The sequence below is a fragment of the Flavobacterium davisii genome (genome assembly GCF_019565505.1).
Classification (GTDB): domain Bacteria; phylum Bacteroidota; class Bacteroidia; order Flavobacteriales; family Flavobacteriaceae; genus Flavobacterium; species Flavobacterium davisii.
This window is the reverse complement of the sequence record NZ_CP067378.1, coordinates 57,672-173,014: the sequence shown is the minus strand read 5'-3', so window position 1 is coordinate 173,014 and position 115,343 is coordinate 57,672. Positions and strand designations below refer to the sequence as shown.

Here is a 115,343-nt window from a genome sequence, read left to right as displayed (position 1 = left end):
CTGTTGTAGCTAAAGAAACAAAATTTGGAATAGCAAAACAATATGGTATTACAGTTGAGGAATTAGAAACTAAAAATCCCGATATTGCGCAAAAAGAATTAATTATTGGTCAAATTTTATTGGTCAAAGGAAATAAATCAAAAGAAGTAATAAAATCCAAAATAGAAGAGCCTAATCAAACAAAAAAAATAGAAACTTCTAAAGGAGCCACTATAGCTTATACAGTAAAAGCACAAGAAACATTATATAGTTTAACGAATCAATTTGGATGCTCTCAAGAAGAACTAATACTGATGAATCCTGATTTAAAAGAAGGTTTAAAAGAAGGCATGATATTAAAAATTCCAGCTATTTCTAAGAAGAGAGAAGTAAAAAGAGAAATTTTTGATTTAACAAAAAATATTTCAGCAGTAACGGCTAAAAAAATGGCTCTTTTGTTACCTTTTAATATTGCAAAATTAGATCAAGATACTATTAACTCTACTAAATCAAGACTTAAAAAAGATAAATTTCTAAACATGACATTAGATTTTTATTCAGGAGCTCTAATAGCGATAGATTCTATTAATAAATTAGGCGCAAAAGTAGATGTAACCATTTTAGATTCAGATGAAACACGATCTTCTTCCAATATTCCTACTTTGGTAAATGAATATGATTTAAAAACATACGATGCTGTTGTAGGGCCTTTTTATCAAAATAATGTTGAAAAATTAGCCGCTATATTAGAAACAGTTCCTGTTATTTCGCCATTATCTAAAGATTATGATAAAAAATTCCCTAATCTTTATCAAGCCACTCCTTTGTCAGAAGATATTAAAAGAGCCATGTTTGATTTTATGCGATCAAAAAATGGAAATATTATAGCAATAGTAGATCCTAAAAAACAATCAGCAAAGCAATATATACAAGAAAATTATAAAGAAACTAAATTTGTAAATGTTTCAGATACAGGTGTTTTGGAAGTTTCTCATTTGAAGTCATTATTAGTTGCGGGCAAAACAAATTATGTAGTAATGGAGACAGAAAAAACAAATTTAATTTTATCTATTACAACTAATCTTTTAGCTTTACAAAAACAATTTGATATAAAATTGGTTATTTTAGGAGAAAATGAAGCCCTTGATTTTGAAGAAATTCAAATGAATAGATTAACGAAATTAAAAATGCACTATCCTTCTCAATATAGAGTAAATACCTCTAAAGAATATCAAAATTTCGAAAATCAATATAAAAGAAAAAATAAAATCAATCCCAATACATTTGCTATTAGAGGATTTGATGTAACATTTGATACACTTTTACGACTTATACAAGAAAAACCTTTTGCAGATACGGCTAATGATAATAGTACAGAACAAGCAGAAAGTAGATTTGATTACCAATCCAATCCAGAAGGAGGGTTTTATAATAAAGGAATTTATATTTTATATTACGATACCGATTTAACAATTAAGCAAGCAAATTAATGGCAACTTCTAAAGTAACTTATTTAGGGGAATTACGTACCTCTTCAATTCATTTAAATTCAGGTACTGAAATACTTTCAGATGCTCCAATAGATAATCATGGTAAGGGAGAAGCATTTTCTCCAACGGATATAGTAGCTAACGCTTTAGCTTCTTGTATACTTACTATTATGGCAATTAAAGCAAAAGAAATGACATTGGATCTATTAGATTCTACAGCAGAAGTAACGAAAATAATGGGAACAGAACCTAGACGTATTGCTGAAATACATATAGTTTTTTCAATGTCTATAAATCCAGATGAAAAAACAAAAACTATTTTGGAACGTACTGCCATGAATTGTCCTGTTTTTCATAGTTTACATCCCGATATTAAAAAGAAATAGTTTTTAATTGGAAATAATTCAGTAAAAAAAGATATGCAATAAAAGGGTTAAGAGTAACCCCCAGATTTTTAAAAATTGGGGGTTATTGTTAACAAAAGATAAAAACAAGAATAGTTATAAATCAACCTTGTTTTTTATTTCGATTAGAAGATTAACAATAACATAACAATAAGATTTTTAATATTCTTTAGTTGTAAATGATAGGTTTTGATTAAAGAATTTGAAATTTAATGAACCAAGAACATCTTATAAAATTAGCCCATACTAAAATGCCTTTTGGAAAATATGAAGGGCGTTATCTGATTGATTTACCAGAACATTACATAGTATGGTATAAGCAAAAAGGTTTCCCTAATGGATTGTTAGGGCAACAGCTTGATTTAATATATGAACTGAAACTGAATGGGCTCGAAGAGTTGGTTCGTAATATTCAGCGAAATTTCCCTAAAAAATAAGTACCTGATTTTAGGAGTCTAAACGAATTTGCTTTTGAACACAATTGAAATTTATTTTTTTTGTGATTGCTAAATTGGAATTTCATACTAAATAATTGTATTTTTGCGCGGTTTTAAACAACAATACAACAACACAACACAATGAATCAAACAAAGTATATTTTTGTTACAGGAGGGGTAACTTCTTCTTTAGGTAAAGGAATTATTGCAGCTTCATTAGCAAAATTATTGCAAGCAAGAGGGTATAGAACCACTATTCAAAAATTTGATCCTTATATTAATGTGGATCCAGGGACATTAAATCCGTATGAACACGGTGAATGTTATGTAACTGATGATGGAGCTGAAACAGATTTAGATTTAGGTCATTATGAGCGTTTCTTAAATGTACCCACATCTCAAGCTAATAATGTGACCACAGGAAGAGTTTATCTGTCAGTAATTGAAAAAGAAAGAAGAGGTGAATTTTTAGGGAAAACAGTACAGGTCGTACCTCATATTACAAACGAAATTAAAGAACGTATGCAGTTGCTTGGTAAAAGTGGCGAATACGATATTGTTATTACCGAAATAGGAGGCACAGTGGGCGATATTGAATCTTTACCTTATATTGAGTCAGTTCGCCAGTTATTATGGGAATTAGGAGATGATAACGGAATTGTAGTGCACTTGACTTTAGTACCATTTTTATCTGCTGCGGGTGAGCTAAAAACAAAACCGACTCAGCATTCTGTAAAAACATTAATGGAGAGTGGAATAAAAGCAGACATTTTGGTTTGTAGAACAGAACATGAGTTAACTTCTGATATGAGACAAAAATTGGCTTTATTCTGTAATGTGAAAAAAGAAGCTGTAATACAGTCAATAGATGCCTCTACTATTTATGATGTACCGAATCTTATGTTAGAAGAAGGTTTAGATCGTGTAGCACTAAAAAAATTAAGTTTACCAGAAAAAAATACTCCCGATTTAAAACAATGGAATGAATTTTTGCATCGTTTAAAAAATCCAAAATATGAAGTAAACATTGGTTTAGTAGGGAAATATGTAGAATTACAAGATTCATACAAATCAATTTTGGAGGCTTTTATTCATGCAGGAGCAAAAAATGAAACGAAAATAAATGTTATTTCTATTCATTCAGAATATTTAGATGCTAAATCGGTAGGTACTCAACTAAAAGGTTTAGATGGCATACTAGTAGCACCGGGATTTGGTGAACGAGGTATAGAAGGAAAAATAGAAACAGTTCGATATGCACGTGAAAATAAAATTCCTTTTTTCGGAATTTGTTTAGGAATGCAAATGGCTGTTATAGAATACGGTCGTAATGTATTAGGATTAAAAGATGCCAATTCTACAGAAATGAATAAGGGGACTTCGGCACCTGTTATAAACTTAATGGAAGAACAAAAGAGTATAACAGATAAAGGAGGAACGATGCGCTTAGGAGCATGGAAATGCCAGTTAAAAGAAGGGTCTTTAGCAAAATCTATTTATGGAGTAACAGATATTCTAGAGCGCCATCGTCATAGATATGAATTTAATGGAGATTATCTGGAAGTAATGGAAAATGCAGGTTTGAAAGCTTCTGGAGTAAATCCAGATACGGGGTTAGTAGAAGTAGTTGAATTAGAAAATCATCCCTTCTTTATAGGAGTACAATATCACCCAGAATATAAAAGTACAGTAGCTAATCCACATCCTATTTTTGTTAAGTTTGTGGAAGCTGCCGTAAAAAATAAAATTAATTAGTTTAAAGTAAAATGTTGAATGTATTTAAAATATTCAACTTTCCGAATTTTAAACGCTGAACTAAAAAGGAAATGGAAGAAAAAAAGTTAGACCTTAATTCGATTATCGGATTTACGTTAATTTTCGGTATTATGATGTGGATAATGTACAAAAATCAACCCACACAAGCGGAAATTGATGCTGAAAAAGCTAAAAAAGAAAAAAATAGTAAAAACAAAACAAAAATTAGCTAAAACAACAGATTTAATTGCTGTAGGAGTTGACTCTACTAAAGTTACAGCAGCTTTAAAAGCGACATTAGGAAGCTTTGCTTATTCAGCAACCTTGCCTTCAGCAAAAGAAGCCTATACAACCTTAGAAAATGAATTAGTAAGTTTAAAAATTGCTAACAAAGGAGGATATATTGTAGATGCTACTTTAAAAAATTTCAAATCGATAGATGAAAAGGGGCCATTAGTGCAGTTAATAAAAAATAATAACGCACAACTTAACTTAACTTTTCAAACAAAAGAAGGTAAGAATTTGAATACAAAAGACTTGTTTTTTGAGCCTATTTTAACGAAAGTAGGGGCTAATCAAGTACTGTCAATGCGTTTGAAAACATCTCAAGATGCTTATTTAGAGTATAAGTATGTTTTAAAACCTAACGATTATATGTTAGATTTTGATGTACATTCACAAGGTTTAGCGACTGTATTTAATACCTCAACTCCTGCTAACTTAATTTGGGATTTGAAAACTTATCGTAATGAAAAAAGCGTAAGTTACGAGAATCGTTATACAGAAGTAGTATATGAATACGAATCAGGAAAAGATAATTATTTAAATCAATCGGATGAAGAAGAAAGTATTTCAGATTTAACCTATGTGGCTTTTAAGCAACATTTTTTCTCTTCTATATTATTAACTAGAACACCTATTAAAACAGCTAAATTATCAACCCAAAATTTAGTAAAAGATGCTGCGGTAGACACTACTTTTACTAAAAAGTTTGGAGCGGTGTTACCACTAGCTTATACAAATGGAGAGTTAGATTATAAAATGAACTGGTATTATGGTCCTTCAGATTATAAAATTTTAAATACTTATGATCGTAATTTAGATGAAATTATACCATTAGGTTGGGGGATTTTTGGATGGATTAACAAATTTATATTTGTACCATTGTTTGGGTTAATGAGTACTTTCTTACCTTACGGTATTGCTATTATCCTATTTACAGTTTTGATCAAATTAACAATGTCTCCTTTTACTTATAAATCATTCTTGTCACAAGCCAAAATGAAAGTATTGCGACCAGAAATGAATGAGATAAATGAGAAGTTTTCTAAAGATCCAATGAAAAAGCAGCAGGAAACAATGAAACTGTATAATAAAGCAGGTGTAAACCCTATGGCAGGATGTATACCCGCTTTAATTCAATTGCCTTTCATGTACGCTTCTTTCCAGTTTTTTCCATCTGCTATTCAATTAAGGCAACAAGGGTTTTTATGGGCTAAAGATTTATCATCGTATGATTTAATAGCTAAGTTACCATTTAACGTTCCTTTGTATGGAGATCATATTAGTTTATTTCCAATTTTAGCGGCCATTGCTATTTTCTTTTATATGAAATATACAACAGGAGATCAAGCTATGTCAGCACCACCACAAGAAGGGATGCCTGATATGGCAGGAATCATGAAGATGATGATTTGGATTTCACCTATTATGATGTTGATATTTTTTAATAATTACGGTTCAGGTTTAAGTTTGTATAACTTATTTTCAAACTTAATGACTTTAGGTCTAATGTTTTATATTAAAAAATTCTTAGTAGATGATGCAAAAATTCATGCACAAATACAAGAAAATAAACAAAAAGAACCTAAAAAACCGGTAAGTTCCAACAAAAATTACAAGAAGCGATGGAACAAGCTCAAAAACAACAAGAAGAAAAGAAAAGAAAATAAAAAAAATATTAGCTATAGTAAGCTTTTAAAATAAGCCGTTTCAATACTAAATTTGAGACGGTTTTTTTAGATTCATTTTTTTTCTAAATAGCTTAATGAATAATGACTAATTATTTCTTTCTTTCTTAGGAATCTTTTACTGTAACAAAAAAAGTACGCCTAATAGGGCATACTATAAGAATATAATAAAATTAATATTAAAAATGTATAAAAAAGTAATTGCTTTATTGGCATTAAGTTTTCTTATGTCTAATTGTTATGATTATAAAGAAGACGTAGTAACAGAAGTAGATAAAGAAGGATCTGTTGAAACAGAAATGACTATTGAACATATTGATAGCGAAAGAGATCTCGTTATTACTAAGCACAAAGTTTGGTCAAAAGGAAATTTGAGTAAAGAAATCGTTTATAAAGATACAGTACCAGCATTAGGAGAATATGAGGAAGAGGATGAAGAAGGTAAAATTGTAAAGGGAAAAAAAGAGTATGAAATATATTTTACAGCAAAATAAATGAAAAAGTCGAGTATTATTAATTTAGTATTGGTGGCAACTATTACAGCTGCCTGTGGTAAAAAGAGGAAGAATGGGAAGGAGGAGGAACTGGAAGAAAAGTTTATTTACGTTCAGATACTACAGCAGTTTATACTAAAAGCGAACAGCCTCAACATTCCTATCATGCTTTTAGAGCTTATAGTTTATCAGGAGGCTCAGGTAAATATTCAAGACGAACTGGTTATTATTCAGATGGCATACATTATAGCTCAAATGTAGGACATAATAGTAGTAAAGGTAGTGTAAGTAGAGGAGGTTTTGGACATTCTAGTTTTCACGTATCATCTTAAAATTATATTTATTCAAATTTTAAGTTTACATATAACCACTTAAATTCTGTGTTACGATATTTTATTATAACGAATTAAAGAATTGCAAGAATTAAAAACAGAGCGAATTAAAATGAATAGAATAGCAATTTCTCCAAGAACTGATTGGAAAATAAAGGTAGAAAAATTGGGTTTTAATTTTCATTCTATAGGAGAAAAATATTGGGATGAATCTGTATTTTATGAATTTTCTATAGATGAAATTACCAGAATTGAAAATGCTACAGCTCAATTATGGGAAATGTGTTTACATGTTGTGGAATACGTAATTGAACGTAATTTATTCCATAAATTTCATATTCCTAGTTGGTTTATACCACATATAAAAAGAACTTGGGAAAATGAAGATCCTTCCATTTACGGACGTTTTGATTTTTGTTATAAAAATGGTAAATTAAAAATGTTGGAGTTTAATGCCGATACACCTACATCTTTATTTGAAGCTAGTATTGTACAGTGGTTTTGGTTACAAGAATGTTATCCGTATTGTGATCAATTTAACTCTATTCATGAAAAACTAATTGCTTATTGGGACTATGTAAAACCTTATTTAAAAGGCTCTAAATTGCATTTTACCAGCGTACCTGATTCTTTAGAAGACATAACAACGGTACGTTATTTACAAGATTGTGCGATGCAAGCAGGGCTAGACACGCATTATACATCTATAGATCAGTTGGGATGGGATAGCTATAATCAAATTTTTGTTGATGATAAAGATAGTAGTATTGCTTCTATTTTTAAGTTATATCCTTATGAATGGATGGTTAATGAAGAATTTGGAAAAAATATAATAATAGATAAAAATAAAACATTTTGGATAGAACCCAGCTGGAAAATGCTATTGTCTAATAAAGCATTATTACCTATCTTATGGGAACTATATCCCAATCATGAATATTTGTTAGCTAGTTATTTTGATTCACCTAAAGAATTAACTTCTTGGTGCGAAAAACCTATTTTATCAAGAGAAGGCGCAAATGTAAAATTAATTAAAAACGGGATTTTGTTAACGAGTACACAAGGAGAATATGGAGAAGAAGGCTTTATATATCAAGAATTGGCAGAGCTACCTGATTTTTATGATAATTATCCTTTAATAGGCAGTTGGATTATAGGACAAGAACCAGCAGGTATTGGGATAAGAGAATCGAGATCTTTAATAACCGATAATACCTCTCGTTTTGTACCTCATTTGATAAGATAAAAAAGCTAGAAGTTCTGAATTGAATTTAATCAACTTTAGATAATATTTTTTAAATCAGATTAGGCGAATAGATTGACTTCATCAATTCATTTTGTTCGAGTTTAATGCCTAATTTGAGGTAAAAATTTTAAATGAATTTTTAGCTTTAAAATAAGTAGTTGAAAACAAAGAAAATAATTGCCATTTTTGAAATTTAAAACTATTTCATAATGAACTCTTTTTAACATAGCTGTATTTTCTTTTTTTGTTGTATTTTGTTTAAAAGCTTTAATTAAAATCTTATAGGTGGAATTGTTTAAACGTTTAGAAAAAGTATTGTGTTTTTTGAAAAAATATTGGTACATAGAATTATTTAATTCTCTTTTTTGTACCAGAATTTCATCAATAAATTCAAAGTCAAATTTTTTAGAAGCTCTTATCCATATATCAAAATCTTCATAAGCTAATGACTCATCGTAACCTCCTAATGATTTTAGTATATCTGATTTTATCATAGATGAAACAGAACACATTTTTTCCTCTCCAGCTAAAAGAGAAATATATATAAATCCTGAAGGAGGTTGTTTAATTACTTTTTTATAAGTATTTACAGGATAATAATAGTCCAAATGATTGTCCTTTTCGTCAATAATTTCTAAATTTCCATAAACTAATGCCAAATTCTTATAAGTTGTATTTGAAAAAGTTTCGACTTGTTTTTTTACACAATCTAAGGTTAAAACATCATCAGCTGCTAAATCAATAATGTATTTTCCTTTTGCTTGTTTAAAGAGATTATTAAAGGTTTTTGTATTTCCTAAGTTAGTTTTGTTAGCTATAAAAAATACATGCGGATATTTGGTTATCCATTTTTTAATTACTTCTACTGAATCATCCTGACTGGCATCATCTGCAATTAGTAATTCAATATTTTTATAAGATTGATGAATGACAGAATCTAAGGCTTTACTTACAAAAGAAGCATGATTATAACATAAGCAAATAATAGTGACAAGAGGATTCTTTTCTTCCATTAATTAAAGGGAATTTAATTTTGATAATTCTAAATATTTTGTTTTGCCTTTTAATCCCATAAAAAAAGCTTTTTTAATATGATAAAATTTTAAGATACCTTGTTTTAAATCAAAAAAAAGTTTTAATAAAAGCCAAAAAATATATCTATTTTTAAAAATATGGGCATATACGGCACCATAAGCAAAATATTTTTCACTAAAATGAATTTTATCAGTAGTCGTTAAATTGGGATGCGTTACGATGGTTTCAGGAATAAAATCAATGCGATACCCCTTTTTCTTTAAATTGGATAAAAAAACAGGTTCTTCTCCGAGTCCAAACATAGCATTTAATCCAAACCAATCATTATATTTGAGATATGAAGGATTAATATTTTGTCTGTTAATAGTTATTTCTATATTGGCTACATTGAGTATATCTATAGCCTTAATATTTTCTTTTTTTTGAGAAGGATATTTTTTTAATAAAGTTTTATCATCTTTTTTTGCTTGAAAACAAATGACATGTGTATTAGGAAAATTATTATAATTCTTTAAAAGTATTTTTTCAAAATCTTTCTCAAAAACGATATCATCGTCAGCAATTACAAGAATAGTTCCGTAAGCATTTTGTAATGCTATGTTTCTACTTATAGATAAGCCAATAGTATAAGTGTTAATTACTCGTATATTTGGATGATTGCTGTGTAGAATATTTTTTGTTGTGGTTTGATTTATAATCAAGATATTAAAGCCAATATTGCTAAAATCAGCAAACATTTGATATAGAAAATTTAAAGAATTTCTATTCATTGTAGAAACTAATATTTCAATATCTTTCTCTTCTATCTCCATTTATAAAATTTTAAACAAACTTATAAATTATTATTATTTAAATCCAATAGGGCTAAATTTATATTTTATAAATTAAATGTATTTTTGTTTAGTAAATTAAGATAAATGAAAACAAGAATTATTTCAATACCCAAAGTAGAGGACATGCGTGGAAATCTTGGTATTATTGAAGGTAATACTTTACCTTTTCCTATAAAACGAGTTTATTATTTATTTGATGTACCCAGCAGTGCATCAAGAGGAGGTCATGCTCATAAAGAACAATTAGAGTTTTTAATTTCTATTTCAGGGAGTTTTGATGTCTTAATTGATGATGGAAGTAATAAAGAAAGAATAACTTTAAATAAACCAGATAAAGGATTGCTTATTCCTACTAAGATGTGGCGAGAACTAGATAACTTTTCATCAGGTGCCGTATGTTTAGTAATCTCTTCTGGTGAATTTGATGAAGATGATTACATTAGAAATTACGATAGTTTTATAAAATATACATCTAATTGTAAATACTAAAATCAAAACCTTTATTTCTTAAAAAACGTTTAGAAAATAATAAGCTTAGTAATATAATTCTAGGTAGGTGAAATAATATTCTAAATCTCCAACTAATATTACAGGAAGAGATTTTGTTGTAATAATTTTTAGCCTGATTATAATCTTTTGCCATTTTAAAATGTAAAGAATATTCTTTTCTATAGATATCTAAGAATTGCTTTAAAGAATTATTATCTTTTTCTGCTGTGTTAAATTGGTCTAAGTGACATAATTTTTTTTTGAGTTATAGGCGTTTTAGATAGTTGATTATCAATTATAAAATTGTATTCCGTCGTGTAAGAACTCGTGATAGCTATTGGGTAAGAAATGGCTATTTGTGTAAAAAGTTCAAGATCTTCACCGTTATTTACATTAATGTTAAAAGCAAAACCTAATTGAAATAAATAGTTAGGAATTACTACGGCAGATGGGAGTCCAACTCTGTATACAAGGCTTGTTTTAAAATAATCTTTCAAAACACCTTTGTAATCATCGCTAATTTCATAAGAGTAACTAATAGGAATAATTTTATGCTTTGAAATTTTCATGAAATATCGACTACAATACATACCACAATTAGGATGTAATCTATAAAGTTGATATAATTCTTCTAAATGATTTTTTTCCAAAGATCATCAGCGTCTAAAAAAGCTATTAATGTGCCCTTTGCATTTTTTATACCTAAATTCCGGGCACTAGAAACACCCTTATTTTGTTGATTAAAAATTCGTATTCTAGAATCATTAATATTTTGTATAATTTCCAAGCTTTTATCTGTACTTCCATCATTTACAATGATGATTTCAAAATTCGAATAACTTTGATCAATTACACTTGTTAGAGTGTTATATATATAATTTTCTTTATTATAAAGAGGTATGATTACAGAAAATGTTAGTTTATTTTTTTGCATAAATAACCTAATTTATATAAGTCTAATAAAAAAAGAAAAGGCCTTTTGGAAACTAAATTTTGTTTCATAGTAGGTTCTAAAAAATCAAAAAATAAAGCAAGAAAAAAATTCAGTTTATATTTTTTTATGATATAAAATACTTTTGTTAAATGAATATCTTTTTGTTTACAAATGAGTTTTGAGTTGCATAATAAGCGTTAATACTTGCTTTTTTGCTTTTTTCTAAAAATAGAAGAGAATTTTCTTCATTTAAATGAGTTAGAGGATTATCTATATGATGAATAAAAATATGCTGTTTTTCTAGATTTTTTATAAAAATTAAATCTTCATAGCCATAATTTTTTATTTGTTTATGAAAAGAAATAGTTTTAAAAATTTCTCTCTTTATAATTAAGTTCCAACTAAAAGTAAAATCGTAAGGTTTTTTTAATCTATGTGAAATGGATTTGATTTCTCTTTCATTTCCGTATTTCCAACGCAAAATTTGATCATTGGTTTTAGGGTGTAAAGGATATTTAACACCTCCAAAAAGAACATCAACGGAATCGTCTAGATTTTCTAAAAAGATTTTAATATAGTTATTATTAAAAGGAAAAGAGTCTGCTTCAAGAATTAGAAGATATTTATATCGTGCAGCAAAAGCAAGGGTATTTAAATTTTGACCTCTTCCTAATCTTTTGTTTGAAATAGTAAACGAAGCATTTGTAAGTTTATTTATGGCTTCATTTTTTATATTTAAATTTGAATTAGAAAAATCATCTTGACAAAGTATCTCAAAAATAATATTTTCTTTACTACATTGTTTATGGATTTCTTGTACTAAAGGAAAAATATTATAGTTATATGTAGGAACTAAAATGGATAACATTATTGATGATGATAAGGTTCGTTTCGTAAAATAGTAAAACCTCTATAAATTTGTTCTATGAAAAATAGACGAACCATTTGATGAGAAAATGTCATAGCAGAAAGTGCTAATTTACCATTTGCTTTTTTATAAAGAGTATCACTAAAACCATAGGGGCCACCAATTACAAAAACTAAAGTCTTGATTCCAGAGTTCATCTTTTTTTGAAGTTCTTCTGAAAAACCTATACTAGAAAATGATTTGCCATTTTCATCTAAAAGAATCAAATGGTCACTCGATGTTAATTTTGCTAAAATTAGTTCGCCTTCTTTTTCTTTTTGCTGTGATTCGGATAAATTTTTAACATTTTTTATATCCGGTATAATTTCCAAATCAAATTTTATATAAAAAGACAAACGTTTGATATAATCATCAATTAGTATTTGTAAATTTTTATTATCCGTTTTACCAATGGTTATTAATTTGATGTTCATAATAAAATTAAGAAATTATTAAGAGCAAAAATACAAACCAATTTTAAATTTTGCTGTTGAATTGTTATTTTTGCACAACAACACAACAAATTATATGTATAAACAACTTATTCGTCCGTTACTTTTTAAATTCGATCCTGAGGAAGTACATCATTTTACCTTTGCAACTATTCGTTTACTGAATAAAATACCGGGGTTTCGTTTATTATAAAAAATAATTTTAAAATAGAAGATAAACGTTTAGAAAGAGAAGTTTTTGGATTAAAATTTAAGAACCCCGTAGGACTTGCGGCAGGTTTTGACAAAGATGCTAAATTATTTAATGAATTATCCGATTTTGGTTTTGGTTTTATTGAAATAGGAACTCTTACACCTAAAGCGCAAGAAGGGAATCCTAAGAAAAGATTATTTAGATTGTTAGAAGATTCCGCTATTATCAATAGAATGGGATTTAATAATGGAGGAATAGAAGAGGCGATTCAACGTTTGAAAAAAAATAAAGGCGTACTTATAGGTGGGAATATAGGTAAAAACAAAGTAACGCCTAATGAAAATGCAGTGGATGATTATACAATATGTTTTGAAGCCTTATATGATTATGTTGATTATTTTGTTGTTAATGTAAGTTCTCCTAATACACCCGGTTTACGAGAATTACAAGATAAAGAACCATTAACAAATCTTCTGCGATCACTTCAAGAACTTAATTTTAAAAAATATGTAGGAGTAGAGGAGATGCAAGGTGAAGTAAAACCTATTTTATTAAAAATTGCTCCCGATTTAACAAACAATCAATTGCTAGACATTATTGATATCGTTAAAGATTCAAAAATTGCAGGAGTTATAGCAACCAATACTACAATTTCTAGAGAAGGATTACAATCAGTTAATAAAAATGAAGTAGGCGGTCTCTCAGGTAAACCCTTAAAAGAGCGATCAACAGAAGTAATTCGTTTTTTGTCTGAAAATAGTAACCATGCGTTTCCTATTATTGGAGTAGGAGGTATTCATAGCGCACAGGATGCTATTGATAAATTAAATGCAGGAGCTAGTTTAGTACAGTTATATACGGGATTTATATATGAAGGACCTGCGCTAATTAAAGCAATCAATAAAAAAATTTTAGAACAAACCTAATTTTAGATAAAGACTCTTATGATGAATGCTGAAAAAATTAAGTTAATCGAATGTCCCCGTGATGCTATGCAAGGCATAAAAGATTTTATACCAACCGATAAAAAAGTACAGTATATACAATCCTTATTACGTGTTGGTTTTGACACGATTGATTTTGGAAGTTTTGTTTCAGCAAAAGCAATACCTCAAATGCAGGATACTGCTGAAGTATTAGCTCAGTTAGATTTGTCTAATACCAAAAGTAAATTATTAGCTATAGTTGCTAATACACAAGGAGCAAAAATGCAGTACAGTATAAAGAAATAAACTATTTGGGTTTCCCTTTTTCTATTTCCGAAAATTTTCAGATGCGTAATACGCATAAAACGATAGCAGAGGCATTGGTAACATTACAAGAAATAATGGATATAGCAGAACAATCAGATAAAGAACTTGTTACCTATATATCTATGGGTTTTGGAAATCCCTATGGAGATCCTTGGAATGTAGAAATAGTAGGAGAGTGGACGGAAAGATTAGCCTCTATGGGAGTTAAGATTTTATCTTTATCTGATACTATCGGTTCTTCTACTCCAGATGTTATAAACTATTTATTTTCAAATCTTATTCCAAAATATCCTAATATTGAATTTGGAGCTCATTTGCATACAACTCCTGATAAATGGTTTGAAAAAATAGACAGTGCTTATAAAGCGGGTTGTAGACGTTTTGATGGCGCTATAAAAGGACATGGAGGATGTCCCATGGCAACAGATAAACTTACAGGAAATATGCCTACAGAAAAGATGATATCTTATTTTACTGCTCAAAAAGCAAATCATGATTTAAGTGCAATGAGTTTTGAAAGTGCTTATAATGAGGCACTAAAGATTTTTAATCATTATCATTAATTTTTATGTTATTGTTTTATTTAAAAATAATCTAAATAAACTTTGTTTTGTTTAGAATCAGTCTTTATATTTGTATCGACTTATTTTTAAATGATCTAAATAAAATATTAAAAAATGAATTTCAATAAATTTTTGCTGGCATCTTTACCAGTAGTTTCTTTAGTAGTTTCTTCTTGTTCTAAAGAAGAACAAGTAATAGCTAATGATAAAACATATGTTACACCCCCTACTTATACCTTTGATCGTAATGGTGCTACAACAGTCGATTTTAGTGGTCAAAAATCTAGAATTTTAATGCTTCAGGAAATTGCAGATTATGTTAAAACTCAAGGAGCTGGTGGTCTTGCTGTAAGTGATGTTAAATTATTAGACATGTATGCTAATACTAATTCGCCATTTACAAATGCAGAGTTAAATACTTCCGTAACAAAACAATTAAAAGATAAAACAGCCGCTTCTGTAGATTATTTTTCATCTAATAGCATAGAGCAAGCTGAAGAAAGAACATTTTTTGAAAATCAATTAAGAATATTAGGAAGTGCTGGTACTGGTGCAGCGACTCAAGGGGTTGCAGGTATTTTTGAAAAAAGATATTATGCTGCTAATGGATTAGAGCCAGTTCAGGTAGTTTTAAAAGGCTTAATGGGAGCGTGTTTTATAGATCAAATTTGTAACAATTATTTAAGTACAAAAAAATTAGATGCGGCTACAAATAAAGAAGATAATACAAACAAAAAACTAAAGTCTGGTACGAATTATACAGAAATGGAACATGCTTGGGATGAAGCTTATGGTTATGTTTATGGAGCTGGTCGTGATGCAGATGGAAAAAATGCTAAATTTTGGGATAGTTATATAGATCAAGTAAATGCAGATAAAGATTTTAATACTTTAAAAGCAGATATTAATTTAGCTTTTAGAAAAGGTAGAGCAGCTATTGTAAATAATGACTATGTTACTCGTGATGCTCAAATTGCTATAATTAAAGAAAAATTAGCAAAAGTAGCCGCTGTACGTGCAGTATATTACTTAATGGAAGGAAAGAAAAGTTTAGTTAATGGAGCAGGAAAAACATTTCATGCTTTATCAGAAGGATATGGTTTTATTAAATGTTTGAGATATACAAATAAACCGGTACTAACAATCCTTATCTTTCTAAAAACGAAGTAGATACTATTTTAAAGACTTTAACAGCCGGTAAAAATGGTTTTTGGGATGTTGATTATTCTAAAAATAATTTAGAGACTTTAGCGAAACAAATTGCGGATAAATTTGGTTTTACAGTAGCTCAAGCAGAAACAGTTGATTAGAAAAATAAAACATAAATAATATAAAATAAACCAAGTATTAATCTATGATTAGTACTTGGTTATATTAGCATTTATAAAGAAAATTATGAGAAAAATATTTTTTGTACTTTTTTTGTCTTTATTGACAAGTTGTTCAGATGATAAAAAAATTGATGAACCTCAAGTTACTATAGGAGACAATTATGATAAAAAGGCAATGCTTACCAATTGGGCAGAAAATATCATAATTCCGGCCTATAAAAATTATCAAATAGAAGTAAATAAACTGTATGAAGAAGCAAATTCTTTTAAACAAAATCCAACTACTGATAATTTAAATAAAGTAAGAACCTCTTGGTTTAATTCCTATAAAGCTTATCAACGTGTAGCTATGTTTAAAATAGGAAAATCAGAAGATTTATATTTTGTAAATCATACGAATACATATCCTGTAAACGTTATTGAAATTAATAAAAATATAAATACAGAAGGATATAATCTTACTTCACTAACACAATTTGATAAACAAGGATATCCCGCCCTTGATTATATGCTTTATGGTTTGGCTGATACAGATAATGCTATTTTAATGTTCTATACAGGCGCAGAGGCACAAAAATATGCAACTTACCTAACTGCTTTAGTTACAGATTTAAAAAAATACAGCAGATTCATTACTAAATGATTGGAATACTTATAAAAATACATTTATTTCTAATACAAATAATACGAGCTCTGGTTCTGTAAATTTAATAGTAAATGCGTATATAGAATATTTTGAAAAACATATTCGATTAGGTAAAGTAGGGTATCCAGCAGGAAAATTTTCGAGTGGCGTTCAACCAAATAAAGTAGAAGGTTATTTTAAAAAGATATATCTAAAATTTTATTGAATGAAGCGGTAAAAGCAAGTGCGGATTTTTTTAATGGAAAATATTTTGCTAGTAATCAAACAGGGCCATCATTAAAAAGTTATTTGGATCATCTAAATGTACAAAGAAATAATAAATTATTAAGCACCATTATTAATGATCAATTTTCATTAATACAAATAAAAAATAATGCCCTTGATAATAATTTTGTTAATCAAATAAGTACAGATAACAATAAAATGTTAGAAGCTTATGATGCCATGCAAATTAATGTGTCTTATTTCAAAGTAGATATGTTAACAGCGCTTAATATTGCAGTAGGTTATGTTGACTCAGATGGGGATTAATATTGATAACTATTTAAAAAAAGCATCATTTTCCGAAACGCTAGCTTTTTATAGAATAGCGTTTGGATGTATGATGCTTTTTAGTATTATTCGTTTTTGGAGTTACGGATGGATAGACTCTTTGTATATAGCTCCAAAATATCATTTTACTTATTTTGGTTTTGAATGGGTTAAACCAATAGGTGTTTATACTTATTTACTGTTTTTTATTTGCGGCTTATCAGCTTTATTTATCACACTAGGCTATCGTTATAAAATAGCTATTATATCCTTTTTTATTAGTTTTACTTACATAGAGCTAATGGATAAAACTACTTATTTAAATCATTATTATTTTATTTCTGTAATTAGTTTTATTCTTATTTTTCTTCCCGCAAATTGTAATTATTCCTTAGATGTTTATTTCAATAAATTCAAGTTGCGTTCACACGTTTCACAATGGAATATTGATATCTTAAAATTAATGTTAGGAATAGTCTATTTTTATGCAGGATTAATAAAGTTAAATTCCGATTGGTTATTACAAGCACAGCCTCTTAAAACATGGCTTCCTATGAATTCAGGATTACCAATTATAGGACCATTATTACTTAAAAATGAGGTTCATTATATCATGAGTTGGGCAGGTGCTATTTATGATTTATCCATTCCTTTTTATTGTTAAATAAAAGAACCAGAATAGTTGGGTTTATATTAGTAGTTATATTTCATATATTTACTAAAATATTATTTCCTATAGGCGTTTTTCCTTATGTGATGATTATAAGTACTTTGATATATTTTTCAGCTGATTTCCATAAAAAAGTACTACAAAAACTATTTGAAATTCTTAGTATTTCAAATTCTAGATTTCAAACAACATCTTATTCTAAAGCTATTACCTCTAAATTTTCAATAATTTTTTTGAGTTTTTTTATGTTGTTTCAGTTTGTTTTTCCTTTTCGATATTTATTATATCCCCAAGAATTATTTTGGACAGAAGAAGGTTTTCGCTTTTCTTGGCGTGTAATGCTAATGGAAAAAGCAGGCTATACACAATTTAGAATTGTAGATCAAACAGGTAAGGTAGCATTAGTAGATAATCGTCATTTTTTAACAGCATTTCAGGAAAAACAAATGTCATTTCAACCTGATTTTATATTAGAATACGCACATATTCTTAAAAAATATTATACTGATAATGGCTTTGTAAATCCTAAAATATATGTAGAAAGTTTTGTGGCACTTAACGGACGATTAAGTCAACCTTATATAGATCCTACTATAGATTTAGGATCACAAAAAGAATCATTCAAACATAAAACATGGATTTTACCATTTAAAGATGAAATTAAAGGATTTTAAATTTTTACTACTTTTATTTGTAGTTACAAAAATGTTTTCGCAAAATACCATAATAGGTAAAGTTCTGTTTAATGGAGTAGGCGTTCCACAAGTTGAAATTTTAGATAAAGAACTAGGTGTAAATTACTTTACTGATTCCAACGGGAATTTTACTATAAAAAATAAAAAATCAACAAACCTAGTTTTTTATAAAGAAGGTTATGAAATTATTGAAAGAAAAATTACACCATCCGCTCAATTACAAATAATTACAATTGAACAATTAAGAAAACTTTCCGAAGTAAAAATTGTAAGCCAACGCCAAAAAATAAGTGCGATCAGAACATTAAAAGATGTTGAAGAAACGGCGATATATGCTGGAAAAAAAACAGAAGTAGTTGTTTTAAATAATTTGACAGCTAATAAAGCGGTAAATAATGCACGTCAGATTTTTTCACAAGTTGTAGGTATTACAATGAATGAAAGTATTGATGGAGGATTACAATTGTCAATAGGAGGTCGCGGTTTAGATCCCAATAGGACAGCTAATTTTAATACACGTCAGAATGATTATGATATTAGCGCAGATGTTTTAGGTTATCCAGAAAGTTATTATGCTACTCCAACAGAAGCAATAGAAGAAATCCAGATAGTAAGAGGTGCTGCCTCTCTTCAGTATGGAACACAATTTGGAGGAATGATTAATTTTAAGATAAAAAAACCTAGTACAAAACCTCTAGAAGCTATTACTCGTTTTACAGCAGGTTCATTTAATACAATTGCTAATTTTACTAGTTTAAGTGGAACAAAAGAGAAATGGAGTTATTATACATTTTATAATTACAAGAAAGGTGATGGATTTAGACCTAATTCAAATTTTGAATCAAAAAATTATTTCGTAAACTTAAATTATAAGTTATCTGATAAGACTTCTTTACACTTAGATTATACACATTTCAATTATTTAGCTAAACAACCTTGGAGGTTTGACTAATGGAATGTTTGCAAGCAATCCTTTTCAAAGTAATAGATCACGTAATTGGTTTTCTGTTAATTGGAATTTATTTGCTTTGCGCTTAAAGCATAAGTTTAATAATGATGCTGATTTTTCATTGCAATTATTTGGATTAGATGCTTATAGAAAAGCATTAGGATATCGTTCTAATAGAGTATCCAATCCTGATGTGCCAAATACAGAAAGAGATTTAATTATAGGAGAATTTATAAATTGGGGGGCGGAAGCACGATATTTGAATAAATACACCTTATGGAATAAGCGTAACGCGTTTTTAATAGGAGCGAAGTATTATCAATCTAAAAATACAGGGACACAAGGACCGGAAGTGCTACATCAGAGGCTGATTTTAAGATTGCAGATAAAGAATTTCCATACTATCAAAATCAGTCATCTTATAGTTATCCTAATTTAAACGTTTCCCTATTTGGTGAAAATATTTTCAAAATAACAGATCACTTTTCTATTACTCCCGGTTTTAGATATGAATATATAAAAACGCAAGCTGTTGGTTTTTTTAGAGTAATTAATAGAGATTTAGCAGGAAACATTAATCTTGATAAAACAGAATTTGAAGACAGAGTTTTTGAAAGAAAATTTGCCTTATTAGGACTAGGATTTAGTTATAAACCTCAATCTACTTTAGAAGTATATGCTAATATAACACAAAATTACCGTTCTGTAACCTTTAATGATATCAGAACCGCTAGTCCAAGTATAGTAGTGGCAGATGATATAACAGATGAGAAAGGATATGGTTCGGATATTGGTATTCGAGGAAAAATAGGAAGTATCCTAAACTATGATATTAACGGATTTGGTTTGTTATATGATAATAAGATAGGTGAATATAGCGCTCGTGATCCAAAAGGATTAAAACCAGATGTGCGTTTGAGAGATAATATTGGTACAGGCATTACTTATGGTTTAGAGTCATTAGTAAATATTAATTTCCTAAAAATAATTTTACCAGATAATTTAAATTTTAAATTCGATGGATTTACTAATATATCTATCACAAAATCAAAATATATAAAGTCTGATATTCCTAATATAAAAGATAATCATGTTGAATTTGTGCCTTTGTATAATTTAAAGTCAGGGTTGAGTTTAGGCTATAAAAACATATTACTTAGTACACAATATACTAATGTATCATCTCAATTTACCGATGCTTCTAATAGAGTTTCGGATCAGAATGATTTATCAGGTATATTTGGAGGAATTCCTTCCTACAATGTGTTAGACTTATCTGCCTCATACAAAATAAATCGGTTTAAAATTGAAGCCAGTGTTAATAATTTAACAAATAACAAATATTTTACTAAAAGAGCAACAGGTTACCCAGTCCGGTATTATCCCATCAGAACCTCGTGTATATTATTTAACTTTAGAAATAAAGTTGTAATCCAATCTTGATTGAATCCAAAATATTCGATCGTTATTTTTATTTGTAATAAATTGCTAACGCGTAATTTGAGCCAAACAGATTACGCGTTAGATTTTGTGATGAAGACGATGAATGAAAAACGAATAAAATTTTTCTTATAGATATGAGGGGGTAAAATAGCAGGCTTAACGTATTGTTTGTCACTTTGACCAAAGAATAACTCATATTTATAAACACTAAAAAAGGGAAGAATTTCATTTTATGGATTAAAAATTTTTCTTTTTATAGCGGATCTTTAAGTAATATCTTTTTCTAATAAAAGGATGCTGATTTTTAGATCTTTTCATGGTACATTGCCTTGATAATACCGTCTGAAAGGCCTATTTTTGGAACATAAATTTTATTAGCTTTACTCCACTTCATAGCGTTTAAATAAATTCTAAGAGCATGTATAATTACATCAGCTCGGTCTGTATTTAATCCCAATTCAGCAATTCTTTCCTCATAAGATAATGAAGAGAGGTATTGGTATTGTGTATTTAAATAAATATACGATAAAGGTTTGTCTTGTTGTTTACCAGATAGTTTAAAAATTTTATTAATATTTCCTCCAGACCCAATTAGAGTAATTTCTTCATAAGGTTCTGTTACATTTTTTATCCATTTTTCTATTTCTTCCCAAACCACGTTATTTACCATTTCATTAAGTAATCGAACAGTTCCATTTTTAAATGATTTAGAGGCTATCATTTTTCCTTCGCTGAACAAAGAAAATTCAGTACTTCCTCCGCCTACATCAACATATAAATAGGTTTGTTCTGTTTTAATAAATGAATGTAAATCAGAGGCGGCAATGATTGCGGCTTCTTTTTTACCATCAATAATATCAATTTTAATTTCGGCTTTCTTTTTACTAATTCTACTACTTCTTTGGCATTATATGCTTCCCTCATAGCAGAAGTTGCACAGGCTTTATATTTTTCGACTTTATAAACGCCCATTAATAATTTATAGGCTTTCATAGCATCTATCATCCGATTAATATTTTCCTGCGTAATTTCTCCCACTGTAAAAGCATCTTGTCCTAGACGTATAGGTACTCTGAATAAAGCACTTTTATTAAATTGAGTTTCTTTACCTTCTTGTTCTACTACATTCATGATAAGTAATCTTACAGCATTAGATCCTATATCAATTGCGGCATATTTTTTTATATTAATCATTCGGATTGATTTAAATTATTTCTTCTATAACTTCTATTTTATTTCGATAGTATTGATAGGTTTCTAATTGTGCTCTAAAAATGGGATTATCTGCTCTTAATCGGTATTTATTATCTAATTTTTCAGAGTGAAAGCGTGCCTTAACATTCCCCTTCCAACCTATATCAAAAGTGCTTATTAATTCTTTTTTTATATCGTCATCATAAATAGGACAAGAAACCTCTACACGAGCATCTAAGTTTCTAGTCATAAAGTCGGCTGATGAAATAAATACATCAGGATTATTGTCATTGCAAAAAATATAAACTCTGGAATGTTCTAAATAGGCATCTACTATAGAAATGGCTTCTATATTTTCACTCATTCCTTTAATACACGGTATTAGAGAACAAATTCCTCTAACAATCAATTGAATTTTTACACCAGCTCTACTAGCGTCATATAATTTATCTATCATTTTGTAATCAGATAAACTATTCATTTTAAGTTTTATGTAAGCTGCTTTTCCTAATGACGCGTTAAGTATTTCACGATCAATTAATTTGCAAAATTTAGATCGAGTATAATGAGGCGATAAAATCAAATGTTTATAGCGATGTACTTTATAATTAATTTGAAAGAACTCAAAAACTTTAACCATGTCTTTCAATATTTTTTGATGGGCTGTGAATAATGTTACATCAGTATATACTTTAGCACTAGATTCGTTAAAATTACCTGTTGATATAATGCCATAGCGTTTTAATTTTCTTTTTTCGTCAATTCGTTCTACATAGCATATTTTGCTATGAACTTTTAGACCTTTTACACCAAAAATCAATTCGATACCTTCTGTTTGCATTATTTCTGCGTAAGAAATATTACTTGCTTCATCAAATCGAGCTTGTAACTCTATTTGAACAATAACTTTTTTACCATTTTTAGCAGCATTAATTAATGAACTTACAATTTGTGAGTTTTTAGCTAAACGATATAAGGTAATTTTTATAGTTGTTACGTATGGATCTAAGGCTGCTTCTCTAAGAAATCGAATGATATAGGAAAAAGATTGATAAGGAGCATTTATTAAAAAATCTTTGTATTCAATTTGTTTTAATATACTTCCTTCTAGGCTTAAACCTTTTACTATTAATGGTACGTTTGATTTATATAATAAGTCAAATCTGCCTAAATTAGGAAAATCCATATAATCCCTACGATTATGATATCGACCCCAGGAATTAAACTATCCTTAGAATTTATTCCCATTTTATGTAAAAAAATTTCAAAGTATCTTTGTCTATTGTTTGATCGTATACAAAGCGTACAGGTTCACCTATTCTTCGATCTTTTACACCTAGTGAAATTTTTTCTAAAAAACTTTTGTTTAAATCTGTATCAAGTTCTAATTCTGCATCACGAGTAATTTTTATCATGTGAGCAGTTATGCTATCATAATCAAAAATGGTAAATATTTGATGAATGTTATAACGTATTACATCATCTAGCATGATAACATATTGTTTATCATTATTAGAAGGTAAAACAACAAAACGATTAATGGTTTTAGGAATTTCAATTACAGCATATCGAACTTCTTTTTTTAATTTTATTTTTTCAAAAAGGCTACTTTCTTCATTTGGTTTCATAACCATTTTAATAGCCAAATATCCTGAGGTATCTTTTAATAAAGGAAATTCGTCTAAATCATTAAGTATAATCGTTACCAGTTCAGGACTTACTTTTTGAATAAAAAAATCTCTAATAAAATTTTGTTGTTCTTTATTTATTTCGGTTTCATTAATAATAAAAATACCTTCTTTTCCTAATTCTTTTTCAATAAGACTCAATATTCGAAGGCTTTCAGATTGTTGCTCTATAACAGTATCCGTTATGTCTTTAATTAACTGTTGTAATGATATTCCACCTAAAATTTCTTCCCCTGTTTTTCCTTCCAGAGCTAACCTTCTGATAGCAGCATATCGAACTCTAAAAAATTCATCAAGATTATTTGAAAAAATTCCTAAAAATCGCAAACGATCTAATAAAGGAACTTTTTCATCAGCTGCTTCTTGTAATACTCTAAAATTAAAAGCTAACCAGCTTTTTTCTCGGTCTATATATCTATTTTGATTATTTGGCATATATACAGTCTATTCTTTTGAAAATAGTTATCGCTTAATCCTTAGTTTTATTCGTTTTTAATATATTCAATACAAAAACATAGGAAGGTTATAACTAAAATATCATTATATAATACCATCAAATTTATTGACAAAATTTGTAATGACATCATGATATCTTAAAAGAATTAATTCTTTAACAGTATTTTTACATTAAAGATATAGTAAAAGCCAAAATATAAAATTAAAGATTTTGGAATCAATAAGATATGATGTTTTTGTAACAAATTGTTAATTAAGAGGTTGTTTTAGAAACAGAATAAGGAATGATGATTTTTTGTGTTCAGATTGGTTTTAGTTTTTGTTTGTTGAAATGTAAAAAATGTTATTTGTTAAATTACTTAAAATCACGTTGTCTTTTAGCTTCAAAAATTAAGATAGCAGCGGCAACAGATACATTCATACTATCTATAGCTCCTTGCATAGGAATTATTATATTTTGAGTAGCCTCAGTTCGCCATTTTTCACTTAGTCCTATGGCTTCAGTACCCACAACCAGTGCTGTTGCTTGAGTGTAATCTTGGGTATGATAATTTGTAGAATTTTGTAATGTAGCCGCATAAAAATTAATTTGATTGATTTTTAGGAAATCTATAATTTCATCAGTAGTACCAGTTGCAATTTGATTAGTAAATAAACAACCTACACTAGATCTAACAATATTTGGGTTGTATAAATCACTTTTGGGATTTGCAATAATTACCGCATCCAAATTGGCAGCATCTGCTGTACGAAGTATAGCTCCAATATTACCGGGTTTTTCAGGAGCTTCTGCAACTAATATTAAAGGGGTTTTAGGTAATTTTAAATCGGTTAAATTAAAAGATTTAGTTTTTGCAACAGCCAGAATTCCTTCCGTTGTATCACGATAAGCCAACTTGTGATATACTTCTTTTGATATTTCGATAATTTGATTGGATTCAAATACAGTGACATCAAATGCAGAAAGTATTTCTGTGCAGATTAAAATGCTATCTATATGATAGCCTCCTTTTTTAGCTAATTCTATTTCACGTATTCCTTCAATTAAAAAGGTTCCTGTTTTCTTTCTTTCTTTGGCTTTTTCTTGTAATAAATTTAATGATTTGATATAAGGATTATGAATTGAGCTAATTTGTTTCATTGTATTTAAATAAGAAACCAAAATTATCTAAAAAATCTGAGATCTTAAAATTTGTATAGGCATATTAAAATGTGTATTTTTCGACTTTTAATATTTAAAAATAGAGTTTGTTTAAAATAATACAATATAATTCAACTTACTATACAATTTGGAATGCGTTTGTTGAAGAATCTAAAAGGACGACTTTTTTATTTCATCGTGATTATATGGAATATCATAAAGAACACTTTGAAGATTTTTCATTAATGATTTTTGATGATAAAAGACTAGTAGCTATTCTACCAGCTAATAGGATAGGACAAGTTGTATATTCACATCAAGGATTAACTTATGGCGGTTTTTATTTTTTATCAAAAATGGCTCTGAACAAAATAGAAATAATTTTTGAAAGTATTTTTAAATTTTTAAAAGAAAAAAAATAAAAAAGATTATCTTAAAACAAATGCCTGATTTGTATTTAAATGATAATCAAGGTGTCGATTCTCTCTTGTTTAATCGTTACAAATGCTCGTTGATTAAACGAGAAATGAGTTTAATGATTGATTATAAAAAAACTGTTTCCATTTCTAAAAGTAAAATGAAACACTTTAATAAAATTAATAAATTAGGTTTAGAAATACGAGAAGAATCTAATTTTAAACCCTTTTGGACACAAGTTTTAGAGCCTAGATTGTTAAATCGTTATAATACAAAACCTGTACATTCATTAGCTGAAATACAAAAATTACGGAATTTATTTCCTGATAATATTATACAGTACTCCGTTTATTTTCAAAATGAAATTATGGCAGGAATTACGCTTTTTGTATCAAAAAAGGAATAAAATCCCAATATGGAGCTACCACTACATTAGGCGAAAAATATAGAGCACTTGATTTTTTATTTATTAAATTGATTCAAAAATATGAAAATTCATTTCAGTTTTTTGATATGGGAACCGTTAGTGATGATAGTTCTCTAGGATATAATGTAGGTTTGTTACAACAAAAAATAGAGTTAGGCTGTTCAATTTATAATTTTGATATATATGAAATAGAAATATAAAATCAAATTAATAAAAGAACATAGAAAAAAATAGAATCTAATAAATTTATGACAGATATTATATTAAACCCTGACTTTATGAATGTATCTTTTTTAAACTTAAAAAGATAAATGAACCTTATGAAATTCTTTTTCAAGATAAGTTACAAGAAATATTAAGATCAGGATGGTATATTTTAGGAAAAGAAGTAACGCTATTTGAAAAACAATTTGCAAATTATTGTTTATCTAATTATTGCGTTGGAGTAGGAAATGGATTAGATGCCATAACACTTACCCTTTTAGCTTATTTAGAAAAAGGGAATTTAAAAAAAGGGGATGAAATTATAGTTCCAGCCAATACTTATATAGCGTCTATTTTAGGAATTATACAAGCAGGACTTACTCCTATATTAGTTGAGCCAGATTTAGAAACCTATACTATAAATTCTTCTAAAATAAAAGAAAAGATAACTTTTAAAACAAAAGGAATTCTAGTGGTTCATTTGTATGGTCAATTAGCTGATATGGATGCTATAATAGAAATAGGTGCAAAATACGATTTGTTAATTATAGAAGACTGTGCACAAGCCCATGGTTTAAAGTTTAAAGGAAATCATACCCGTACATTCAGTTTTTATCCGGTAAGAATTTAGGTGCTCTGGGAGATGGAGGCGCTGTAGTAACAAATGATAAAGAAATAGCTGACCTTGTACAGAAATTACGTAATTATGGTTCATTAAGCAAATATTATAATGAATTGAAAGGATTTAATTCAAGATTAGATGAATTACAAGCGGCTTTTTTAAATATTAAACTTCCTAAATTAGATGCGGATAATAAAAAAGAAAGGTAATTGCGGATTGTTATTTAAAAAAAATTAAAAATCCTCAAATCATTCTTCCTCAAATTAAAACGTTAGAGGAACATGTATTTCATGTTTTTGTGGTTAGGTGTAAAAAACGTAATGAACTACAAAAATTTTTAGAAATTAACGGGATTCAAACACTTATTCATTATCCTGTTGCGCCACATAAGCAAAAAGCAATGTATGAATGGAATGATTTAAACTTTCCAGTTACAGAAAAGATCCATAATGAAGTACTTAGTTTGCCTATAAGTCCAGTTATGACTAAAGAAGAAGTAGATTATGTAATAAAAATAATCAATACTTTTTAATGCTTTTATCGATATCTAAAATACCAGATGTTAGCCTAATTAGATGTTGTTAATTTAGATGTAAAGAAACTTGTTTCTGAATTTTTAGTTATTATGCAAGAAGACACCTCCAATATTAAAAGTTATAAAAAAGCCTGAGTAATACTTTAAGCTTTGGATTAGTTCAGTTTGTAAATATTATAATAGCTCTATTTAAGGGGAAGATTATGGCTGTTTTTTTAGGTCCTTCTGGTATTGCTTTAAATAATCTTTTTAATTCTACTCTAAACATTATATCCACTTTTAGTTTATTTGGCTTAGAGTTAAGTGTGGTAAGAGAGTTATCAGATACCTTAGAGGAAGACGATCAGCAAGCAATAGAAAAAAGAACCCATATTTCAATATTATTATTTTTATTTTCAGCTCTTTTAGGAACCTTTTTAACTGTTGTCTTTGCCCAACAATTAAGCCTGTTTACATTTAAAACATCCAATCATTACCAAGATTTTATCCTTTTATCTTTATTTATTTTCTTTACAACTTTAGCAAAAGGAATACAAACTATTTTTAAGTCTTTACAAATGATACACGATATCATTGTTTCAAGTATATACATATCTATTATTAGCTTTGTACTATCCAGTTTATTATTTTATAACTATAAACAAGGAGGTATAGTTCCTTCAATTTTAAGTTCAGCTTTTATTAGTTTTATAATTTCACTCCTTTATTTTATAAAAAGTAACATTAAAGTACGTTTTGAATTAAATAATACAATTATTATATATGCCAAAAAAATTATACAATTAGGTTTAGTTCTGATTATAACAACTCTTTTAGGATTAATTACTAACCAATTCATCAATACTTTTATAGAAGAAAGAGGAGGTTTAAATGATTTAGGATTATATTCAGCAGCTATTTCATTAACAACTCAATATATAGGTTTTTTATTAACAGCATTAGCTACTGATTTTTTTCCAAGATTGTCTATGGTTTCTAAAGATAACAAAAAGATAAAACAATTAGTTAATGAACAAACGGACGTAGTCGTTTTGTTAGTTTCACCATTATTGATTTTATTAATTATTATAGCACCTTTTGTAGTAAAATTATTTTTATCTAAAGAATTTTTAAATTCGGTTTTATTAATTCGATTCATTTCTTTTGCAACTTTTTTTCAATTAGTTTCATACTGTATGGGATATATTTCCTTTGCAAAAAGTGATAAAATATTATATCTTTTTTTTGAAGGAATATACGGAAATCTAATTAAATTAATTCTTTATATATATTTTTATATGTATTATGGAATCAATGGATTAGGTGTTGCTTATTTGATTCATTTCTTTCAATACAATATTTTTATTTATTTGATTACAAAAAGACGTTATTCATTTGTATTTGAAAAACAAATTTTAAAAAATAGTATCATTATGCTATCTTTATTAAGTCTTGTTATTTTGTTATTTATTTATCAAAATACAAGCAGTTTAAGTTATATCATGTCAATACTTATTTTCTTATTTAGTTTAAAATATTCGTATAATCAATTAAATAAAAAGACATCAGGAAATATACCAGTATTAAGTAAAATTCAAAATGAAATAAATAAGTATTTTAAAAGACAATAGATTTAATCTTAATTACACTGTAAAAATTATCAAACATAGTCGCTAAAAAGTACATGTTTTTGTCTTTTAATTTAGTAAAACGATATTTACAGAAAAAAATCTACTATAATCCCAGATTACGCATTAGACCCGAGCGTAGTGAATAGACGAAGTAAATCTATTCCACTTTATTTTTCTTTAAATATCAAGCACGTACTCAAATTTTAATCATCAAAATAGTTCACTATTTCTTCTTCTAAAATTTTCCGTGAGCACTTGAATTTATTAAAAAATTTTGTTTCACAACGAAGTCTAATACGGAATCTGGGATAATTTAACTTCTTTTCAGCACTACTAAAACCGAAAATATTCTTTTTGAACAAACTATTTTGGTTATATTTGGAGGTAGTTGTGCGTTTTTTTATATACCAGCTTAGGCATAAGTTAACTCGACTAACTAACAAAACAAATAATAATATGAAATAAGAATGAAAGATTTGAACTATTTTGTTGACAAATACAAAGAGCAACTAGACAAAGGCGATATTCAAGAAGGCTATGTTGGACTCGTTAAATATCTAACAAGACTTAGTACAAATTTATCAAAGAACCTTATAGAAACATATTCATTCGGAAGTCTTTTTCAAGGTTATATGGACTACACATATTTTTATTATACAAACGACTTTTTAAAAAAAAGAAAGCTAAAAATGGGACTCGTATTGAATCATACAAAAATGCAATTTGAAATTTGGCTTTTAGGGCAAACAATTCCAATTCAAGAAAAATATTGGGAATACTTTAAATTAACTAAATGGAATAAAGACAGAACAACTAGACCTCAATATTCAATTCTTGAAACAGTACTAATTGATAAGCCAAACTTTAACGACTTGGAAGAACTAACAAGACAAATAGAAAATAAATTAGTTTCCATTACGAGTGAAATAATTGAAGAAATAAAAAGGAGTAAATTAACATAAAAATACAAAACCGTTTATATAATACAATAAACTGCCTTCCTAATAAAGGCAGTATGTCTCTCAAATACTTACTTCAGGAAGTCTAATAACAATAACCAGATTCCGAATTAGACTTCGTTGTGAAACAAAATTTCAAATAAATTCAAGTACTTACTCAAATTGGAAGAAAAATAAAGCGGAATAGATGTTTAATGCGGAATTTGGGATTATCCTTTACAAAAAAATATGACTAGAGAACGATTTCTAACGATATTTTTAGGATTTAAAAGGAGTAGACCATTTAGGATCCGTATAGAGAGCGGTACCAGATAATGTTTTTAGAAAAGCAATAACAGCATTTACTTCCGTTGAAGTGAGGTGGAGTTGTTGTCCAAAACCATTAGGTTTTAATTTATTATCTAAATTAGGATTATTTGCAGCAGCATTTGTTAGATTTCCATAATGACCAATAGCAGCCTGTAATGTTGTAATAACTCCTGTGTGCATCATAGGACCATTTAGAGTACCATCTGCTTTAACTAAATCTCTTAAACTTGGCGCTTTTGTAATAGTAAAATCAGGACCACCATTAAGAGATCCTGCTATACCATTATTTCTACTGTTAGGATTTATGTCAAATTCAGGAGCAGCATGACATCCTGCACAGCCTAATCCACCACTTATTCTGTTTCCTGTTGTATCGAATATAGGAGGTGTTAGAAATAAATTTTTACCTGTGTTTTCTTGAGCTGTAAAATTAGAGAAAGATTGGTTATCATTTGTTGCAAGTGCTCTACCTACATCATATTTAGAATCAAAAGATTGAATGCTTTTTACAAATTGAGCTAAAGCAAGTTGAATTTTTGCTTCTGTAATTTCCTCGGAACCATATACAAACTTAAAAAACTCTTTATAATAAGATATTCCACTTAATTTAGTTATTAAACTATTAAAATCTAAATCTCCGTTTGTACCACTAAATCCCATTTCAGTATGATTTCGAATGGGTTGCGTAACTTGAAATTCTAGACTAGAAGCACGTTCATCCCAGAAAAATTTGGTTTCATTGGCAAAACGATTGTTTACTAGTCGCATAGAGTGTCTATCTGTAGTACCGTTTACACCTTTACTAGCCACTTCTGTATCACCAAAAGCATTAGATTGTTGATGACAGTTGGCACATGAAATAGTATTACTAGATGAAAGATTTTTGTCATAAAATAAAACTCTTCCTAAGGTAGCTCCTTTATTAGTTATAAGATTCGTGCCAGTATTAAATTTAGTAACATAATCAGGTACTGTTTGATTTGCATAATTATAAAGATTTTTTAAATCTATTTTATTACCAAAAGTAGCTGTAATATTAGGAAATTCGTCTGAAGTTTGATTAATTGGAATATATGAATCATCACGAGATTGACAGGCGGTATTCAAAATTATTAATAATGATAAGTAGGTTAGTTTTTTCATAAGGCTTGATTTTTAAATAGATGAATAGCTATAAATATACTTTATAGGACTAATGAAAAATAGAAAGGTTTAATTTTAAATTTAAAATGTTATAGAAAATATTAAAGTATTTTTATATTTGTTCGACCAAACAAGTTGTTATACATATTAAAAAAATAAAATGAAATTATTAGAAGGAAAAATTGCTATTATTACAGGAGCTAGTCGTGGTATAGGTAAAGGTATAGCAGAAGTATTTGCGAAAAATGGAGCTAATATAGCTTTTACTTATAGTTCATCAGCAGAAAGTGCTTTAGCGTTAGAAAATGAATTGATAGCTTTAGGAGTTAAAGCAAAAGGATATAAATCAAATGCAGCCGATTTTAATGAAGCGCAAAAGTTAGTAGATGATGTTTTAGCAGAATTTGGAACTATAGATATTCTGATTAATAATGCAGGAGTTACTAAAGATAATTTATTAATGAGAATGTCAGAAGAAGATTTTGATGCGGTACTAAATATCAACTTAAAATCAGTATTTAACATGACCAAAGCGGTACAAAAAACAATGTTAAAAAACCGTGTAGGATCTATTATTAATATGAGTAGTGTAGTAGGGGTAAAAGGAAATGCAGGTCAGGCCAATTATGCCGCATCTAAAGCAGGTATGATTGGATTTACTAAATCGATTGCATTAGAGTTAGGATCACGTAATATTCGTTGCAATGCCATAGCACCCGGTTTTATAGAAACAGAAATGACAGCTAAATTAAATGAAGACGTGGTACAAGGTTGGAGAGATACAATTCCTTTAAAACGTGGTGGTAAACCAGAGGATATTGCGAATGCTTGTGTATTCTTAGCTTCTGATATGAGTGCTTATGTTACAGGACAAGTATTGAATGTAGATGGAGGAATGCTTACCTAATTTATAGATTCCGTCTTATAAAAAAAACTATACTAACGTGTTGATTAGTAGAGGGCTAATTATGTTCAAGTTTTCATGATTAACTCTTTACTAATTGCTTTTTACTAATTATAAAAAAATGGCGATAAAGACAATTTTACTTTTACTTTTAGCAATAATAGTTTCTGCAGGAATTGCTTTTTATCACTATTTATATAAAGTTAATAAGAAATCACGTCTTCAATTATTTTTAGCTTTTTTACGTTTTTCGTCTCTATTTTTTGTTTTATTATTACTAATTAATCCAATTATTACCAAAAGTACTTACGAAATAACGAAAACTCCTTTACCCATAGTTGTTGATAATTCAGAATCAATTGAGTTTTTAAAACAAAGTAAAATAACAAAAGAATTATCTAAAAAAATTTCTGAAAATTCAAAACTTCAGGAAAAATACCAAATACAACTATTTTCCTTTGATCAAGATCTCAATACAGATCAACCACTTAATTTTAAAGGCAAACAATCCAATATCTACAAAGCATTTGAAAAATTAAAACAATTGTATCGTACACAAAACCATCCTGTAGTTTTATTAACTGATGGAAATCAAACACAAGGAAATGATTACGTTTTTAATATTCAACAAAATGCGAATGTTTTTCCCGTAGTTTTAGGTGATACAATAGAATATTTAGATTTAAAAATCAATCAATTAAATGCTAATAAATATGCTTTTTTAAAGAATAAGTTTCCCGTAGAAATATTTTTAAATTATACGGGAAATAAATCAGTTACCGCTAATTTGGCTATACAAACCTCTGATAAAACAATTTACAAACAAAATATTTCTTTTTCTGCAAATAAAAAATCAGAAACATTATCTATTTTATTAAATGCCGATAAAGTAGGAGTGCATACTTATAAAGCGGTTATTACTTCCTCCGAAAATGAAAAAAATAAGTTTAATAATGTCAAAAATTTTGCTGTAGAAGTAATAGATCAACACACAGAAATTGCTTTAATATCCTCGATTGTGCATCCCGATTTAAGTACAATCAAAAGAGCAATAGAATCGAATGAACAACGAAAAGTAACTTTATTAAAACCAAGAGATATTAAGAACTTAGATGATTTTAGTATTTTGTTTTTTTATCAGCCCAATTCTGAATTTAAACCTATTCTAGAAAAAAATAAAAATCGTAAAATTAACACTTTTGTTATTACAGGACTAAATACTGATTTTAATCTATTATCACAGTACTATAATCAATTCGAATTTAAAACATCAGCCCAAAAGGAAGATTATTCAGCTAATTTTAATCATAATTTTAATTCTTTTTCTATTGATAATTTTGGTTTTGAACAATTTCCTCCCTTAGAAAATCCATTCGGAACCATCATTCCAAAATCCAATATCAATGTACTACTTACCGCACGTATACGTATGGTAGATAGCGAAAGTCCTTTATTAGCCTTTAGCGAAAATGGTATTAATAGAAATGCCTTTTTATTTGGAGAAAATATTTGGAAATGGCGATTAGAAAGTTATTTAAAAGAAAAATCTTTTGAAAAATTTGATCTTTTTTTTGATAAAATGATACAATACTTAGCTTCTAATAACAAAAAGAAAAATTTAGTAGTTAATCATGAAAACTTTTATAATTCCGGTGAAACCGTTACAATATCAGCTCAATATTTTAATAAAAATTACGAGTTTGATGAAAATGCACAGCTTACCATTCAGTTAAAAAATAATGATACCAAACAATCCAAAATATACGATTTTTTAAAAGGTAATAATGATTTTTCAGTAGCCTTTGATAATTTAGAAGCAGGTAATTACGACTTTATAGTTAAGGAAAAACAATCAGGAACACAGTATTTAGCTAAATTTCAGATGTTATATTTTGATGCAGAAAAACAATTCGTTAATGCCGATATCATCCGATTGAAACAATTAGCAGAAAATACCGAAGGTAAATTATATCTTCCTAAAGACACAGATCAACTGATGCTTTATTTAGAAAATGTAGAAAAATATAAACCCATACAAAAAGAAGTAGTTAAAAAATCGCCACTTATAGACTGGGTTTATGGATTAATAATACTAGTGTTACTCTTAGCTGTTGAGTGGTTTGTGAGAAAATATAATGGGTTGCTATAACCTAACTATTAGATTAAATTAGATGTTGTTAATCAAGAATTTTTTTGTTTTTTCTTCTCCTATTATTTTATCAATTAAAATGATCCGATTTCTTTTAATCTGATGCTTTGAAAATAAAATTAACTTTGTTTTCTTTTATTTCTTAGCTCAAAATAAGAATCTATTTGATAAAAAACCCCGTTTTAATTCATTTCACTGAATAATTACGAGGTTTTTCTTTATTTAGTAAGGGACTTAAATATATAAAATTTATCTCGTAAAAACTAATTTATTATTAGTAGAAAGCGATTCGTCAAAACAATATCCCTCATAATCAAACCCTTTTATCCCATCAATTGTTTCAATATTATGATCAATAATATAACGAACCATCAATCCGCGAGCTTTTTTAGCAAAAAAGAAATTATTTTTAATTGTCCGTTTTTGTAATCTTTAAATTCGGGTGTAATAACAGGAACATTTAATTTCTTAAGATGAATAGCCGAGGAATATTCATTACTAGCAAGATTAATAAAAAAAGCATCATTTTTTAATTCTTGATTTAGTGATTCTGTTAAGGTTTCTTTCCAATATTCATAAAGATTTTTTTATTACCAATAGCTAACTTTGTTCCCATTTCTAAGCGATAAGGTTGAATTAAATCTAATGGTTTTAATAAGCCATATTGACCTGAAAGTATACGTAGTTTGTTTTGTAAAAGATCTATTTTTTGATCGGACATTGTATAAACATCTAAACCTTGGTATACATCACCATTAAAAGCATAAACAGCGGGACGAGCATTTTCAGGAGTAAAAGGCATTTTAAAGCGTTGATTTCTTTCCCAATTTAATTCTCCCAAAGCAGGGGATATTTTCATTAAACTAGATAAATCATTTGGCGATAATTGTTTAACTACTTCAATTATTTCTTTGGATTTATCTAAAAAAAAAGATTGAGTGAATTTATCAGTAGGTAATTTTTTTTCAAAATCTAGAGATTTAGCAGGGGATATAATAATTTTCATTATAATTTTTATTTAATGCCTTGATCACAAAAATACTTCTAAATATATTCAACAAACAATTTTAAAATTGTTTTTTTTTATCCTATAATAAATAAAAAACCTTTATGTTAATATTGAATATTATAAAGCTACTCCTTGATGATATAAACCAATACCTTTTTTGTTATTATAAAAATATATTATCAGGAAGTAATCCAAAAACGAAATATGTTTTTATATTAGTATTTTTTATATATAAGTTTATCTAATTATAGTTATCTGTATTTTTGTTACTATAATTTTACTAAATAAGATTAAAAAAATAACATTGCTAAAGTAAGATCCTTTAGTTTGTTAAAAAATAATAAATATTCTAATATATGAATGTTATCATTATTGAAGATGAAAAGCCATCAGCGCGATTATTGCAACGTAAAGTAGAAAAATTAGGACTTATTGTAAGCCAGTCATTACATTCTGTTGAAGAAGCAAGATATTGGTTTCAAAATAATATACACCCTGATTTGATTTTTTTAGATATTCAGTTATCTGACGGATTATCATTTGAAATTTTTGAAGAAATAGACATAAAAAGTGCTGTTATTTTTACAACAGCTTATGATGAATATGCTTTACGAGCTTTTAAATTAAATAGTATTGATTACTTATTAAAACCTATCGATGAGGAGGATTTAAAAATGGCTGTTAATAAATTTAAATCTCGAACATCAACGGTGCAAAATCTTTCGCTAGATTTTGATATGATTAAACGAATGCTAGTGAATCCTATTGAAAAAGAATATAAAAAACGTTTTGCAGTAAAGATAGGACAACAATTAAAATTAATTGAAATTAAAGAAATAGAATGTTTTTACAGTCAAGATAAAGGAACCTATTTACATACTTTAGATAACCGTGATTATTTAATAGAAGGAACTTTGGAACAATTGGAAAATGAGCTTAATCCAGAAGATTTCTATCGCATATCCAGAAAATTTATAGTATCCTTAAAATCAATTAAAGAAATTCAAATACATAGTAATTCAAGATTAAAGTTAGTATTGCCTTCTTACAAAGATGATGAAATAATAGTGGCTCGTGAAAGAGTAAATGATTTTAAAAAATGGATAAGTTAACGTATCGATATTGTTTGCCTCAGATTTCGTATTAGCTTCGTTACGAAACAAAAAAATCAATAAAGTTAGGTACCTGCTCACGTAAAATTTTAGAAGAAGAAAGAGGAAACTATTTTGCGATTAAAATGAAAGTGCGTGCTTGAATTGAGAGAAAAATAAAGTAAAAATAAATTTGCTTTTATTTTGTTAGTTTACTTCGTTCAGGTCTTACTTTGATGAAAGGTAAAATGATTGAACGAAGTAAAAAGAACAAGATCGTATTTTTTTAAAAAATTATTTACTTAAATTTTTCATTTCTTTTTCGATCATTTCATAAAATTGATCAATTTTAGGCATGATAATAATTCTAGTACGTCTGTTTTTAGAACGATTTTCAGGAGTATCATTATCCACTAAAGGAATGTGAAAACTTCTACCAGCTGGGATTAATTGCTTAGGATTTACTCCTAAATCTTTTTCTAATACACGAACGATAGAGGTCGCTCTTTTTACAGAAAGATCCCAATTGTCTAATAAAACGCTATTTTTGATAGGTAAATTATCCGTATGACCTTCTACCATACATTCAAAATCAGGTTTGCTATTAACAACTTTTGCAACTTTTGCTAATACACCTTTAGCTTTATCACTTACATCATAGCTACCAGATTTAAATAATAAATTATCTGCTATAGAAATCATGACAACTCCTTTTTCAACATTTATATTAATGTCTGGATCATCTATACCAACTTCACGTTTTAAGCTTGTAACAAGAGCCAATGTTACAGAATCTTTTTTAGTTAAAGCATCTTGTAAACGATTAATTTTTAAATCTTTTTCCTTGATTGCCTCTAACGCTTTTTCTATATTTTGAGCTCCTTTTTGAGTTAAAACAGTCATTTCTTTAGAACTATTAATCAAATCAGAATTATTTCTTCTTAAATTTTGATTTTCATTCTGCAAAGCGGTTAAACTCGCGTTAAGCCCTGATTTTTCTTCTAAACAAGAATTTAATTTAATAGTTGCGGTATTTAACAAGTCTTGCGTTTCTTTGTTTTTAGTTTCTAATTCAGCATATTTCTTTTTAGAAACACAAGAAGTTGTTAAAAGACCTAAAATAGATAATGTTAAAAATGTTTTATTCATTCTAATTTAATTTTTATATTGATAATCAAAAATTTTGCCATTTTTAATAAAATAACGATAAACGATAGAATTTATTTTATAATAATTTCCCTTTTGATTTGTACTTCTCTTTTTGAACTGTTTAGAAAAATTGGTATAAAAATAATAATGAGACCTTAAAATAGCCCAAAAATGTTTGGGTTTTAATTCTACTAAAAATTTAATTCCAGCCATACCATCCAATAACATTCGTACAAATAAAATAGGAATTAATTGAGAGGTAGGAAGATTTTTAGTCATCATCCATAATGAATTTCTGAAATTTAAAAATGTTTTTTCTGGTGATCCTGTCTTTAATGTAGCACCTCCAACATGATAAACAGTAGAAAAACCACAATATTTAATCATGTATCCTTTGTTAAAAGCGCGCCAACATAAGTCAATTTCTTCTTGATGTGCAAAAAAATCAGCATCCAATCCATTTAATTCTCTAAATATTTCTTTTCGTATAAAAAAACAAGCACCAGTTGCCCAAAAAATATCAATAACATCATCGTATTGACCATTATCTTGTTCTAAGGTTTCAAAGATTCTACCTCTACAAAAAGGAAAACCATAACGATCTATAAAACCGCCTGCTGCGCCTGCATATTCAAACATTACTTTGTTTTTATAATCTAATATTTTCGGTTGAGCAATCGCAATCTTTGGGTTTTCATCAAATAATTTCTCAATAGGTTGTAACCAATTTTTAGTTACCTCGATATCGGAGTTTACTAACGCATAAATGTCTTCTTCAACATGTTTTAATGCTTCATTATATCCTTTTGCATAACCAAAGTTGTCTTTGTTTTTTATTATTTTAATATGGGGAAATTGTTCTTTAACAAACGATATTGAATTGTCATTAGAATTATTGTCAGCAACATATATAGTTGCTTCTGGAGAATACTGAATAACAGATGGGAGGAACTGTTCTAATAATTTTTGTCCATTCCAATTAAGTATGACTACAGCAATTTTTTTCATATTTGAGTAGCTTAATTTAATAAGCTTTTAATTTTTATAATAAGTAAAAAGATATTTTATGACCACAAAAATAAGTCTAATTAAAGGGATTGGAGTAAAAAAAATAAAATTTTACTAAAAGTTTTTAATAAAGTAAGGTGATAATAGACTTTGATATAAAAAGTATTAACGGATAAAAAATATAAAAAACATACTATATACTTTTAGGGTATCAAAGAAGATCAATAAGGAGTGTAATCAGGTAATTTATTTAAAAAAACATATTGCTCATTTTTAAAATCCATTGTGCAAAAATAATGGTTGAATCCATTTGTTACCATTAAATGCTGTGCATTTAATACCAAATTATACCGAGCTATTTGATCAAATGTTTTTTGTGTAATTTGTACTTCAGGAGCCTTACATTCTATTAGTAAAAAAATAGATCCATTAGGTTGAAAAACAGCAATATCATATCGTTTACTTAAATTATTAATTTTAATTAATTTTTCTACATTAATACATGATTTGGGATATTTTTTTTCTTCTAATAGAAAGCGAACTACATTTTGTCTAACCCATTCTTCAGGAGTAAGAACAACAAACTTTTTACGGATTTCATCAAAAATAGATACTTTATTTTCGCTACTTTTGAACCGAAATTGATAGGAAGGGAAATTTAACTTTATCATTTTCCAAAAGTAGTTTTTTAATTTCAGGTTTCAAGTTATTTCAAAACGGAAAACTTAAAGTTTAAAACCTTAAAAAAATGGACGAAGCACTAAAAATTATAAAAGATATAAAAGCAGGAATTATCAAACCTATTTATTTTTTAATGGGGGAAGAGCCTTATTATATTGATAAATTGTCAGAGTACATAGAACAAAATATTTTACAAGAACACGAAAGAGATTTTAATCAAACAATACTCTATGGTCGAGATGTTACAATAGAAGATATTGTTGGAAATGCTAAGCGTTATCCTATGATGGCAGATAAACAAGTGGTCATTGTAAAAGAGGCGCAAGAACTATCTCGTACTATTGATAAATTGGAAACTTATGCTGAAAATCCTCAAATTACAACGGTTTTAGTACTTTGTTATAAGTATAAAACTTTGGATAAACGAAAAAAAATCACCAAAGTTTTAGAAAAAAAGGGAGTAGTTTTTGAAAGTAAAAAATTATACGAAAATCAAGTAGGAACTTGGTTAACACGTGTTTTGCAGGGCAAAAACTACAGATTGAACCCAAAGCAATACAGATGTTTGTAGATTTTTTAGGGACTGATTTAAGCAGAATTGCAAATGAAATAGATAAGCTTTCTATAATATTAAAGCAAGGAGATCTTATTACCCCTGCAATTATTGAAGAAAATATTGGTTTTAGTAAAGAATTCAATCCATTTGAATTAAGAAAAGCAATAGGTGAACGAAATCAGCTTCAAGCTTATAAAATAGCAGATCATTTTGCTCAAAACCCGAAAGATAATCCAATAGTTTTAACAATAGGGTTGGTATTTAGCTTTTTTTTACAATTATTGCTATATCACGGATTAAAAGATAAAAATCCTAAAAACGTTGCATCAGTATTAAGAGTAAATCCTTTTTTTGTAAAAGATTATGAATTAGCGGCTCGAAATTATCCCATGAAAAAAGTAAGTGGGATTGTAGCAACCTTAAAAGAGGTCGATTTAAAAAGTAAAGGAGTAGGAGCCATAAATCTTTCACAAGATGATTTATTAAAAGAAATGTTAGTTAAAATTTTTAACTAAATTTACGATATTTGCAACTTTAAAGTAATATAAAATATTGAATTTAAAATGAGTGTAGGAATGAATAAAAATACAGTTCTAGCATGGGCAACATTTATAATGATTGTTATGGGAATAATTTTAATAGGCTTAGGTATTTATCGTTATGCAGATGTAGCAGGATGGGGATTTAGTGCCGTAGGAATCGGTTTTTTTGCTAATGCGTGGGTTTTTAATGCTTTAAAAGGAAGAGTGTAAATAGAGTCCGTTATGGTTCTTAGTCTTCAATCTTTATTCTAAATTCTAAAATTTTAAATCATATTATGTCAGACGATAAGAAAGTAATATTTTCAATGTCGAAGGTAAGTAAAACTTATTCTTCAACTAATAAACAAGTACTAAAAGATATTTATTTAAGCTTTTTTTACGGAGCTAAAATTGGTATTCTAGGTTTAAACGGTTCAGGTAAATCTTCTTTATTAAAGATTATAGCTGGAATTGATAAAAATCATCAAGGCGATGTTGTTTTTGCACCAGGTTATACAGTAGGTTATTTAGAACAAGAACCTCAATTAGATGAAGAAAAGACCGTAATAGAAATTGTTCGTGAAGGCGCAGCAGAAGCAGTTAAATTACTGGAAGAATTCAATACAATCAACGATCAATTTGGTTTGCCAGAAGTTTATGAGAACGCTGATAAAATGCAAAAACTAATGGATCGTCAAGCAGAATTACAAGATAAAATAGATGCTTGTGGTGCTTGGGAATTAGATAATAAACTAGAAGTAGCAATGGATGCACTTCGTTGTCCAGATGCTGATACACCTATAAAAATATTATCAGGAGGAGAGCGCCGTCGTGTCGCTTTATGTCGCTTATTATTACAAGAACCGGATGTTTTGTTATTAGATGAGCCGACTAACCACTTAGATGCGGAATCAGTACATTGGTTAGAACAACATTTACAACAATATAAAGGAACGATTATTGCAGTAACCCACGACCGTTATTTCCTAGATAATGTAGCAGGCTGGATACTTGAATTAGATAGAGGAGAAGGTATTCCGTGGAAAGGAAATTACTCTTCTTGGTTAGATCAAAAAGCAAAACGTTTAGAGCAAGAAGAAAAAACAGAATCAAAACGTCGTAAAATTTTAGAACGTGAGTTAGATTGGGTGCGTCAAGGTGCAAAAGGACGTCAAACAAAACAAAAAGCACGTCTCCAAAATTATGATCGCTTATTAAATGAAGATTCTAAACAATTAGAAGAAAAATTAGAATTATATATTCCTAATGGACCTCGTTTAGGAACTAATGTAATCGAGGCTAAAAATGTAGCCAAAGCATTTGGTGACAAATTATTATATGATAATTTGAATTTTACTTTGCCACAAGCAGGTATTGTAGGAATTATTGGTCCAAATGGTGCTGGTAAATCAACTATTTTCCGTATGATAATGGGAGAGCAACAAGCAGATGCTGGCTCATTTGAAATAGGAGAAACAGTTAAAATAGCATACGTTGATCAAACACATAAAAATATTGATCCAGAAAAATCTATTTGGGAAAACTTTTGTGATGGTCAAGAATTGATCATGATGGGGGGACGACAGGTAAATTCACGTGCCTATTTATCTAAATTTAATTTTTCAGGTAGTGAGCAAAACAAAAAAGTAGCAACACTATCAGGAGGAGAACGTAATCGTTTGCACTTAGCTATGACTTTAAGAGAAGAAGGAAACGTATTATTATTAGATGAACCTACTAATGATCTAGATGTAAATACACTTCGTGCATTAGAGGAAGGATTAGAAAATTTTGCAGGTTGCGCCGTAATTATTTCTCACGATCGTTGGTTTTTAGACCGTGTATGTACTCATATTTTAGCTTTTGAAGGAGATTCACAAGTATATTATTTTGAAGGAGGATTTACAGATTATGAAGAAAATCGTAAAAAGCGTTTAGGTGATTTAGTGCCAACAAGAATCAAATATAAAAAATTAGTGCGATAATAATCAAACACTGATTTTATAAATTAGAGGTTGTCCGAAAAGTAAATTTTAAAATTTATTTTATCATTTTTCAATGGTAATTTTTGGACAATCTCTTTTTTTATTTTTCTAACTTTAAAATTATAGTTTACCCATATTATGCGTTAGAAATTTATTATAAATAGATTAGAACTTTTGAATCTAAAAGAGTATACTTTATGTCCTCAATTAGGTTGTGTTAAAATTTTGGAATCTTCTCATTAATACAAAAGTAGAGATGATATAATATAATATGGACAACTTATTTCTTCGGTCGAAGTGACAAACGCCCTGTTAAATTATGCTTTTGATCTCACAACATTTTTGTTTTTTTTCCTTTTCATCTTTACTACTAAGTTTAATATGTAATCTAGATTTAGAGAAAAAATAGTCGTATTAATGAACTTAATAATGAGCAGAATAAATTATAGACTAAAAATTAAATTACTTCATAGTTTTAAATTTGAGCTCAAAAGAATATGTAAGTTGTTTAAAATTAGTTTATTAATAAGATTAGTAATGCATCTCAAAAATGAGTAAAACTTTTACTTAATCTACTTTTAGTCTATTAAGTAAAAAAAATCCTTTTTAAGCTATTTTATTAATTTGGGGATAAAATTTAAACTATAATTTGACTTGAATGGATCTTTTAAAATATAGATTTGCTTTATTCATAGTTTTGATATAGTTTTTCAGTTCTATTAGTATGAATTATTTTTTTTGTTATGTCTGATATTACTACTATTTGAGTAATAACCATCGTACAGCCATTCGTTTTTTTGCAATCTCCTTTTTGTGTAGTCTTATAGTCAGTTGAAATAACAGTCCAATTGTTTTTCTTTGGGTCAAAAGTTATTTTAGGTGTTAAGGAAGGAATTGTATTTATTTCTTTTTGCTGAGTCCTTTGGGGATTAATAAAAGCCCTTTTTTTTCAACAAGTTTTATTATACCTAGAGTATCTAACTTTTGTTTATTTGTTTGTGATTGCGAAAAGCAATAAAGAGTTGTTATTAGAAAAAATAAGTTTATATGATACCGATATGATCTCATTTATTAAAGAAAAGGTGTTTGTAAAAATAGTCAGTCAATTATTTATAGAATAAATACAATCTCATTTTTTATAGAGTCAAAAAGACTAAAAAAGATAGAGATCATTTAAATTATTTTCCCCCACTTTTAGGCTTTGTTAAAAATGAGGGAAACTAATTTGTTAATTTTATTTCAATATATAATTTTTATTTAAAATATTTTTAAAAATGAAAGATCAAAATTTCATTTTTTAAGAGTTATGTATCTTGTTTACAATTTGTATAAGATTATTTTATTTCGTTACCAGTAATCTTTTTTTACTTACTTCTTTTATTAATGTGTATTTTACATTTGATCCATCAGCTGGAGGATTTTCTACTTTTTCTTCTTTAATAACAAGCTCGTACTCATTACCTTTTTCGTATTTAAATCCTTGAATAGTGTTGTAAAAAAATCCCATTCTTTTTGATTTTTACTCCATTTTATTTGCAAACATTCTGTTTCCATTACCCCCGCGTTGCAAGGTGTGGTGTTTGCTCCAATATAAACAGTTTTTTCGTCTTTATTAGTGTTACAAGATATTAATGTTAAGCCTAAGCTAAAAATTGATAAAATTAATCGTACCATTTTTTTATTTTAATAATTTTAGTGTTATTACTTATTTTATATTGACTATAAAATTAAGAAGAAATTATTAATTAGTGTAATAATCAAAAGCATCAATTATGTCTAAATATACTCCGTCAAAGTTAGCATCTAATATTTTTTTTAAGTAAGAGTTGTTGTTTCCATAAATTATGCTTTGCCAGTTTTCATCCCAATATTTGACTTTAAAATTACCTTTCCAATCAGTGTTTTCCTCATCTAACCAACTGGGTTTGTTTGTATACCAATTTTTGTCCCAATAATAACGATAGCTTTCAGCTTCTCCAATTGACATGTATGAAATAACAAGTCTTTTTCCTCCATTTTCTTTATTTTTTAGTCGATTTACTTCAGAAGCAGTAAAAGGGGTTCCTCTAAAAAACAAATCCATTATTATTAAATCATAATTTGTTTTATTTACGGCTGTAATAAAATCATCTTTAGATTTAAATTGTGTAGGATTTATTATGTATAAGAAGTTTTTAGCATCATTAATACCGTTAATATTTAAATCATTTTCTTGATTGATAGGGTTAGGTAAAGGGGGATAGAGTTTAAGCCTATTTCAGTTGTAGCAAAGGAAGTGTAGTTGTTATTATTATTTTTTGAATACGAGTCCGAAATGTCATTGCCAGTTGTGCAAAAATCAATTACCAATATTTTGTTTCCAGAATTTTTAGAAATATTAAGTAATTTTTTTAGATACTCTGTTCGATCATCAGGGGTAGGCTGATTATCATTTTCAGAACTGTAGAATAAATCTTCTTGACCATTGGCGTCAATAGCATCAAGATAAGAAGAAACAGGAGCTCCTAGACCATCATTTGTTGTTGAGACTAATTCAATTCCATTTTGTGGGATTATTGAAAAATTAGGATTGATGGATTTAGAATATTGGCTAATACCAATTACAAATTCTCGCATTTTTTGCTTGAAATCAATAGATTCTTCTACTTTCAAATTAGTGTCATCATTGTCCTTGTTACAAGAGAAAAAGAACAGTATTGCTATAATAGTTAAATATTTAATTTTCATTTTATTAGTTTAGTTTATAAATACAAATAAGAATTTTTTATTGACTATTTTGTCGGAATATTGAAATTTTTTATTTCCTCTCTTTAGTTTATTTTGTTTGTTAAAATATCTTTTCGTTATAACTTTAACGTTAAATATTTATTTTTATTATTTTATGAGATGAATTGATGGTATTTTGCTAATATGATATTCTGTTTTTTTTTGAAAATATATCATCTTTTTTAGGTTAATATAATTTGTAATTGATTGATAAATAGTTTGATAATAATTTTAATTTTCTCTTTCATTTCTAAATTGGATAGGTTGGTTATTGAGGGCCAAGATAAAAAAAGAAATAAACAAATTATTACGGAAAATCCGTATATATTCCTTTTTTTTTATGGCATGTTTAATTTTGTAGGTTGTTATAGAGAGAGTTTTTATAAAACAGAATTTATCTTTCTTTTTTAGATTTTATTGAAGAAATTGTTTTTATAATTTTTTTAAAAACTAAAGAATGAACGTTCGTTCTTTTTTGTATATTTGTAATCATAAAAAAGAATAGAGATGAGACCTCAATTAAAAGATAAAGAAAAAGCAATATTAGAGGCAACTTTAGAATTAGTGAATAATAATGGGTTTCATGCTTCTTCAATGTCTAAAATAGCACAAAAAGCAAATGTGGCACCTGCTACTATTTATATTTATTTTGAAAATAAGCAAGATCTTATAGATAAACTTTATCTTCATTTAAAGGAAGAAATTAGTGATTGTATTTTTAAAGATTATCATGAAGGAATGTCAGTAGAAGAAGGCTTTAAAGTAATTTGGTATGCTATAGCAAATTATAAGCGAAATCATATTAAAGAAGCTCTTTTTCAATCTTTATGCGATATAACACCTATGATTAATGAGGAAACTCGTAGTAAAGGAATTTCGTATTTAAAAAAGTTTATGGATTTATGTAAAAGAGGACAAGAGGAAGGAATTGTAAAAGATTGTTCGCTTTATTTGATTTATGGATTTGCAGTAAATCCGTTGTCGTTTTTAGTAGCTAAACATCAAACAGGAGAACTCTTTTTTGATGAAAATGTATTAGAAAACGCATATAAATTGGCATGGTATAGTATAAAAAAGTAATAAAATTAAATCTTTAAAATAATAAATTATATAACACGAAGAGAATATGGATTTTTTAGAATTATTGAATAATCGTTATGCTTGTAAAGCAATGACAGGAGAAACGATTCCAGATGAAAAAATAGAAAATATTTTAGAGGCTATTCGATTGACTCCAACTTCTAGTGGATTACAGCCTTTTGAAGTATTTGTAATTACCAATCCAGCTATCAAGGCTGAAATTAGAAAAATAGCATGGAATCAATCACAAGTTACAGATTGTTCTCATTTGCTGGTTTTTGCAGCTTGGGATACTTATACGGCAGAAAGGATAAATCACATGTTTGATTTAACGAATGAAATTAGAGGTATTAAAAATGAAGGTTGGGAAGCATATCGTCAAAAACTTTTATCCTTTTACCCTGAACAAAATTCAGAAGAAAACCACAATCATGCTGCCAAACAAACTTATATAGCACTTATGTCTGCCATGACTCAAGCGGAGTATGAGGGAATTGATAGTACGCCAATGGAAGGTTTTGATCGTGATGAACTAGATAAAATTCTTAATTTAAGAGAAAAGAATTTAAGAAGTACATTAATCCTTCCTTTGGGATATAAAAATGCTCCTAATGACTGGTTGGTAAATCTTAAAAAAGTACGTAAACCTATGAGTGAATTAGTAACATTAATAGATTAAATAAAAATGAAAACATTGTATTCTACAAAGGTAACCGCAACAGGAGGTAGAGAAGGTAGTATAAAATCTGAAGATGGTGTTTTGGATTTTAAAATAGAAATGCCAAAAGAATTAGGAGGTAAAGGAGGTGCTTTTACTAATCCAGAACAATTATTTGCCGCAGGTTATGCAGCTTGTTTTGATAGTGCGCTAAATTTAGTTGCTCGCAATTTAAAAATAAAATTAGAAGGATCTAGTATAACAGCAGAAGTAGGGATTGGACCTAATGGAAATGGTGGGTTTGATTTATCTGTAAGTTTAGTAGCTCAAATAGATGGGGTAGAGAGAGAAGTTGCTGAGGATTTATTAGCTAAAACACATCAAATTTGCCCTTATTCTAATGCAACTAGAGGTAATATTCAGGTAGAGATATCATTAAAATAAGAATAATTATAATCTTTAATCACATTTTACCATCATAATGGTTATTCGTTTGATTGGTATTGTGATAAAAAAATCTCTAGTAGAGATTAAAAATTTATACGATAACCCTAAAAGCAATGGAGGGTGTCTGAAAAGTCAAAATTCAACGTAATCTATCACTTCGATAAAAGGAGAAGTCGCATTATCAGTATATTGTGATTTGCTTCGTCTATTCGAGTAAAGCTCTCGGATCTCCTTATGGTCGAAATGACAAGATTGTGACCTTTTAGGACACTTTCTCATTGCTTTTATTTTATAATTCACTTATGGATAGGTAGCTGTGTATGCAATGTGAATGTCTGAAAGATAGAATGACGCAGTATTTATTTTGTTACTTCAATGCTGTAAAAAAGGAGTCTGTCTTTTTGTTCTTTATATTTTCATTGCAAAGCTTATAACTTAATGATTTAAACTATCTATTTATAGAAAATTTTAAAAGGAAATAAGGAGGCAAAAGCATAATCCCTGATTAAACGTTAGATATTTTAAAAAAACATTTTAGTGATTATCAGTACTTAACAAAATTAAAAAACAGAATCACTAAAAATGTAATTTCTTTTAAGTCAGTAAGTTATGAGATTTGTTTTTTCTAATGCGTAATTAGGGTTTAACCTAGATTATGCGACTCCTTCTTTAGTAGAAGTGACATACAGAACGCTGATTCATTTATTCTAAAAAATGATTCGGATTCTTGTCATACTATGTTTGTCTAGGTAAGTTCTTTGAATATTTATAAATTTATTTCAACAGAAGAAAGAGAAAGATAAAAGCTAAATTTTCATCCCGACGCTAGGAGGGATCACATAAAATGAGTAAGACATAGCTTTTAAAATGTAACCTAAGAAAGTCTACCGTGTAATCTAGAATTAAAAAACTATACTTTAAGAATTAAAAAACTGCCCTTTTTTACACTGCCCCCAAATAGTATCTAACTTTTTGGGGGCAGTGTATTTTGAGCAGTTTTAGTAAAAAATATAATAATTATAATTTATAAGTAACACCAAAAGCAATAATACGTTGTAAAAACCAAAAATGTTGACTTGCTCTATCAGCCGAATCATAAGAGGTGCGAATATCAGGCATATTGATATAGCCTCCTTTAAGCTCTCCTTGAACAAAAAAATGTTTTAAGAAAGTTAAATTTAAACCAGCTTTAGCTGCTAATCCATAACCTGCTAAATGAAATTCGTCATAACGTTCCTTATGAAAAAGCTTAGTATTTGTTTTAGGTAACAGCACACCGCCTCCAATTCCTTCCGTTAAGTTTAATTGTACTTTATCTGTGTTTAGAGTTGGCATGATGTATTTAGTTAAATCATCTACTCGGCTGATTTCAGCATTAATGTAATTAAGCCCATCAGTATGCTCAAAGGTTAAAAAATCTTCAGTTAAATTTATTTGATTTGAATTAATTGGTTGACCTAATTCATTTCTATTTTCACCATATAAGCCTCTGTTTGGGTAATTACCACTATAGTTTACGACCTTATCTTGATACATGACATATTTCATGTGATCTAATCCCAAGGAAATATTATAATGATCGTTGATAAAATATCCTAATCGGAAGTTTGTTTGTGGGATGGTCATTCTAAGAGGATTTATATAATCTATATGCCATCCTTTAGGTTTGTCATGAGCGGGTACATCATAAACAGTGAAGTTATAATCATTTCCTTTAAAAGTAATATCAGAATTACTAAAAGTTTCACGATTTCCACCCCAATAAATATAAAATTTTCCTTTATTGTGTGCTGTATAACGTTCTGAAACCGTTTCTTGAGCTAATGAAAAAAGTGAAAATAAAGAGCTGAAAACGGATAAAAAAATTTTTCTTTTCATTTTTTAAAATATGATTCTTTGTGTTAAAAATTATAAACAAAGATAACTTACATTTTTAACGTTTTTGAGATATTTTTAGATTAAATTCGATATAATAATGAAATTGTAAATAAAAACGTGTTTTAAGATTTATTATTTAATCAATATCTCAAGATTGTTTATGGCTGATCTTGTATATTATCAACTTTTAGAATTAATTGCATTGATGACTAATGGTGTTGTGAGAAGATTAAATTAATGAAAAAGAGTTGTTGTTGAATTAAAAAGGGGGAATATCTATTTAACAGTAATTTAAATACATTATAATAAAAGGAAATGTACTTATTTTATATTTTTGTAGATAAAAATTTAATTATTTCAGTTCTTCCAAAACGTTGTGCATATTCAAGGGTTCTTTTATTTGTTTCTTCATCACATTTTTCGTTGCTTATTATAAATTTAGCAATATCATCTTCACCAGCTACAATAGCTCCCATTAAAGCAGTATTGTTTCTTTTATCTTTTATACATAAATCAGCTCCTTTAGAATGTAAAAATTCAACGGCTTTTTTTTGCCCATTATATGCTGCAATCATAATTGCGGTATAACCATTTTCTCCCTGATAGTTTACATTTATACCTGTTTTAATAAATTCATTCAATATTTCTATGTTAGAGGTTCTAGCTCCATAAAAAAATGATTTTTCAAGTTCTTGTTGTGCGTTAGGGTTTTGCGCGTAGGAAACAAAAAAAACGTTTAATACTAAAATAAATATATAAAATCTTTTTGTGTACATAATTTTAATTTTAAGAAAGAATGCTATAGATACCAGATGATTAAAACTAATATTATAGCATTCTAACGTGTTAATAGAATTTATTTATTATAACTATCTTTAGATAAACCTAGAGCATTACCAACTCTTGTTCCGTATTCTTGATCAGCTTTATATAAAAAGCTAACAATAGTAGCCTGAATCTTTTTATCTTTAACTTTACTTAAATTGTTAGTCCAGTTTTTGATTAAGTTATCTTTTTCTTGTTTAGAATAACCACGGTATAAGATACCTGCTTGATAAAAGTCTTTAGAATCTTTTATTTCTTCGCGTACCATGTAACCATCCAATAGTCTTTTATCATCTGCTTTGAATTCTGTATAAGTAGGATTATTATGACTAGGGAAGTAGTTTGTATCTCCTGTTCTTTCTTCAAAATTCATAGCCCCATCTATATGGTAATTATTTACTTTTACCAAAGGTCTGTTAGCAGGTAATAATTGGTGGTTTTTGCCCAATCTATACATTTGCGCATCAGCATAAGAAAAATTTCGACCCTGAAGCATTTTATCAGGAGAAAAACCAATTCCGTGTACGACTCTAGAAGGAGCAAAGGCTGCGCTTTCAGTGTATTGGAAGAAGTTAGCTGGTATACGATCTAGAACAAGAGTACCTACTTTTGTTTCTTCTACATTAAACCATTGTTTAGTATCATCAAAAATATTAAAGTCATATTTATTAATGTCTTTGTTAGGAATTATTTGTACATACAAATCCCATTTAGGATAATTGCCAGCAGCAATATTATCATACAAATCTCTAGTCATGTGACTAAAATCTTTACCTTGTACCTGAACGACTTCTTCTGCTGTTAAATTTTTGATTCCTTGTAATGATTTGAAATGAAATTTAACCCAAGAAATATCTCCTTTATCATTGATAAATTTGAAAGTATTTACTCCAAAACCATCCATTTCTCTATACGATTTAGGAGTCCCATTATCAGACATTAACCAAGTTAATGTTTGAGTAGCTTCAGGTGTTTTTGAAAAGTAATCAAAAATTCTGTTTTCATCCTGAAGATCAGTAATTGGAGATGGTTTATTAGCATGTGTAAAATCAGGAAATTTAATAGCATCTCTTATAAAGAATGTAGGTATATGATTTCCAACCAAATCCCAGTTACCTTCTTCGGTATAAAATTTTACAGCAAACCCTCTTGGATCTCTTGCTGTTTCTGGAGATCCTTTAGAGTGGATAACACTTGAAAAACGGACTAGAACAGGTGTTTTTTTATCTACTTCAGTAAAAATTTTAGCTTTTGTAAGATCACTTATGTTTTTGGTTAAAATAAAATAACCTTGAGCACCAGTACCTCTTGGGTGCATAACACGTTCTGGGATTCTTTCTCTGCTAAAATGTTGTAGTTTTTCAATTAAATGAACATCTTCTAATAAAACAGGGCCATTTGGACCTAAAGTTAGGGACTGTAAATCTCCATTTACAGGAGCTCCAGCACTGGTTGTAAGTGGAGTTTGGGCAAATGCACTTATAGAGATTATAAGTGATGCACAGGTTAAAAATGATTTTCTCATTACTATTTAAATATTTATATTAAATCTAAATCGGTTAAGCTAATACCTAAAGCCGCTGCAACTCCTTTACCATAATTAGGGTCTGCTTTGTAACAATTAATAATATGACGCTCTTGTATAAATTTTTCTGCTCCGCCTACAGAACGTGCTGTATTTTCAAATAATACTTGTTGTTGTTCAGGAGTCATGATTCGAAACAGATTACTCCGGTTGTGTGTAATAATCATTGTCATCCTCTCTAAAGTCCCAATGATCAACAGCTCCTTCTAGTGCTAAAGCAGGTTCTCTATATTCTTTTTGTTCTTGCCATTTTCCATAACTATTAGGTTCATAGTGTACGGAGTTTCCCCCGTTACCGTCAATACGCATAGCACCATCTTTGTGATGATTATGAAATGGACATCTAGGAGCATTTACAGGGATTTGATAATGATTGACCCCCAATCTATAACGTTGTGTATCACCGTAAGAAAATAATCTGCCTTGTAGCATTCTATCAGGAGAAAAACCGATACCCGGTACAATATTTGCTGGATTAAAAGCTGACTGTTCTACGTCTGCAAAATAATTTTCAGGATTTTTGTTTAATTCTAATACTCCAACGTCTATCAGAGGATAGTCATTATGAGGCCAAACTTTTGTTAAATCAAAAGGATTAAAAGGATAATTTTTAGCATCTTCTTCAGGCATTATTTGTACTTTTAGATGCCATTTAGGGAAATTCCCTTCTTTTATATTATTGTATAAATCTCTTTGATGACTTTCTCTATCCTTACCGATTATTACTTCGGATTCTTGATCAGTTAAACATTCAATTCCCTGAGCTGTTTTAAAATGAAATTTTACCCAAAAACGTTCGTTATTAGCATTTATAAAGCTAAAAGTATGACTACCATAACCATTCATGTGACGGTAACTTTTTGGAATACCACGTTCGCTCATTGTCATGGTAATTTGATGTAAAGATTCAGGTAATAAAGTCCAGTAATCCCAGTTGTTATTAGCACTTCTCAAGTTAGTTCCGGGATCTCTTTTCACTGCTTTGTTTAAGTCAGGGAATTTATAAGGATCGCGAATAAAAAATACAGGGGTATTATTTCCAACTAAATCCCAGTTTCCTTCTTCTGTATAAAATTTTACAGCAAAACCGCGAATGTCTCTTTCTGCATCAGCTGCACCTCGTTCTCCAGCTACTGTTGAAAATCTTAGGAATAAATCCGTTTTTTTACCAATTTCAGAAAATATTTTAGCTTTTGTGTATTTCGTGATATCATGGGTAACGGTAAAAGTTCCAAAAGCAGCAGAACCTTTTGCGTGCATACGTCTCTCAGGGATTACTTCTCTATCAAAGTGCGCTAACTTTTCTAAAAACCAAATATCTTGTAAAAGCATTGGCCCTCTTTTGCCAGCAGTTAAAGAGTTCTGATTATCAGCTATAGGTCTTCCTGATACTGATGTCATTTTGTTTTGTTGATTATGACTCATTTTAATTGTTTTTTATTTATTAAACTTTAGTGTTTTTTTTAAATATTTTAGAAATACTATTTGTACTATAACTTTATATAAAACATTTTATATTATTTATTTTTAATACTATATATAGTGTTTATAATAGTTTTTTGTGTGTTTTTTAATCTTATTTCACTGGCAAATCTAAAGTGGTTTTGTTTATTAATTTTATTTGTTTAATAAATAATATCTATAATACTATTGCTTCATTTTAAAGATTGTAAATATCTTTTTATGCTATAAAGAATATTTATATTTGAATAGAAAATTAATAGTATAGGAGCGTAAGAAGGAAAGATTGTATTTCTAAATTTGCAACCAGAAACAATAAATTTAACACTTATATATTATGGCTTTAGTAGGAAAAAAATTTCCAAATATTACAGTAGATGCAATTTCAGAAATGGGAGATAATTTGAGAATTAATATTCTTGAAGAAGCTACAAAAAATAACAAAAAGGTATTATTATTTTGGTATCCAAAAGATTTTACATTTGTTTGCCCAACGGAATTACATGCTTTTCAGGCTGCTTTGCCAGAATTTGAGAAAAGAAATACAGTTGTAATAGGCGCTTCTTGCGATACAAATGAAGTTCATTTTGCGTGGTTAAATACACCTAAAAATAATGGTGGTATTGAAGGTGTTACGTATCCACTATTAGCTGATACTACTCGTAATTTATCAAAAGCATTAGGTATTTTAGATGCAGAAGAAGTATACGATGAAGAATCTGATGATATTTTATTAGATGGTTCGAATGTAACTTTCCGTGCTACTTATTTGATTGATGAAACGGGTAAAATTTTTCATGAGAGTGTAAATGATATGCCATTAGGAAGAAATGTAACAGAATATTTACGTTTAGTAGATGCTTATACACACGTTCAAACAAAAGGAGAGGTTTGTCCTGCAAACTGGGAAGAAGGTAAAGAAGCAATGAACGCAGATAGATTAAGTACAGCAGCTTACTTAAGTCAAAACTAATCAGTAATTCTCCCAATAATGCAATAATCAATGGCAATGTCTTATAAAATAATTAGATATTGCTATTGTTATTGCAACTTTTTTAAAAATCTTGATAAATCTTAATGATATATTGATATTATTAAGTAAATTTCCTTATCTAAAATAATAACCACGAAACAAAAATTAATGACAATATCTTATTAAAAAGTATTGGCATTACTGTTCCAATTTATATAAATATGTTAATAGAATTAAACGAAGATACATTACAAAATGTAATTAATGAAAATGACAAAGTAGTAGTACAATTTTCTGCCTCATGGTGTGGTAATTGTAGAATCATGAAACCAAAATTTAAAAAGTTATCTACAGAAAATGAAAGTCTTACTTTTGTAATAATAGATGCTGAAAATTCACCTGAGTCTAGAAAATTAGCTAACGTTTCTAATTTACCTACATTTGCAACTTTTGTTAATGGGAAATTAGTTAAAGAGACACAAACCAATAAAGCAGAGGTATTAAGTGACTTAGTTAGTGAAATACTTTAATTAAATTATAGATTATGAAATTACCTGTTATAAAGCACCTAACTCAATTTATAGAAGAAAATGATAGCGATTATTTAGTAGAAACAATTGCTGTATTAGAAAATCTTACAGAATTAGAATCTCTAAAAGATGAGGAGATAGATGTTATTGGAGAACTAATTTCTAATCTTTATGGTGCTTTAGAAGTTCAAAAGCTAATTAAAGAAGGAAAAGAAAAGAAAGTAGCATTAAATGAATTTATGAAACGCGTGCTAGGATCTATTGATAAATAAATAATAAGAGGTATTCTAAAAGTAAAAAAATATTTAAAGTTAGAGAAAATGCGAAATTTGGGTTTAATATTTTACTTTTAGAACACCCTCTTATCTTAATTTATTTTATTTAAAGATATTTTAAACTCATAAAAATTTACGCAATAGACTCTTGTGATAAAATAAAAGAGCTATGCAGAGAAAAAGGGAAAGAAATTTTTTCTCCCAGATCTGATTTGAATCTTCCTCTTTTTTAATGAAGAGAAAAAGACAATTTTTTTATAAATGAATAGAAAATTAATAAAACCTTTTTATTTAATTTTCAACAACTAGAAAAAGAAAGAGATATTCTTCTTTTTTCAAGATTTTTCAATAGATTTATTAGTGTCAGAATTTCTTTTAAAAGAACAAAATATAAAATTTTGAATTGTGTTGAATGGCGTTTTGTGTTCTATTTCTTGATCTTCAATCATTTCGAAATCAGGATAAAAAACCGCCTTTAATGTAGTGCTAGAGTATTGATTTACGGGGAGTCCACTGCATTTTATAGGGCCTTTTTTTGAAAATGTCCCTATAATAAGATTTCCGTTTTCTTTAATACTTCCAGCCGCTATTTTTTTATAAAGATCTATATCCACTGGATTTGTAAAAAAATGAAAAGAAGCTCTATCATGCCATACATCAAACTTTTCTTCTGAAACAAAATCTATGACATCATGGGTTATGAAATTAACCTTTCGAGAATCTTTTCCTAGTCTTTTTTGTATCCGTTCAATAGCATTTTTTGAAATATCGAGTAAATATAAATGGATATAACCTAAATTTAAAAGATGGTCTATTAAATAACTATCTCCCCCGCCTACATCTATTATTTTAGCATCTTTAGGTAAGTTCAGTTTTTCAATAAAATATATAGAGGATTCTGGATTTTTTTGATACCAACTAACTTCATCTTCTTTTTTTGTTGAAAAAACATGCTCCCAATGTGCTTTCTTATCCATAATTTTAATAATAACCTAATAATAAGGAAAAATAAAAATAATAACTTTTATTTAAAAGATTTCTAATAAGATAAATTTTAACAAAAAATAATTAAAATAAGTGCTGTTTTAATCCAGATTCCGCATTAGACTTCGTTGTGAAACAAAATTTTTCAATAAATTCAAGTGCTCACGGAAAATTTTAGAAGAAGAAATAGTGAACTATTTTGATGATTAAAATTTGAGTACGTGCTTGAATTTGAAGAAAAATAAAGTGGAATAGATTTACTTCGTCTATTCGCTACGCTCGGGTCTAATGTGTAATCTGGGTTTAACCAAAATTCCGAATTAGTTTTTATTGTAAAAAATGAATAAATTCAAATGCTTACCGGAATTTTAGAAGAAAAATAGAAAACTATTTTGATGATTAATAAGGAATACTTACTGAAACGCTGATTATACGTTAGCGATTTATCACAAATAAAAAGATTTTGAATCTAAAAAAAAATACTCTTTTTCTCTTTCAATTAGGTTTTCTTAAAAGTTCGTAATCTTGCTATTTGTACAACAAGAGAAATTACATAATATTGATAATTTGACTTCTCATACTTTAGTCGAAGTGGTAAATTACGTGTTAAGTTATAGTTTTTGACTACCAAATTCGCAAGAAAAATTTTCATGTATTTTTTTTGCCTTTCTATCTTCAACATGAAGTATAAGGGAATTTGAGTTTAATTCATGTTTACATAATTAATGGGCTTTATGAAACATTTTGGTAATAGATCAAATAGAATATTTTTAGAGCAGGAAGTACTATTTAATTCATTATATAAATAATTGAAGAGGCTGATTTTGAGGCTTCCATATTTTTGTTTTCTATACAAAATAAGATTTATATATTAATTCTCAATATTTACGTTTTTATTAAGAAAAAATATTTGAAAAATATCCTTATTTTTGGAGCTTTAAAAAATGAAATTATGGCACAAATAACATTTAAAGGAAATACAATAAATACAGTTGGAGAATTGCCTGTAGTAGGATCAAAGGCTAATTCTTTTGAATTAGTAGCAACTGATTTATCTATTAAAAAATTAGAGGATTTTAAAGGACAAAAAATAGTATTAAATATTTTTCCTAGTATAGATACAGGAATTTGTGCTGCTTCTGTTCGAAAATTTAATGAAACGGCATCAAAATTAGAAAACACAAAAGTGTTGTGTATTTCTAGAGATTTACCATTTGCACAAACTCGTTTTTGTGGAGCAGAAGGATTGGAAAATGTTATTAATTTATCGGATTTTAAAACAGGTAGTTTTGGTGCTGATTATGGATTGACTATAGTAGAAGGACCGTTAGCAGGTTTACATTCTCGTTGTGTAATTGTATTAGATGAAAACGGAATTATAAAATATACAGAGCAAGTTGCGGAAATTGCCCAAGAACCTAATTATGAATCTGCTTTAGCTTCTTTATAATGAAATTTGAAAAAGACGAAACGTTATTTACAGGTCGATTAAAAAGTATACGATTTGCTGCTAAAGGAGCATTTAAATTAATTACGACAGAGCATAGCGTAATGGTACAATCTTCATTAGCCGTATTAATGTCATTAGCAGGATATTATTTTGAAATTACTCGAGAAGAGTGGATGTTTCAAATATTTGCTTTTGGATTAGTTTTAAGTGTTGAAGGCTTGAATACAGCGGTTGAAAAATTAGCTGATTTTGTACATCCCGATTTTCATGAAAAAATTGGATTCATAAAAGATATTGCTGCTGGTGCTGTTTTTTTTGCAGCTATGACCGCCTTTGTTATAGGAAGTTTTATCTATTTGCCTAAAATAGTATAAGTCTAATTGTTATAAATCGACCTATTTTTTAAAAATATAATGGCTAAATCAAAAAGAAAGAAAATACATCTGCCGAAGTAGAATCTGAAAATTCACAAAGACGATTTGGAGTAAGCCGTCAACAAAAAATAACATTTGGAATTTTACTTATATTGTTTTCTATTGCATTAGCAATTTCCTTTATTTCCTATTTTGTTAATGGTAAACTGGATCAAAGTGAAATTAATGAATTTGGTAATAGAGAATCACAAGTTCAAAACTGGTTAGGGAAATTAGGCGTATTTTTAGCTCATTTTTTTGTCTACCAAGGATTTGGTGTTGCCGCATTTTTCTTTGTAAGATTGTTGTTTTTAACAGGATCTTACTTAGTACTTGATTTAGCAGTTTCTAAATTAAAGAAAACGTGGTTTTGGGATATTTTTGTCATTATAATTCTTTCTATTCTTTTTGGATTTTTTAGTACTTCTCTTCCTGAATTAGGAGGGGTCATAGGATTTGAAATGAATTCTTTTTACAAGATTATTTAGGAAAAGCAGGTACTTTACTTACCTTACTTTTTGGAATAGTTATTTATCTTATTTTTAAGATAAAAATATCGCCAGAAGCTATTAAAGCAGCTTTTGAGAAAACAAAAACCGAATTAAAAGAAGATTTTAAAAATCCATTATCTAAAGAAAGTACAACAGTTTATAATTTAGAGGAATTTGCCGTTCAAGAAGAAGAAGTTCAACCTCTATTAAAAGAGAAAGAAAAAAATACTAAAGCTCTAACTGAAATATTAGAAGAAGATTACGATGATGAGGAGTTAGAAGGTATTGTATTAAAAACAATTCCTTCCCAGTTTGAAAAGAATAAAGAAATTTTAAAACCTACTATAGAAAATTCTTCTGAATTGACTTTAGATCTTAATCCTACTTCTAAACCATTAAGCGAATTAGAACATAATTCAGATGAATTAGTAATTCAAAAAGTAGAAGAAGAAGATATTATTGAAGAAAATCTAGCAGAGCGTTTAGTGGCTCATTTTGGCGAATTTGACCCCACATTAGATCTTTCCAACTATAAATTTCCAACTATAGATTTATTAAAGGAATATGGTTCGGGAGGTATTACAATTAATCAAGAAGAACTAGAAGAAAATAAAAATCGTATTGTAGAAACACTTCGTAACTACAAGATTGATATTGCTCAAATAAAGGCTACTGTTGGACCTTCTGTAACATTGTATGAAATAGTGCCAGAAGCAGGTGTTCGCATATCTAAAATAAAAAGTTTAGAAGATGATATTGCACTTTCGTTGGCAGCATTAGGAATTCGTATTATAGCTCCGATGCCGGTAAAGGAACCATTGGCATTGAAGTGCCTAATAAAAATCCAACCTTAGTACCTATGAAAGGTGTTATAGCATCAGCAAAATTTCAAGAAGCAGAAATGGAGTTGCCAATTGCTCTAGGGAAAACTATTTCTAATGAAACATTTGTGGTTGATTTAGCTAAAATGCCTCACTTATTAATGGCGGGGGCAACGGGACAAGGTAAATCAGTAGGATTAAATGCTGTACTTACTTCTTTATTATATAAGAAACATCCAGCTGAAGTTAAATTTGTGTTAGTTGATCCTAAAAAAGTAGAATTAACCCTTTTTAATAAAATAGAAAGGCATTATTTAGCAAAATTACCAGATACAGAAGATGCTATTATAACCGATAATTCAAAAGTAATAACCACGCTGAATTCATTGTGTGTAGAAATGGATAATCGTTATTCTTTATTAAAAGATGCGATGGTACGTAATATTAAGGAATACAACGAAAAATTCAAACAAAGAAAATTAAATCCAGAGTTAGGACATCGCTTTTTACCTTATATTGTGCTAGTAGTAGATGAGTTTGCTGATTTAATCATGACAGCAGGTAAAGAGGTTGAAACACCTATTGCCCGTTTGGCACAATTAGCCAGAGCAATTGGAATTCATTTAATAATAGCAACACAACGTCCTTCAGTAAACGTGATTACAGGTATTATTAAGGCTAATTTCCCTGCGCGTATTGCTTTTAGAGTTACATCTAAGATAGATTCTAGAACCATTTTAGATCAACAAGGTGCTGATCAATTAATAGGTAGAGGAGACTTATTATATACCAATGGTAATGATTTAGTGCGTGTACAATGTGCCTTTGTAGATACCCCAGAAGTAGAAAAGATTACAGAATTTATAGGGGCTCAAAAAGCTTATCCTAATGCTTATTTGCTTCCTGAATTTGTAGGTGAAGATGGGGGAGGGACAAGTCTTGATATTGATATTTCAGAACGAGATTCTCTTTTTAGAGATGCAGCAGAGGTAATCGTTACAGCTCAGCAAGGTTCAGCTTCTCTAATTCAACGAAAATTAAAATTAGGATATAATCGTGCAGGTCGACTAATAGATCAGTTAGAAGCGGCCGGTATAGTAGGTCCTTTCGAAGGAAGTAAAGCGCGTACTGTAAATATACCTGATTTGGTTGCTCTTGAACATTTTTTAAATAATGAAAAAAATAATTAAATAAAATGAAAAGAATAATTGTATTATTATTAGCCTTAACTTCTATTAATTTACAAGCCCAAAATGATGCAAAAGCAAAAGCTTTATTAGATAAAGTGGCGGCAAAGGTTAAGTCTTTTAAAACTATTCAAGTAGATTTTAAATATAATTTACAAAACGCTAAAGAAGGAATTAATCAAGATAGTAAAGGAAATGTTACCTTGTCTGACAATAAATATCTTTTGAATTTTATGGGCGTTACTAAAATTTGTGATGGAGCAAAAGTATATACAATATCAAAAGAAGATGAAGAAGTTTCAATTGCAAAAGTGAGAAATGAAGAAGAAGCAGATACTCCAGCAAAAATGTTGACCTTCTTTAATAATGGTTTTAAATATAATTGGGACATAAATCAAAGTATTAAAGGTAAAAAAATTCAATATATAAAGTTGACACCAATAGGATCTAAAGATGATCGTAAACAAATTTTAGTGGGAGTTGATATAGCAACTCAACTAATTTATAATACGATTACTTTAAATAAAAATGGAACAAAAGTAACGTTAACAGTTAATTCTCTAAAAACAAATGGAGCTTTACCTAAAAACTATTTTACCTTTGTGAAAGCAAAATACCCCAATTATTACATCAATAACTTCGGATTAATCTTACGAATGAAAATCCTAGACCGATATTTACTTAAGTCCTTCTTGATTACATTTACTTCCGTATTTGTAATCTTGTTTTTTATATTTATTTTACAAACTGTTTGGTTATTTATATCTGAATTAGCAGGTAAAGACCTTGATTTTTTTATGATTACCAAGTTTTTAATTTTTGCAACCCCTAAGCTGATGCCTATGGTAATACCTTTAACAGTATTGTTGGCTTCTATTATGACATTTGGGGATTTAGCAGAACATTATGAATTTGCTGCTATGAAATCAGCAGGCGTTTCCTTCTTTAGAAGTTTAAAAATTTTATTAGTATTCATTTTTGGTTTAAGTATAATAGCTTTCTTTTTTGCTAATAATGTTATACCTTATTCAGAATATAAGTTTACCAATTTTAGACGAAATTTAGCACAAGTAAAGCCAGCATTAGCTATTGCTGAAGGTCAATTTTGTGATATAGGAGAATTTAATATAAAAGTCGAAAAAAAGGAAGGAGAAAAAGGAGAAAAACTTAAAAACGTTACGATACATAAAAAGTCAAATCAAGGAGAAGGAGCAAAAACAGTAATCAAATCAAAAGAAGGTCTTTTGTTATCATCAGAGTCTAATGATTTGCTACAATTAATCTTAAAAGAAGGCTACTATTATGAGGACGTTAGTCCTGTTGATTATGAGCAACGCCGGAAGCTACCCTTCGTAAAAGTTTTTTTTAAAAAGTATACAATCAATATTGATTTATCTAAACTAAATACTAATGAAGCCTTGAAAGATGAATTAAAAAATTCTGATGCAATGCTTAAAATTAATGATTTAAAATATACGGCAGATTCCTTAAGAGCTAATTATAATAAAGAACTCATTGCACTTGCAGATAATAATTATCAACGTCTTGGAATTACAAATGATTATAATGTAGATACATTAAAAATTAAGAACACAAAGAAAACAGATTTATTACGCATTGTTAAAAACAATTCATCTAAAATTAATGTATTAAATGTAGCTGAAAGTGATTTAATAAGTACTAAAAGTAATTTAGAGATGTATGAATTTGCAATGCTCTCAAAAGAAAAAGAAATAAATGGTTATTTAAATGCCATTTTTGAAAAGTTTACTTTTAGTTATGCCTGTATACTTATGTTTTTTATAGGGGCACCATTAGGAGCCATTATTCGTAAAGGAGGATTAGGATTACCTATTGTATTTGCTATGCTTATTTTTATTTCGTTTCATTTTATGAATACATTTAGTAAAAAAATGGCACAAGAATCCCAAATACCCGTTTTTTTAGGAGCTTCTCTAGCTTCTCTAATATTAACTCCTTTAGCTATTTATTTAACTAAAAAAGCAGTTAATGATAACGGAGACGTTAATTTTGATTTTATTACAGAACCATTTAAGATTATATATACAAAACTAACACAACTCAAAAAAAAATAAAAATGGAAACACAAACCATTAAATTAAATACCATTGAAGAAGCAATAGAAGATATTCGCCAAGGAAAAGTAATTATTGTCGTTGATGATGAAGATAGAGAAAACGAAGGCGATTTTCTTGCCGCAGCCGAAAAGATTACACCTGAAATGGTAAATTTCATGGCTACCTATGGTAGAGGACTTATTTGTGCACCACTAACAGAAACACGTTGCAAAGAATTAGGACTTAATCCCATGGTAACGAATAATACAGATCACATGGAAACGGCTTTTACTGTTTCTGTAGACTTAAAAGGACATGGCGTTACTACAGGTATATCAGCTTCTGATAGAGCTAAAACAGTTCAAGCATTAGTAAATCCTGATACGAAGCCTTTTGATTTAGCCCGTCCAGGTCATATTTTTCCTTTAATAGCAAAAAAAGGAGGTGTCTTACGTCGTACAGGACATACAGAAGCAGCCATAGATTTTGCTCGTTTAGCGGGTTTAAAACCTGCTGGCGTTATTGTAGAAATTATGAATGAAGATGGTACTATGGCTAGATTACCTCAACTAGTAGAAGTAGCTCAAAAATTTAATTTAAAATTAGTTTCTATAGAGGATTTGGTGGCTTACAGAATGCAACATGATAGTTTGATTGTAAAAAGGAAGATTTTGATATACAAACTCGATTTGGCATTTTCCGCTTAAGAGCTTACGAACAAATTACTAATAAGCAAATTCATATTGCCTTAACGAAAGGAACTTGGAATTCAGGAGAAGCTGTTCTAACCAGAATTAATTCATCTCAAGTTAATAATGATCTATTAGGAACATTGACAAATAATGTTGATAAACAATTAGATGATATGTTCCGAGTTATTAATGAACAAGGTAAAGGAGCTGTTATTTTTATTAACCAAGATATACAAACAATAAGTCTTTTAAATCGTATTACAGAATTAAAAGAATTACAGCAACAAGGAGAGATGAAAGCACCTAAAATAGTAATTGATAGTAAAGACTATGGGATAGGAGCTCAAATCCTTCATGATATAGATATAACAAAAATTCGTTTAGTATCTAATACAGAAGTAGGAAAACGAGTAGGAATGATAGGTTATGGATTGGAAATAATAGAATATGTAAAATATTAAAAATTTATATATTTTTTTAAAATAAAAGTTTGTATAAATAAAAAACTATCTTATATTTGCACTCGCGATACAGAAGTATAGCGAGTTTTACTGGAGAAATGGCAGAGTGGTCGAATGCGGCAGTCTTGAAAACTGTTGACTGTAACAGGTCCGGGGGTTCGAATCCCTCTTTCTCCGCAGGTTTAACACCCTAACCCTTCTAAACAAAGGAGTTAGGGTTTTTTGTTTTCCAAATATCCCCACAATTTTAAAATTTTAGATCTAATAGCCACTATTTGACCTGACCGTTGTAAGTTAAACCCAGATTCCGCATTAGGAATTTCCTTAGTCCAGTCAATAGGATAATCCCAATGGAAAAAAATCTTTAAGATTAAAACTTTCAGCACCAAAATCTGATTTTAATTCTTTGATTCTATTTTCAGCATCCCCTCTTTGTCTATAGTTTCTCCATACGTCTGTAGCGGCATATTCTACATTTGTACTATAGGCTGAGTATCTGTAATTTCTATGTATTTCATCTTCTGGGAATAAGCTTAATGTTCTTCCTGTAGTATTTGGAGGCTTTGAGATTTTTTGTCTAACAATTATAATTCTTCTGTTTTTATCCTAATAATTACACTTATCCATAAATCTTGCTTGTTAATAAGGTTTTGAATAGGGTGTGTAAAGCGTACAGCAACAATGTAATTAAGTGCTTTTTGTTCTAAATAATCCAAAATATCTTTTTGAAAAAATCCGCTATCCAATCGAACTAAACCTACTTTTTTAGTTCCAAAATTAGCCATTGTATCTTCTAAAAAACCAACAAAATTATTGGCAGAACTACTATCACCGCTTCTAAGCCAAAAATTAGCAACCATTTTTAGATAATGTACTATGGGGAGTATTAATTTTTTTTAAAAACATTTGACTGTTTTATTCTCTTATTTTTCTCCTTAGCCATTAACATAGCATTATAGGCATTTACCACGCCGCCAGATTTAGATAATTCACTGAAGGGTTTCAAAACGCCTTCTTTTTCACCAGGAACTTGAACCATAAGATCAAGTTTAATAGCAGAGTCCATGATAATCTTTTTCACTACCTCTGCAGTAAGTTTTGGGTAATGCGATCGAATTAATGCAGCAAGACCTGAGGTTATAGCAGCTGAATAAGAAGTACCTTCTCCGATATGTTCTCCAGAGAATACTTCAATGGTTTTTATTTCAGATGCTGGAGCAAAAACATCTACATTTCTTTTACCATAATTACTAGACTCATATACTAAATTTTGATTAGCATGTGGTGTGTTTCCAGCTACTACAATAAGATTTTTTACATATTCTTTCCCTTTTATAAAGTTTTCAAAATCATAATCATTAGGATATTGTGCGAGTAAATCTATATTTTTACGATCATTACCTGCGGATACCACTAAAAGGACATCTTTCTTTGCAGCATATATAATTGCTTGTTTTATCCATTCTGGATATATAGGGTGTAATTTACCAAAACTCATATTTATTACCTTTGCTCCATTATCAACGGCATATTTTATAGCATAATGCAAGTCTTTGTCTGTCATCGATCCTTCATCCGGCATTATTGTTATGGGTATTATTTTAATTTTGGTATCCATTATACCTTTTGCTCCTAAAGTATTATTTCTGTTACCTGCAATAACACCTGTCATATAAGTATTGTGTGCGTAGAGTTCTGGAAGTTTCCAAGTAAAAGGATTACCGTAATTATGATCATTTATATCGTTTTCATTATCACCTATTATTTTACGATCGTTGTAATTAGGATTGAGTAATGTATTTTTTAAATAGTCTGCTTTAATGGCAAATTTTTTAAAATAGCTAACGTCTAGATTATAAGCTTTAATGTTTTTTATAAAATATAAATCATCCTGTATTGCAGTATCTTTAGAATCTTTATATATTACTGATAAGCTGTCTATTTCTTTAAGAGTGTAATTTCCATTAGGAAAAAATTCTTTTATTCTTTTCATTGCAGCTGGATAGGCAGTACTATAGTAATCTTGAGCATTCACTATTTGTTTATGTTCAGCGATTTGATTTTTTTGCGAAGCTAGGGCTTTGGAGTGACGAATGGAATCGTTTTTATTTTTTTTTATAGAGACACTATCTTTATATTTTGCATATAAAAGTTTTAATCTTCTTTGTGAATCAGTATTTAGATAAGCTACACAATCACCTTTTCTATTTCCCATGAAATTCCAACCTTGTATGTCATCAATATACCCGTTATCATCATCATCAATGCCATTGTTAGGAATTTCTTTGGTATTTTTCCAAATTTGATGTATAATATCAGGATTTGAACTATCAATGTAGCTATCAATAACAGCAACTATAATAGGAGTTGCTTTACTTTTTTTTAAGATTTTACTATAAGTTTTATCTAGGCTAATCCCCATAATTCCGTTTGCTTCTAAATCAAGATGCTGCCAGTTGTTAACATCAAATATGGGTGTATTGATAGAATTTTTAGTTTCTTGTCCATTGATAATAGTACTATTTAGACAAATAAAGATAACAGAAAAATATACCTTTAAGGAATTAACAAGCATTGGAATATTTGGTTTAAAAAAATTAGCTCAATTTTAGATTGGTTGAGAGTTACAGACAACCCGACACATAAAGTCGGGTTCGTTTTAACGTGGTCTACTAATAGCAATAATTGGTTTTTCATGTCCTCCTCCATCACTATCGGTATATAAGGTGTTTGTTCCTCCACTAATTACTTATTTCTCAACATTGATTAATGCTTTGAAATTTAAATTCTTTGATTTCTTTTTTTGTTTTTCATTGTAATAAAACTTTTATTTTTTACAAAGTTCTGTTAAGTCTATATTCTTTCAAAGTATTAATATATTCAATTTATAAATTATCAAGCAATTTATCTTCTTTGTAAGCTTTTATGTACATTGAGGGTGTCATCCCTGCTTTGGTATTGAAAATTCTAGTAAAAGTGGAATGGTTTTTATAGCCTATTTCTTGAGCTAAAGCCTGTATGGAATAATTTTGGAATTTTTTGTCTTTTTTTAATAATTGAATAAAGTAATTAATTCGTAAATCGTGAATATAATTCGAAAAGTTTGTCTTCTTATATTTATTTATAACATGAGAAAGATATGTTGTATTAGTTTTTAAATCATTCGCTAATGAATCAAGGGAGCATTCTGGGTTAGTGTAGCAGTGATTTTCTTCAAATAGGCTAAGTCCTTCTAATAGATTTTTAATAAGTAGTTCGTCTAGTAAAGACTTATCTTTCAATTCTAAAATTGTTTCACTTCTTTTATTTTTTTCAACAGTCGCAACTTTTAAATGTTCCAAAGAATCGAGCTTATTTTCAAGCGTTTCCTTTTCGGATAGTAGTTTTTGAAATTTACGATATTGTTCTATAAGTTGCGTTTTTTTCTTTTTTCTATGTTCATTGAAAATATATGCTAATACAGATGTAATGAAAAGTATACATATAATAATAGTTGTAAGACTGATTTTAATTTTAGAAAATTCTTTTTCTTTTTTCTCCTCCATTTCTGGAATATCAAATTTTGTATGAGTTTTATCAACTATGTACTCATAATTTCTTTGTAATATACTATCAGCTTTAATAAGTTGTTTACTAAAATAATAGGATGTATTGAAGTTTCTATTTTTTTCAAAATATTTTATAAGTATTGGGTAAATGTTTTTCAGTTCGGAATAAGCATATTTTTTTTGATTTAATATCGAATCTACTTTTATGTAATAATTTATTGCTAATTTTTTATTATTGCTGAATTCATTTATTTTCCCAATATAAAAGCAGCATTCTGCATAATTAATATAATCGTCATTTTTTGAAAATACAGGAAGGATAGTGTAAAATTGCGTCAACGCTTCTCTATATTGTTTTAAATTATAGTTGTTCTTTGCTTTTGCAAAAACAAAATAATTATGACTATTGTGGTCATTATTACTTTTTGTAAGTGCTAGCCCTTTTGCTATTATTTTTTCGTTTTCATTAGTTAATTGAAGTTTATTATAACATTCGGTGATCGAAAAAAGGCAATCGGTATATAAATTTTCATTCGTAGTCCCTATAGTTTTCTTCAGATATTTTTCGTTTTCAAGATAAATTTTTAATGCTTCATTTGTTCTTCCTTGAATATTTTTTATTCTGGCAATGGCATCCTTAATACCTATATGTAAATCAGTTGTTTTTAATTTTAGTTTTCTAAAATAATCATTCGCCTTTATATATTCATCTAGAGCCTCTCTATAATATCTGTTTTGATAAAAAAAAGCACCTCGATTACTTAATTTTAAAAGTGTACAATTTTCATCATTTTTACATTCTATTGTATTTAAGCTATCTATAAAAATTTTTCCTTTTTTAAAATCAAGACTATTGGCAATAAGAGTATAACCTGTAATAAGGTATTTAGGGGCTTTGCTTTTTTTTGCTAAAGTCAGGTATCTATTAGCAATCATTAATTGTTGTTTTCTATCAGAACTTAAAATATAATATTTATCAAAGAGAATATTCAAATCAATAGTTATATCGGTCTTTTCATTATGTGACGGATCCGTATTTATACTTTTTGATTGTAATGTATGAACAAACAGAAAAAAAGATAATATAATTATATTTTTTTTAAACATCTGAAATACAAATTTTTATAAGTTTAAATTTTTTTCAATTTATAAACTGTTCTTTTCAATTTATAAATTGATAACACTTGCATTTGCACAACCCAATCTCCTCCCATTACTTTGCATCGCAATTTTAAGCAAAGATATAAAAGCAAGAAAGCCTTTTAATCTTTTTTTCAGCATTGTTTGTTGATTGGGTAGGGGATAATCAAAAACAAATATAAACTATGGGGACAAAAAATCAAATCAGTCTTGAAATACCACAAAGTGTTTTAGACGAAGTGCAAACTAAACTGAAAGAATGCAAAAGGTTATTAGCTCCTTTTTTGCAAGGGCTTACTCCTACGGAGCGCATGGAAATTTTTAAAATGGGGGATAAAACAGTGGCAACTGCCTAACTAGCTTTGAGCTTCTAAAGAATACCTTTTAGGATTAAAATAGTATATTTTTAAAATTAATAAATGAAATAGACAAGTATCTAAGATTTATGTATTAATTTTAGATAATCATGAACAAAATTATATTTTAATTTCAACTTTATCTCTACAAAATAAATAAACTAATGAAAACAATCAAACAAAATTTAATACTAGCAATATTACCAACCATATCAGTAGCACAAATTGAAATTTCAGGAAAAATTGTAGATAAAAATAATGTCCCTCTTCAAATGACAGAAGTTTATCTAACAGCTTCAGATAATACGTCATTAAAAAATACCTACACAAATGAAGATGGTTTCTTTGCAATAACAGAACAGAAAGGAAAGTTTGATTTAGAAGTTGTAAAAGATGAAAAGGTTTTATTGAAGAAAAAGCTAATCTTGAATGAAAATGTAAATATAGGAACTCTTGTTCTAAACAACATTGAGAATATATCTCAAGAAAAAATATCAATTTCTAAAGAAAGTTGGTATGTAATAAAAGGAAGAATTATTGATAAAAATAATCAACCTTTACCATCCTTAAAAATTAAATTAACATCAACGACTTCTTCCAAAAAAGTCTATTCAAATGATCTAGGTGAGTTTGAATTGATTGAAAAGAAAGGAAATTATACTTTAAAGATTCAACAAAATAGTAAAACAATTTTCAAGAGAAAAATTGTCGTAGAAGGAAATCTCTTGTTAGGTGATATAAGTATTGAAGTAAATAAGATGTAGTTAATATAGAGTCATGCAAAAAATAAAATTATTTCTTCTACTTACATTGTTTCCTGTTACATTATTTGCTCAAATTGAAATTAAAGGGAGGATTATTGATAAAAATAATTCACCAGTTCAACTAGCAGAAGTGATTATGCTCAATCTTGATAGTAAAGCTGTAGGCACTACTTTGACGAATGAAGAAGGTTTTTTTAAAATCAAACTTGTAAGTGGATACTACAGTTTAAAAGTGAAGTAGTTAAATAATACACTAGTAGAAAAGAAATTTTCATTTACTAGGTCTATAAATTTGGAAGTTTTAAAAGTAGAAGATTCTAGACAACTGGAGGAGGTAGTAATCAAAGCTAAAAAGAAATTGATTGACCGTAAAGTAGATAGAGTTGTTTTTAATGTTGAGAATAGTATAACTGCGACAGGAGGGGATGCTACTGACGCACTTAAGGTAACACCGAGTGTAAGGATTAACAATAATACTATTACTATAGTAGGAAGAAGTAATGTAGCTATTTTAGTTAACGATAAATTAGTTCAGTTTTCAGGAGAGGATTTAATTAATTAATTCAAGTTGCTAGTTGATTATTTTGTTTAATTGAAGTCCAAAGACAAATAATGTTAGCTTTATTAAAAATCCTTCCAATGTTACAGCATGTATGGTTCTAGAGAACATTTTTTTAATATCCCTTATTGTTGTTTCTATTCTTTTTCTCATTTTAAGTTTTTCATTTTTCTGTTCCAAAGTATCTATTCTTTTAGCATTTGATTTACGTTAAATTTTCAATGAAATACATTTTCTTTCTAAGGCAATATCTTCTATAGCATAGTCGGTATAAGCGCTATCGCCGTATAATGAAGCTTTTACAGGTAACTTGTCAATCATTTTTCCTATTGCTTTGGCATCTCCAGTTTTTCTAGGTGTAAAATGAAAAGCTATTGGAATCCCATCTTTTGTAGTAAGCAATTGCACTTTAATACCATAAAAATAGTTTCCCATACTTGCTGTATAGCCTCTATATTTTTCTTCCTTTAGAATTTTACAGTTCATAATTCTCATATTATTGCATACTGGAACAGGAAATGAATCAATGATATACTGCATTTCACAACAAAATTCTTTAAAATAGAAACTTACAATCTCAAATAACTCATAAAGCAAATTCGCTATTTTGTGTAATCGTCTATTAAATCTACTCGCATCCACCATTTCTGGGATAAATCCATATTGTTTGACAAACCTAATAGCTGAACAATGATTACCATAAAAACTTGTTGATGATAAAATTGCTGCTAAAATAATTTCACTATCACTAACACGTCTTCTTTATGGTCAATTCCATGTAAAATATCATCTATTAAACAAAAAATTGATATAATTTTGTCTTTACTAAGCATCGGTTTTGTTTATTGGTTCGCAAAACAAATTTACTTAACCTTTGCTTTTCTTTTTTTCCTCTTTTAAATTAGCAACTTGAATTAATTAATGAAAAAAATTGAAGAATTTTATTGTATTCAAACTAATGATGCACATTCCTCTGTTGAAAATCAAATTAGAGGGTTTTGTACTATAAAACAGGAATTGATTAGACCAGAAATATTTATTGATAATTATTCTTTGTATGAGAATGCAAAAAAGCAAAGATCTAAGTTATTAACGTTTAATCCTAGTGGGAATTTGAAATTAAATTTTACAGAAGAAGAGTTAGTTTATCTGTCTAATATTTTCAGTTTTGAAATTATTAAAAGAGAATCTTCAGGATATAAACTCGCTAAAATTTCAAATGATGATAGATTTTCAATTGTATATTTATCATGGGTGCTGTCACATTTAGAAAAGGAATACATTATTATTAAGTCAAAACGTTGGCAATTTGATTATCAACCACGTAGTGCAGGAGAAGATGCGAGAGGGGAAGATGTAACCTATATTCATGGAATTTGGGAAAACCCTGAATTACCTGAAAATATTATGAAAAAAATAAAAGGAGAATTTTAAAATGAAATATTTAAAAAATATTATATTATTATTTGTTTTCTTAAATTCTTTTTATGGCTTTACTCAATGTGAAACAGTAAAAAGTCTTTTTGAAAATGATTTGTATGCCTCAAAAGAGTTGCGAGATTATGCTTCAAAGGCTGATGATCCTGATAAAGTTTTTGATGCTTGGCACTTGCTTTTAGAAGAGAAATCATTAGAAAAAACTAATGTGAAAGTTTTAAAAGAAGTAGAAGATAATTATCAGGCTATAAAAAATGCTGGGGGATATAGCAAATGGAAAAATGTTAACGGAGGGAAGGTTGATGACCTATTTGCAAGTATTTTAAATCAAGGAGATTTTCAAGGCTTCAGAAACCTTTGCAAGAACAATCCTAAAGTTACAGTGGAGCTTGTTGATGATAGTTGGCACACTTTCACTTCAGAAACTAAATCTACTTACGGCATTGGTAGTAAAAGAAATTTAGCGACTATTGAGTTTGATGGGCAAAAAAAAATAATAGCAAGTGGCGAAGGTTACAATAGTCAAATGGCAAATAGCGGTCAATTTATTCCTGAGGAATTTATTATAAAGGTAAAAAATGGTGAAAGAGTATTTGAACCAACTATTGTCACAAGACATCTTGATACTGAATTAATCGGATTAGAGTATTTTGCTAAACAAAAGGGTGCTGTTAAAGGGAAAAGATATCCAGAAGTCACAGGAGAGATAAAAGTTACAAGTGATTTATGTCCTTGTCCTTCATGCTCAGCTATATTTCAACAGTTTAGTGATATGTTCCCAAATGTCAATATCAAAGTAGTAACTAGTCCCAAATTACATTATTAAGATTATATGCAATATTTATCATTTTTGAATGAACACAGTCTTGAGATAGGTAATTCAAGAGGAGTTGAAAGTAATAAAATTAACGAAATTGAGATTCACTTTCACTTAGTATTACCAATAGCATACAAGGAATATCTATTAAAATTTGGAGAAAGTTGTGATAATTTGTTTGGGAGCTACTATATGACATATCCATCGCTAATGGATAATAAAAGCGATGCTATTGCAATGGTGAATTTTGATGATAGAAAACATGAATGTGATAAGCCTTCAATTAAGGATAGTTATTATTTTTTTGGTCAATGGCAAGGTTATATATTTTATTTTTTTGATTGTGCTGAGAGTAATGAAAATCCTGCTGTGTACATATTAACTGATAGTCTTAAAATTGAAAAATATAAGAATAGTTTTGCCGAGTTTATTTATGATGAAGGGTTAAAGCCTTTATTACAAAGTGAAAGTCCTCAAATCTGATGGCTTTTTGTATTACATCGAGAACACTTTTTTAAGAGCTCCTTTAATATCCCCTTGATAGTCCGAGCATTAAGTAATCTTAGGCTAGTGCGTGTTTCAAGCCCGTACCCTTACCAAATTAAGAACCACAATCAGTAGAAAGCTTGTGGTTTTTGTTTGCCTAAAATCTAATGAGTCGGGAATATAAATTCGACATTGCTCGCGCGAATCCTTTCTCGTGGCAGTAATAAATGATAAAAATAATCAACTAGCAACTGGAATTAATTATAGCAATGAAAGTTACATAATACATATTAACCGAAGTAATTCATTTATATATGATGAAAGTATTCAAGCCTTATCTTTTCAATTAATAAGACCTTTTTCGAGAAACTAGAAGCTCAAATAGGATTGCGTGGAGAAAATACTATCACAAAAGGTTATTCAAAAACATTAGATCAAACAAATAAAAGGAACTATTTTAATTTATTCCCTTCCATATTTTTAAACTACACCTTTAATAGCTATAAATCTTTATCTGTTAATTATAACAGAAGAATTGATAGACCTAGTTATGGTGACTTAAATCCATTTAGATTTTATAGCACTTCTTATAATTATTCTGAAGGGAATCCATTTTTGAATTCTTACCTTACTGATAATATTGAAATAGCCTATACTTATAAAAATTTATATACATCAATATATTGGAATCATATTTCCAATGGTTTTAATGAAGTAACTTATGTCGAACCTAATTCAATTATTCAAAGAGTAATTCCTAATAACTTTTTTAATCAACAGGATTTAGGGCTTTTAGAATCTTATTCTTTTAAGTTTAAAAATATTAAAAGTAGTAATGATGTATCAATATTTTATAGTGAAACAACCTCTCAAATTCCTAATCTAGACTAATAAGAAGAAAGAAATTTTTAGTTTGATAATAATCTTAATGAGAAGGTAAAAGCCTTATTCAAAAAATTTAAAGATGCTGGTATAAAAGATTGTTTGAATAAAAACTCCTTCAATTTAGAATCTATTATGGGTTTGGTTAAACTGGTGTGTAAATAATTTATAAATAAAGATTGTTTGAGTTTAACATACAATTTGTTACTCCGACGTAAGGAGGAGTCTCATAATCTTAATGAATTATACCATTTAAGGTTTAAATTTACTCTAATAATATTGCGTAATATCTCTTGATTCATGTATTCTGTAGTGCGTTTTGGTTTAGGTAATTTCAAAACTAAAATGGTATTACAATTTTTTTTGAAAAATAGAGTTAAAGACTCCTACCAAAAGTAATTTACGTTTAAAATATAACCCCCATTTTTAAAGTAAAAGCCTTCAAAATGGGGGTGAATTAAAAAATAAGCAGATCTTAAAGTATTTTCTATATTTTATTTTTGAATTTAGCTAAAAGGATAAAAGAAAATAAATTAATTGATAATAATTCTTCTTGATTCTTTTTATTTTTACTTTCTATATTGAGTATGTAAACTCCAGAAGAAATATTTGATAAATCAATTTCGTTATTAAATTCGGATCCTTTTACTTCATATTTTTTTCAAACATATTTCTACCACCTAAATCAAAAAGTTGAATTTTTACTTCCTCATCTGTAGATAAGATAATATTAAATTTACCATTAGATGGATTAGGGAATATTTCAAATTTTTCAAAATTATTTACTTCATTACCTAAAGTTCCTTGTATAATAAAATTGTCAATGAATACACCTTCTTGGTTAGAAGCATCATCAGAAATAAAAGTAAATCTAAAAATAGCATTTGATGCGGGACCTACTTCATTTAGGCTTTGGCTATAATTTCTCTTATTACCATTGTTGCCATTACCACCTACTGGTGCTACATCATAATCTCCAGTCCATTGTTTCCCAATACAATTAAAGCAGTCTCTACCATCAGGTATTCTAGAACTATTATACCATGTATTGCCCATATTACCAAGAGGAGTCCAAGTTGCACCATTATTGGTAGAATATTCAAAATAAACAATATCCCAGTTAGATTCAAGATCAAATGCCATATCAAAACTTACTTTTGCATTGGTTAAGTTAGATAAATTGTAACATTGAGAAACTAAATAAGAAGTTGTTTTATCAGGATAATTGCCGACTAATTTTGTAATGTAACCAGGTGAATTATCAGTAGCTAGAGCTGATAATTTTGTTTTGTTTACAAAACCTCTTTCCCAAACGGTGTTGCTTTTATCTCCTTTATCTACTGATACTAAAACATCATTAGCGGTATTAAATGTGTTTACGGCACCTACATTTCCAGAGTCATTTACTAATATCACCATAGATTTAGTATTGTTGGTTGCCAAACCATCATTTGTTATATTAGTAGTAACGTTTAATATGTGATAACCTCTAGTTAAACTATTTATATTTAAAACTTGTGTTGCTTGTTCACATTTCGCCAAATTTCCAGTCCAATTTATGATAGAATCGGCTCCGCCATCTAGATTATAAGTAATGGTAACGGCATTGATGCTGTTAGATCCTCCATTTTCAAAAGTGACTGTAGGATTGTAAGGCGCACCACAATTTATATTTGTATTACCTCCTTGTAATGATTTTAATGTAACATCATTAGGGAAAGCAGTATATGCGTTTCCAACATTAACAGCGTACCAAGCATCTGTAACAGATTGAACTTCTTGACTAGATGCGCAATATAATGAATTGGCAACGGCTATGGTTGCATTTCTACAATCCATAAAGGTAGCATTAGGAGTTAAATAATCTCTTTCGGCATAATAGGCTATTTGAGCTGCTTTTGCCATGCCTATTCCTTGAACATTATAAACATCTTGTCCGCCATTAGCTAGACTTGCATTATTGGTGCCTGATTTACCAGCAGTTAATATATAAAACCAATGATTTAATACACCACTATTCGTATGTACGCCGCATTCATCATTTCCGTCATTTGGATCAGTACATTCAGGAGTAATTCCAGTGTCATCTTGTGTATCCACGTAATATAAACCTAAAAATGTATCGGGATCTTTTTTTGTATTTGGATAACTCATAGATCGTAAAGCTATTCCAATATCTTCACCCATTTTCCAAATATTGGATGTGCCGGGACTGGCAGTATCAGCTGCTGCATTTAAATTACCGTTTCTTGCATATTGTTCAATACATACTCCCCAAATATCTGAAAAAGCCTCATTCATAGCTCCTGATTGATTTTTATATGCTAAATTAGCTGTATATTGACATATTGCATGTCCTATTTCATGACCACAAATATCAACAGCTGTTAAAGCATCAAAATTAGTACCTTTTCCATAAGTCATAATTTGACCATTCCAAAACGCATTATCACTAGAACTATTGGTTGGATCAATTGCCTTTAAATCAGCATTAACATAACTTTTTATAATAGTTCCTTTGTCATCAAAACTATTTCTATTAAAAATATTTTTCCAAAAATCATAGGTTTTTTCAGCTCCCCAGTGTGCATCTAAACCAGCATCATCTTTAGCTGCATTATGAAATTCTGCAGCGGTCCAGTTATTATCGTTGTCAGAAAAGGGAGTATTAGCATAGTTCCCACCTGCACAATTGTAAGTAATAATACCCTTTCCTCTTGTAACATCTGATGAAATATATCTATTGGTACTCACATCCAAAGTGGTTTCTATACTTCTATTGCCACTATAGCGTGTGGCTGCATTTCCAGCAACGAATGCGGTAGCTGAAGAAAGAATAATATTTTCTATTTGTTTATTTTGTTTTTGTTGGAGTTGATCTGAAGCTTGATTTTTATGTAAATGTTTTATTAATGGATTAGCATATAAAAGAGCTCCTGTATTGGCATTAATATAATATTCTTTTCTAGAAATAGGTTTTGTAGAATAGATGTCATATTTGTAGGCTAAATATATTTTTCCTGAATTAGTATCAGGAAAAATAACCAATTCTCCTTTAGGTTTTTGATATTCGATAATTTTAGATTGTTCGGAATCTTCCCATAAATATTTTTTTGCATTTGCATAGTCTAAAGCATATTGGAAACACCTTTCGGATGAAAGTTGAGGATTTAAATCTAATGATTTAGCATTATATAACTCTGTATTTATGGATTCTATCATCCCATTTTTTTCATGAGTAATAAAAGTTCCAAATTCAACTTTTAATCCTTTATAATATTGTTGGTGTCTTTGATGTGTAAGTCCTGTAATATCAGAGGTTGTAGAACTAATCTTGTATTGATTGTTTTTATCTAGTCCGTATGATTTTTCTATAGTTTCTAGGGCTTTTTCACGAGAAACGCCTTTATCCATTCTAAATGTTTTCTGATATTCTTTCTTTGATTCAAACTTTACATTTTCTTGAGCTTGCGTGTTCAAAATCGTAGAAAACATAGAAAATAATAAAAAATATTTTTTTTCATATTTGTTTTTTTTGATTATTATGTAATATTAGTGTTTTTTTTCTTAAAATATAAAAAAATATGTTAATATTTTATTTGTAAAACATAAAGTTGTTTGTTTTGAAACAAGAAAATATATTTTCTTGTTTTTAGATAATTGATGGAATTAATTCTTAAATTACATTCAACTTTATGCAAATTATAAAAACGATGGTATCTGTTCTAGAGGCATTAAAAACAATAGAAGAAATAGAAGTTGAACTTTTAACAAAAGAAATTTTATTAAAGGAATCAAAAGGATGTATACTAGCTTCAAATATGATTTCTCCTATCAATATGCCACCATTTAGACAATCTGCAATGGATGGTTTTGCTATAAATGGCTTAGATTCTTTGACGTTTCAAATAGTAGGTGAAATGAAGGCAGGTGATGAGATTCAAATTGATCTTAAAAAATTTGAAGCTATTAAAATCTTTACAGGGGCAGCTGTTCCTGATCAGGCTATGGCAGTAATTCCTATAGAGAAGTGCAAAATTGAAAATGGTAGATTAATCTTATTAGAATTACCAAAATGGAATGATAATATAAGACCTATAGGAGAACAAATACAAATAGGGGATATAGCGATGCAAAAAGGAGATGAACTGAATCCAGCAGCTATAGGTTTTTTATCTTGCTTAGGAATTACACATGTAACAGTATATAAAAAACCTTCTGTAGGTATTGTTATAACAGGAAATGAGTTAGTAAATCACGGAGTTAAACTGACTTTTGGGAAAGTTTATGAAAGTAATGGTATTATGTTACAATCTGCTTTAGATAATGATGCGGAAGAAATTAATATTTATAGAGTAAAAGACGATCAAGAGCTTACTACTACTACAATTAAAAAAGCTTTATCTGAAAACGACATTATTCTGATATCAGGAGGGATATCTGTAGGAGATTATGATTTTGTATACGATGCGTTGCAAAAGTTAAATATAAAAACCCTTTTTTATAAAGTAAATCAAAAACCGGAAAACCTTTATATCTAGGATTAAAAGATTCTAAAATAGTTTATGCTCTACCAGGAAATCCAGCTGCTTCACTTAGTTGTTTCTATATTTATGTATTACCTATTATCAAAAAAATGATAGGACAATCCTTAGATACATTCAAAAGAGTACCCATTTCACACGATTATATAGTTAAAAATTCAAGAACTCAATTTTTAAAAGGCTATTTAGATAAAGAAAAGGTAACCATTCTTAGTCATCAAAATTCTAATATGCTCAATACTTTTGCTTTTGCGAATGTACTTGTAAAGGTAGAAGCAGGTGAATATATAATTAAATCAAATACTACAGTTGATATTTATCATATAAATTGAAATACAAAAAAGATAAATTTGTCTTATTAAGATAACAAATATTTCTGAAATTTTGTAAAATTTTAATTAAGATGATCGTCGAATCAAACATATTTTTACTTCTCATAACCGTTATTGGGTTTTTATATGCAAGCGTAGGACATGGTGGAGCAAGTGGATATTTAGCTCTAATGAGTTTATTTTCATTTTCACCTGAAATGATGAAACCTTCAGCATTAGTATTAAATATATTAGTATCGTCTGTTGCTTTTTTGTTTTTTTATAGATCCAATCAGTTTCGATGGGGTTTATTTTATCCGTTTGCTATTACCTCAATTCCATTATCTTTTATTGGTGGTTTTTTTAAAATAGAAACGCACTTATATAAAATAATTTTAGGAATTATTTTATTATTTGCAGCAATAAGGATAATAAGTGCCTTTAGACGAAAAGAAAATCAAGCAATAAAGGCCATTCAATTTAAAAAAGCTCTTTTAATAGGGGCTATAGTGGGTTTTATATCAGGTATTTTAGGAATAGGAGGAGGTATTATTTTAGGACCTATTATTTTATTGTTAGGTTGGGGAAATATGAAAGAAACCGCAGCTGTTTCTGCCTTGTTTATACTTGTAAATTCTATATCTGGTATTTTAGGGTTTTTAGCAAATAACGGAATATTTCCGACACAGATGGCTCGAGTAATTTTGGTTGTATTTATGGGAGGTACATTAGGCGCTTTTTATGGCAGTACAAAATTTAATAATACAACCTTAAAATATATTTTATCATTTGTTTTAGTTATTGCTTCAGCTAAATTAATAATGTTTTAAATGGAAATAGAAGGCTATATATTGGCAGGTGGTAAAAGTAGCCGGATGGGTACTGATAAAGGACTTCTTTTATTAAACAATATTCCTTTTGTAACGCACATACAAAATGTTTTAAAAACTATTTGTAAAACGATTCAAATTGTTACAAATAATTTAGAATATAAAAAAACAGGATATAACATTATTAAAGATATAATAATAGAAAAAGGGCCTGTGGGAGGAATTTATACCGCTTTAAGTCATTCAAAAACGACATATACTCTTATCGTAAGTGTAGATAGTCCTTTGATTACTGAAAAATTAATTAAGGAATTAATTGTAAATCATATTAGCCAAAATGCCAGTGTTACAATTTTTGGAACTGAAAAAATTGAAATCCCTCTTGTTGGTGTTTATAATACTGATTTGAAATTTTTTTTTGAAGAAGCTACTATTCATAACAGATTAAAATTAAGGGAATTATTAAAAGAAATAAAAACCCAGAAAATAACTATTTCAAAAGAGTTTGAATCACAATTACAAAATATTAATACCAAAGAAGATTATAAAACGATTATAAATCAATTTAATAAGAATGCAAATTAAAATAAAATATTTTGGTCAATTGATGGATATTACGCATCTAAAAGAAGAAATTATTTTAATAAATAAAGATCAAATTTCTTGTACTGAAATCATTCAAATGATATCATTCAAATATAAGGGACTGGAAGATATTTCATTTGAAATAGCAGTTAATAAACAAATTCAGAAATTAGATTATATAGTAAATCAAGAAGATGAAATAGCATTACTTCCACCATTTGCAGGAGGGTGAAAATATGAAAGTAAATACTTTAAAACGTTATAGCCGTCAAATAATATTAGAAGAAATAGGCGCAATAGGTCAACAAAAATTACAATCAGCAAAAGTTCTTGTAATAGGAGCAGGTGGGTTGGGCTGCCCTGTATTACAGAATTTAGCTGCTGTGGGTATTGGTACATTAGGTATTATAGATGGCGATGTAATCGATGAAACAAATTTGCATAGGCAGACCTTATATACTTTAAATGATTGCGGAAAAAGTAAATCAGTAATAGCTAAAAAAGCATTAAAAAAACAAAATTCTTTTACAAAGATTCATACCTACACTGTTTTTTTAGATGAAACAAACGCATACGAATTAATCGAACAATATGATATTGTAGTTGATTGTACAGACGAAATTAAAATTCGTTACTTAATTAATGATGTATGCTTAATTACAAAAAAATCTTTTGTATACGCATCTATTCATAAATTTCAAGGGCAATTGAGTGTTTTTAATTATCACAACGGGCCTAGTTATAGATGTCTATTCCCCGAAAAAGAAAATAATAAAATACTGAACTGTGAGGCAGCTGGCGTTTTAGGTGTTTTACCTAATATTATGGGTACGATGCAAGCAGCAGAAGTAATTAAAGTAATACTTCAAATAGGTACAGTAGTTTCAGGAAAAGTACTTTTATATGATTTATTACTACAAAATACTACCGAAATTGAATTTTTAAAAAATGATAAGCAAATAAAAATCGGCTATGAAAAAGGTTTGAAATTAAAAGAAACTAAAAAGAATTGCTTTCAGATATGAATGGTGTTGAATTTCTTCAAAAATGTCATACAAATCAATACAAAATTATTGACTTACGCGAAATATTTGAAAAACCTAAATTACCCTTTCAACATATAGAATCAATCCCTATAAATGAATTGTACAAAACATGTCATAGTTGGGATAAAAATGAAAATATAATTCTCATTTGTCAGAGTGGAATAAGAAGTTCTGAAGCTAAAAATAAACTTAAAGCCATTGGTTTTAGAAATATAGGCCAATTAAAAAACGGAATTAATTCAATTCTTAATTTACTAGAAAATGAATACACGGAATCATAAATTTTTTATTGAAGGAGCTATTGAACCTGATTTTATAACCACTTCAATTATAAAACACCAAACTAAAACCAGTATAGGAGCTCATCAAATATTTTTAGGACAAGTGCGCGCAGATCTTATTAAGAACCAACAGGTAATAGCTATAGATTATTCTGTGTATGAAGAAATGGCTGTTCAGAAAATAAATGAAATAAGAGAAAATACATTTAGAAAATTTGATATCACTTGCTTGCACATTCACCATAGTATAGGAATAGTGAAAACAGGAGAAATATGTTTGTTTGTATTTGTTTCAGCCCCTAGACGCAAAATTACCTATGAAGCTTTAGAATACATAGTGGAAAACATAAAGAAAGAAGTTCCCATTTTTGGAAAAGAAATTTTAGAAGATTACACTTATACATGGAAAAAAAATCAATAACATGGTAGATATAACACACAAAAGTAATTCTTTACGAACCGCTGTAGCACAAGCTATTGTTACAGTAGGTAATTCAGAAACTATAGCAGCTATTATAGAAAAAAGAGTTCCTAAAGGAGATGTTTTAGAAGCTTCCAAAATAGCAGGTTTATTTGCCGTAAAAAATACAGCAAATGCCATTCCTGATTGCCATCCATTACCAATAGAATTTACTTCGATATCGCATACTATTCAAGACTTAAATATTCAAATAACCGTTACAGTCAAAACAATTTATAAAACAGGAGTCGAAGTAGAAGCCATGTATGGTGCTTCTGTAGTAGCACTTACCTTATATGATATGCTTAAACCTATAGACCCATCTATAGAAATACACAGTATTAAACTAATTGAAAAAAAAGGAGGTAAATCAGATACAAAAAACATTAATGATCAATTAAAAATTGGCGTCATTGTTTGTTCTGATAGTATCTCAATAGGAAAAAAAATAGATTCAGCAGGAAAAACTATTATTGAAAAAATTAAAAAATTAGGACTACATTCTTCTTTTTATAAAATAATTCCAGATGAAATCTTAGATATTCAACTAGAAGTAACCAATCTATTTACAGACCAATATGATTTAGTAATCCTAACAGGAGGTACAGGATTATCCCCTCGTGATATTACCCCAGAAGCTATAATACCTTTACTAGATAAACGTATACCCGGAATTGAAGAAACGATTAGACATTACGGACAACAACGTACTCCTTATGCTATGCTATCAAGAAGTGTAGTAGGTTTTAAAGGAAATACACTTATTATGGCATTGCCGGGGATCTACTAACGGAGCAGCAGAATCTATAGAGGCTGTATTTCCTTCAGTATTACATCTTTTTAAAATTATTAAAGGGTTTAATCATAATTAATAAAATATGCTTACAGACAATTTTGGTCGATTTCATAATTATTTACGCATTTCAATTACTGAACATTGTAATTTGAGATGTACTTATTGTATGCCAGCAGAAGGAATTAAGTTAACACCTAAAAAGCATATAATGACAGCTGATGAAATTATCCAAATAGCACAAACCTTTGTAGATTTTGGTATAAACAAAATAAGATTAACAGGAGGAGAACCTTTAGTAAGAAAAGATGCCAAAATAATTATAGAATCCCTTTCAAAATTAGGAGTAGAATTAAGAATTACAACCAATGGTATTTTAGTAGATCAATATCTCGAAACTTTTAAAAAAGTAGGAATACAATCAATCAATATTAGTTTAGATAGTCTTAAACCAACCAAGTTTTTATCTATAACACGGAGAGATGAATTTAAAAAAGTGCTTAAAAACATTTACTTACTAATTAAAAATAATTTGAATGTAAAGCTAAATGTTGTAGTTATAAAAGGATTTAATGATGATGAAATTCTAGATTTTATACATTTTACAAAAGACATAAAAATAGAAGTACGTTTTATAGAATTTATGCCTTTTGACGGAAATAAATGGAATAAAGAAAAATGGGTTAGTTATCATGAAATTTTAGAAAGAATAAGTACGTATTACAAACCAATTGATATTATAAAACAAAAAGATGCCCCTCATGATACAGCTAAACACTATAAAATAGCCAATTTTAAAGGAAGTTTTGCCATAATCAGTACTGTTAGTAATCCTTTTTGTGATACCTGTAATAGAATACGATTAACAGCCGATGGAAAAATAAAGAATTGTTTGTTTTCAAAATTAGAAACTCCCTTACTAGAAGCGTTAAGAATAGGAGAGTCTATAATACCCTTAATACATAGTAATATAGTATCAAAATATAAAATAAGAGGAGGATTTGATACAAATGAATCTTTTACTAATCCATTGAATTTTAATACTAATCGAAGTATGATTACCATCGGAGGTTAGCGTAATTATTTATTAATTTAAACTGATAAAAATCATACAAACTCAAATAGGACATTTTTATCTTTATATTAAATTAAAAATGTTATGAGTCATTTAAAAGAATCTCACAAAATTTTATTTTTAAATACGCTAGCCTTCACAATATGTTTTGCTTGTTGGACTTTAAATGGTGTATTAGTTACATATCTTGTAGACAAAGGTATTTTTGATTGGAATATAGTTCAAGTAGGTTGGTTATTAGGTTTACCTATTTTATCAGGTTCAATTTTTAGATTACCTATAGGTATTTTAACAGATAAGTATGGGGGAAAAGTTATTTTTTCATCGCTTTTGTTTCTATGCGCCTTTCCTTTATTTGCTTTAACCACAGCTACTACATTTTCAACATTTGCCCTATTAAGTTTTTTATTTGGGTTAGTAGGAACCAGCTTTTCAGTAGGAATAGGATATACCTCCGTATGGTATCCCAAAGAATGGCAGGGAAGGGCATTAGGAATTTTTGAATGGGAAATGCAGGTGCCGCAATAACTACTTTTATAGCTCCAACCATATTAAATAAATTTTCTGAAACAGATGTGGAAAACGGATGGAAAATGTTGCCCATTTTATATGCTATTACATTAATAATTATCGGTTTAGCTTTTTTGATGTTTGCTAAAAACAAAATAATCGAAACAGAATCAAAAACATTAATACAACAATTACAACCATTAAAAAAAGTACGCGTTTGGCGTTTTGGAGTCTACTATTTTTTAGTTTTTGGTTGTTTTGTAGCTTACTCGCAATGGTTGTTACCTAATTTTATGAATGTATATCATACCAGTTTAGTAACAGGAGGACTATTTGCTACAATGTTTAGTTTACCATCAGGTGTAATTAGAGCTTTTGGAGGATACTTATCTGATAAATTAGGGGCTAGGACAGTCATGTATTGGGTTTTAGGATCATCAGTAGTTATAAGCTTTTTACTTATTTTTCCTAAAATGGAAATTATGACCGATGGACCAGGAGTTCTAGCTACTACAAATGGAATTGTTCAAATTAATGATAACATTATTAAAATTAATGATAGAATACATAAAGTAAATCTTAAGAAAGAAAATGATCTAAAAGAAAGTATTCTATTACCCGTAAAGTCCTCTTGGCAAGAAATTATAGTACAACAAAACCAAGAAGTAAAGAAAAAAGAATTATTAGCAAAAGGGATGACACAAATTAAGTTTAGTGCTAATATGTGGATCTATCTCATATTAGTCATTCTAATAGGTATTGCTTGGGGAATAGGGAAAGCAGCAGTATATAAACATATTCCAGAATACTTTCCTAATCAGGTAGGCTTAGTAGGAGGTATGGTGGGACTAATAGGAGGATTAGGAGGATTTTTAGGACCTATTATTTTTGGTTATCTACTCAATACTACAGGCTTATGGACTAGTTCATGGCTATTTATCTTTATTATTTCAAGTATTTGTTTAATATGGATGCACAACACTATTATTAAAATTTTAAGAATAAAAACGCCAGAATTTTCAAGAGATATAGAACACGATCATTAATAAAAAATATAAAATATGAAAACTTGGTTGAATCAATGGGAACCAGAAGATGAGAAATTCTGGGAACAAACAGGAAGTAAGATAGCTTGGAAAACCTTAATTATTACTACTTTATCTTTAATATTGTCTTTTGCCTCATGGTTTATGATGAGTGTAATAGTGGTTAAACTACCCGGATTGGGTTTTTCTTTTAATAAAGACCAATTATTTTGGCTTGCAGCCATACCGTATCGCGGCCGGAGTTTTACGTATTATACACACTTTTATACTTCCCATTTTTGGTACAAGACACGTAGTAGCTTTTGCTACATTTATAAAACTGATTCCTGTGGTAGGTATTGGTTTAGCTGTTATGAATGTCAATACACCTTTTTGGGTATTCATGATATTAGCTTTTACGACAGGTTTTGGAGGTGGCGATTTTTCATCCTATATGCCTAGTACCAACATGTTTTTTCCCAAACGCTTAAAAGGAACTGCTTTGGGTATCCAAGCTGGTATAGGAAACTTTGGCGTATCATTAGCTCAATTTGTAACTCCAATGGTTTTAAGTATAGGATTATATGGAGTCCCTTCTTTGTTTACCAATATAGATACAAAAGAAGCTAAAGAAATAGTACAAAATACGACACTTGAGCAACAAACCTCTTTGTTTCAAAAAATAGGATCTAAAAAACAAGAAGCATTATTAAATGGTATAAAACCAAAAGTTTTAGATTCTGTTAAGGCCATAACTAACTCAATAGATAATACATTTATATTTAAGGCTTTACCTTTAAAAGTAAGAGCAAAAGCTATTGCAAATGCTAATCCCAAATTAGCTGAAGAAATACTTAATAAATTACAACCCAACAACAAGGCTATTACACATAAAGAAATTTATATTCAATCAGCTGCCTTTTGGTATATTCCATTATTAATTTTATTATCAATCATAAGTTGGCTGTATTTAAGAAGTATCCCTATGAAGGCTTCAATTAAAGAACAAATGGATATTTTTAATAATAAACATACTTGGTTTTGTACTATTACTTATGTAATGACATTTGGAACTTTTGCAGGATTATCAGCTGCTTTTCCATTAATGATTAAATTTTTATATGGCGATTTTCCCAATGCTCCAGATCCTCTGACTTATGCTTTTTACGGTCCTCTTATTGGTTCCGCAACACGTGTACTTTTTGGTTTTGTTGCAGATAAAGTAGGAGGTGCAATTCTAACGACACTTACAGGAATAGGAATTCTATTAGGGTGTATTGTTTTAGTAACCCAAGGCCTTTTAGCCCCAACTAATATAGAACAGTTTCCCACGTTTGTTGGAATTATCTTAATCATGTTCTTTTTACAGGTATGGGAAATGCAGGAACTTTTAGACAATATCCTATTATTTTTTCAGATAACCAACGTCAGGCAGCTGGAGTTATTGGCTGGACAGCTGCTATTGCGGCATTTGGACCTTTTATTTTTTCTAAATTAATAGGAAATAATATTACAAGTAATGGAACAGCTAATGAATTTTTTATAGGCGTAATTGTATTCACAACATTAGCAACTATTATTAATTGGTATTACTATAATAAAAAAGGTTGCGAAAGACCAAGTTAATCCAATAAAACAATCAAAATGAAGTTAAAAAACTTAAATTTTAATGCACTCCTTATAGCTATATTATCTTCTGTAATAATGATAGTATTGGTTTATATAGGTTCAAGAAACTTGCAAAATTTTGATGCCGCATTAGTTACCTATTTATTCGGAACCCTATTTGCTTTTTTCGGAATTGTATACCGTACCTCAGTATGGTTACAAAGACCGCCTACTTGGATGTACTTTAAACGTGGAATACACTTTTTGTTAACAGGTAAAATATTCAAACATTTCGTATTTGTTACTAAAGAAATTATAAGTAATATTATAGTACAAAAATTTATCTATCCAAGAGGAGTCTATCGTTGGTTAGCTCATTTTATGATAGCTATAGGTTGTATTTCAGCATTTATGATTACCATTCCATTAACCTTTGGCTGGATTCATTTTACCTTAGCATCGGGAACAATAGATTTATACCAAGCTCATTTTTTTGGATTTGAAGTGTTTTCTTTCAAACTAGGTTCTGTTATTGCTTTTTTAACCTTTCATGCGTTGAACTGGTCTTCTTGGTTCGTTATTCTTGGTTCATTATATTATTTAAGAAGGCGCTTAACAAACCCGGGATTAATAGCTGTTCAAACATTCGAAGGTGATTTATTGCCCCTTATCCTTTTAATCGCTATTTCTGCTACAGGATTAGGATTAACTTACTCCTATCAGTTTATGAAAGGTTTCGCCTTTGACTTTTTAGCCGTATTACATGCAGTAACCGTTATTTTATTTTTAATATGGATTCCGTTTGGTAAATTTTTTTCATATCATTCAAAGACCTGCTCAAATTGGAGCCCATATTTACAAAATAGAAGGTAAAGAACAAAACGGAATGGCGGTGTGTCCACATACTGGAAAAGAATTTACAACTCAATTACATGTAAATGATTTAAAAATAGTAACTCGAAAATTAGGATTTGACTTCTCTAAATCCGATGGAACTTCCCATTTAGACTTAAGTCCTGAAGGAAAACGCTCTATAATAGCACAAGCACACCTAAAGGCAAGACAACAAGGAGGCAATTTATTTGGATAAAAAATAAGCAATATGGCAAAATTACCCGTATCAATAGAAAAAATTATAGAGGATTTTGGACCTCACTTAAACTATGCTCCTAAAGAAGGTTATATAGGACGAGATGAGCCTGATGATGTAGTAGAAACACATTGCTGCTTTTGTGGTATGCAATGTGGAATAAAACTTTTAGTGAAAGAAAATAAAGTTGTAGGTTTTGATCCTTGGAAAGAATTTCCATTTAATGAAGGGCGATTGTGTCCAAAAGGAGTACAACGATACCTACAAAATAATCATCCAGATCGTTTACTGAATCCCATGGTTCGAGTAGAAGGGAAAGGCTTTGCAAATACTACTTGGGAAGAAGCAATGAACAAAACAGTATCAGAAATCAAAAGAATTCAGCAAACGTATGGTCATGACGCTTTTTCCATGCTTTCAGGTGTTTCCTTAACAAATGAAAAAAGTTATTTAGTTGGTAAGTTTGCACGTATAGCGTTAAAAACCAAAAACTTAGATTATAATGGTCGTTTGTGTATGGTAAGTGCTGGTGCAGGTAATAAAAAGGCCTTTGGTTTAGACAGGGGGTCTAATAACTATTCCGATTTAGAAAGAGCTGAGGTAATAATTGTGGCTGGAGCCAATGTAAGTGAAACATTTCCGACTTTAACCCACTGGATATGGAAAGCACGAGACAATGGGGCAAAATTAATCGTTATTGACCCTAGAGTAATTCCCCTAGCTCGTACTGCTGATATTCATCTAGATGTATTACCCGGAACAGATTCAGCTTTATATGGAGCTATGCTAAAATATTTAGTAGATCATGATATGCTCGATCATGATTTTATTAACAACTATACTTCGGGTTTTCAAGAAACTCTAGACGCTATAAAAGATTATACTCTAGAATGGGCAGAACAAATTACAGGCATTAAAAAAGAAAAAATAGAAGAAGCCGCTAAACTTTGGGGAAAAGCTAAAACTTCCTTTTTATTGCATGCTAGAGGAATTGAGCACCATTCGAAAGGAGTTGATAACGTTTTAGGCTGTATTAATCTTGTTTTAGCTACTGGTAGAATAGGAAAACCGTATTGTGGATATGCTACCATTACAGGTCAAGGAAACGGACAAGGAGGACGCGAACACGGACATAAATGCGATCAATTACCGGTAATAGAGATATAGAAAACCCAGAACATCGAAAATATATTTCGGAAGTTTGGGGAATTAATGAAGCCGATTTACGGGTAAAGGATTATCTGCTTACGAAATTATAGAAGCGATTCACCAAGGTCAAATAAAAGGATTACTTTCCATTTGTTTCAATCCATTAGTTTCTTTGCCTAATAGTAATTACGTTCGAGAAGCACTAGAAAAACTAGAGTTTTATGTTTGTATTGATTTCTTTTTAAATGAAACAGCAAGACATGCAGATGTTATTTTGGCAGGGTCATTACAAGAAGAAGAAGATGGTACAACCACTTCTGCAGAAGGAAGAGTTATCAGAATTAAACAAGCGGTAACCCCCCGAGAAATGCTCGTAAAGATTCTGAAATACTATTAGAATTAGCTAAACGTTTAGGAGTTGAAGATAAATTTACCTTTGAGAATAGCGAAGCTATATTTAATGAACTAAGAATTGCTTCAAAAGGAGGAACAGCTGATTATTATGGAATTAGTTATAAAAAGATTGAAGATAATATGGGAGTATTTTGGCCTTGTCCTTCAGAGGATCATCCTCGGTACACCAAGACTTTGGGAAGATAAAAAATTTAGAACAGCAGATGGTAAAGCCCATTTTAATCCAGCACCATACAAATTACCGGGCGAGGTAACGGATAATGAATATCCAATTACGCTAACAACAGGTAGAGTTGTTTCTCAATATTTAAGTGGTACACAAACTCGGAGAATAGGTAAGTTAGTAGATCAATATCCAGAACCATTATTAGAAATTCATCCAGAATTAGCTCAAAAATATAATATTCAACAAGGAGAATTAATAAAGGTTTCCACCCGTCGTGGTGAAGGGACATTTCCTGCTAATATTGTGGAAACGATTCGAAAAGATACTGTATTTATACCTTATCATTGGCCCGGAGAAAAATCAGCTAATTTACTTACACCGGGAACGCTAGATCCCCTATCAAAAATTCCTGAATTTAAAGTCTCCGCTTGCAAATTAGAGCCATTAAAAATAATGGCACCTAATCCGTCTGTTACAAAAGCTTATGCCAGTAAATAAATGATACAAGACTATGAGTAATTACACCTCGTTTAATAAAAATGAAGAATTTTTTCTAGATATGCAACGTTGCATAGGCTGTAAAGCTTGTGAAATGGCCTGTGCCGAATGTGAAACAAATGGTCATGACTCTATGATACATGTTAATTATGTAGAAAGAGCCACTACCATACAAACTACTGTACAAGTGTGTATGCACTGCGAAGATCCTGTTTGCGCCAATGTATGCCCTGCAGATGCTATTTCTAAAGATGAATTTGGAATCGTACATACCGCTAATACAGAACGCTGTATAGGTTGCTCTAACTGTGTGATGGCCTGTCCTTTTGGGGTGCCTAAAAAAATGGAATCCTATGATCTAATGATAAAATGTACTATGTGCTATGATCGAACTAGTATAGGACAAAAGCCTATGTGTGCTACCGTATGTCCTAGCGGTGCCTTATTTTATGGAACAAAAGAAGAAATAAAACAAATGAGACCTAATAGCGCACCTGTTAATAAGTTTGTTTTTGGAAATGAAATAGTACGCACAAAAGTAAATATCATGATGCCTAAAGAAAGTACTGAATTAATTATCTACTAAAAATTAAACAATGTCAAAAGAAAATAATATCAATAAAAATTGGAAAAAAGATTTTCCTATACAAAAAGAAGAAGCAATACAAGTTAGCCGACGTGATTTTGCTAAATTTTTAACACTCGTTTCTGGAGGACTCATGATAGGTAGCGGATTAGTAGCAGCAAAAGCTTATTTATTCCCTAAGGAAGAAGTGGAAGGAGAACAATATGTATGTAACAAAGGAGATATTCCTATAGGAGGTACTAAAGCTTTTCAAATAAAAGGAAGTAATATTCCTTATATTCTTATACACCTTGAAGATGGAACCTTTAGAGCTTATGAACAAAAATGTACCCATTTATCTTGTGCCGTTTATTACAAGCCAGGTTCAGGTCAAATTATTTGTCCTTGTCATGAAGGCCATTTTGATGCTAAGACAGGAGAGGTATTAGCAGGTCCACCACCCAGACCTCTACCTCAATTAGCTGTAATAGAAAAACAAGAAAATTTATATGTAAAAGCCATAACATCACAAATAACTTAATTTTTTGTTTATGAGTACCTTTAGAACAGGACAAAATATAGCCAACACTCGAAAGTTAAATGCAGTACTTTCCACTATAATATTAATATTAATATTAAATGTAACCATCCAAATTTGGTTGCTATACGCCGCATTAAATAATGCTTTAGATAATCATAAAGAAATTTTAATTCCAGCTTTTATAGCTTCTGCTATTTTATTTATAATAGGACTAGGTTTATTATATTTTTTACCATCAGGAAATAAAAAAAATCCAAATAGAAAATGATTTAATTCAAATTCATTTTATCAAATATGACGTTATTTCTCCTGTTGCATAAATGCCAAGATTACAAACTTTTAAGAAAACCTAGTAGAGGACAAAAAGAGTACTTTTTTAGATTTAAAAGTTCTTATTTACTGATATAAGAATCTGAATTTAAACATAATATGACATTATAAAAAAAATATTTTTGAATGAATGACTATTTAAAATAAACTATTGATGAAGTGGTTTAATTTTTTTTTTGATAAAAGGAAAATAAGGGTTTTTGCTTTAAATTTCAATTTTTTACAAGAACTACGGAGCAAAAAATAACGACGAAAGTCTATGTGAAATTTTATTTTAATCAATTAGAAAAGCTTAAATGATTTCCATTTTTACTATAATTAAACTATTTTTTATAAAAATATTTAATACCTTTTATCTTTAATTTTAAGGAACAATTTATAGATTTTTTACATCTAAATATAAAATATTTTTTATATTTTTATTAACAAAATTTTAAAAATCAGAAGCTTATCTTTGAAAAAACGATTCAAATGATACGATTTATAATAACAGCTACTGCTTTTCTAGTTTCTTTAATAACACAAGCTCAAATAAAAGTTCCTCAAGCAAGTCCCAAAGGGATTTTAACACAAACGGTTGGTTTAACAGAAATAGAAATAGAGTATTCACGTCCTAGTGTAAAAGGAAGAACGATTTTTGGGGATTTAGTCCCTTTTGGTAAAATATGGCGTGCAGGCGCAAATGCTAATACTACAATTGAATTTTCAGATGACATAATGATTAATGGTGCAGCTTTAAAAAAAGGAAAATATGCTCTATATGTAATGCCTAAAGCTGATGAATGGGAAATTTATTTTTATAATGACACGAATAATTGGGGAACGCCTGAAAAATGGGATGAAACCAAAATAGCTTTAAAAGCATCTGCTAAAACAGAGATATTGCATAGGCTAGTAGAAACATTTACAATACAAATTGCTAATACGGATCTTAATGCTGCCAATCTTGAATTTTTATGGGAAAAAACATCTGTATCATTACGTTTTGAAGTACCTACCAACAAGACAACAATAGCTTCGATTGATAAAACACTAAATGGACCTACTTCAGGTGATTATTTTGCGGCTTCTCAATATTATTACAATGCTAATGTAGACCTTAATAAAGCTTTACAATATGTTAATAAAGCTTATGAAATGAATGAAAAAAGACCCTTTTGGTATACACGCCTTAAATCACAAATTCAGGCTAAATTAGGGGATTATAAAGGTGCTATTGAAACAGCAAAAATTCATTAGAAGGAGCCAAATCAGCTAATAATCTGGATTATATAAAGATGAATGAAGAAAGTATTAGGGAATGGACTAAAAAATAATTAATTAATTCGTATAATGTAAAAGAAAGCTGTACAATAAGCTTTACTACCCCAAAAAGAGTTAGATATTTTTTGGGGTATTTTTATGAAAAAAATGGAGTTAACCTTTAGTTTATCCTAGATTTTGGATTAGATTTAGTCGTGAAACAAGATTTTTAATAAATTCAAGTATTCATGGAAAGCTTTAGAAGAATAAATTGTTATTTATAAAAAGGAGAAATCTCATAATACGGATAATGTGGTTTCTTCTTTTGGTTGAAGTGACAAACTATAGATTAAATTATTCCTTTTTGAATACCCATATTATAGGAGAGTAATTTTCCATATATTTTTCTTTTCATCACAAAATCTAATGTAAAATTCTGAGTTTAAACATTCATTAATACAGTAGGAATTATAATTAGAAAGAGAAGACTCATTAAAATAAATTTCCAAGCAATATTAGCTTTTTTTAATTCCATAAAATTAAAGGCTACTAATATAAATTTTAATGAAAAAATAAACATAATAAAACAAATTCTAATATTTGAATTTATTTTTATAGAGGGCAATAAGATTGCTAAAATGGTTAGTATTAATAAAATACTATATGTTTTAATTAATTTTTTTCCATGGTTTAAAAAATTAAGTAGAGGGTAGGGAATACTATTAACCAAATTAAATCACACATGTGCCAAAAAGTTGCTGATGCCTCTATGTCAAAGAGGTTTTGATTTAAAGGAATTTTATTTCTTTTAGCATAAATGCCTAAAAGAATGAATAGACCAATTAATACATGTAGGAAATGAAATCCTGTGAGTAACCCATAATATGTAAAGAATAAGTTAGTATCTAGACTAATGTTATCATTTAATTTTTCAAAATATTCATAGCTTTTTAAAATTAAAAAAAGGAATCCTAATAAGAGGGTTATTTTTAGATAAAGACTAAACTTTTTGTTATTGTTTTTTTGAGCTTGATTAACAACTTCTGCCATAAAAAAACCACTTGTCAATAGTATGACAGTATTAATGAGTCCTATTTGATTATTTAATTTTAAACGTGATTCACTAAATATTTCAATTTCTTCTTGTGCACTATAATTCATAGCTATAATTGCAATTCCAAAGGTTAGGATTTCTAAAATGATTATGATCCATAATAAAATACCTCCGGGAGGATAATAGAAATTTGTATAGTCTGTTTTAGATTCTTTCATTTTGTTAAAATAAGATTAACTAATTTTTTAATATTGTATTATTGTCTTTTAATTTTGTCAAACAAATGAACTAAAGCATTTAGTAATTCAATAGGGTTTTTAAGGATTTGAAAATGGTTTTGACCAAACATTTGGGGTAAATAATATTTAGCTTGTGCTTCTATGGTAAGCGCATACGAATTTATTTGAGTTCTATACAATTCTTTTAAAGCTTGTTTCACATCATTTATACCATATTTTCCCTCATATTTATCGTAATCATTTGGTTTTCCATCAGAAATCAAGATAATCCATTTGTTTTTACTATTACGCGTTTTTAATCTATTTCCTGCATGTCTAATAGCCCCGCCTATGCGTGTATAACCTCCGGGTTTGGTGTAACCAATTCTATTCTTTCCTATTTCCCAATTTTCATTAAAGTCTTTCAAGGTTACATAATTAATTTGATTTCTAGTTTTTGAAGAGAAACTATCTATTGAAAAATCAATATTAAATTCATTTAAAATTTCACCAAATAATATAGAAACTTCTTTTTCTACATCTAAGACTCGGTTGCCATCTACATAGCTATCGCTAGATAAACTTATATCTAGTAATAGTAAGATGGAAATATCTTTTTCTTTTTTTCTACTGGAAAAATAGATGTTTTCTGAAGGTGTTTTTTTTGTGTGTATGTCTGTATACAAGTCTGTTAAAGCATCAATATCAAATTCATTACCTTGTGTTTGTTTTTTTTGTTTTAATAATTTATTGTTTACGTTACTTAATGATTTTCGTAATCCGTTTAAGACTAAAGAGTAATTTTTTATTGTTTTATGATAATATTCGGTATCTGTTTTTATTTGTAGTTTAGGGTATACTTTACAAAAATTTGGTCGATATTTTAGTTTAGAATAATCCCATTCGTCATAATATAAGTAAGTCCCTTTTGTATCTTTTTGAGTGGACTCGGCTACTGTTAAATTTTCAACAAAATCGGATTGATAAATAGAATGGGCAGTATCATCTACACGAACAGTAAAGCGCATTTTTATTTCTTCTAAAGCATCATGATGTTCTTCTAATTCATCTTTTCCATCAAAATTTTTCCAATTTCCACAAAATTGATCTACTGTTTCTACTTTTTCAAAGCTATGGTGGAGTACATCATCTTCTTGTTGTTTTGTGTCTATCTGAAGTGATTTTATTTCTTCAACACCAACTGTTTTTAAAGTTGTTTTTATTTCATTATTCTGTGTAATTCTAGTTGTGTCAGGAGTATTTTGTTCTTCTATTATTTCTTCTTTTTCGGCAAACATAAATTTGCCATAAAGCCAATATAAATCGGGATTTTCAGGTTTTACATAATTTAAATAATCGAATAATAACTTATATATATCCTTCGTTTTAGGAAAATTTTGAAAAAGGATAGGGAGTATTTTTTCGGATGCTATTTGTGCTTCATTTTGTGATTTTTTTAGATCATTTTCTGGTTGATTCCAGTTTAATTGTAAAGATTGTTGTGTTGAAAGATATAGGGTTCTAAAAAAATAGAATGAAAGGTTTTTTTCATAAGAATCAAATAGATTAAAATATTCAGGTAAAAAAAAGTTATTATTCTTATAGCCACCTTCTTTTTCAGCAGGATAAATATTAATAGATTTTCCGCTAACAGCATTGGCTATAAGACCTAATCGAGGTGTAATATTTTTTAAAAAAACAGCGTTAGTATTGGATTCTAAAGATTTTTTTTTGATTTTTTTAAATACTTTGCTACCAATCCAAATACTATTTCATCTAAATCTAATCCCATATTATATCATTAAATCACACAAATCTTTTAAGGATTGAATAGTTTGTAAATCGTCTGTTAATGGTTCTACTACAGCGGTGTGCATAGATAACCTTTTAGGTAATCCTGTCTGAATAAGTTTGGCTGCATTAATGAGTAATCTTGTTGAAACGGTTTCTGTTAAACCAAGTTCTGTTAGGTTTCTAATTTTGTTGCCAATGGTTACTATTTTTTTAGCAAGATCAGTATTAATTCCTGTTTCCATAGTAATAATTTCTGTTTCAATCTTGCTCTCGGGATATTGAAAAGATAAAGCAATAAAACGTTGTTTAGTGGAAGGTTTTAGTTCTTTAAATCCTCTTTGATAGCTCGGGTTAAAGGAAGCAACAAGCATAAAGTTATCATCTGCTTTATAAGTTTGGCCTAATTTATCTATAAAAAGTTCTCTTCTGTGATCAGTTAATGAATGTATGGCAACTATAACATCTGGTCGTGCTTCAGCAATTTCATCTAAATATAATAGGTAGCCCTTTTTTAAAGCGGTAGTAAGAGGACCATCTATCCAGACGGTTTCGGCTCCTTTAATAATAAACCGACCTATTAAGTCTGTTGAAGAGGTTTCTTCATGACAACTAACAGTTAAGAGCTTTTTTTTAAGTTTATGAGCCATATATTCTACAAATCTAGATTTTCCTGTACCAGTAGGTCCTTTAAGTAAAATAGGAATTTTATTTTCGTAAGCATGAGTAAAAATCTCTTCTTCTTTAGCTAGTGTAAAATAATAGGGTTTTAAATTTTCCATAATAGTAATAAAATGAAGTAAACGGAATCTTATCTCCAATTTGTAAAATAAGGTATGAGCGTATGTAGTGAATATAAAGATTCCGTTTGGTTGTTTTTGGAAATTAATTTTTTAAGGTTTCAACAATTTTATTTATTGTTTTTTCATTATTTACTCCTAATCCTTCTTGTTGATGAACAAGTTCGCCCTCTTTATTAAAAACACTAATAATGTTTGAGTGCGAAAAATCCATAGGAGAAATTTTTTTGTATTTAACAGCAAGAACATTAGCAAATTCTTGAATAGTATTGATATTTCCTTGTAAGAAAGTCCAGTGTGAGGCATCCATGAGGTTGTCTTTTGCAAACTTTTTTAATCTTTTTGGTGTATCTGTTTCTGGGTCTATACTTATTAGAACAAAATTTAAATGGGTTAATTCATTTTTAGGCATTTTTGACTCAATGTTGCGCATATCAGCTACTAATCTAGGACAAGCCGCTTTACAACTGGTATAAATCATAACCATAACTATTACTTTTCCTTTTAAATCTTTAAGCTGAATAGTTTTATTATCTTGAGTTTTCCATTGGCTAGTTAGATTAAAGATGGATTCTTCTGATATTGAATTGTTTTCGTTTTTTATTTCTGTTTTTTTACATCCAAGAAATGAGAGAAAACTTATTATGAATATTAACTTTTTCATTTTCTTAATTTTTAATTTTTAAATTTTAAAGAATCTTTTACACATCTAAATCCAAGATTTTGTATGGCATAACGAGCTTTTACGCTACTTCTAAAAGCGTATCGCATAAAGGCTGCATAATTCATTAAGTCTGATGCGTTTAATGAACCACTACCACAAAATAAGTTTTTATCGGTGTTAACATCATTTCTGGATTCTCCCGTTAGAAGAATAGAACTAAAATCAGAGGTCCATTCCCAAACTAGTCCGTGTAAATCGTATACACCATAGTAATTTTTAAATGTTTTTCCTACTTCATTATTAAATGCTTGGGGCTTTTCATACCAATCTAAAATTAATTGATTGTATGATTTTTGTTTTCGTGCATCAGGTAGTTTATCATTTGCCATAGCTACGTATTCCCATTCATCAACTGTTGCTAAACGTTTACCTTGACATTGGCAATAAGCATTTGCAGCATACCAGGAAACATTCGTAACAGGATAATTTGATTTCTTTTTATCTTCAATTTCCGTATTTGATTTCCAATTTTTTAGATAATTATCGTCAGCAAAAATTTTTTTAACGTTTAATTTTTGCCATTTTTTATTTGTTTTTACAAAGGATAAAAAATCTTTATTAGTTACGGGATAGACATCCATATAAAAATGGGTAACATTAACTTCTGTATTACTTTTGCCATAAAGAGGTATATAGGATCCTCCTTTTATGTATACCATCGGAGTTTCTACTCCAAAAGACTTGTCTTTTAGAGTAGAAAAAGATGGTTTGTTTATATTTCTATTGGTTTTTAAGTCTGTCTTTTTTTGACAGGAAATGAAAAGAATTAAGATTAAAAGGAAATATAAACGTTGCATTAGAATTAATAATTAAAGTATTAGAATATTATTTTTTAGAACGAACAGCAGCAACCATAGCGGGTGTAACTTCTTTTTAGTATTTCCCCACTGGCTATATACATACGTAAGTACGTTGGCTACTTCTTCATTAGTAAGAGCTTGAGCAGTCATTACACTATTAAATTTTTTACCATTTACTAGTATTTCACCTGTTTTACCTTTTAAAATAATCTCAATGGCTCTGTTAATATCGGCATTTAAGAAATCGGATTTAGCAAGGGGAGGAAAAGTATTAGGTAATCCTTCTCCATTAGCTTGATGACACGCAAAGCAGGTTTTTCCATAAATTGATTTACCATCATTAATACGTTCTACAAGTGTTATAGCTTTTGTAGGTTTTATTATTTTATCATTAGGCATAGACTGAATGGTACCGCCTTCAGGAAGATAGACTTGATCGTATTGAGTTCCAGAATAAATTTTTTTATTGTCTTCACCAGTAACATTAATCATGCCTAGACTGCCTTTATTAAAGGTTCTAAATATAGAGTGATCTACTAAAATTAAAGTACACGGGATTTCTACTTTAAAATCGACTATGGCAGCTCCACCAGCAGGTACTAATGTAGTTTGCACATCATGATTAATTGTTTTTCCACCTTCAATATGTACATTATCAAAAATTTCACCTATTACATGGAATGAAGAAACTAGATTAGGTCCACCGTTACCTACAAATAGTCGAATTCTTTCTCCTACTTTAGCCGTTAAAGCATTATCACCTATTAGAGAACCAGTTCTTCCATTAAATACAACATAATCAGGTTCTTCTTTAATTGCTTTTCCCATATCAAAAGGTTGTAATCCTTTTTCACCATTGGCTCCTTTTGTATAAAAGTCACCTTGCATTACGTAGTATTCTTTATCAACTGGAGGTAAACCACCTTCTGGCTCAACAAGTATTAAACCATACATTCCGTTTGCTATGTGCATACCAACAGGGGCAGTGGCACAATGATATACATATAAACCTTGATTTAATACTTTAAATGAAAATGTTACTTCATGTCCGGGCGCTACAAAGGAAGATTTAGCTCCACCGCCTGGTCCTGTTACAGCATGTAAATCTATATTATGAGGAAGCTTATTGTTAGGGTGATTTTTTAAATGAAATTCTACTTCATCTCCAATTCTAGTTCTAATAAAGCTTCCAGTACAGATCCTCCATAAGTCCAGTACATATATTTTACACCATCTGCCATTTCTCCTTCTTTTTCAATAATTTCCATATTCACAATAAGTTTTTTGGCAGGTCTGTCTCCTATAGGTTTGGGTACTAATGGGGGAGCCGTTAATTCTGCTTGAATTGGATCGCCTTCTACTTCAATAGAGATTGGGTCAATAGAGTATGAATCTGATTCTTTTTTGCACCCAATGAATAATAAGCTGACTAAAGAGGCCGAGAACATTATACGCTTAATCATAATCTAAATTTTAAAATGTTATTGTATTTGTGTTAGGGATAATTTTTTGAAGTTGAATTAAATAGATTGGGATTTATTTTTACAGCTAAAAAAAACCAGTTATTGCCATTATTCTTATTACCTGCTTTTAGAATTTCCATAGATTTTGTAGCAAACATTTGCGAAAAACCTCCGTCTATAGTTACATTTTCAAATAATTTATAAGAAGCTGTAAAATCAATTTCAGTACCTAAATAAGGATCTTTCTTTTCTCCTAATTGATAAATATTAGCACTTGATAAAAAATAATGGGGAGAAAAACGTACTGAAAATTTATCTTTTTCATATTGAAAATTTAAATATAAATCTGTAAGTCCTACATTATTAAGATGATTTCCTACATAAAAATAATCCATATATCCATTAAATTTATGATTTGTACCATATAATGGATTAAATGATTTTATATCAGAGCTGGTATCGTCTTGATTTTTACCTGATAAATATTCAAAACCTAAACCAGCTAAAAATGATTGAATAAATTTGTAATTTAGGTTTGCAGAAAAGTAACTAGACATTATATGATTTGTATTAATCTTTCCCGTTTGAAAATAAGTAGCGCCATCAATACTCAAATGGTCTTTTTTAAATATAAATCTAGGTCCAAATGTTTGACTATAATCTATTTTTTCTTCTCCATTGATCCAATAAGGCATGCCGTTATTTAATATTAATAAACTTAAATTTAAATTATTAAAAGTACCATTATACCAAGCATATTGGAGAGATTTATATTGTGAAGGAATATAGTTTTCTTTAAAATTACTTTCTTTATTTGCATTATATGCAATACCTAAATGTATTATTTGTTTAGTGGTAGGAGTTATTTTAAAGAGAAGGGCATCATGACTTTTAGCTTGCATTGTCCAATCTATACTACCAAAAATTCTATGGTCATCATAAGCTATTTCTTGTCTTCCTAATTTAAATGAGAGCTTTTCACTTAATTTTATCTCGCCATAAGCTTCATGAAAATTTATACCCGTGTCACTTTTTGAATTAGTTAAGACATCTCCCCAAGTTCTAACATTTTGAGGCGAAGCAACTAATTTTATATGATTGTAATTATAATCAAAAATAATACGAGTTCTTTGCGAAATAAAAGAAGCGGCTTTTTCATTATAAGGTTTTAGTGTAGCATAACCATTCCTATTTTCTAATCGTGCTCTTAAATCAGCGTTAACATTAAATTGTTGGGAAAAAACCAAAGAAGAGAACAGTCCCGCAATCGTTAAATATACAGGTTTCATACTATTTAAATTTAATTAGTTAATTAATGATTTTTACTATTGTCAATGTTTTATAAACTATTTGTTTATTGATTTATGCTTCATCGTTTGTTTTACCATGTTTAATGAAATCATAGATATAGAATGATATTCCTATGGTAAATAATGTTGCGCATAGTAACAATACGATGAAATGAATACTTATTTCATTTTGAACTGCCATAAATTCCATTTTGAATTTTCTTTCAAGATATACTTGAGCTACTCCAGCTACTCCAAAAGCGGTTGTCATACCTAACATTCCAATATTAGATAACCAAAAAGCCATTCTACCTATAACAGAATCGTATCTTTTTCTTCCTGTAAGATTAGGCATTGCATAACTAATAATGGCTAGTACAATCATGGCGTAAGCTCCCCAAAAAGCTAAATGTCCGTGCATTGCAGTAACTAAAGTTCCATGTGTATATACATTGGTTTGAGGTAAGGTATGAGCAAATCCTAATAAGCCAGCACCTATAAAAGAAACAATTGATGATCCTAATGTCCAATATAAAGCCAATTTATTAGGATGTCTTTTTTCTCCTTTTCTATACATATTTACAGCAAAAAGAGCCATACCCAAGAATGCTAGAGGTTCCAAAGCAGAAAAGATACCACCTATAATTAACCAAATTTTGTTTACACCTATATAATAATAATGATGACCTGTACCAAGAATACCTGATAAAAATGTTAGACCTACAATTACGTATAACCATTTTTCAATAACTTCACGATCAACACCCGTTAATTTTATTAATAAAAAGGATAGTATACCTCCCATAATTAACTCCCAAACACCTTCTACCCATAAATGTACTACCCACCAACGAAAAAATGAATCCATTACTTGGCTATCAAACCAAATCATACCGGTAAGTATAATAATGCAGCAAATAATAATCCCATAGATAATACTAAAGCAGTTGTTGTTTTTCTTTCTGCTTTAAATAATGTGCTTACTATTAATCCTAAAAATAAGAGCACATTTATAACCACTAAATAATCTAATTCTCTTGGGATCTCTAAAAATTTTCTGCCTTCCCAATGATTAAAATGATAGCCTATAACAGCTACAACACCTACAATAGCTAATGAAATTAATTGTACATAAGCTAATTTTACATTAACTAATTCTCGTTGAGCTTCTTCTGGAATAATATAATAAGCAGCTCCCATAAAGCCTGTTAATAACCAAACTACTAATAAATTAGTGTGTACAGCTCTGGCAGTATTAAAGGGAATTATATCATGTAATCCATCTAATCCAATTCGAGCAAAACCCATGATAAAACCATAAATTATTTGGAGTGCTAGTAATAGCATACATAGGGCAAAAAACCAATAAGCTACTTTTTGTGATTTATATTTCATTTTAACTATTTTTATTAATTATTAATTTTTGATAGGGGAGAAACCACTTTATCAAATCCATTTAAATCAATACCTCCAATCCATTTAAGATAAGCTACCATAGCATCAGCGTCTTCAGAACTCATTTTATAAGCTACCATTTTTCTTTTGTTAGGAGCCCAAGGAATAGGAGACATTAAGACTGCTTTTACATAATTTTCACCTCGTCTATCAATAACCTTTGTTAATTCTGGAGCATAATAAGCTCCTTCGCCTAAAATCGTATGACATCCCATACAATTATTAGATTCCCAAATTTCTTTACCACGTATTACTTTTGAATCAATTTTAGTGTAATTTGTTTGATCATTTTTTGGAGAAAATGAATAAATCGTTAATCCGATAAAAATTAGAAACGTTACTAATGTACCTCCTAAAAAAAACATTCTTGCCTGCGATTTAGATAGCATAACTATTCTTTTTAAAAATTATTACTAATGAGATATTTTTGTCTTATTTAAATAACAAATTTCATTAACATTTCATTAACCTTATATGATATTTGTCATACTAAAGCTTTTTTAGTAAAGGTTTAATTCTATATGATTCTAATCATAAAAAGAAAAATAGTTAGCAAGTAATTTAGTACAGCTAATTACAAAAGTTACAAAATGAATACAATAGAAAATAAATTAATAGGAGAGTATGTGGCAGATGACTAGAGAACGACTCAAGTTTTTTCAAAATATGGAATAGATTTTTGTTGTAAAGGAAATAGAACCATTACAGAGGTATGCCATACAATAGGTATTCATGAAGAGATAATAATAGCTGAATTAAAATCTTTTGATACTAATTTAAATCCAAATTTAAATAATTTCAAAGCAATGTCTTTAGATGCACTAATTGATTATATTGTAACAAGACATTATACTTATATAAAAGAAAAAATTCCAATTATAAAACAGTTTCTTAATAAAATTTGTGAAGTTCATGGAACTAAAAACCCTGAACTTATAGAAATAAGAAAACTTTTTATAGCAAGTGCAAATTATTTAGTTCAATATATTAATAAAGAAGAATTAATTCTTTTTCCCATATCAAAACAATGGTAAATAATATAAAAATTTCTACACCAATGTATAGATAAACCTTTCTAGAAGGCTGTTACGAAATTATATTATAAAGATTTTAAACGTTCAGCTAAGAAAAGCTTAAAAATAAATACCATCTTAAATTTTATGATTATATTATTACTCAAATGGTCATAATTAATTAATTTTGGCAGAAAAAAATTTTGAACTCTATACTATCCAAAATATTTATTGTAATTGCTTTTTTAAATATTCAAATTACAACTGCTCAAATTAGTAGTCCTATAGAAACTTTACCACTAGAAACGGGTAAACAAATTATAATTGAAGGAGCTGACTTTTTAGATAAATCCGAAACAGAAGTACCGGGAGCAATCGTTTTTACAGGAAATGTTCGTATTTTACACCAAGGAGTTCGTATGTCTTGTAATAAAGCATACCATTTTACAAAACAAAATTATGTAAAAGCTTTTGGAAACGTTAATTTAGTACAAGGAGATACGCTTACTATGTCTAGTCGTTACGCCGAATATAATGGAAATACTAAATTTGCTTTTGCAACGGGAAATGTGGTTATGACAGATCCTAAGATGACTGTAACGACAGATACTATTAATTTTGATCGTAAAAGTCAACAAGCCTATTACAATACCTATGGTACAATTCGAGATGCCGAAAACACACTTACAAGTAAATCAGGACGCTATCATTTAAATCAAAAAAAATTTGAATTTAAAACAGCTGTTACCGTAAATAATCCAACACATACCATTCGTACTAATCATCTTGATTATTATACTAATTCAGGTCATGCTTATGTTTTTGGACCATCAACTATTGCATCTGCTAATAATACAATTTATACGACCAAAGGTTTTTATGATACCAAAAAAGATGAAGGAAAATTACAACGAGGATCTAAAATAAAGTATAGAGATCGAATAATTGAAGGAGAAGATTTGTATTATGATCGGAAAAATGATTTTGCACGCGCTCGTAATAATGTTAAAGTAACGGATACAATTAATAAAACAATAATAAAAGGACATTATGCAGAAGTATATAAGAAAAAAGACTCTATGTACATTACCAAAAAAGCATTAGTATCAGGTCTTTTTGAAAAAGATTCTGTTTGGTTTCATGCAAAACGAATAGTCGTTACTGGAAAAACTAAAAATCGAATCATAAGAGGCTATAATAATGCTCGTTTCTTTAAAAAGATATGAGTGGTAAATGTGATTCTATTCATTTTAATGAAAAAAAGGGATTACACAAATGATTGGAAAACCTATATTTTGGAATGGAAAAAAACAACTTACGGGTGATCTTATACATCTCATTTCAGATACAATTGCTAAAAAAGTAGATTCTTTAAAAGTATTTAACAATGCCTTTATTATTTCAAAAGACACCATTGGTGATGGATTTAATCAAGTAAAAGGAGTTAACCTATATGGTAAATTTATAAATAACAAGTTAAAAGAAGTTGATTTGATTAAAAATACAGAAGTTATTTACTATGTACGTAATGATAAGCAAGAATTAGTAGGTATAAACAAAAACGTAAGTAGTAAAATAAATATGTTAATGGGAGAAGGGAATACTATAGATAGTATTACCTTTTTTACAAAACCAGATGGGGAAATTTATCCAGAAGATGAACTTTCTGAAAATGATAGAAAATTAAAAGGTTTTATTTGGCGAGAAAACGAACAAATTTTAAAATTAGAAGATATTTTTCCAAAAGAAGAACTAGAACTAGATACAAAAGCTAAAGCAGAAGTTAAGAAAAAACTACAAGAACCTAATACGCCATTAGCTCCTACTAAAGAAACATTAGAGTTTGATAAAAATAACAAAGAAAAAAAGGAACGAAAAAATCAAATACTAAAAAATAATTGACTTTAATTGAAATGTATTTATTTGATTTTTATTTTAAAATATTTAGATTACGCACATGTTAAAAGATTTCTATAAATACCAAGCACAAACTTCTCCATATCCATTAGCAATGGAAGTATCTCATGCTATAGGCTCTTATATATATGATACCAAAGGGAAAAAATATCTTGATTTTGTAGCTGGAGTTTCAGCTTGCACTTTAGGACATCAGCATCCAAGAGTTAAACAAGCTGTTATAGATCAAATGGATAAATACGCACACGTGATGGTTTATGGTGAATATGCACAAGATCCAGCGATAGAATTTTGTAAATTACTTGCTCAAAATATGCCTCCTCAATTAAATAAAACGTATTTGGTAAATTCAGGAACGGAAGCAACAGAAGGAGCGTTAAAATTAGCTAGAAGAGTAACAGGACGTAGTCAATTAATTTCCTGTTATAATGCCTATCATGGAAATACTATGGGATCTATGAGTGTTATGGGATTTGAAGAACGTAAACAAGCTTTTCGTCCATTAATTCCAGATGTAGATTTTATAACATTCAATAATGAAGAAGATTTACAAAAAATAACAACTCGAACAGCAGGTATTATATTAGAAACAATTCAAGGAGGTGCAGGGTTTATACAACCTCAAAACGATTTTTTTAAAAAAAGTAAGACAACGTTGTAATGAAGTTGGTGCTCTTATGATTTTAGACGAAATTCAACCTGGTTTTGGACGTACAGGTAAGTTATTTGGTTTTATGAATTATGATATTATTCCCGATATTGTTGTAATGGGGAAGGGGATGGGAGGCGGAATGCCTGTTGGTGCCTTTACCGCCAATGAACAACACATGGATTTATTAATTCAAAATCCAAAATTAGGACATATTACCACTTTTGGAGGACATCCTGTAATTGCAGCAGCCAGTTTAGCCACATTAAAAGAGTTATTAGAAACAAATTTAATGCCTCAATGCTTGGAAAAGGAACAATTATTTCGTAACTTGTTAGTACATCCCTTAATAAAGGAAATTCGTGGCGAAGGATTAATGCTTGCTATTATGACAGATAGTCCCGAAATTACAAATCAAGTTATTTTGAAATGCCAAGAAAAAGGATTGATACTTTTTTGGTTATTATTTGAAGGAAATGCAATACGCATAACACCGCCTCTGACATTATCAGATGAAGAAATAAAAGAGGGATGCAGTATTATTATTGAGGCAATGAATGAAATAGCAATCCCAAAACAATAATTAAAAACAAACCCATTTTGTTTGCTAAATCGTTCAAAAAAATATTATTTAATTTATTATAAACAGCCACTTTACTATTTTTAGTAAGGATATAAAACTTAGGAGTATGTATTTGAGTCACGATGAAGAAGATTACAGTTTATCCTTATCAAAATTTGAATCCATGTTAAAAACCAATAAGGTTTTATTTTTTGATTCAGAAGAATTTGAGGATATCATCCTCCATTATATGGATATAGGCAAAACTAGTTTAGCTAAAAAAGCACTAAAACTAGGACTAGAACAACACCCTAAATCATTTGGATTAAAATTAGTTCAAGTTGAAATGCTCATTTTTGAAGACAAACTAGAACAGGCCGAAAAACTTCTTAATGACTTATACGCCATAGAACCCACAAACGAAGAAATCTTTATACAAAAAGCCAATATTTGCTCTAAAAGAGATGATCATAAACAAGCTGTTGAATTTCTTAAAATAGCTTTGCAGTATACAGATGACTACGCAGATGTGCATAACCTCTTAGGGATGGAATATTTGTTTATGGATGAACTAGAACAAGCAAAAAAACATTTTATTGCTTGTTTAGAAGAAGAACCAGAAGAACAATCAGGACTCTATAATGTCATTTATTGTTTTGAATTTTTAGAACAATATCCTGAAGCCATTTCATTTTTAAAAAACTATATTGACCTTAATCCATATAGTGAAATTGCTTGGCATCAATTAGGACGACTAAACTTTAGTATACAACAATATCAAGAGGCCTACATAGCCTTTGATTATGCAAGTCTAATTGACGACCGATTCATGGGCGCATTTATGGAAAAAGCTAAAGCACTCGAACATTTAGAACGCTATGAAGAAGCTATTTGGAATTACCAAGAAACCATTCGACTAGAAGACCCCACATCGTATGCTTTATTACGAATAGGTAAATGCTTTGAAAAAAATGGGCAATGAATCTGAAGCTTTAAACTATTACAACAAAACAGTTCATGAAGATCCTCTTTTAGACAAAGGATGGATTGCTATAACCGATTTTTATATACGTCAAAAAAACTTTCAAAAAGCACTCTATTATGTAAATAAAGCAATCGGTATAGATGCTGAAAATTCTTTATATTGGAAACGATATGCTACAATAAATAAAGAGCTCGAATTATTTGAGGAAGCACAAGAAGGATATCAAAAAGCTGTAGAATTAGGAGATAACGAATTAGAAACCATCTTATTTTGGTCTGATACACAACTTTTTATAGGAGAATATCAAGCCTCTATTGAAACCTTAATTAAAGCAAACCTTCTTTTTGCAGATCATTACCAAATAGAATATAGATTAGCAGGTTTGTATTACACAACTCATAATCTAACAAAAGGATTGTATCATTTAACCAATGCCTTACATCATAACTCTAAAATGCTTTCGATACTAGAAGATTTATTTCCTTCAGTATTTAATCTAGAAATCGTTCAAAACACAATTAAAAAATATAATGATTTGTAAACAGTAAAGCGAATGAAAAAATTAGGATTACTTGGTAAAAATATTTCATACTCTTTTTCTAGAAACTATTTTACAAATAAATTTAAAAAAGAATCTTTGGCCTCTATTTTTTCATATAACAATTATGATATTCAAAAAATAGATGAATTTAAAAGTATAATCAATAAAGAACCTAATTTAATAGGTTTAAATGTTACAATACCTTATAAAGAAGAAATTATTCCTTATTTAGACGAGCTTTCAGAAACGGCAAAATACATTGGAGCGGTTAATACTATTAAAATTACAACAGATAAAAAATTAATTGGAGATAATACTGATTTTTATGGTTTTCAAAAATCACTTAGTCCATTGCTTCTTAATCATCATAAAAAAGCATTAATATTAGGTACTGGAGGAGCATCTAAAGCAGTTGCTTATGCTTTAAAAAATTTAGGAATTAATTTTTTATTTGTATCAAGAAAGCCATCTATTAATACAATTACCTATAATGATTTAGAGGCTACTATTTTAGCAGAATATACTATAATTATTAATTGCACTCCATTAGGTACCGCGCCTAATATTCAAAATAGTCCTTCAATTCCCTATGAGTTTATAACATCTAATCATTTAGTGTACGACTTAATATATAATCCAGAAAAAACAACTTTCCTTATAAAAGCTGAAAAAAGAGGAGCTATCATTAAAAATGGTTACGAAATGTTAGTATTGCAAGCTGAAAAAGCTTGGGAAATTTGGAATAAATAAAAAAGAAATATTTAATTTTTAAAAATTCTTTATGGAATAGGAATATATATCTTTCCAAACTTCTTATAATTTAAAATTAAAAAAGTACATTTGCCCCCTTAAAATATGAAATTATATGAGTGCAACTTGGTATGAATGCAAAGTTAAATTTAGAAAAACAGATGAAAATGGTGTACAAAAAGTTACAACAGAACCTTATCTAGTAGACGCACTATCTTATACCGAAGCTGAGTCTAGAATTACACAAGAAATGATGTCTTATCTTAGTGAAGAATTTAAAATAACAAATATTAAAGTAGCAAACTATGCCGAAATTCATCCTTTTGAAAATACAGACAGATGGTTTCGTTCTAAAGTCTCTTTAATTGCTTATGATGAAGAAAGCGGTAAAGAAAGAAAAACCAATTTATACTTACTAATACAAGCAAATGATGTGCGTGAAGCTTATGATAATACAGAAATAGCAATGAGAAATACAATGGGTGATTATACCATTCCAGCTATTTCAGAATCCCCTATAATTGACGTTTTTCCTTATTTTAGCGGCGATGAAAATGATTTAGAAGAAATAGAAAAGTTTAATAAATTAAAAGCATCTAAATTAGAAGTTACCCCTGAAATTACAGATCACATGGAATTTGAAAATGAAATTATAACAGAATATCAAGAATAATTTACTTTTAAAAAATCATTTATAAGTTTTCCTTTTATTCTTGTGAGTTATAATAGTATAAATTCTATTAAATAATTATAAACAATTTTATCTGCTTTGCTTTAAATTAAGGTAAAGCAAAGCAGATAAAAAAACTAGTTATCTTCATAACGTATTAATTAGTTCTTTAGGAATAGAAATACTACATTTAGGTAGGAGTTATTTATGAATAACCCTTTTATTTAATAAATTCTACCTTTTGATCTTCTGCATTTACACTATCAAAAAAGCCCTGAGAACGCATCCATTCATCATTGTATACTTTACTCATATAACGAGATCCATGATCAGGTAATATAGCTACTACGACACTATCTTTATTAAATTCACCCTCTTCATCATATAATCTAATAGCTTCTAAAACGGCTCCAGAAGTATAACCTGCAAAAATACCTTCTGTTTTTGCTAATTTTCTAGACATGTGAGCACTTTCCTCATCTGTAACTTTAATAAAACGATCTATGATATCAAAATCAGTAGCAGTAGGAATCAAATTTTTACCTAATCCTTCTATTTGATAAGGATAAATTTCATCTGAGTCAAACTCTTTTGTTTCATGGTATTTTTTTAATACAGAGCCGTAAGCATCTACTCCTAAAATTCGAATAGTAGGATTTTTTTCTTTTAAAAATTTTGCTGTACCAGATAATGTACCTCCTGTTCCTGAACAAGCAATAATATGAGTTACTTGGCCATTTGTTTGCTCCCAAATTTCAGGACCTGTAGTTTTATAATGCGCTTCAACATTTAATTCATTAAAATATTGATTAATATAAATAGATCCTTTTGTTTCTTCATGTAAGCGTTTTGCTACATTATAGTAAGAACGTTCATCGTCTGCAGAAACGTGTGCTGGACAGACATAGACTTTTGCGCCCATACTTTTAAGCATATCAATTTTATCAGGTGAAGATTTTGAGCTAACTGCCAAAACACAATTATAACCTTTTATAATACTTACCATAGCAAGACTAAAACCAGTATTACCAGAAGTGGTTTCAACTATTGTGTCTCCCCGGCTTTAAAATTCCTCTACGTTCAGCTTCTTCAATGATGTATAAAGCAATTCTATCTTTTGTAGAATGACCGGATTAAAAGCTTCTACTTTAGCATAAAAATTTCCCTTAAAGAAATTCGTTATCTTATTTAATTTAATTAAAGGCGTGTTTCCTATTAATTCTAAAATAGAGCTGTAAGCCTTAATTTCTGTCTTCATACAGTTTATTAATTTTTTCTGGATAATGAATTACAAAGCTATTAATTTTTTATCGTTTGATTCCTTCTAGTTGAAACAAAAACGAAAATTCTTTAGCAATTTCTTTTAAAGCTTCAAATCTCCCCGAAGCGCCACCATGTCCTGTATCCATATTAGTTTCTAAAAGTAATAAATTTTTATCAGTTTTTGTTGCACGTAATTTAGCAACCCATTTAGCAGGTTCCCAATATTGAACTTGCGAATCATGTAAACCTGTTGTGACTAGCATATTAGGATATTCTTTTGCCTCTACGTTGTCATAAGGTGAATAAGATTTCATATAATCATAATATATTTTATCATTTGGATTACCCCATTCATCATATTCACCCGTAGTTAAAGGAATAGAATCGTCTAACATAGTAGTTACTACATCTACAAATGGTACAGCTGAAATGATCCCATTATACAATTCAGGATTCATATTAATAATTGCTCCCATTAGCAAACCTCCTGCAGATCCTCCTTCAGCATATAAATGTTTTGTTGAAGTATATTTATTTTCAATCAAATATCTTGAACAATCTATAAAATCTGTAAAAGTATTTTTCTTTTTTAATAATTTTCCATCCTCATACCAAGGGCGACCTAAATCCTCTCCTCCACGAATATGAGCTATTGCATAAATAAATCCACGATCTAACAAACTTAAACGGGTTGTTGAAAAAGTACAATCCATTGAATAACCATAAGAACCATAAGCATATTGTAATAATGGATTTTTACCATTAAAATCCAGTCCTTTTTGTATACTAATGAAATAGGGACTTTTACACCATCACGAGCTGTTGCCCACACTCTTTTTCTTCATAATTATTTTTATCAAACGCCCCCCTAAGACCTCTTGTTCTTTTTTAATTTCTTTTGCTTGTGTACGCATATTAAAATCAATTATTGAAGAAGGTGTTTTTAATGATTGATAACCATATCGTAAAATTTCTGTATCAAAATCAACATTGGTAGCTGTATAAGCAGTATAAGTTTCACTATCAAAAGGAAGATAATACTCTCCATCTCCGCTCCATGGCATAATACGCAATTGTGTTAAACCATTAAAACGCTCTTCAACTACTAAGTAATCCTTAAAAATTTCAATATCTTCTAATAAAACATCTTTACGGTGTGGCAAAACATCTACCCAATTTTCTTTTGAAGTAGTTGTTTCTAATGTTTTCATTAATTTAAAATTAATTGCTTTATCCTTGTTGGTCAATATATAAAAATAATCTCCAAAATGAGAAATAGAATATTCCAAACCGCGTATACGCTCTTGAAAAATGATAAAAGATTCGTCAGGTGTATTAGCATTTAAATATCGATACTCAGTAGTCATAGTACTTTGAGAACCAATTACTAAATATTTTTTCGATTTTTCTTTATAAATATATAGGCTAAAAGTTTCATCTTTTTCCTCAAAAACTAAAACATCTTCCGAAACATCTGTTCCTATTTTATGTTTATAAACTTTATTAGAACGAAGCGTTATAGGATCTTTAGTAGTATAAAAAATAGTTTGGTTATCATTAGCCCAAACAGATCCACCTGTACAATTTTCTATTTTATCAGTTAAAATTTCGTTAGTCTCTAAATTCTTAATTTGAATAGTATAAATACGACGACTTACCGTATCTACCCCAAAACTAGCAAATTTATTATTAGGGCTAACACTTACACCTCCTAGCTGAAAATAAGAAAAACTTTTTGCCATTTCATTACAATTAAAAAGAATTTCCTCTACAGCTTCTAAGCTTTCTTTTCTACGAGAATAAATAGGGTAATCTCCTCCTTTTTCAAAACGTGTAATATACCAATACCCATTATAAAAATACGGTACAGATGATTCATCTTCTTTTATGCGCAACTTCATTTCCTCAAATAATTCATTTTGAAAATCTTTTGTATGCGCAGTCATTTTTTCATAATAGGCATTTTCAGCATTCAAATAATCAATTACTTCTTGATTTTCGCGATTATTTAACCAAAAATAATCATCTATACGCACATCATCATGAATTTCTAATTTTCGTGGTATAATTTTAGCCACAGGAGGTATAATGGTATCTGACATTTTATTATTTTTTGAATTGCAAATTTACACTTTCATAAATGAAATTAGTAAATTTGTGACGAAATTAAAACTAAAAAAATATGTTTGGAGATATTATGGGTATGATGGGGAAATTAAAAGAAACCCAACAAAAAATAGAAGAAACTAAAAAACGTTTAGATACCGTTTTAGTAGATGAAAAAAGTACCGATGGATTATTAGAAGTGACTTTAACAGCTAATCGTCAAATAAGAAGTATCAATATAAATGATCAATTGTTAGAAGATAAAGAACAGTTAGAAGATTATCTAGTAATGATATTAAACAAAGCTATTGAAAAAGCAACAGCTATAAACGAAGCAGAATTAGGTGCGGTTGCAAAAAGTGGCATGCCAAATATTCCGGTATGGATGGATTATTTTAACAAAACCTTTAGAATCCTTTTTTAGTCTAAAAATATTTCTAACTAATTAAAAAATATTAGATTAAAAAAGGTTTTATTTTTTATTTAATTTTGATTTTATTAACTTGGGCAAATATTATTAACTGTAAATATCCTGCACCATGCAAGAAGAAATGAATGATAACCTGCTACAAGCAGATGGAAATGATCAAAATCTATCCCAATCACATACTCAATTGGCGATAGAAACCATCGAAAATTTAAATGCAGAAGTAAGCGAAGATAATACATTGGAAGAGGAACATGAAATTCCGATGAAAGATTATCATACTATGAGTATGGATTTATTGATTACAGAATTTGAGCAATTAATTTCTATTAATAAGATTATGGCCATTCGTAATCATATAGAAGAAATAAAATCTGCCTTTTTATCTAAATACAATCTTTTTATTGAAGAAAAAAGAGAAGAATTTCTTCAAGAAAATCCTGCGGAAGATTTTGAATACTACTATCCGACAAAAGCTAAATTTGATTCTTTATATAATGATTATAAAAACAAGAAAAATATTCATTTTAAAAATCTTGAAGCTAAATTAAAATCAAACCTTCAAAATAGATTATATCTAATAGAAGAACTTAAAACACTATTAGCATCCAATGCTGAAATAAAAGATTTACTAAAACAATTTAATGATATCCGTGATCGTTGGAAAAATGCAGGAGCAATTCCTAAAGATAAATACAATCATGTTTGGAATAATTATCATTTTCATGTAGAAAATTTCTATGATTTATTACATTTAGATAGAGAAGCACGCGATTTAGAATTTAAACATAATTTAGATAAAAAACTTAAGATTATTGAAAGAGCTAAAGCTCTTTTAAATGAACTAGATGTTTTTAAAGCCTTTAGAGAATTACAGTTATTACATAAAGTTTGGAAAGAAGAGATAGGTCCTGTATCTAAAGAACATAGAGAAGAAATATGGAAAGCATTTAGTGAAGTAACAAAACAAATGCACGAAAAACGTGAAAATTTATTTGAACAACAACGTCTAAAGGAAGAAGAAAATTTAGTTATAAAAAAAGATATTATAAATCAAATTAATCAAGTTGCCGAAGAAAAAATAGCCATACATTCTTCTTGGCAAGGACAGATTAATAAAATAGAAAAGTTAAGAAAAGCTTTTTTTGAAGCAGGTAAAGTACCCAGTGAAGTAAATGAAGAAACTTGGGCCGATTTTAAAAATGCTGTTCGAAATTTTAATGCAAACAAAAACTCTTTTTATAAAGAAATTAAAAAAGAGCAGCAGTCTAATTTAGACAAGAAGAATGCTTTAGTTGCTAAAGCAAAAGAATTAATGAATAATGATAATTTTGAAGCAACAACACCTATTATGAAAAAAATCCAAGAAGATTGGAAATTAATAGGTCATGTTCCGAAAAAGTTTTCAGACAGTGTTTGGGCAGAGTTTAAAGAAGCTTGTAACCACTATTTTGATCGTTTAACAGCCTTTAGAAATCAAAACGAAGCAATTGAAATTATATCCTTTGATAAGAAAAAAGATTATTTAGAAGCTATTAAATCATTTACGCTAACAGGAGATCATAAAAATGATTTAGAAGCTATAAAGAAACATATTGAAACTTGGAAATCATTTGGTAAAGTTCCTTTTTCTAGACGTCATATAGAAGGGAAATTTAATAAAGTACTAGATGGATTATTTGAAAATTTAACTTCAAGTAAGCGTGAAGCAGAAATGATGCGTTTCAATAGCCGTTTAGAACAATTAACCCAAGAAGGAAAGAACAAAATTGATGGCGAAAAGATTTTCATTCAACGAAAAATAGAAGAAGTTCAAAATGAAATTTTTCAACTAGAAAATAATATCCAATTCTTTTCAAATGCAAAAAAAGATAATCCTATGATTATTGAGGTTAAGAAAAATATTGAACGAAATAAAGAAGAATTAGCTATGTGGAAGGAAAAGTTAAAACAAATTTTCAGCCTTTAAT

General features: G+C 28.9%; 94 protein-coding genes, 1 tRNA gene and 27 pseudogenes (1 of these 122 only partly in view). 79 read left to right on the top strand and 43 right to left on the bottom strand.

The genetic code is table 11. The features are described 5' to 3' along the window. The 8 genes and pseudogenes from JJC05_RS00840 to JJC05_RS00805 all read left to right on the top strand — a co-directional run. Positions 1-1,469: the 3' portion of a LysM peptidoglycan-binding domain-containing protein gene (locus JJC05_RS00840; RefSeq protein ID WP_105196974.1), read on the top strand. 448 nt of this gene lie to the left of the window's left edge; the window shows 1,469 of its 1,917 coding nt (coding positions 449-1,917); the start codon falls outside the window, past its left edge; it ends in the stop codon at positions 1,467-1,469. Continuing rightward, a pseudogene (locus JJC05_RS00835) lies at positions 1,469-1,872 on the top strand (OsmC family protein). Before JJC05_RS00840 ends, JJC05_RS00835 begins: the two are co-directional and overlap by 1 nt. 213 nt (positions 1,873-2,085) lie before the next feature. After that, positions 2,086-2,310: a DUF3820 family protein gene (locus JJC05_RS00830; RefSeq protein WP_088390917.1), complete on the top strand. Its 225-nt coding sequence runs from the start codon at positions 2,086-2,088 to the stop codon at positions 2,308-2,310. Positions 2,311-2,451: 141 nt separating this feature from the next. Then, complete coding sequence (pyrG, locus tag JJC05_RS00825) at positions 2,452-4,065, top strand: CTP synthase (protein WP_088390915.1); 1,614 nt, start codon at positions 2,452-2,454, stop codon at positions 4,063-4,065. A gap of 177 nt (positions 4,066-4,242) precedes the next feature. Beyond that, the gene (gene yidC / locus JJC05_RS00820) at positions 4,243-6,051 is read left to right on the top strand and encodes a membrane protein insertase YidC (protein ID WP_258929361.1); all 1,809 of its coding nucleotides are present in this window, start codon (positions 4,243-4,245) and stop codon (positions 6,049-6,051) included. 169 nt (positions 6,052-6,220) lie between these two features. Next, on the top strand, positions 6,221-6,529 hold the full coding sequence (locus JJC05_RS00815) for a hypothetical protein (protein ID WP_123901236.1): 309 nt from the start codon (positions 6,221-6,223) through the stop codon (positions 6,527-6,529). Continuing rightward, the gene (locus tag JJC05_RS00810; protein WP_235877940.1) at positions 6,530-6,790 is read left to right on the top strand and encodes a hypothetical protein; all 261 of its coding nucleotides are present in this window, start codon (positions 6,530-6,532) and stop codon (positions 6,788-6,790) included. Between the two features lie 183 nt (positions 6,791-6,973). Then, positions 6,974-8,107, top strand: coding sequence for a glutathionylspermidine synthase family protein (locus JJC05_RS00805; RefSeq protein WP_088390929.1), 1,134 nt, complete (start codon positions 6,974-6,976; stop codon positions 8,105-8,107). A gap of 101 nt (positions 8,108-8,208) precedes the next feature. Here the strand turns inward: JJC05_RS00805 and JJC05_RS00800 are convergent, their stop codons facing one another. Together JJC05_RS00800 and JJC05_RS00795 are read right to left on the bottom strand one after the other, a co-directional pair. Beyond that, positions 8,209-9,120 carry a glycosyltransferase family 2 protein gene (locus JJC05_RS00800; protein ID WP_235877939.1) on the bottom strand — a complete coding sequence of 304 codons (912 nt, stop codon included), beginning with the start codon at positions 9,118-9,120 and terminating at the stop codon, positions 8,209-8,211. Positions 9,121-9,123: 3 nt separating this feature from the next. After that, a complete protein-coding gene (locus JJC05_RS00795) occupies positions 9,124-9,954 on the bottom strand; it encodes a glycosyltransferase family A protein (protein ID WP_127823102.1) in 831 nt (276 codons plus the stop codon). 105 nt (positions 9,955-10,059) lie between these two features. On the opposite strand from JJC05_RS00795, the gene JJC05_RS00790 reads away from it, so the two are divergent. After that, positions 10,060-10,464 carry a sugar 3,4-ketoisomerase gene (locus tag JJC05_RS00790; RefSeq protein ID WP_105196970.1) on the top strand — a complete coding sequence of 135 codons (405 nt, stop codon included), beginning with the start codon at positions 10,060-10,062 and terminating at the stop codon, positions 10,462-10,464. Between the two features lie 230 nt (positions 10,465-10,694). Here JJC05_RS00790 and JJC05_RS00785 read toward each other — a convergent pair whose 3' ends face one another. The 4 genes from JJC05_RS00785 to rlmH form a co-directional block, all read right to left on the bottom strand. Continuing rightward, on the bottom strand, positions 10,695-11,114 hold the full coding sequence (locus JJC05_RS00785) for a hypothetical protein (protein WP_235877938.1): 420 nt from the start codon (positions 11,112-11,114) through the stop codon (positions 10,695-10,697). Beyond that, positions 11,096-11,398 (bottom strand): glycosyltransferase family 2 protein, encoded by a 303-nt coding sequence (locus JJC05_RS00780; RefSeq protein ID WP_235877937.1) that lies wholly within the window; start codon positions 11,396-11,398, stop codon positions 11,096-11,098. Before JJC05_RS00780 ends, JJC05_RS00785 begins: the two co-directional genes overlap by 19 nt. A gap of 145 nt (positions 11,399-11,543) precedes the next feature. Then, the gene (locus tag JJC05_RS00775; protein WP_235877936.1) at positions 11,544-12,266 is read right to left on the bottom strand and encodes a glycosyltransferase; all 723 of its coding nucleotides are present in this window, start codon (positions 12,264-12,266) and stop codon (positions 11,544-11,546) included. Beyond that, on the bottom strand, positions 12,266-12,739 hold the full coding sequence (rlmH, locus tag JJC05_RS00770; protein ID WP_127823099.1) for a 23S rRNA (pseudouridine(1915)-N(3))-methyltransferase RlmH: 474 nt from the start codon (positions 12,737-12,739) through the stop codon (positions 12,266-12,268). Before rlmH ends, JJC05_RS00775 begins: the two co-directional genes overlap by 1 nt. A 94-nt stretch (positions 12,740-12,833) precedes the next feature. On the opposite strand from rlmH, the pseudogene JJC05_RS00765 reads away from it, so the two are divergent. The 9 genes and pseudogenes from JJC05_RS00765 (at position 12,834) to JJC05_RS17830 (ending at position 21,031) form a co-directional block, all read left to right on the top strand. Beyond that, positions 12,834-13,876: pseudogene (locus JJC05_RS00765) on the top strand (quinone-dependent dihydroorotate dehydrogenase). Positions 13,877-13,897: 21 nt separating this feature from the next. Then, a pseudogene (locus JJC05_RS00760) lies at positions 13,898-14,766 on the top strand (hydroxymethylglutaryl-CoA lyase-like TIM-barrel protein). A gap of 114 nt (positions 14,767-14,880) precedes the next feature. Further along, positions 14,881-16,076, top strand: a pseudogene (locus tag JJC05_RS00755) (DUF4856 domain-containing protein). Positions 16,077-16,161: 85 nt separating this feature from the next. Continuing rightward, positions 16,162-16,740, top strand: a complete 579-nt coding sequence (locus JJC05_RS16325; protein WP_258929357.1) for an imelysin family protein — start codon at positions 16,162-16,164, stop codon at positions 16,738-16,740. Positions 16,741-16,944: 204 nt separating this feature from the next. Beyond that, the gene (locus JJC05_RS16320) at positions 16,945-17,274 is read left to right on the top strand and encodes a hypothetical protein (protein ID WP_258929356.1); all 330 of its coding nucleotides are present in this window, start codon (positions 16,945-16,947) and stop codon (positions 17,272-17,274) included. Further along, positions 17,264-18,618 (top strand): annotated as a pseudogene (locus JJC05_RS00745) (HTTM domain-containing protein). The gene JJC05_RS16320 and the pseudogene JJC05_RS00745 overlap by 11 nt, the downstream one beginning before the upstream one ends. Before the next feature lie 31 nt (positions 18,619-18,649). Beyond that, the gene (locus tag JJC05_RS17840) at positions 18,650-19,591 is read left to right on the top strand and encodes a TonB-dependent receptor plug domain-containing protein (protein WP_309597381.1); all 942 of its coding nucleotides are present in this window, start codon (positions 18,650-18,652) and stop codon (positions 19,589-19,591) included. Positions 19,592-19,595: 4 nt separating this feature from the next. After that, positions 19,596-20,027 carry a hypothetical protein gene (locus JJC05_RS17835; RefSeq protein WP_309597380.1) on the top strand — a complete coding sequence of 144 codons (432 nt, stop codon included), beginning with the start codon at positions 19,596-19,598 and terminating at the stop codon, positions 20,025-20,027. After that, the gene (locus JJC05_RS17830) at positions 19,967-21,031 is read left to right on the top strand and encodes a TonB-dependent receptor domain-containing protein (RefSeq protein ID WP_309597498.1); all 1,065 of its coding nucleotides are present in this window, start codon (positions 19,967-19,969) and stop codon (positions 21,029-21,031) included. Before JJC05_RS17835 ends, JJC05_RS17830 begins: the two co-directional genes overlap by 61 nt. A 304-nt stretch (positions 21,032-21,335) precedes the next feature. On the opposite strand, the pseudogene JJC05_RS00735 reads toward JJC05_RS17830, so the two are convergent. The 3 genes and pseudogenes from JJC05_RS00735 to JJC05_RS00725 all read right to left on the bottom strand — a co-directional run bounded on the left by JJC05_RS00735 (position 21,336) and on the right by JJC05_RS00725 (position 25,510). Next, positions 21,336-22,225, bottom strand: a pseudogene (locus JJC05_RS00735) (Ppx/GppA phosphatase family protein). Between the two features lie 10 nt (positions 22,226-22,235). After that, positions 22,236-24,348 (bottom strand): annotated as a pseudogene (gene ppk1, locus JJC05_RS00730) (polyphosphate kinase 1). Between the two features lie 376 nt (positions 24,349-24,724). Continuing rightward, positions 24,725-25,510: a TrmH family RNA methyltransferase gene (locus tag JJC05_RS00725; protein ID WP_127823094.1), complete on the bottom strand. Its 786-nt coding sequence runs from the start codon at positions 25,508-25,510 to the stop codon at positions 24,725-24,727. Between the two features lie 107 nt (positions 25,511-25,617). Between JJC05_RS00725 and JJC05_RS16315 the strand changes: the two genes are divergently transcribed. The 6 genes and pseudogenes from JJC05_RS16315 to JJC05_RS00705 all read left to right on the top strand — a co-directional run bounded on the left by JJC05_RS16315 (position 25,618) and on the right by JJC05_RS00705 (position 30,287). Continuing rightward, a complete protein-coding gene (locus JJC05_RS16315; RefSeq protein ID WP_258929355.1) occupies positions 25,618-25,932 on the top strand; it encodes a hypothetical protein in 315 nt (104 codons plus the stop codon). A gap of 20 nt (positions 25,933-25,952) precedes the next feature. After that, positions 25,953-26,333 (top strand): hypothetical protein, encoded by a 381-nt coding sequence (locus JJC05_RS16310; protein ID WP_258929354.1) that lies wholly within the window; start codon positions 25,953-25,955, stop codon positions 26,331-26,333. 68 nt (positions 26,334-26,401) lie between these two features. Next, positions 26,402-26,554, top strand: a complete 153-nt coding sequence (locus JJC05_RS16305; protein WP_258929353.1) for a hypothetical protein — start codon at positions 26,402-26,404, stop codon at positions 26,552-26,554. An 86-nt stretch (positions 26,555-26,640) separates the two neighbouring features. Next, positions 26,641-27,712: pseudogene (locus JJC05_RS18635) on the top strand (DegT/DnrJ/EryC1/StrS family aminotransferase). Between the two features lie 134 nt (positions 27,713-27,846). Continuing rightward, complete coding sequence (locus JJC05_RS00710) at positions 27,847-29,325, top strand: oligosaccharide flippase family protein (protein WP_258929739.1); 1,479 nt, start codon at positions 27,847-27,849, stop codon at positions 29,323-29,325. 467 nt (positions 29,326-29,792) lie between these two features. Beyond that, entirely contained in the window at positions 29,793-30,287 is a 495-nt protein-coding gene (locus tag JJC05_RS00705; RefSeq protein WP_088394359.1) for a DUF7000 family protein, read from the top strand. Between the two features lie 255 nt (positions 30,288-30,542). Here JJC05_RS00705 and JJC05_RS00700 read toward each other — a convergent pair whose 3' ends face one another. After that, positions 30,543-31,736, bottom strand: coding sequence for a cytochrome c peroxidase (locus JJC05_RS00700; protein ID WP_105197094.1), 1,194 nt, complete (start codon positions 31,734-31,736; stop codon positions 30,543-30,545). Between the two features lie 160 nt (positions 31,737-31,896). On the opposite strand from JJC05_RS00700, the gene fabG reads away from it, so the two are divergent. Together fabG and JJC05_RS00690 are read left to right on the top strand one after the other, a co-directional pair. After that, a complete protein-coding gene (fabG, locus tag JJC05_RS00695) occupies positions 31,897-32,643 on the top strand; it encodes a 3-oxoacyl-[acyl-carrier-protein] reductase (protein ID WP_235877934.1) in 747 nt (248 codons plus the stop codon). Positions 32,644-32,761: 118 nt separating this feature from the next. Beyond that, the gene (locus tag JJC05_RS00690; RefSeq protein ID WP_235877933.1) at positions 32,762-34,789 is read left to right on the top strand and encodes a hypothetical protein; all 2,028 of its coding nucleotides are present in this window, start codon (positions 32,762-32,764) and stop codon (positions 34,787-34,789) included. 345 nt (positions 34,790-35,134) lie between these two features. Here JJC05_RS00690 and yaaA read toward each other — a convergent pair. Then, positions 35,135-35,795 (bottom strand): annotated as a pseudogene (gene yaaA / locus JJC05_RS00685) (peroxide stress protein YaaA); the annotation flags it as partial. Between the two features lie 359 nt (positions 35,796-36,154). On the opposite strand from yaaA, the gene JJC05_RS00680 reads away from it, so the two are divergent. After that, positions 36,155-36,910, top strand: a complete 756-nt coding sequence (locus JJC05_RS00680) for a LytR/AlgR family response regulator transcription factor (RefSeq protein ID WP_105197091.1) — start codon at positions 36,155-36,157, stop codon at positions 36,908-36,910. Between the two features lie 273 nt (positions 36,911-37,183). Here JJC05_RS00680 and JJC05_RS00675 read toward each other — a convergent pair whose 3' ends face one another. The 3 genes from JJC05_RS00675 to JJC05_RS00665 form a co-directional block, all read right to left on the bottom strand. Beyond that, a complete protein-coding gene (locus JJC05_RS00675) occupies positions 37,184-38,038 on the bottom strand; it encodes an OmpA/MotB family protein (RefSeq protein WP_088394611.1) in 855 nt (284 codons plus the stop codon). 6 nt (positions 38,039-38,044) lie between these two features. After that, positions 38,045-39,046, bottom strand: a complete 1,002-nt coding sequence (locus JJC05_RS00670) for a glycosyltransferase family 2 protein (RefSeq protein ID WP_235877932.1) — start codon at positions 39,044-39,046, stop codon at positions 38,045-38,047. A 221-nt stretch (positions 39,047-39,267) separates the two neighbouring features. Further along, positions 39,268-39,717 carry a type I restriction enzyme HsdR N-terminal domain-containing protein gene (locus JJC05_RS00665; RefSeq protein ID WP_105196921.1) on the bottom strand — a complete coding sequence of 150 codons (450 nt, stop codon included), beginning with the start codon at positions 39,715-39,717 and terminating at the stop codon, positions 39,268-39,270. A 77-nt stretch (positions 39,718-39,794) separates the two neighbouring features. Here JJC05_RS00665 and holA point away from each other — a divergent pair. From holA to ettA, 3 genes and pseudogenes are all read left to right on the top strand, one after another. Next, positions 39,795-40,798: pseudogene (gene holA, locus JJC05_RS00660) on the top strand (DNA polymerase III subunit delta). A gap of 48 nt (positions 40,799-40,846) precedes the next feature. Continuing rightward, positions 40,847-41,035 carry a CAL67264 family membrane protein gene (locus JJC05_RS00655; protein ID WP_041253169.1) on the top strand — a complete coding sequence of 63 codons (189 nt, stop codon included), beginning with the start codon at positions 40,847-40,849 and terminating at the stop codon, positions 41,033-41,035. Between the two features lie 65 nt (positions 41,036-41,100). Next, complete coding sequence (gene ettA, locus JJC05_RS00650; protein WP_105196923.1) at positions 41,101-42,789, top strand: energy-dependent translational throttle protein EttA; 1,689 nt, start codon at positions 41,101-41,103, stop codon at positions 42,787-42,789. A gap of 1,339 nt (positions 42,790-44,128) precedes the next feature. Here ettA and JJC05_RS00645 read toward each other — a convergent pair. The 3 genes and pseudogenes from JJC05_RS00645 to JJC05_RS16295 all read right to left on the bottom strand — a co-directional run bounded on the left by JJC05_RS00645 (position 44,129) and on the right by JJC05_RS16295 (position 45,516). Beyond that, a pseudogene (locus JJC05_RS00645) lies at positions 44,129-44,343 on the bottom strand (DUF4377 domain-containing protein). A 187-nt stretch (positions 44,344-44,530) separates the two neighbouring features. Continuing rightward, positions 44,531-44,872: an endo alpha-1,4 polygalactosaminidase gene (locus JJC05_RS16300; RefSeq protein WP_258929352.1), complete on the bottom strand. Its 342-nt coding sequence runs from the start codon at positions 44,870-44,872 to the stop codon at positions 44,531-44,533. 116 nt (positions 44,873-44,988) lie between these two features. Beyond that, entirely contained in the window at positions 44,989-45,516 is a 528-nt protein-coding gene (locus JJC05_RS16295; RefSeq protein ID WP_258929351.1) for a putative glycoside hydrolase, read from the bottom strand. Positions 45,517-46,062: 546 nt separating this feature from the next. On the opposite strand from JJC05_RS16295, the gene JJC05_RS00635 reads away from it, so the two are divergent. The 3 genes from JJC05_RS00635 to JJC05_RS00625 are packed head-to-tail and all read left to right on the top strand — an operon-like array spanning position 46,063 to position 47,737. Continuing rightward, positions 46,063-46,635, top strand: a complete 573-nt coding sequence (locus tag JJC05_RS00635) for a TetR/AcrR family transcriptional regulator (protein ID WP_105196927.1) — start codon at positions 46,063-46,065, stop codon at positions 46,633-46,635. A gap of 46 nt (positions 46,636-46,681) precedes the next feature. Continuing rightward, positions 46,682-47,314 (top strand): NAD(P)H-dependent oxidoreductase, encoded by a 633-nt coding sequence (locus JJC05_RS00630; protein ID WP_105196928.1) that lies wholly within the window; start codon positions 46,682-46,684, stop codon positions 47,312-47,314. Between the two features lie 6 nt (positions 47,315-47,320). Further along, a complete protein-coding gene (locus tag JJC05_RS00625) occupies positions 47,321-47,737 on the top strand; it encodes an organic hydroperoxide resistance protein (RefSeq protein ID WP_088394890.1) in 417 nt (138 codons plus the stop codon). A 1,020-nt stretch (positions 47,738-48,757) separates the two neighbouring features. Here JJC05_RS00625 and JJC05_RS00620 read toward each other — a convergent pair. The 4 genes and pseudogenes from JJC05_RS00620 to JJC05_RS00605 all read right to left on the bottom strand — a co-directional run bounded on the left by JJC05_RS00620 (position 48,758) and on the right by JJC05_RS00605 (position 53,453). Continuing rightward, positions 48,758-49,618, bottom strand: coding sequence for a hypothetical protein (locus JJC05_RS00620; RefSeq protein ID WP_088391023.1), 861 nt, complete (start codon positions 49,616-49,618; stop codon positions 48,758-48,760). 326 nt (positions 49,619-49,944) lie between these two features. Continuing rightward, positions 49,945-50,394 (bottom strand): ankyrin repeat domain-containing protein, encoded by a 450-nt coding sequence (locus JJC05_RS00615; RefSeq protein ID WP_235877928.1) that lies wholly within the window; start codon positions 50,392-50,394, stop codon positions 49,945-49,947. A gap of 80 nt (positions 50,395-50,474) precedes the next feature. Further along, a complete protein-coding gene (locus JJC05_RS00610; RefSeq protein ID WP_258929349.1) occupies positions 50,475-51,968 on the bottom strand; it encodes a catalase in 1,494 nt (497 codons plus the stop codon). 14 nt (positions 51,969-51,982) lie between these two features. Next, a pseudogene (locus JJC05_RS00605) lies at positions 51,983-53,453 on the bottom strand (catalase). A 373-nt stretch (positions 53,454-53,826) separates the two neighbouring features. On the opposite strand from JJC05_RS00605, the gene JJC05_RS00600 reads away from it, so the two are divergent. The 3 genes from JJC05_RS00600 (at position 53,827) to JJC05_RS00590 (ending at position 55,264) form a co-directional block, all read left to right on the top strand. Continuing rightward, positions 53,827-54,462: a peroxiredoxin gene (locus JJC05_RS00600; protein ID WP_088391015.1), complete on the top strand. Its 636-nt coding sequence runs from the start codon at positions 53,827-53,829 to the stop codon at positions 54,460-54,462. Positions 54,463-54,683: 221 nt separating this feature from the next. Next, positions 54,684-54,992, top strand: a complete 309-nt coding sequence (locus JJC05_RS00595) for a thioredoxin family protein (protein ID WP_088391013.1) — start codon at positions 54,684-54,686, stop codon at positions 54,990-54,992. Positions 54,993-55,006: 14 nt separating this feature from the next. Further along, the gene (locus JJC05_RS00590) at positions 55,007-55,264 is read left to right on the top strand and encodes a DUF6952 family protein (RefSeq protein WP_105196931.1); all 258 of its coding nucleotides are present in this window, start codon (positions 55,007-55,009) and stop codon (positions 55,262-55,264) included. Between the two features lie 338 nt (positions 55,265-55,602). Here JJC05_RS00590 and JJC05_RS00585 read toward each other — a convergent pair whose 3' ends face one another. After that, on the bottom strand, positions 55,603-56,244 hold the full coding sequence (locus tag JJC05_RS00585; RefSeq protein WP_127823087.1) for a class I SAM-dependent methyltransferase: 642 nt from the start codon (positions 56,242-56,244) through the stop codon (positions 55,603-55,605). Between the two features lie 959 nt (positions 56,245-57,203). On the opposite strand from JJC05_RS00585, the gene tpx reads away from it, so the two are divergent. The 6 genes and pseudogenes from tpx to JJC05_RS00550 all read left to right on the top strand — a co-directional run bounded on the left by tpx (position 57,204) and on the right by JJC05_RS00550 (position 64,021). Continuing rightward, positions 57,204-57,701 (top strand): thiol peroxidase, encoded by a 498-nt coding sequence (gene tpx, locus JJC05_RS00580; RefSeq protein ID WP_088391025.1) that lies wholly within the window; start codon positions 57,204-57,206, stop codon positions 57,699-57,701. Continuing rightward, positions 57,701-58,075, top strand: a complete 375-nt coding sequence (locus JJC05_RS00575; RefSeq protein WP_088391007.1) for a diacylglycerol kinase family protein — start codon at positions 57,701-57,703, stop codon at positions 58,073-58,075. The genes tpx and JJC05_RS00575 overlap by 1 nt, the downstream gene beginning before the upstream one ends. A gap of 47 nt (positions 58,076-58,122) precedes the next feature. Next, a pseudogene (locus JJC05_RS00570) lies at positions 58,123-60,616 on the top strand (DNA translocase FtsK). A gap of 5 nt (positions 60,617-60,621) precedes the next feature. Continuing rightward, positions 60,622-62,709, top strand: a complete 2,088-nt coding sequence (gene lolA1 / locus JJC05_RS00560) for an outer membrane lipoprotein periplasmic chaperone LolA1 (protein WP_258929347.1) — start codon at positions 60,622-60,624, stop codon at positions 62,707-62,709. A gap of 2 nt (positions 62,710-62,711) precedes the next feature. Then, positions 62,712-63,844 (top strand): annotated as a pseudogene (gene ribB / locus JJC05_RS00555) (3,4-dihydroxy-2-butanone-4-phosphate synthase). A 92-nt stretch (positions 63,845-63,936) separates the two neighbouring features. Beyond that, positions 63,937-64,021, top strand: a tRNA-Ser gene (locus JJC05_RS00550). A 177-nt stretch (positions 64,022-64,198) separates the two neighbouring features. Here the strand turns inward: JJC05_RS00550 and JJC05_RS19010 are convergent. The 4 genes and pseudogenes from JJC05_RS19010 to JJC05_RS00530 form a co-directional block, all read right to left on the bottom strand. Beyond that, positions 64,199-64,446 (bottom strand): annotated as a pseudogene (locus JJC05_RS19010) (transposase); the annotation flags it as partial. Between the two features lie 41 nt (positions 64,447-64,487). Further along, positions 64,488-64,710: pseudogene (locus tag JJC05_RS00540) on the bottom strand (IS1380 family transposase); the annotation flags it as partial. 20 nt (positions 64,711-64,730) lie between these two features. After that, on the bottom strand, positions 64,731-66,419 hold the full coding sequence (locus tag JJC05_RS00535; protein WP_235877927.1) for a S8 family serine peptidase: 1,689 nt from the start codon (positions 66,417-66,419) through the stop codon (positions 64,731-64,733). A gap of 310 nt (positions 66,420-66,729) precedes the next feature. Continuing rightward, the gene (locus JJC05_RS00530; protein WP_235877925.1) at positions 66,730-68,499 is read right to left on the bottom strand and encodes a helix-turn-helix domain-containing protein; all 1,770 of its coding nucleotides are present in this window, start codon (positions 68,497-68,499) and stop codon (positions 66,730-66,732) included. A 218-nt stretch (positions 68,500-68,717) separates the two neighbouring features. Between JJC05_RS00530 and JJC05_RS00525 the strand changes: the two genes are divergently transcribed. The 4 genes from JJC05_RS00525 (at position 68,718) to JJC05_RS00510 (ending at position 70,214) form a co-directional block, all read left to right on the top strand. Further along, positions 68,718-68,888 (top strand): hypothetical protein, encoded by a 171-nt coding sequence (locus tag JJC05_RS00525; RefSeq protein WP_235877923.1) that lies wholly within the window; start codon positions 68,718-68,720, stop codon positions 68,886-68,888. Positions 68,889-69,052: 164 nt separating this feature from the next. Beyond that, positions 69,053-69,652, top strand: coding sequence for a carboxypeptidase-like regulatory domain-containing protein (locus tag JJC05_RS00520; RefSeq protein WP_105196628.1), 600 nt, complete (start codon positions 69,053-69,055; stop codon positions 69,650-69,652). 13 nt (positions 69,653-69,665) lie between these two features. After that, positions 69,666-69,893, top strand: coding sequence for a carboxypeptidase-like regulatory domain-containing protein (locus tag JJC05_RS00515; protein ID WP_235877921.1), 228 nt, complete (start codon positions 69,666-69,668; stop codon positions 69,891-69,893). 51 nt (positions 69,894-69,944) lie between these two features. Beyond that, entirely contained in the window at positions 69,945-70,214 is a 270-nt protein-coding gene (locus JJC05_RS00510; RefSeq protein ID WP_235877920.1) for a hypothetical protein, read from the top strand. 9 nt (positions 70,215-70,223) lie between these two features. Here the strand turns inward: JJC05_RS00510 and JJC05_RS19005 are convergent. Next, positions 70,224-71,044, bottom strand: a pseudogene (locus JJC05_RS19005) (IS982 family transposase). Positions 71,045-71,132: 88 nt separating this feature from the next. Here JJC05_RS19005 and JJC05_RS00500 point away from each other — a divergent pair. The 4 genes from JJC05_RS00500 (at position 71,133) to JJC05_RS00485 (ending at position 73,842) form a co-directional block, all read left to right on the top strand. After that, on the top strand, positions 71,133-71,645 hold the full coding sequence (locus JJC05_RS00500) for a hypothetical protein (protein ID WP_235877918.1): 513 nt from the start codon (positions 71,133-71,135) through the stop codon (positions 71,643-71,645). Between the two features lies 1 nt (position 71,646). Next, positions 71,647-72,474 (top strand): deaminase domain-containing protein, encoded by an 828-nt coding sequence (locus JJC05_RS00495; RefSeq protein WP_235877917.1) that lies wholly within the window; start codon positions 71,647-71,649, stop codon positions 72,472-72,474. Positions 72,475-72,480: 6 nt separating this feature from the next. After that, positions 72,481-72,948, top strand: coding sequence for an SMI1/KNR4 family protein (locus JJC05_RS00490; RefSeq protein ID WP_235877916.1), 468 nt, complete (start codon positions 72,481-72,483; stop codon positions 72,946-72,948). A gap of 339 nt (positions 72,949-73,287) precedes the next feature. Further along, on the top strand, positions 73,288-73,842 hold the full coding sequence (locus tag JJC05_RS00485; protein ID WP_235878773.1) for a TonB-dependent receptor domain-containing protein: 555 nt from the start codon (positions 73,288-73,290) through the stop codon (positions 73,840-73,842). 478 nt (positions 73,843-74,320) lie between these two features. Here JJC05_RS00485 and JJC05_RS19095 read toward each other — a convergent pair whose 3' ends face one another. Next, a complete protein-coding gene (locus JJC05_RS19095; RefSeq protein WP_508625134.1) occupies positions 74,321-74,440 on the bottom strand; it encodes a hypothetical protein in 120 nt (39 codons plus the stop codon). A 38-nt stretch (positions 74,441-74,478) separates the two neighbouring features. Continuing rightward, entirely contained in the window at positions 74,479-77,313 is a 2,835-nt protein-coding gene (locus tag JJC05_RS00480; RefSeq protein WP_235877915.1) for a M4 family metallopeptidase, read from the bottom strand. 215 nt (positions 77,314-77,528) lie between these two features. Between JJC05_RS00480 and JJC05_RS00475 the strand changes: the two genes are divergently transcribed. The 11 genes and pseudogenes from JJC05_RS00475 (at position 77,529) to JJC05_RS00425 (ending at position 85,314) form a co-directional block, all read left to right on the top strand. Then, complete coding sequence (locus JJC05_RS00475; RefSeq protein ID WP_235877914.1) at positions 77,529-78,374, top strand: molybdopterin molybdotransferase MoeA; 846 nt, start codon at positions 77,529-77,531, stop codon at positions 78,372-78,374. A 95-nt stretch (positions 78,375-78,469) separates the two neighbouring features. Further along, entirely contained in the window at positions 78,470-78,709 is a 240-nt protein-coding gene (locus JJC05_RS00470) for a hypothetical protein (protein WP_235877913.1), read from the top strand. 71 nt (positions 78,710-78,780) lie between these two features. Next, a complete protein-coding gene (locus tag JJC05_RS00465) occupies positions 78,781-79,518 on the top strand; it encodes a sulfite exporter TauE/SafE family protein (protein WP_235877912.1) in 738 nt (245 codons plus the stop codon). Continuing rightward, positions 79,519-80,103 (top strand): molybdenum cofactor guanylyltransferase, encoded by a 585-nt coding sequence (locus JJC05_RS00460; protein ID WP_105196639.1) that lies wholly within the window; start codon positions 79,519-79,521, stop codon positions 80,101-80,103. Next, positions 80,093-80,335, top strand: coding sequence for a MoaD/ThiS family protein (locus JJC05_RS00455; protein ID WP_105196640.1), 243 nt, complete (start codon positions 80,093-80,095; stop codon positions 80,333-80,335). Before JJC05_RS00460 ends, JJC05_RS00455 begins: the two co-directional genes overlap by 11 nt. Positions 80,336-80,339: 4 nt before the next feature. After that, positions 80,340-81,128 carry a HesA/MoeB/ThiF family protein gene (locus tag JJC05_RS00450; RefSeq protein WP_235877911.1) on the top strand — a complete coding sequence of 263 codons (789 nt, stop codon included), beginning with the start codon at positions 80,340-80,342 and terminating at the stop codon, positions 81,126-81,128. After that, entirely contained in the window at positions 81,125-81,430 is a 306-nt protein-coding gene (locus JJC05_RS00445; RefSeq protein WP_235877909.1) for a rhodanese-like domain-containing protein, read from the top strand. Before JJC05_RS00450 ends, JJC05_RS00445 begins: the two co-directional genes overlap by 4 nt. Beyond that, positions 81,411-81,851 carry a molybdenum cofactor biosynthesis protein MoaE gene (locus tag JJC05_RS00440; protein WP_105196642.1) on the top strand — a complete coding sequence of 147 codons (441 nt, stop codon included), beginning with the start codon at positions 81,411-81,413 and terminating at the stop codon, positions 81,849-81,851. The genes JJC05_RS00445 and JJC05_RS00440 overlap by 20 nt, the downstream gene beginning before the upstream one ends. A 1-nt stretch (position 81,852) precedes the next feature. Continuing rightward, positions 81,853-82,762 (top strand): annotated as a pseudogene (gene moaCB / locus JJC05_RS00435) (bifunctional molybdenum cofactor biosynthesis protein MoaC/MoaB). 6 nt (positions 82,763-82,768) lie between these two features. Beyond that, on the top strand, positions 82,769-83,758 hold the full coding sequence (moaA, locus tag JJC05_RS00430) for a GTP 3',8-cyclase MoaA (RefSeq protein WP_127823075.1): 990 nt from the start codon (positions 82,769-82,771) through the stop codon (positions 83,756-83,758). A gap of 84 nt (positions 83,759-83,842) precedes the next feature. Continuing rightward, a pseudogene (locus tag JJC05_RS00425) lies at positions 83,843-85,314 on the top strand (MFS transporter). 32 nt (positions 85,315-85,346) lie between these two features. Here the strand turns inward: JJC05_RS00425 and JJC05_RS16285 are convergent. Continuing rightward, positions 85,347-85,538, bottom strand: a complete 192-nt coding sequence (locus JJC05_RS16285) for a hypothetical protein (RefSeq protein WP_258929343.1) — start codon at positions 85,536-85,538, stop codon at positions 85,347-85,349. Here JJC05_RS16285 and JJC05_RS00420 point away from each other — a divergent pair. From JJC05_RS00420 to JJC05_RS00390, 8 genes and pseudogenes are all read left to right on the top strand, one after another. Then, the gene (locus tag JJC05_RS00420; protein WP_258929342.1) at positions 85,529-86,791 is read left to right on the top strand and encodes an MFS transporter; all 1,263 of its coding nucleotides are present in this window, start codon (positions 85,529-85,531) and stop codon (positions 86,789-86,791) included. The genes JJC05_RS16285 and JJC05_RS00420 overlap by 10 nt on opposite strands. 146 nt (positions 86,792-86,937) lie before the next feature. Next, entirely contained in the window at positions 86,938-87,774 is an 837-nt protein-coding gene (locus tag JJC05_RS00415; RefSeq protein ID WP_258929341.1) for an MFS transporter, read from the top strand. 13 nt (positions 87,775-87,787) lie between these two features. Continuing rightward, positions 87,788-87,991: a hypothetical protein gene (locus JJC05_RS16280; RefSeq protein WP_258929339.1), complete on the top strand. Its 204-nt coding sequence runs from the start codon at positions 87,788-87,790 to the stop codon at positions 87,989-87,991. Between the two features lie 12 nt (positions 87,992-88,003). Next, a pseudogene (locus JJC05_RS17810) lies at positions 88,004-90,218 on the top strand (molybdopterin oxidoreductase family protein). A 13-nt stretch (positions 90,219-90,231) separates the two neighbouring features. Beyond that, positions 90,232-90,804 carry a 4Fe-4S dicluster domain-containing protein gene (locus JJC05_RS00405; RefSeq protein ID WP_235877908.1) on the top strand — a complete coding sequence of 191 codons (573 nt, stop codon included), beginning with the start codon at positions 90,232-90,234 and terminating at the stop codon, positions 90,802-90,804. Between the two features lie 10 nt (positions 90,805-90,814). Next, on the top strand, positions 90,815-91,324 hold the full coding sequence (locus JJC05_RS00400) for a QcrA and Rieske domain-containing protein (protein WP_105196650.1): 510 nt from the start codon (positions 90,815-90,817) through the stop codon (positions 91,322-91,324). A 10-nt stretch (positions 91,325-91,334) separates the two neighbouring features. Then, positions 91,335-91,592 (top strand): DUF6755 family protein, encoded by a 258-nt coding sequence (locus tag JJC05_RS00395; protein WP_105196651.1) that lies wholly within the window; start codon positions 91,335-91,337, stop codon positions 91,590-91,592. 533 nt (positions 91,593-92,125) lie between these two features. Beyond that, a pseudogene (locus JJC05_RS00390) lies at positions 92,126-92,970 on the top strand (DUF2911 domain-containing protein). 368 nt (positions 92,971-93,338) lie between these two features. Here the strand turns inward: JJC05_RS00390 and JJC05_RS18625 are convergent. From JJC05_RS18625 to JJC05_RS00340, 11 genes and pseudogenes are all read right to left on the bottom strand, one after another. Continuing rightward, positions 93,339-93,626 (bottom strand): cytochrome C oxidase subunit IV family protein, encoded by a 288-nt coding sequence (locus tag JJC05_RS18625; protein WP_235877906.1) that lies wholly within the window; start codon positions 93,624-93,626, stop codon positions 93,339-93,341. Then, positions 93,587-94,168 carry a cytochrome c oxidase subunit 3 gene (locus JJC05_RS00380; RefSeq protein ID WP_235877904.1) on the bottom strand — a complete coding sequence of 194 codons (582 nt, stop codon included), beginning with the start codon at positions 94,166-94,168 and terminating at the stop codon, positions 93,587-93,589. Before JJC05_RS00380 ends, JJC05_RS18625 begins: the two co-directional genes overlap by 40 nt. A 38-nt stretch (positions 94,169-94,206) precedes the next feature. Next, positions 94,207-95,466 (bottom strand): nitric oxide reductase activation protein NorD, encoded by a 1,260-nt coding sequence (locus JJC05_RS00375; RefSeq protein WP_258929334.1) that lies wholly within the window; start codon positions 95,464-95,466, stop codon positions 94,207-94,209. A 495-nt stretch (positions 95,467-95,961) separates the two neighbouring features. Further along, complete coding sequence (locus tag JJC05_RS00370; protein WP_258929333.1) at positions 95,962-96,780, bottom strand: CbbQ/NirQ/NorQ/GpvN family protein; 819 nt, start codon at positions 96,778-96,780, stop codon at positions 95,962-95,964. A 64-nt stretch (positions 96,781-96,844) separates the two neighbouring features. Beyond that, the gene (locus JJC05_RS00365; protein WP_105196768.1) at positions 96,845-97,423 is read right to left on the bottom strand and encodes an SCO family protein; all 579 of its coding nucleotides are present in this window, start codon (positions 97,421-97,423) and stop codon (positions 96,845-96,847) included. 11 nt (positions 97,424-97,434) lie between these two features. Then, the gene (locus JJC05_RS00360; RefSeq protein ID WP_235877902.1) at positions 97,435-98,280 is read right to left on the bottom strand and encodes a formylglycine-generating enzyme family protein; all 846 of its coding nucleotides are present in this window, start codon (positions 98,278-98,280) and stop codon (positions 97,435-97,437) included. A 28-nt stretch (positions 98,281-98,308) separates the two neighbouring features. Beyond that, positions 98,309-99,746: pseudogene (gene nirK, locus JJC05_RS00355) on the bottom strand (copper-containing nitrite reductase). A gap of 32 nt (positions 99,747-99,778) precedes the next feature. Then, entirely contained in the window at positions 99,779-101,035 is a 1,257-nt protein-coding gene (locus JJC05_RS00350; RefSeq protein WP_235877900.1) for an alginate export family protein, read from the bottom strand. A gap of 73 nt (positions 101,036-101,108) precedes the next feature. Next, on the bottom strand, positions 101,109-101,903 hold the full coding sequence (locus JJC05_RS18620) for a cbb3-type cytochrome c oxidase subunit I (protein WP_374226322.1): 795 nt from the start codon (positions 101,901-101,903) through the stop codon (positions 101,109-101,111). Positions 101,904-101,923: 20 nt separating this feature from the next. After that, entirely contained in the window at positions 101,924-102,430 is a 507-nt protein-coding gene (locus JJC05_RS18615) for a cbb3-type cytochrome c oxidase subunit I (RefSeq protein ID WP_374226321.1), read from the bottom strand. A 14-nt stretch (positions 102,431-102,444) separates the two neighbouring features. After that, positions 102,445-102,879, bottom strand: a complete 435-nt coding sequence (locus tag JJC05_RS00340; RefSeq protein WP_105196763.1) for a c-type cytochrome — start codon at positions 102,877-102,879, stop codon at positions 102,445-102,447. 264 nt (positions 102,880-103,143) lie between these two features. On the opposite strand from JJC05_RS00340, the pseudogene JJC05_RS18610 reads away from it, so the two are divergent. The 8 genes and pseudogenes from JJC05_RS18610 to JJC05_RS00310 form a co-directional block, all read left to right on the top strand. Then, positions 103,144-103,242, top strand: a pseudogene (locus JJC05_RS18610) (DUF542 domain-containing protein); the annotation flags it as partial. A gap of 54 nt (positions 103,243-103,296) precedes the next feature. Next, positions 103,297-103,524: a hypothetical protein gene (locus JJC05_RS16260; RefSeq protein WP_258929332.1), complete on the top strand. Its 228-nt coding sequence runs from the start codon at positions 103,297-103,299 to the stop codon at positions 103,522-103,524. 182 nt (positions 103,525-103,706) lie between these two features. Continuing rightward, a complete protein-coding gene (locus JJC05_RS17805; RefSeq protein WP_309597379.1) occupies positions 103,707-104,729 on the top strand; it encodes an OstA-like protein in 1,023 nt (340 codons plus the stop codon). 49 nt (positions 104,730-104,778) lie between these two features. After that, positions 104,779-105,405, top strand: a complete 627-nt coding sequence (locus tag JJC05_RS17800; protein ID WP_309597378.1) for a hypothetical protein — start codon at positions 104,779-104,781, stop codon at positions 105,403-105,405. Positions 105,406-105,460: 55 nt separating this feature from the next. Then, a pseudogene (locus JJC05_RS00325) lies at positions 105,461-106,652 on the top strand (aspartate aminotransferase family protein). Positions 106,653-106,758: 106 nt separating this feature from the next. After that, a pseudogene (locus JJC05_RS00320) lies at positions 106,759-108,157 on the top strand (tetratricopeptide repeat protein). Between the two features lie 12 nt (positions 108,158-108,169). After that, positions 108,170-108,907, top strand: coding sequence for a shikimate dehydrogenase family protein (locus JJC05_RS00315; protein ID WP_105197140.1), 738 nt, complete (start codon positions 108,170-108,172; stop codon positions 108,905-108,907). A 115-nt stretch (positions 108,908-109,022) separates the two neighbouring features. After that, entirely contained in the window at positions 109,023-109,580 is a 558-nt protein-coding gene (locus JJC05_RS00310; protein ID WP_088395115.1) for a DUF4494 domain-containing protein, read from the top strand. A gap of 217 nt (positions 109,581-109,797) precedes the next feature. On the opposite strand, the pseudogene capA reads toward JJC05_RS00310, so the two are convergent. Both capA and JJC05_RS00300 read right to left on the bottom strand, forming a co-directional pair. Further along, positions 109,798-110,835, bottom strand: a pseudogene (gene capA / locus JJC05_RS00305) (cysteate synthase). Between the two features lie 49 nt (positions 110,836-110,884). Next, a pseudogene (locus JJC05_RS00300) lies at positions 110,885-112,942 on the bottom strand (S9 family peptidase). Between the two features lie 80 nt (positions 112,943-113,022). On the opposite strand from JJC05_RS00300, the gene JJC05_RS00295 reads away from it, so the two are divergent. Both JJC05_RS00295 and JJC05_RS00290 read left to right on the top strand, forming a co-directional pair. After that, positions 113,023-113,370 carry a YbaB/EbfC family nucleoid-associated protein gene (locus JJC05_RS00295; RefSeq protein WP_235877898.1) on the top strand — a complete coding sequence of 116 codons (348 nt, stop codon included), beginning with the start codon at positions 113,023-113,025 and terminating at the stop codon, positions 113,368-113,370. Between the two features lie 115 nt (positions 113,371-113,485). Beyond that, on the top strand, positions 113,486-115,342 hold the full coding sequence (locus JJC05_RS00290; RefSeq protein WP_105197136.1) for a DUF349 domain-containing protein: 1,857 nt from the start codon (positions 113,486-113,488) through the stop codon (positions 115,340-115,342). Position 115,343: the final 1 nt, after the last annotated feature.

Excerpts from the sequence above, each read along its gene's own strand:
- JJC05_RS00830 (WP_088390917.1), top strand. The coding sequence starts at position 2,086 with ATGAACCAAGAACATCTTATAAAATTAGCCCATACTAAAATGCCTTTT.
- pyrG (WP_088390915.1), top strand. The coding sequence starts at position 2,452 with ATGAATCAAACAAAGTATATTTTTGTTACAGGAGGGGTAACTTCTTCT.
- yidC (WP_258929361.1), top strand. The coding sequence starts at position 4,243 with ATGCTGAAAAAGCTAAAAAAGAAAAAAATAGTAAAAACAAAACAAAAA.
- JJC05_RS00815 (WP_123901236.1), top strand. The coding sequence starts at position 6,221 with ATGTATAAAAAAGTAATTGCTTTATTGGCATTAAGTTTTCTTATGTCT.
- JJC05_RS00810 (WP_235877940.1), top strand. The coding sequence starts at position 6,530 with ATGAAAAAGTCGAGTATTATTAATTTAGTATTGGTGGCAACTATTACA.
- JJC05_RS00805 (WP_088390929.1), top strand. The coding sequence starts at position 6,974 with ATGAATAGAATAGCAATTTCTCCAAGAACTGATTGGAAAATAAAGGTA.
- JJC05_RS00800 (WP_235877939.1), bottom strand. The coding sequence starts at position 9,120 with ATGGAAGAAAAGAATCCTCTTGTCACTATTATTTGCTTATGTTATAAT.
- JJC05_RS00795 (WP_127823102.1), bottom strand. The coding sequence starts at position 9,954 with ATGGAGATAGAAGAGAAAGATATTGAAATATTAGTTTCTACAATGAAT.
- JJC05_RS00790 (WP_105196970.1), top strand. The coding sequence starts at position 10,060 with ATGAAAACAAGAATTATTTCAATACCCAAAGTAGAGGACATGCGTGGA.
- JJC05_RS00780 (WP_235877937.1), bottom strand. The coding sequence starts at position 11,398 with ATGCAAAAAAATAAACTAACATTTTCTGTAATCATACCTCTTTATAAT.
- JJC05_RS00775 (WP_235877936.1), bottom strand. The coding sequence starts at position 12,266 with ATGTTATCCATTTTAGTTCCTACATATAACTATAATATTTTTCCTTTA.
- rlmH (WP_127823099.1), bottom strand. The coding sequence starts at position 12,739 with ATGAACATCAAATTAATAACCATTGGTAAAACGGATAATAAAAATTTA.
- JJC05_RS16325 (WP_258929357.1), top strand. The coding sequence starts at position 16,162 with ATGAGAAAAATATTTTTTGTACTTTTTTTGTCTTTATTGACAAGTTGT.
- JJC05_RS17840 (WP_309597381.1), top strand. The coding sequence starts at position 18,650 with ATGTTTTCGCAAAATACCATAATAGGTAAAGTTCTGTTTAATGGAGTA.
- JJC05_RS17835 (WP_309597380.1), top strand. The coding sequence starts at position 19,596 with ATGTTTGCAAGCAATCCTTTTCAAAGTAATAGATCACGTAATTGGTTT.
- JJC05_RS00725 (WP_127823094.1), bottom strand. The coding sequence starts at position 25,510 with ATGAAACAAATTAGCTCAATTCATAATCCTTATATCAAATCATTAAAT.
- JJC05_RS16310 (WP_258929354.1), top strand. The coding sequence starts at position 25,953 with ATGCCTGATTTGTATTTAAATGATAATCAAGGTGTCGATTCTCTCTTG.
- JJC05_RS00705 (WP_088394359.1), top strand. The coding sequence starts at position 29,793 with ATGAAAGATTTGAACTATTTTGTTGACAAATACAAAGAGCAACTAGAC.
- JJC05_RS00700 (WP_105197094.1), bottom strand. The coding sequence starts at position 31,736 with ATGAAAAAACTAACCTACTTATCATTATTAATAATTTTGAATACCGCC.
- fabG (WP_235877934.1), top strand. The coding sequence starts at position 31,897 with ATGAAATTATTAGAAGGAAAAATTGCTATTATTACAGGAGCTAGTCGT.
- JJC05_RS00690 (WP_235877933.1), top strand. The coding sequence starts at position 32,762 with ATGGCGATAAAGACAATTTTACTTTTACTTTTAGCAATAATAGTTTCT.
- JJC05_RS00680 (WP_105197091.1), top strand. The coding sequence starts at position 36,155 with ATGAATGTTATCATTATTGAAGATGAAAAGCCATCAGCGCGATTATTG.
- JJC05_RS00675 (WP_088394611.1), bottom strand. The coding sequence starts at position 38,038 with ATGAATAAAACATTTTTAACATTATCTATTTTAGGTCTTTTAACAACT.
- JJC05_RS00670 (WP_235877932.1), bottom strand. The coding sequence starts at position 39,046 with ATGAAAAAAATTGCTGTAGTCATACTTAATTGGAATGGACAAAAATTA.
- JJC05_RS00665 (WP_105196921.1), bottom strand. The coding sequence starts at position 39,717 with ATGATAAAGTTAAATTTCCCTTCCTATCAATTTCGGTTCAAAAGTAGC.
- JJC05_RS00655 (WP_041253169.1), top strand. The coding sequence starts at position 40,847 with ATGAGTGTAGGAATGAATAAAAATACAGTTCTAGCATGGGCAACATTT.
- ettA (WP_105196923.1), top strand. The coding sequence starts at position 41,101 with ATGTCAGACGATAAGAAAGTAATATTTTCAATGTCGAAGGTAAGTAAA.
- JJC05_RS16300 (WP_258929352.1), bottom strand. The coding sequence starts at position 44,872 with ATGGATTTGTTTTTTAGAGGAACCCCTTTTACTGCTTCTGAAGTAAAT.
- JJC05_RS16295 (WP_258929351.1), bottom strand. The coding sequence starts at position 45,516 with ATGAAAATTAAATATTTAACTATTATAGCAATACTGTTCTTTTTCTCT.
- JJC05_RS00635 (WP_105196927.1), top strand. The coding sequence starts at position 46,063 with ATGAGACCTCAATTAAAAGATAAAGAAAAAGCAATATTAGAGGCAACT.
- JJC05_RS00630 (WP_105196928.1), top strand. The coding sequence starts at position 46,682 with ATGGATTTTTTAGAATTATTGAATAATCGTTATGCTTGTAAAGCAATG.
- JJC05_RS00625 (WP_088394890.1), top strand. The coding sequence starts at position 47,321 with ATGAAAACATTGTATTCTACAAAGGTAACCGCAACAGGAGGTAGAGAA.
- JJC05_RS00620 (WP_088391023.1), bottom strand. The coding sequence starts at position 49,618 with ATGAAAAGAAAAATTTTTTTATCCGTTTTCAGCTCTTTATTTTCACTT.
- JJC05_RS00615 (WP_235877928.1), bottom strand. The coding sequence starts at position 50,394 with ATGTACACAAAAAGATTTTATATATTTATTTTAGTATTAAACGTTTTT.
- JJC05_RS00610 (WP_258929349.1), bottom strand. The coding sequence starts at position 51,968 with ATGAGAAAATCATTTTTAACCTGTGCATCACTTATAATCTCTATAAGT.
- JJC05_RS00600 (WP_088391015.1), top strand. The coding sequence starts at position 53,827 with ATGGCTTTAGTAGGAAAAAAATTTCCAAATATTACAGTAGATGCAATT.
- JJC05_RS00595 (WP_088391013.1), top strand. The coding sequence starts at position 54,684 with ATGTTAATAGAATTAAACGAAGATACATTACAAAATGTAATTAATGAA.
- JJC05_RS00590 (WP_105196931.1), top strand. The coding sequence starts at position 55,007 with ATGAAATTACCTGTTATAAAGCACCTAACTCAATTTATAGAAGAAAAT.
- JJC05_RS00585 (WP_127823087.1), bottom strand. The coding sequence starts at position 56,244 with ATGGATAAGAAAGCACATTGGGAGCATGTTTTTTCAACAAAAAAAGAA.
- tpx (WP_088391025.1), top strand. The coding sequence starts at position 57,204 with ATGGCACAAATAACATTTAAAGGAAATACAATAAATACAGTTGGAGAA.
- JJC05_RS00575 (WP_088391007.1), top strand. The coding sequence starts at position 57,701 with ATGAAATTTGAAAAAGACGAAACGTTATTTACAGGTCGATTAAAAAGT.
- lolA1 (WP_258929347.1), top strand. The coding sequence starts at position 60,622 with ATGAAAAGAATAATTGTATTATTATTAGCCTTAACTTCTATTAATTTA.
- JJC05_RS00535 (WP_235877927.1), bottom strand. The coding sequence starts at position 66,419 with ATGCTTGTTAATTCCTTAAAGGTATATTTTTCTGTTATCTTTATTTGT.
- JJC05_RS00530 (WP_235877925.1), bottom strand. The coding sequence starts at position 68,499 with ATGTTTAAAAAAAATATAATTATATTATCTTTTTTTCTGTTTGTTCAT.
- JJC05_RS00525 (WP_235877923.1), top strand. The coding sequence starts at position 68,718 with ATGGGGACAAAAAATCAAATCAGTCTTGAAATACCACAAAGTGTTTTA.
- JJC05_RS00520 (WP_105196628.1), top strand. The coding sequence starts at position 69,053 with ATGAAAACAATCAAACAAAATTTAATACTAGCAATATTACCAACCATA.
- JJC05_RS00515 (WP_235877921.1), top strand. The coding sequence starts at position 69,666 with ATGCAAAAAATAAAATTATTTCTTCTACTTACATTGTTTCCTGTTACA.
- JJC05_RS00500 (WP_235877918.1), top strand. The coding sequence starts at position 71,133 with ATGAAAAAAATTGAAGAATTTTATTGTATTCAAACTAATGATGCACAT.
- JJC05_RS00495 (WP_235877917.1), top strand. The coding sequence starts at position 71,647 with ATGAAATATTTAAAAAATATTATATTATTATTTGTTTTCTTAAATTCT.
- JJC05_RS00490 (WP_235877916.1), top strand. The coding sequence starts at position 72,481 with ATGCAATATTTATCATTTTTGAATGAACACAGTCTTGAGATAGGTAAT.
- JJC05_RS00475 (WP_235877914.1), top strand. The coding sequence starts at position 77,529 with ATGCAAATTATAAAAACGATGGTATCTGTTCTAGAGGCATTAAAAACA.
- JJC05_RS00470 (WP_235877913.1), top strand. The coding sequence starts at position 78,470 with ATGATAGGACAATCCTTAGATACATTCAAAAGAGTACCCATTTCACAC.
- JJC05_RS00465 (WP_235877912.1), top strand. The coding sequence starts at position 78,781 with ATGATCGTCGAATCAAACATATTTTTACTTCTCATAACCGTTATTGGG.
- JJC05_RS00460 (WP_105196639.1), top strand. The coding sequence starts at position 79,519 with ATGGAAATAGAAGGCTATATATTGGCAGGTGGTAAAAGTAGCCGGATG.
- JJC05_RS00455 (WP_105196640.1), top strand. The coding sequence starts at position 80,093 with ATGCAAATTAAAATAAAATATTTTGGTCAATTGATGGATATTACGCAT.
- JJC05_RS00450 (WP_235877911.1), top strand. The coding sequence starts at position 80,340 with ATGAAAGTAAATACTTTAAAACGTTATAGCCGTCAAATAATATTAGAA.
- JJC05_RS00445 (WP_235877909.1), top strand. The coding sequence starts at position 81,125 with ATGAATGGTGTTGAATTTCTTCAAAAATGTCATACAAATCAATACAAA.
- JJC05_RS00440 (WP_105196642.1), top strand. The coding sequence starts at position 81,411 with ATGAATACACGGAATCATAAATTTTTTATTGAAGGAGCTATTGAACCT.
- moaA (WP_127823075.1), top strand. The coding sequence starts at position 82,769 with ATGCTTACAGACAATTTTGGTCGATTTCATAATTATTTACGCATTTCA.
- JJC05_RS16285 (WP_258929343.1), bottom strand. The coding sequence starts at position 85,538 with ATGGCTGCAAGCCAAAATAATTGGTCTTTATTAAAAGAAAAACCCAAT.
- JJC05_RS00415 (WP_258929341.1), top strand. The coding sequence starts at position 86,938 with ATGAAGTTAAAAAACTTAAATTTTAATGCACTCCTTATAGCTATATTA.
- JJC05_RS16280 (WP_258929339.1), top strand. The coding sequence starts at position 87,788 with ATGGCGGTGTGTCCACATACTGGAAAAGAATTTACAACTCAATTACAT.
- JJC05_RS00405 (WP_235877908.1), top strand. The coding sequence starts at position 90,232 with ATGAGTAATTACACCTCGTTTAATAAAAATGAAGAATTTTTTCTAGAT.
- JJC05_RS00400 (WP_105196650.1), top strand. The coding sequence starts at position 90,815 with ATGTCAAAAGAAAATAATATCAATAAAAATTGGAAAAAAGATTTTCCT.
- JJC05_RS00395 (WP_105196651.1), top strand. The coding sequence starts at position 91,335 with ATGAGTACCTTTAGAACAGGACAAAATATAGCCAACACTCGAAAGTTA.
- JJC05_RS00380 (WP_235877904.1), bottom strand. The coding sequence starts at position 94,168 with ATGAAAGAATCTAAAACAGACTATACAAATTTCTATTATCCTCCCGGA.
- JJC05_RS00375 (WP_258929334.1), bottom strand. The coding sequence starts at position 95,466 with ATGTTTGCCGAAAAAGAAGAAATAATAGAAGAACAAAATACTCCTGAC.
- JJC05_RS00365 (WP_105196768.1), bottom strand. The coding sequence starts at position 97,423 with ATGAAAAAGTTAATATTCATAATAAGTTTTCTCTCATTTCTTGGATGT.
- JJC05_RS00360 (WP_235877902.1), bottom strand. The coding sequence starts at position 98,280 with ATGCAACGTTTATATTTCCTTTTAATCTTAATTCTTTTCATTTCCTGT.
- JJC05_RS00350 (WP_235877900.1), bottom strand. The coding sequence starts at position 101,035 with ATGAAACCTGTATATTTAACGATTGCGGGACTGTTCTCTTCTTTGGTT.
- JJC05_RS18620 (WP_374226322.1), bottom strand. The coding sequence starts at position 101,903 with ATGGATTCATTTTTTCGTTGGTGGGTAGTACATTTATGGGTAGAAGGT.
- JJC05_RS18615 (WP_374226321.1), bottom strand. The coding sequence starts at position 102,430 with ATGAAATATAAATCACAAAAAGTAGCTTATTGGTTTTTTGCCCTATGT.
- JJC05_RS00340 (WP_105196763.1), bottom strand. The coding sequence starts at position 102,879 with ATGCTATCTAAATCGCAGGCAAGAATGTTTTTTTTAGGAGGTACATTA.
- JJC05_RS16260 (WP_258929332.1), top strand. The coding sequence starts at position 103,297 with ATGTCTTTAGATGCACTAATTGATTATATTGTAACAAGACATTATACT.
- JJC05_RS17800 (WP_309597378.1), top strand. The coding sequence starts at position 104,779 with ATGATTGGAAAACCTATATTTTGGAATGGAAAAAAACAACTTACGGGT.
- JJC05_RS00315 (WP_105197140.1), top strand. The coding sequence starts at position 108,170 with ATGAAAAAATTAGGATTACTTGGTAAAAATATTTCATACTCTTTTTCT.
- JJC05_RS00310 (WP_088395115.1), top strand. The coding sequence starts at position 109,023 with ATGAGTGCAACTTGGTATGAATGCAAAGTTAAATTTAGAAAAACAGAT.
- JJC05_RS00295 (WP_235877898.1), top strand. The coding sequence starts at position 113,023 with ATGTTTGGAGATATTATGGGTATGATGGGGAAATTAAAAGAAACCCAA.
- JJC05_RS00290 (WP_105197136.1), top strand. The coding sequence starts at position 113,486 with ATGCAAGAAGAAATGAATGATAACCTGCTACAAGCAGATGGAAATGAT.